We start from the raw sequence: 115,343 nt of genomic DNA on the forward strand, positions 1-115,343 counted from the left end.
GTTTCGGATATAGCAACCGGCCACGATCCACCGTCTGGACTCCAGCGGCGCAAGCCGACCTTATAGCGCGCGCTCTGGCGCAGCTGGGCGTGCAGCAGGCCGTCGTCCTGGGCCACAGCTGGGGTGCGATGGTAGCGTTGGCGATGGCGCTCAACGATCCTGCGCTCGTCAGCGGGCTGGTGCTCCTTTCAGGCTATTATTACCCCACGGCGCGCCCCGATCCGCTGCTCGCCTCGCTCTCGGCCCTTCCGGTTGTCGGCGACCTGATCGCGATGACGGTATCGCCGCTTCTCGGACTCGCGACCGGCCCGGCGGCGCTGAAGTTCAGCTTCGCCCCCGCGCCGGTGTCCGAAAAGATGGCCGATTTTCCCATGGGCCTGGCTCTGCGCCCGTCGCAAATGCGCGCTGCGGCCGCCGAAGGTGCGATGATGGTGCCCGCAGCGATCGCGCTGGCCCGCCGATTCGGCGAGCTAACCTTGCCGGTGATCGTCATGGCGGGAGAGGGCGACCTCGTCACGCATGCGGCGAAGCACGCTGAACGGCTTGCCGGTGAGTTGAGCGGTGCCGAGCTGCGCATAGTGCCGCATCAGGGGCATTTTCTGCATTATGCTGTTCCCGAAGAGGTTGTGGCTTCCATTTCCGCACTGACCACAGGACCGGCAGAAAACGCTAATAAAGGGAAGGGCTCGTGAGGCCGTTCATCTAGCATTTCCCCTCGTGCCGACTAGGCAGTGAGCGACCGCGACCGAGCGAATGCGGAAAGCTCCAGTGCAGGGGTCCATGACCCGAGCAGTCTAGCACGATCGAACGACTGCTTTCAGGAATGAACTGGCCTGGTCGGAACGACCACAATTGGGGCGCTTTGCCGACCGGCAGCTCATCCCTAAACCAGCTCGGCGGCTCTTGGGCCGGTTGCTGACTGACGGCTTTCAGCCCGTTCGGCATCGATAGCGGACGTTAGGCTCCAAGAGCTGCACCTGCACGCCGGGCCGCTTTTGCCTCACCCGACCGGTGTGGGCTATCGAACCGGTCTCAGCGGTCCGATCACTCTGTTGCGGCAAGGATGACGGAAACCGTCTCGTCCGGCTGATCCCACATCGGAAAATGCCCGCTGGCCTCGAACCAGTGCAGATCGGCGGAAGGAAAGGCGGCTTTTGCCCGCGCTGCCTGCTGCGGCAGACACAGGCGGTCGTGCCTGCCCCAACCGATCAAGATACGACGGGCAGGATCAGCAGCCGGGCCGGCTTGCTCTGGTCCGTTCGCAAGGTCACGCACCAGGGCGTCGAACGTCGGCGTTGTACTCAGGCTTTCCAGCTCCGTCGCAACGACCTTCGGATCGAGCGCCCAAGGACGGGCCGACAGCTGCGCCAGCAACGCCGTGCGCGATGCGGCGTTCTTGCTCAATATCGGCAGGAGGGGCCGGATTGCCCGAAGCAGCCGCCCCGAAACGCCAATGGTGGTCTTGAAGAACGTGCGCTCCCAACCGCGCCAAAAACCGCCTGGATCAAGTGCCACCACATTGCCGACGCGGCCACGCCGGGCGAGCTCAAGCACGATCCGCGCGCCCATTGAGCTTCCGACGACGTCGACGCCCTCCAGTCCCTTGTCCGCGATATATCGCTCGACGCTGTCGACGAGGCCCTCAAAGGTCCCGCTATCGGGCTCTGCCGGTGTGGCTCCATGCCCCGGAAGGTCAACCGCAATCACTGTTCGTTCGGCGCTGAGGAGCCCCATGATATTGCTCCATGACTGCCAGCTCCCGCCGAGACCGTGAACAAGAAGCAGCTTGCGGCCGGCGCCGCGTTGGACCTGATTCATTTGGGAACTCCGATTGGTCGCCACTGAACAATCGGGAGCAGCTTTCGGCCCAAATCCAACCGCGAGCCCATACGGGGCGTGTGCACTTGCCGCAGGTTAGTGAGATATAGCCGCCAACGCGGTTTGAAGAGGGGAACATGCCTCGGTCGCACTGGTTCTACTCCTTGAGAAAACAGCCGTTTTTTCCTCAACAGGAGGAATTTGCATGTCCGTGCTCGACCAGATGATCGCTGCTGTCACGCCCCCGGAAAGTGACGAGGCGCGGCAGGAAGCGCGCGCGAAAGCACGGGCCGTCGCTGGACCAGGCGGATGGTTCGCTACGATCCTCGATCATCATTTGCTGCTCGAAGATGCGTTCGCGGCGACCAAGGCGGCGAGTAATGCAGCTTTGCGCACCACTGCGCTCAAGCATCTTGGCGTGATCCTGACGGGCCATGCGATCGCCGAGGAAGCGGTGGTCTATCCCGGCCTGGGGGAGGCGGGCGAAAAGGGCCATGCCACGATGGGCTATAACGAGCAGGTGATGGTGAAAATGCAGATGGCCATGCTCGAAAAGCTCGATCCGATGAGCCAGGATTTCGACGACAAGCTCGAGCATATCCGCGGCGCTGTCGCGCACCACATGTACCAGGAAGAGGGAACGTGGTTCATCGAGCTGTCGGAAAAGGCGCCGGCGGCGGATCAGGCAATGATCACGAAGCGATATCAGGAGGAATGGTCACGCTATGTCGGCGCGGATGCCTGATACGGGCGATGAGTTTTCATACTGCTGATACATGGGCCGTCCCGCGAGGGGCGGCGTTTCTTTACCCATAGTTTGCGTTGCACCACCGAAAAGCGGCGCAATGCCGCCTAAAGTTGCAGCGGCGCGTTGCGTGGTGATGACCGATACCATCGAGGATCTCCAATGCAGGATGGACGCGGCGGCGAGTGCTCTCGATTTCGAGGAGGCGCGGCGTATTCGTGACCGCATCAACCTGATGCGAGGCGGAGCAAGTACTGGAGAGGCCGCACAGGCCGACACGTCGGGTTTGGTCCGCCAGCAGCCGGGCGCCATGGGACTTGGCACAAGCCGACAGCGGCCAATTCCCCCGCCAGGATGGAAGCCGCCGTCGAAGCCCGATCTCAAGACGTCCGGCCGGAAACGGAAATGACGATCGACGTCGCAAGTGTCGCCGTGGTGCGCCTGCTCGCCGAACGTGCGTCCGGGGCGACGATGTGTCCAAGCGAGGTCGCACGAAAGATCGCAGGAGAAGCGTCTGGTATGATGAGGCGGATTGGCGTAGAATACGGAGAGCATTGGCGGACGTCCTGCGCCCCGAGAAGCGAAATTGCGCACGTACAAATTGCGCGCTACCGTATTGACTTCGTGACTAGCGCAGCGCTGCTGCGACACGCTCCGCGCCCGCCTCGTCGAAGCTGGCGATGTCGATCGGCCGGCCTCCCAAGGCGTCATCAACCCCATTGAGAAAACGCAGCGCAGCCTCGCGGTCGGGGAAATACTGGAACGCCAGCAATGCGATCCGCGACTGCCGCGCATGAACCTCGGGCGCCAGCTTCGTGCGCGGCGATGCCCGGAAGCGCCTGCGGGCCACCTCGTCGGACGCGGTTCCAACCGCGATCTGCGTGATTGCCCCCATTAGCGCGCAATCGCCGGGATGCGGGCGCCAAGAAGCTGTTGCAGATCGCGAATCCGCTGCGCGTATTCGGTCGCAAATGCGCGGTGCGAAGCCCTTGAAGCGACGCACGGCGTCGCCTCGGCGCGCATCAACGATATCTGATGTCGGGAGAGGAGATAGTTGAGATCCATAGTCACGCCTCGTTCAATGCAAGCGAGAACATGACGGACCCAGTCACCGGCGCTTACAGATCGAAAGCCGCTGATCATACCGATATGGGGACGCCGCACGCGCTTCGCAACCACTGTCGGTCCCAAGGCTGCGGATACGGCGGGAAGCCTCGGCCCGGCCGGATCGTTCGACGCACCCCCGCCGCCCGCGTCCAGAAGCCAGAACATGGCACGCCCCGACACCGCATGCAGCCTGCCGATCAGAATCTCGGATGCTCGTTTGCCCCGATCAGATCGCACGAACCGCGGAATGCGTAGTCACCGGTGCGGCGGTACGCTCGGCAGATCGAGGCAGTAGCCCAGAACGCGCGCTATCCGCACAGTTGCAAGATAGTCCACCTGGAGTCTTCCCTTAACGCGAACCCAGATGCGCTCGCCGACCATGTCCTGCGATGCGACCCGCGCGAAATGCTCGGTCGGCGTGATATCGATATGTGCCGATTCGATCACCTGCTCGGGTATTGCCGCCGCTTCGAGCTGGAGCAGGACATCGGTCGGCTGCTCGAACCAGTAATCGAGGCTGGCCTGGATCGCGAGGCTCACCGCAGCGTCGCTCGCTCGAGGCGCCGGGCATTGCTGGTCGCGGCGCAGTGATCGAGCGCATGCAACCCCCACCACGCCCCGGCCGACAACAGTCCGGTGATGCCCTTCCTCAAGCCGAGGTCACGCGAGCAGTCGCAGCAACGGTTCGCGGGCGTAGAAGCGTTGCGACGCGGCTTTCACAAATGCGCTATCGAGTCCGGTGACCCCGTCGTCGGGAACCACACCCGCCTTGTCGAGCAGCGGCTGCGCCGCGTCGCTCGCACCGATCGCCTTCAGGTGACCGAAGGCGTTCATCACGAACTCGACCGCAGCACCTTCCTTGCGATTCTCACCATGGTCTTGTTCTGGACGCTCAGCTTGATGCGAAGCCTCGCCTGCCCGATCAGAGCATGATGGTGCCGGCTCGGCTGACCCCGAATGACGTGTCGCCCTTAGCTACCTCGGCAGAGTCAGGGCCGCGGCGACTGGCTGCCGTCGTAAACGCTCCTCTCCTTCCGCAATCGACGGCGGTAGGTGCGCGCGTGCGAATGGTAGATGGCGTAGCTGACACCACCTGCTGCCAGAAGCGTCATGATCAGCATCAAGGCGTAGGCGATGATCAATCGAGTTTCCAAGTGCCATCCTTTGCGTTGGGATCGGCACGGTTCGCGATCGAGACCGTGACCTCCACCGTCATGCCGAGAAAGCTGTCCGCCGCGCCCACATAGCGGCCGTCGACCGGACTCAGTTGCGCGATGCTGCGGCCGACCGCGACGGGAACCAGATGAGCTTCGCCCATGCGGCCATTGGTGGGATCGAACGCGATCCAGCCTGCACAAGGCAAATAGACCTCTGCCCATGCATGCGTAGCACCGTGCTGGTCGCTCGCGTCACATGCGCCATCCGAGACCGGCGGATCGATTAGATAGCCGGAGACAGCGCGGGCGCCGAAGCCGAGATGCCGCACACCGTCGATGAACAGCGCGGCAAGGTCGCGGCATGAGCCCGATCCGAGATCGAGTGTCTCCTGCGGCGACTGCGTGCCTGCTTCCTCGCGGGCGATATAGGTCATGCCGATGCGGGCGGCTGCATTCACGTCCTGCAGCAGCGACAGGGTGTCCGTCTCGGCGCCGAGCACCAGCGCGCGCGCCCAAGCCGCGAGCCGTCCGTCGGGATCCGGATGCCCCGGCATCAGCAGCGCGCCGAGGCCCAGCCGCTCCTCGTCCGAATAGTCGAATGGATAGCGGTGCGCATGCGGCGCGATCTTGAGGATCGGCCAGGCGCTGGCAGTCTGTTCGACCGTCACCCGGTTTGTGATCACCAGGCGTTCCGCCGGAAGTGCAAAGGAGGCCGTTGCGACAAGGTTGCCGAAGACGTCCTGCGTCCACTCGATCTCGCCCGCGGGTTCCCTATGGCACGGCCGCATCGATCCCCGAGGCGTTCGATCGCATGCGCGCGCATGGTGGCCCCCCTGCGGAAGCGCTTGGCACCCTCGTATCCGCTGCATCATCACATAACGGCCCGTGGCCCACGATATCGGTGTGGCACGGCGACCGCGACGCAACCGTGAGCCACCGGAATTCTGCGCGCATCGTCGAGCAATGGCGTTCGATCCATCAGCTCACGCGCGAGCCGAACGCGGTGCAGCGCATCGATGGCCATCTCCGTCGGGCGTGGCACGACACCCACGGTCGCGAGGTTGTGGAGGAGTACTGCATTACAGGTCTCGGTCACGGCACCCCGCTGAGCACCTCGGGCGCGAACGCGTGCGGCACCGCGGGGCCGTACATGCTGGAGGCCGGGATTTCCTCGACGCGCCGGATCGCAGATTTCTGGGGCCTGATCACCGCACCGGCCGAAGAGCTGCCTGAGCCTGCGCCTCAGTCTCGCGGTGCGCCGCCCCGATCAAGGCCCGCTCCCGGCGGCGTAGGAGGCGTGATAGAAGATGCCTTGCGCGCCGCCGGCCTGATGCGGTGAGCGCAGCGCCGGACGAAAGTCAATGGCGGGCCTAAATATCGACAGGGTGAGCGGACTGCACAACTGCGCGCTACTAGCTACAAGCCGTCGTCATTCTGATCGCCGCAGTATTAGCGCCCTCGACACGTAGCGATCGTGTGCGGCATCGAACGGAAGCCATCGGCGCCACGCCACCAAAAGCCTCCGGTCTGCTATTTACTCAATTCTAGGCAGTTGCGGGGAGGTATCTCCATTCGACCGCCTGCGCGCCGATGCCGCGGTGGTTAATGTTGAGGGGGGCGCCTCCCTCTCAGACGGTTCTGTAATGAACTTGGCGCTACGACTTACAATCGCCGTCGGGCTTCCCATATCGGTGAGGCTGACGTCGCATGCGACGGATATCGGGCCGCTTCAGCTCCTCCCCATGTCCCTTTCTAGCCTTACCGAAGCCGGGATGCGCCGCTGTTGGCGCACGCCCGTCATGCATGGGACAAAGGATACCCATATGATCACCGGCACCGTGAAATTCTTCAACAACGACAAAGGTTTTGGCTTCATCGCGCCGGACAGCGGCGGGGGTGACGCCTTTGTCCACATCTCGGCCGTCGAGCGTGCAGGCATGCAAACGCTCGATAAGGATCAGCGCGTTTCCTACGATCTCGAGACCGATAATCGGGGCAAGACTTCGGCGATCAATCTTCAGGCCGCCTGAAGCTTAACGGATCGGGCGGGCACGCAGGTGCTCGCCCGAGCATTTCAGATTGAGTGGGGAAGCCCGCTCCAGTGAACGGAGGGCGTCTTGTCAAGAGCGATCAATCTCAGTGCCGCCAGAGACCATGTTCTCGCCACCTGCGCCAAGCGAAAGATCGGCATCAGAGACCATGTTCTCGCCACCTGCGCCAAGCGAAAGATCGGCATCAGTGCAATCGAAACCCTGCAGTCCGGCGGAACGCGCGTGGTCATGAACAATGCCGATGATACCGCAATCCTCGCCAAGATATATGGCCGCAAGGTGATTGCCGGTGGTGTCTTGCGCGTGCCCACGCGCATGGGAAGGCTATAGGACGGGAATGATGAAGTTCGCCTGCGGTAGCACTCGCAACCGTTCGCCGCGGCGCGCATTGGTATCGAGAACGGCGGCTATCGCACGAACGGCGGCTTTCGGAATCACCGGCGACCAGGCTGAACGTCCGCAATTGGGGCGCGTAGCAGTCGACGGCCGCCGAGGGCCGAAATCGGGCCGCCAGCTGCCAGTCCGCTTATGACTTGAGAGCTTTGATAGCTGCCATTCGTCGGCGCACGAACGGAGTGACCACTAACGCAACGGTTGCGGACGTTTTGGCCCAATGCTGTCATTCGATAACAAAGTCTACGTTGGAGATGCCCGAACCTAGTTGCGTCGGTCGACGACATAACCACTTCAATTTGACCAACTGGGATCAACCGCTCACCACCCGATCTCGGACATCCCGGCGGCGAAAGCGGACGCCAAAAGCCGCCTGACCACTGATGCCCTGCTTGCGGACAACCATCGTAATGATTGTCGCGATCGTGCCGAACAAGGTACCTTCCAGCCATTCAACCACGGCGACGACGAACGCTCGAACCGGCAAAATCCCTCAGCGTGGGCAGTGGGACCACGCCACAGTTGAGGCCAGAAACGCGGCTGCAAAAAATCGGTGAATCCGGCATCTGCCTACCATGCGCACAGCTCTGGGGCGGAGCAAGGGAGACTTCGCGCCTAACTGCTCAATAACTATCCAAAAAGTGTTGCGCAGGGACAGGGCTTCCGCTCACATCGTTCGCGAAACGAAGACCGATTCGCCACGGGGTTCGCGCGAAATCACGACAACCTATCGAATTCGAAATCTTACGGCGGTCGGCATATTGCTAGACATGGGGGAATTCTCGAATGGATTTGCGGTGTTCCGTGCGCGGCTTGTTGCGCGCTTCCGGGCTAACAGCGAGCGCGATGGGTGCTCTGGCGCTCCTGTCGGTGGACGCGCGGGCGCAAGAGGCGACGACCTATTCCTACGATGTCTTGGGGCGGCTGGTGAACTCGAGTACCAGCGGCGGGCCAAACAACGGAGTCGCCACGGGCACGTGCTTCGACGCGGCGGGGAACCGCACGCAATATGTCGTCGGGGCGGCAGGCGCTCTCTGCACGACCGCCCAGGCCAGCACGGTCGCGCCAATGGCCTCGCAAGCCCCCCCTCCCCAGCAATCCAACGCGGCTCCGCCAACGCCGCCTTCAGCAGCTCTTTCACCTGAGCGCTGAGGGAAGTTGGGAAGGCAGGGAGGGAATGATGCTTAAATCAGCGTTCGTGGCCGTTTGCGCATTGATGGTGGTGTTGGTGACCTCGTCTGGCGCTCATGCCCAAGTGGGGATAGAGCCACCCCCACCGGCTGACACGCAAAGCGCAACGGGTGTAAGCTTCGAGTCTGGCGCGTTTTCTTATGACATCACGGATCTGGCGATCGGTGGTCCTGAGCCAGATGAAGGACTTGCGCTAACCCGCAGATATTCAAGCAACCTGAGCGTCGCGTTCAGCAGCGGTTATAAGGTCCAGGGATGGACGCATAGCCTGCATGCCTCTGTCTCGACTAAGAAGCTGCCCACGAGCGGGCGCCCCCCGCTTCCGGGACGGGAACCATATCTCTACAGCGTGTCGATAGGGAACCGGTCGGTGGGCTTCCTAGGCGGTTCAAGCAACCCCACCGGAGGGCTGGTGGGAACATACACCCCAGTCTTCGGCGGAAGCGAAAAGCTGGTGTATTCAGGTACTGAGCAGGCTGGAACTTTCACCTTCACCGACAAGGATGGGACCATCGCTGTCATAACGGATTTAAGAGTTACGTCCTTGACGTATCCAAGTGGCGTGACTCTGACCTATAATTATGACGGACAAGGACTTCTGAAGAGCATTTTCAGTACCCGAGGTTATGCCTTATTGTTTGAAGGTGCTGGGCGATGGACTAAGGCATGTGCGGTTAACCTGTCAGAGTTTCTTGTCACGGCCTTTTCCGCGTGCCCAGCAGGCGTTCAAAGTGTTAGTTACGGATATTCACCGGATAACCTTACGCTGACAAGCGCAACTAATCGCGTAAATCAGATAGCATACTATGAATATGTGTCCGCCGGTAGTCGGAATCACTTATCTTGCGTCAAGCCAGCAGGGACGACTAGTTGCTCCATCACGAACCAGTATAATATTTGTCAACGCGACCCCACCCTTACCCAAGATCCGCCGGGACTGCGAGAAATGGATCAGGTGATTTGGCAGGGAACTGCAACCGGCGAGACTTTCACGTACTCATTTCCCGCCAATCCAGTGTGCCCGAAGCAAACTTACGGAAACGCGGTCACCATCACGGCGAATGACGGCACGGGCAGGAGCGTGATAACGAACAAGTCCGGCTCACCAACCTCATTGGTAGACGAGCTGGGCAGGCAAACCCTCACCACCTACCCAAACGCGTTGTACAATTTGAATTCTCCCTTTCCGAACTCGGTCGCGTTCCCCGAGGGAAATTCTATTCAATATCAATATGATGGACGTAAGAATCTCGTGCAGGGCACGATGATCGGCAAGCCAGGTTCGGCGGTTAGCGATATTATTTCAAGTGCGTCATATCCAACAACATGCACAACCGCCGCAACATGCAACAAGCCCACCTCGTTCACAGACGCGAGAGGCTACACCACGACATATGGGTACTATGATTTTGGCGAGATCAAATATCAGCTGTCACCGCCGGACCAGAATGGTATCAGTCCAGGAAAATTCTACTCCTACGCGCAGCGATATGCATGGGTGAAATCTGCGTCGGGTTACTCGCCTGCAGGAGCGCCCATTTGGGTTCTGACTTCGGAGAGTAATTGCCGAACCTCTGCCATGGATCCGAACAGCGGCGCATGCGCAAGCGGTTCTGCTGATCAAGTCGTTACAACGTATGATTATGGGCCGGACGGCGGCCCCAACGTTCTTCTGATCCGCGGTAGGGTCGTCTCGTCGGCCGGCACATCGCTGCGGACCTGCTACGGTTACGACAGCAACGGCAACAAGATCTTCGAGACCAGCCCGCGTGCGGGTCTGTCGGTGTGCCAATGATCGCGGGGGGAATGGGGCCGATGAAGAAGCATGTTGCCGGGCTGCTCTGCGCCGCTGCGATTTTCGTGCCTGGCGCGGCGCTCGCCCAGTCGGCGGCGTCGGACTTCACCAGCGCGACGCGCTACGATGCGGCGCGGCGGATCGTGGGGACGATCGCGCCTGATCCCGACGGCACCGGCCCGCTGCATCATGCCGCGACGCGCACCATGTACGATGCGGCCGGTCGGGTCATGCGCGTCGAGAAGGGCGAGCTTGCCGCCTGGCAGTCCGAGGCGGTGCTGCCTGAGAACTGGACCGGCTTCACGATCTTCAGCCAGGTCGACACCGCGTATGACGCGATGGACCGCAAGATCGTTGAGCGTGTCTGGGCTTCAGGCGTCAATTACGCCGTGACGCAGTACAGCTACGACAATGTGGGCCGCCTCGAATGCACGGCGGTCAGGATGAACCCGGCGGCGTTCACCTCGCTTCCGGCGAGCGCCTGCACGCTGGGGACTGAGGGTACTCAGGGCCCGGACCGGATCATCAAAAACGTCCATGACGCGGCCGGGCAATTGGCGCAGATCCGCAAGGCAGTCGGCACGAGCCTCGAGCAAGCCTATGCAACCTATGCCTACACGCCAAACGGCAAGCAAGAATATGTCGTCGACGCCAACGGCAACAAGGCGCGGCTGGCTTATGACGGCTTCGACCGGCAGAGTGGCTGGTACTTCCCCTCGACAGTGAAGCCGACGGCTTACAATCCCTCGACCCCGGCCAATGCGCTGGCGACCTCAGGCGCGGTCAGCACGACGGACTATGAGGCCTATGGCTATGACGCCAGCGGCAACCGCACGTCCTTAAGGAAGCGCGACGGGCGGACCTTCACGTACGCTTTCGACGCGCTCAACCGCGTCACGAGCAAGGCCGTGCCGGATGCGTGCGTGTCGGGCTATGCCTGCACCAACGTGACGGCATCGGCGACGCGCGATGTCTATTATAGCTATGACCTGCGCGGGCTGCAGACCGCGGCGCGGTTCGACAGTGCCTTGGGCGCCGATACGGTGACAAGCGGCTATGACGGGTTGGGGCAGCTGACGAGTACCACCACCAGCATGGGTGGCACCAGCCGGACATTCAGCTATCTTTACGATCGGAACGGCAACCGCACGCGAATCACACATCCAGACGGCAACTATTTCACCTATGCCTATGATGGACTCGATCGCGCGACTTCCATCTCGCAGAATGACAGCGCGATCGTTGTCACTATGGGCTGGGACGCGCAGGGCCGGCGGTCGAGCGAGACTCGCGGCGGTGTCGCCACCACCTATGGCTATGACGCGATCTCACGGCCGAACAGTGTCGCCGACAATCTGGCGGGCTCGACGCACGACCTGACGACCAGCTTCGGCTACAGTCCGGCGAACCAGATCACGAGCCGGACTCGCTCGAACACGCTCTATGCGTTCGACGGCTTTGTCAGCGTCAACCGCACCTATGCGATCAACGGGCTCAACCAATATAGCTCGGCTGGCGGCGTGTCCTTCGGCTATGATTCCAACGGCAACCTGACCGCGAGCGGGGCCACCGCCTATACCTACGACGCCGAGAACCGGCTGGTGGGGGCGTCCACGGGCGCCACCCTCACCTACGACCCACTGGGCCGGCTCTACGAGACCTACGGCACGACCACGGGCGCCACGCGCTTTGTCTATGCCGGCGGCCAGCTGATGGCCGAGTACAACAGTTCGGGCACGCTGCTGAAGCGCTATGTGCACGGCGTCGGCGAGGACGATCCTTTGCTCTGGTACGAGGGCGCGGACCTTTCCGTTCGCCGGAGCCTGCAGATCGATCACCAGGGCTCGATCGTCTCGGTCGCCAACGCCGACGGATCGGCATACCAGCTCAACAAATACGACGAATACGGCATCCCGGGCACCAACCTCGGGCGCTTCCAGTACACGGGACAAGCTTGGATCCCAGAGCTGGGCATGTATTACTACAAAGCCCGCATCTACTCACCGACCCTCGGACGCTTCCTGCAGACCGACCCCATCGGGTATGACGATCAGGTCAACTTGTACGCCTATGTCGCAAATGATCCGATCAATGGGCGAGACCCGACAGGAAAACAGTGCGAGACGCCAACAGGAAGCCATATTTGCCAAAAAACTGAGCAGGTGAAAATTGGTGAGAGCAGTGATGGGACGCATGTATTTTTAGCCACGAGATTCGCGAACAGCGGTCAAATCATTCGAGTGCAATCGGTGGCCACAGGTAAAGTCAATGATGAATCATGGCTTATGGATGCTGCTGCTGGCGCGGTAGGAGCCGCTAGGGCACTTTTTGGTCGCCGCGCTGGATCCGCTCTGGTGGGGTTAGCCATTGGCGCCGAGCGAGGGGCGACCACAGCGGAACTGCAGGTTGCCCGCGATGCAGCGGTTCAGCTACTAAAGCAAAATCCCGGGTCTAATGCTCTGTTTAACTCAGTGTGGGGCTCTGGCATAAAGGGTGCAGAAGCAGCTCTGGCAAGGTCTGGCATATCCGCCCCGACGGGACTAACTCCAGAAGTAGCAGCCGCATACCGGACTACATTACAGTATCAGGTTGCGCGCGGTCTTGAGACGAGCAATCAAGCCATTGTCGATATTGCAAAGTTGCGCTTGCAAGTATTGGAAAGAATGGGATTCTGATTATTATGTCACCGTCGGATCTTCCTTCCGCCTTTCGTGCAAAAGGCATCAGAATAATGCCTCCCGCAGCTTCTGAGGCCATAAAAAAAATAGCGATAATGTACAGAATACCAGAAGATTCATACATCCTCGATATTTACAGGGAGTTTGATGGTTTTGATGGTGATTTTGACGCCAAATCCTTATTGAACCTCTGGGGAACCGGATCTATTATTGATGCGTTCGAAGAATTCGGAACAAGATCGCTTTTACCGTTTTCCGATTTTTCGTTTATGACTGACGTATATTGTCTTAGAACCAATGATCCGGGGGGGTCAATCTGGGGCGAACTCAATTCCGCCCATGTTGACCTCAACTTGAATACGTTCTTTGCTAAGTGGTTGGGCGGTGGTTTTGACCACGAGCTTGGCATTTTTTCGAGTTGAACACCTCGCGACATGGACGAATATGTCGCGCTCATCGTTGAAGAGCGGGCGTTTGGCCGCGCCGAGTGAGATGACCGAACGACGGCTTTCGGGATCGCCGTCCGGTAGGTCAAATGGCTGCTAGGCGGCGCAAAGCTGCCATCGCGTTCACGCAAGCTGAGAGCTCACGCGGTGGACTATGCTTCCTCGAGCAGGGCCAGGCGAGTACGCACCGATCTGATCCGCCGGCAAGATGCCGGTAAGGCGGAATCGGTCTCCCAGCGACGACAAGCGACGGGCCCCGATCGGCGAGTTCGGCAGCGAACCGGACTGACCTTGGCAAGCGCCTTCCCCGAGCCCGTATAATTGTTCTCGTGCTTGCGAGCAGATAAGCCGCTCGGGCAGACCGTAGGACTTCGAGGGATCAAGCTTCAACGGCTTGAGTTCATGTGGTCCTGCGAACGCCGAGGCGGTCTGGGCGGCGGCGCGCAGTCATCTTAGGAGCTCCCAGTCCCCGGTGACAACCGCTTCGCGGCGAGTGAGATCGGACATGCTGGCTCCCGGCTCACTGGACGAAGAGGACGTAGAGTGCGCCCGCTACCGCGCAGGCGGCCAGCACCTGCAGCACGCCGACCTTGAAGCGGAACACGGCAACCGCCGCCAGAACCGCCAGCACCAAGGCCGCCAGGTTGATCGTGCCGGGCACGGGCACGTCGAAGCTCCCGATGCCGAACGAGACTGAACGCACCCGTCCGAACAGGGTGTGGATGGCGAACCAGATCGCGAGGTTGAGGATGACACCGACCACCGCCGCGGTGATCGCGGAGAGCGCCGCCGAAAGCGCCCGATTGCCCCGCAACCGCTCGATGAAAGGCGCACCCGCGAAAATCCAGAGGAAGCAAGGGACGAAAGTCACCCAGGTGGTGAGGATCGCGCCGAGCGTCGCGGCGACGAGCGGGTTGAGGCCGCCCGCATCGCGGTACGCGGCGAGGAAGCCGACGAACTGCGTCACCATGATCAGCGGGCCCGGCGTGGTCTCCGCCATGCCGAGGCCGTCGAGCATCTCGCCCGGCTTGAGCCAGCCATAAGTCTCGACCGCTTCCTGTGCGACATAGGCGAGCACCGCATAGCCGCGCGCCCAGACGCGCGTGATACGTGCCTTCATATTTCCTCTCCCCTGTGAACCGGCACTCATCTCACTGGCGAGCGCCTGATCCTGACCGGCCGGCGACGCGCCGGCGCCCGGTGTCAGCGATGCTGTTTGACCCACTCGGCGTACCGCGCGAGTACCGCGCTTCCGCCATTGCCGTACCAGGCGTAGCCGGCACGCCGTTCTTGCTCGACTTCGGCCATGGCGTAGCGAATGACGCCGTCGCGCCCGACGAAGATCGGACGATTGGTGCCGATCTGATAATAGCGCGCCCAGATCGTCGGCGCCGACGGGTCCGGGCGCGCGATGCGGTCATCGGCGGTCACCTCGACACGCAAACCATCGATCTGGACCTTGCGATACCAGGCGACGCCGGCCTCGATAGCGCGGCGCACCTCCTGGCCGGGGCGCTCGATGCTCATCAGCAGCAGGAGCACGCCGGCGCTTTCGCCGCCGCTGATTGCCACGGGTTCGAAAGCGCGGGCGCCGCGCGGCGCGAGCGTCTTCTCGTCATATTGCTGCGCCCAGGCAGTGCGTTCGCCATTGGCCTGAATCTGGGTCTTGAGAATGAAGTCGAGACCGCGATCGAATCCTGCCTGCGCCGCCTTGCGGCGTGCCGTGGGCAGGATGCCGAATTCGGGCCGGGTGGCGACATCGCGCAGCAATTCCATCAGATCGACGATCTCGTCGTCGTTGAACGTCGCCTGATGGTCATAGGGGTTGGTGAAGACCGGCCAGCTGTGCGGGAAACCCCCGCCTGGATATTGCGCGTCGAGGATATAGCCGAGCCCGCGGTCGATCGCGGCGGGATAGCGCGGATCGGGCTTCGCGGCGTGCGCGCGGGCGAGAAAGCGCATCTCGTTGACTGTCGCCTTGATCAGCGCGGCGCGCGTGCCCCACGGACCGGCCTGCGCCGGATCGCCGCGATTGGGCTCGAGCGTCGTGTTCATCAGCGGCCAGCCGCCCGCCTTCGGGTCCTGCCACGACAGGATATTGTCGGCGATCGTGCGCGCTTCGTCGCCCGCGAACCAGCTCTCGGGCTTTACCGCCATCGCCGGCCACCACGCGATCGGCCGGTTGGGATTGGCCTTGCGCGCGGCATTGGCGGCGGCGACGCCCGGATCGCCGAACTGGCGCGCCATGAAGTCGGCCATCGCCGCGAGGTCTTCGGGAAGGACCTTGTGGCCGCCCTTATGGGTGAAAATCTGGAGCCGATCGCCGGCGCCGAACAGATCATAGACCGGCCGCGCCGCATCGGCGGCAACCTTCTCGCCGTGCCAGTCGGACCAGGTATCTTCGTCGCCATTGACCAGCAACATCGGCCGCGGCGCGATCAGCGACAGCAGCATATGGCCGTCGACGGGCAGTTTGCCGACATCGCCGCCATAGCTCTGGTAGCGCGGCGCGAACCAGTAATGATAGCGCTCGGGGCTGGCGATGTCGGCGACGGTCTCGCCGAAATCGCGGCGGCTGATCGATGCGCCCGATTCTCCCGAGATCAGCGGGAACGCGAGCGTGAAGCGCGGGTCCTGCGCCGCCGCCCAGAGCGTTGCCTTGCCCAGCCGCGACGCTCCCGACAGTGCGATCTTGCCGCCATCGATGGCCTTCTCGGTCTGCAGCCAGTCGACGATCCGGCTGAGGCCCCAGGCCCAGGCGCCGATCGCACCCCATTCGTCGGGCTTGCGCGGATCATGGGTGCCGCCGAGCGCGGCGCGGACGCCGAACTTCTCGCCGCCCGCGAAATCGGGCTCGATGTCGCCATAATAGACATGCGCGACTGCAAAGCCCTTCCCGACGAAAGGCCTGGCGTCGAAACCGGCAAGGTTGAGCGCCTGACGATCGGGGACGCGCGTCCTGGTCTTGCCGTCCCATGCCATGCCTTCGTCGATGCCGGGCTCGTTGAACACGAGGACGTTGGGCGAGAAGCCGATATGGAGCAGCACCGGCACCGGGCCCTTGGCGTTGGCCGGCGTGTAGAGCACCACGCGGATCTTCGTGTCGCCGACAACGAGCCGGACCTGCGTGCGCCTGGCCAGACCGCCGAGCCCGATGCCGTCCCGCTCGACGGGTTCGACGCGGGGCCTGACGTCGGTGGCCGGGGTCACGCCGAACTGGTTCGCGGCGAACAACCGCAGGATCTCGGGGCGTCGATCGCGCGTCCAGGTCGACGCGTCGCGCACCGGCCGCCCGTCCGCCAGCTTGAGGATCTCGGGCAGGACGTAGCTGCCGACTTTGGCCTCGTCGACATTGGTGACATGCTTTGCCGGGGTCTGGGCATGCGCCACGACGGTCAGGCCGAAACCGCCAAGAAGGATGAGAGTCGTACGGAGCATCATTGCAAGGTCCCGAATACGCTTCGAAAAACCGGGCCGGCCGAGGGGTCAGCCGGCCCGGACAGAGGCGGGATTTCAGCGCGTGCGGCACGCACTGAACGCGTGGCGCCGGGATGCGCGGCATGGGCCTCGCACGGCGCGGTTCGACAGGCTCTCGGCAAGCGGGACCATTGCATTCCTCCCCGAGCGGCGCCGCTTTCGTATCGGTGCTCTGCTCTGCTAGAATCACCGATGCGACCGGTGTCAGCGCCATAAGATCACTTCAACGGTTTACCGTCAATAGTGACTGTGTATTGGACATTCATGACGCATAAATGGCATAAGACCGCGATTTTCTGGATAGGATACAGGACAAAATGACGGTAGCGGAGAAGGCGAGGACGAAGTCGACACGCGGGCCGCACGCCGAACGATCGGCGTCGATGCGCCAGCGGCTGGTCGACGCCGCGATCGCCTGCCTGTGCCGCGTCGGCTACGCCGCCACCACCACCCAGCTGGTGATGGACGAGGCCGGCGTCAGCCGCGGCGCGATGCTCCACCATTTCCCGACCAAGGTCGATCTGGTGATCGCCGTCGGGGAATATGCTGCTGCGGCGCAGAACCGGCATGTCCGCCGCCGGCTCGCCGTCGTTCCCGAAGGGATGGAACGCTATCTCGCGCTGACCGAGACGACCTGGGAAGCGATGTGCCAGCCCCCGGCGATCGCGCTGGTCGAGATCATGGTCGCGTCGCGCAGCGATCCGTCGCTTGGCGAGCGCTTCCCGCAGGTCATCGACGCGCTCGAGGCGCAGCAGCGCGAGGATGTGTGGGTGATGGCGCAGGAGCTCGGCATCGCCGATCGCGATTCGGTCGAGCGGATGATCCGGCTGCACCGCGCGGCGATGCGCGGTCTGGCGCTCGAACAGGTGTTCAAGGGCGATCGCGGCTCGGCCGAGGCAGCGATGGAACTGCTCGAATGGTACAAGCGCGAGCTGACCGGAAAATTGCTCATCCAGAGAAGCGCGCCGCTGTTCCCCGAGGCGCAGACGGTCACGACGCCAGAGGAACCTCGCGCCTGATGGTCTGGGCGCCGCGGCGATATTCGAGCACAAGCCTGTCGCCCGACTGCCATGCGGCGACGAGCGGGTCCGCGGCCTCGGCGACGATCTCGCGCGGCAGATTGGCATTGCCGGCGAGGTCGAACGCGACGATCCGGCGGTGCGGCGCGCCGGCGTCGGTGACAAAATAGAAGGTCGCGCCGCGCGCTCCCGCGAAGCGCCAGCGATCCACATTGGTCGCTACCGGCTGCCATGGGCCGGGCTTGTCCACGGTCGCGTCGATGATCGTCACCGAATCGCCCGCCTCGGCGGGAAGGCTCGACGTCACCACCAGCCAGTGGCCGTCCTCGGTGAGCGCGGCGCGGTGCGTCGTCCGCGCGCGATCGCTGAAATAGACGGGGTCATCGGCATCCTGCTCAGCGCCGATGCGATGGCGGTAGAGCGCGTGGTGGACGCCGAATTCCTTGAGAAACGGATCGGTCGGCGGCTCGCCATAGCCCGAATAGAACAGCGCCCGCCCGTCGGGTGTCCATTGCAGCCGCGAATCCTTCACCCAGCGCAGCCGATCGGCCAGCAGTCCCGCATCGGCATCGAGCACGCTGACGGTCTGAAAGCCGTCGGCGCCGGCGATCCCCAGCGCCACCCGGCGCCCGTCGCGCGATACCGCCCAATCGGCGAGCGTTCCGCCGGTGCCGGCGAGCGGCGCCAGATCGGTCTCGCCCGCAGCACCTCGCCAGTTGCGCGCGAGCAGTTGCGGCGCGCCGTCCGGGCCGGTGGCGGTGCGGAATTGCGCGACGGGCGGCGGCGCGAACGGCCAGGGTGCGCGCGGAGCCGCTGCGCTGGCGGGAGCCGATGGCGCGGGCGCCGCGGATGCCTCTGCGGCAGCGGCTGGTGTTGCCGCGAACGCCCGCGCCTCGTCTAGCTCGAGCCGCAGATAGTCATAGGCCACGCCGGCATTGAGCGGTCCGGCGGGTACCGTCACGACCAGTTCGTTGTCGCCGCGCCAGAGCAGCGCGCCGTCGAAGGCCAGCTCGACTTCGTACCATTTGCCGTAGATCTGGTGCCGGGTGATCGCGCCTTCGGGGCGGCCGAGCTTGAGCGCCCCCACCGCCTGGCCGTTGACGGATATGTCGAGCGACGGCGCCCCGGTCGCGGTGATCGCCACACGCAGCGTCGCCGTTCCCTTCCCCGCCGCCTTCATCGGAAACAGGATGCGATAGGGCGTCGCCGCGCCGTTGCCGAGGATGCCGCGGAACGGTGAGACCTCGGCCTTTTGCCCTTTCGGGTCCGGCGCCTGGATGAAGAACCAGTCCTTGCCGGGCGTCGAGTTGCCGATGCGATAGGCGGTGCCGTTCGCAAAGCTCCCGGCATAGCGCAGCTGCACGCCGGGATCGAAATAGCGATCGGCACCGGCGAATTCGGCGGCGCTGCGATCGGCGACCCCGACTTCCCAGAGCGGACGCCCCTTGCGGATCGGCGCCCAGGCGAGCGCGCCCAGATCGACCGGGCGCCCTCCCTCGGGCACCACGACATCCGCCTTGGCGAACGCGCCGAGCACGCCCTCGGCATAGGCATAGAGCGTGTAGCTGCCCGGCACGACGTCGGCGATCCTGAAGCTGCCGTCCGGCGCGACCTGCTTCGACCAGAACTGATAATGCTTGCCGTCGGTGTCCCAGCCGATGTCGCGCGGGCCCAGATAAGTCTGCGCCGGATAGGTCGGCTTCGCCAAACCCACGGTCAGTGTGCCGGGGAAGCGATTGCGGAGCACCGGATCCTTGAGCGACAGGCGACCGCGGACTTCGCTGCGTTCGTTCGCGTGGCGATAGCCGCCGCCGACCACCCAGCCATAGGGCCATTTGGCGTCCTCGCGCGCGAGCTGCGCCCGGGCATCGGCGAGCATCGCCTCCGACGTCGCGCCCTCATTCACGTAGAAGAAGATCGGACCGATCACCTTGGTCCAGTCCTCACCCTTGGCGAAGTCGACATTGGCGCCGCCATAATGGCTCGACTTCCAGTAATTGAGCACGGTGGGCTCGGTGCCGTGCGCGAGGAATTCGGCCTTGGTCGGCCCGCCGCTCAGATACTCGGCCGAAGGGTTCATCATGAACCAGCCGAGCTTCTTCTCGGGACTGGTCCAGCCGAACACCCGCTCCTCCCACTGGAGCGCCGTGTAGACATATTTGTCGATGCCTTCGCCAAGCAGTGGGTATTTGCCGCTGCGCGCCCCGTCGACATGGATATTGGTGAAGAACTTCTCGAGCTTCACCGCGTAGCGCGCCTCCGCCATGAAGCCGGCGTCGTATTCGGGCCGGTGGTGGAGGATCGAATAGGTGTAGATGCCGCGCTCGCCGCGGCCGAGCGCGTAGCGGATGTCGATGTCGAGCTGCACGTCGCCGTCGGGCGCGGTGCCCGGGCCGTGCCCCATCTTGATCCCGCCCGATATTCCCTTGACCGAGACTTCACCGCGCGCGCCGCCATTGGCGGAGGGGTCGATCGAAACCCGCGCGATCGTCTCCTTGCCGCCGGTGGTGTCGTGCGACCAATAGCCGCCCGAATGGCCGCCCGAATCCTTCTCGACCGTTTCGGTGCCCTTGTAGGTCATCGACAGCAGGTCACCGGTTCGCTTCGAGACCATCGCCGTGACGATGCCGTTGGACAGCGTATAGGCCTCGCGCGTCTCGGTGACGGTGACCGGTCGGTCCGCCTGCGCCGCGGCGGGAAGCGCGACGAGCAACGCGGCCATTGCCGCGAACCATCGCAACCAGCTTTTCGGGTTTCGCATCTTACCCCCTCGCATTTGCGCCGGGCGCGGCAAAACCACTGCGCGCCAGCCATTGGATGAACAGTTCCGGCCAGGCGGAGACGGGCGTGCCGGGTTTGAACCCCTGCCCCATGTCGTGGCCGCCGCCGTCGAAGATATGGAGTTCGGCCGCGACGCCCACCGCCCGCAGCGCGGAGAACATCAGGATGCTGTTCTGCGGCGAGACCACGCGATCACTCGCCGAATGGGCGAGGAAGCAGGGCGGAGTCCGCGGCGTCACGCGCAGCTCGGCCGAATGCGACGCGGCCTGATCGGCGGAAGGCATCGCGCCGAACAACGCCTTGGTCGAAGCGCCGTGGCGATGGGGCTCGGTCATGGTGATCACCGGGCAGGCGAGCAGCGCGAAATCGGGCCGCGCCGATACCGAAGCGAGTGCATTTGAGGGCGGCTGCAGGTCATCCGCGAATCGCGTCGCGGCAGAGGCCGCGATATGTCCGCCGGCGGAGAACCCCGCGACGCCGATGCGCGCGGGATCCACCCCGAACGCCGCGGCACGCGCGCGCACCAGACGGATCGCCTGCTGCACGTCCTGGAGCGAAGCATCGGGGCCCGCGCGCCAACCGCCACCTGGCAGGCGATAGAGCAGGTCGAACACCCAATAGCCGCGATCCGCCAACCAGTTCGGCGGCCCCGGGCTGCGCCCGACGAGGACATAGCCGCCGCCGGCGCAAGTGATGATCCCCGCGCCATTCGGCCTGGCGGGGCGATAGGGCGTTATCACCGGCCGGGTCACGTTGACGACAGGATGATAGCGCGCCGGCAATTTGGGATCGATCGGCATCGGCGGCCGGACGCGCTCGGCCAGTATGTCATCCGGCCAGAGCGGTATATCGAGCTCCGCGGCCGGCGCCGCCCTGGCGGCCGCCGGAAGCGTCGCCGCGGCCGCGCCGCCAGCCAACACTCCCCGCCGGCTCAACCGTGCGGCATCTACAGTCACCATATCCGGTATTCCTGCCAACTCGTTCCACATGATGAAACCCCTCAATGGCAGCCGCGGCGGCCGAGCGGCGTCGCGCGGACCAGATCCGGATGGCCAGCCTCGACGTTGCGCCAGTGCGGGAGCCGGAGCCGTCTATAGGCAGTGGCGACGAGGTTGGCGGCGCCGCGCGCACCCAGTTCGCGCAGATGGGTGTCGTCCTTGAGCCCCTTGGGATAGGCCGCAAAACCTTCTTCCGGGGCGATGTTCATGTACCATGCCTTGGCTGCCTCGGCGCCCGCGGCATCGATCCAGCGGCGGCTGAGCGCCTCGAGGTCGATCACCTTGACGCGCTCGCGCCTGCCGATGTCGCGGACCACAGCCGAATAGGCCGAAAAGCCCGCCTTGGCCTTGCCGTCGGGCTGGAACATGCGCTGCGCGATCGGGGTGATCAGCACCGGCGTTGCCCCCACGCGGCGCGCGTCCGCTACGAACCCGAGCAGATTGGCGCGGTATTCGGTCTCGGCGGGCGCGTAACGCGTTGGAATTCCCTGATTAGCATCATTGTGCGCGAACTGGATCAGAACGACGTCATCCTTGCGCAGATCGCGCAACAGCCGCTGCCAGCGCCCCTCGTTGCGATAGCTCTTGGTGCTGCGCCCGCCGATCGCGCGGTTCTCGACGGCGAGCCCCGGCCGGAGCGCGCAGCCCAGCATCTGCCCCCAGCCGGTCATTGGATAGGCACGCTCGCCATAGCTTTGCGCAGTCGAATCGCTGGCGATGAAGATCAGCGGCTCTGCCCCGCGCACCATTGGCGGCGGCGCCGGCATGGCCAGCGGCGCAGGCGCGATCGCCGGTGGGGGCGCTGGAATCTCCTGCGCGCCCAGCAACAGCGAAGACAGGATGATCGCGGCTTTCATCGACAGCTCTCCCCTCGCACCGAAGCCACCGACGCCGGCGCCCAATCTCTCATATTGTGGGAATATATATCATATTCACAAAAGTGATTGTCAAATCTCTTTTGCTGTGCGAGCAAGCATCGACAGTCTGAATAGACCGTAAAACGGCTATATCGGCGGTGATGGGGAGAGGAAGAATGATCGCAACTGCGGGCGCACCAACGCGCCTTCTCGTGTCGTGCAGCGCGTTCGGGCTGATGATCGCGGCCCAGACGAACGCCCAGGCGCAGACCACCGCTACGGCGCAGACCCAGACGCTCGAACCCGGCACCCCCGCGACGACAGCCGACGATCACGCCAACGACCTGATCGTCGTCACCGGCACCCGCGCCAGCCTGCAGGGTGCGATCGAACGCAAGAAGAATTCAGGCACGACGGTGGACTCGATCGTCGCGGAGGACATCGCCAGCTTTCCCGACAAGAATGTCGGCGAGGCGCTCAGCCGCGTCACCGGAGTGCAGCTGAGCCGCGATTTCGGCGAGGGCGTCGCGGTCTCGATCCGCGGGGTCGAGCCCGATCTCAACCGTGTCGAGATCAACGGCGTCACGACGCTGGGACAGGGCGGCACCGGCCAGCGCGGCGCCGATTTCCGCGAGCTCGCCTCCGAGCTGGTCAAGTCGATCGACGTCTACAAGGGCGTGACCGCCGACCTGACCGAAGGCGGTATCGGCGGCACGGTCAGCATCCAGACGCGACGACCGCTCGACCTGCGCAAACCCTTCGCGGCATTCACGGCCTCCGCGCAATATCACGACACCAGCGACACGCTCCGCCCGCGCGGCAATCTGACGATCGGCACCAACAAGCTGCTGGGCGGCAAGCTCGGCGTCATCGTCAATCTCACCTACGACAACAGCGTCACGCGCAACGACTATCTGCGCAACACCGCCTGGGCGCGGATCGGCGATCTCAACGGCGACAACAAGAAGATCACCTCACGCCCCGCGTTCGATGCGATCACCACGCTGGCGGGCTGCGCAGCGGTTCCGGTGAGCGCGCCGATCGGCGAGAGCCGCGCCGACTGCCAGCAGCAATTCTACGAGTTCGTCCCCGCGATCCCGCGCTACGGCCTGTGGATCCGCGACGACGAACGCATCTCGGGCGTGGCGACGGTCCAGTATCAGCTCACCGACCGGCTCGACATCTATGCCGAGTATCAGCGCAACCGCCGCAACAACCATTTGACCGACTATAACTACCAGTTCACGACGAGTTCGCTCGACCGGATCGACCGCAGCAACAATTGCGCGAGCTGCACCTTCGACGACGACGGCAATCTGATCGGCTTCTTCACCGCGCCCACCGCCACCACCAACCAGGCGGGTGCGGCCGGGATCTTCCGCACCGAGAAGCGCGACTTCAGCTACGTTCTCGACTCGGATTATCGCACGCTCGGCTTCAACTGGGTCGGGGAGCGCTTCCAGCTGCGCGGGTTCGGGGTGAAGTCGAAGGGCACCACGACGAGCTACAACAAGAGCCTGCTGGCGCTGGCGACGATCCCGCGCATCCGCATCGACCTCGATCCCGGGACCGGGGCGCCGAGCTTCACCTTCCCGACGGGCGTGAATCCAGCCGATCCGGCAACCTATCAGGGCCCGCTGACTCCGCAGAACGGCACGGGCGCCTGCCCGACCAGCCGGATCGTCAATTGCAGCACGCCGCTGCTCGGCGCCTTCCAGTGGCGCCCCGAGCAAGTCGACGTGACCGAGGACCAGTACAAACTCGACGCCGACTGGGAGACCGGGCTGCCCTTCCTCAAGAGCATCGAGTTCGGCGGGCAATACCGGACATCGACCTCGATCCGTTTTGCCCAGGGCGCGAACTTCTTCAACTCGGACGGGACGTTCGTCCCCACGCCATACGTCACTTCGACGGTGGCGCTGGGCGCGGCGAACAGCCAGCTTCCCTTCCCGTCTTCGGCGACCAACCCGGCGCAGGGCACCGTGCAGACCTTTACCGCCGCAAAATGGGCGCAGCTCCTCTCGACCTCGACCGAGCTGACGCCGAACATCTTCTTCAACACCGGCGATCGCGCCGGGCTTCCAGACAACTGGCTCTCGCCCAATTTCACGCGGTTGGGCGACTATTTCGACACCCAGTATCTCAACCAGGATCGCGTCCGCATGGCCAATGGCGTCGCCCAGACGCCCGCGCACGACATCCGCGAGGACATCTATGCCGGCTATCTCAAGGGCAATTTCCGGACGTCGCTGCTCGGCATGCCGTTCAGCGGCAATCTCGGCGTGCGCTGGGTCCAGACCCGCGACACCTCGACCGGCTCGAACGTACGGCGCGAGCGGCGGCCGAGCGCGGCCGATCCGACGATTACCGAGACGGTCACCGTATCGATCGACACGATCTCGCTCAGGAACCGCTACACCGACGTGCTGCCGAGCTTCAACGCCGCGCTCGAGCTGGTGCCGGACAAGCTGATGCTGCGCGTCGGTGCGGCCAAAGTGATGGCGCGGCCCAAGCCGACGCTGCTGGCGCCCAACATCAACTGCCTGTTCGATCTTACCAGCGGCGGGCTCTCGGACAGTCTCAACGATACCTGCACCGCGGGCAATCCGGCGCTCAAGCCCTATCGCGCCAACCAGTATGACCTCAATGTCGGCTGGTATCCGAACCGCGACACGCTGGTCAGCGCGGCGTTCTTCTACAAGGACATCAAGAGCTTCATCGTCGAGAATTCGCGCACCTTCAACGTCGACCTGTTCGGCGACGGCGAGCTGTTCGACCTGGTGCAACCGATCAACGCCGCGGGCGCGAAGATCCGCGGTGTCGAGCTGTCCGCCCAGACCGCCTTCACCTTCCTGCCCGCGCCTTTCGACGGGCTCGGCAGCCAGGTGAACTACACCTATTCCTCGGCCTCCAACACGGGGCTCACAAATGCGCTCACGCTCGAGGCGCTGCCCTATCCGGGGCTTTCCAATCACAATTACTCGTTGATCGGCTATTACGACAAAGGCGCGCTCAACGCCCGTGTCGCCTATACGTGGCGCTCGGAATATCTTGTCGCGGTCGCCGACGCTTCGGGGAATCCCCTGTTCCGCAAGGCCTCGGGATATCTCGACGCCAAGATCACGCTGCGCTTCCTCAACGATCGACTGCAATTCTTCGTCGAGGGCAAGAACCTCACCGGCACTACCGAGACCGCCTATGCCGGGGGCATCCGCTCGACCGATATCAGCTATCCGGGCAAGCGCTTCTTCTGGGGGATTTCCGCACGATATTGAGCTTTCATGGCGTCCGGCGGGCCGCGAGAAAGCCATGACGGGCCGCGAAACGCTCGAAGATTTGCGGCCAGGCGGCGGCCTGCATCGTCTCCGGCAAGTGCAGGCCGAAGCCATGGCCACCATCCTCGAACAGATGCAGCGCGGCAGGCCCGCCGGCCGCGCGGATCGCCTCGAACATCGCGATGCTGTTGGCTGGCGGCACCTGTGTGTCGTCAGCGCCATGGGCAAGGAAGCTCGGCGGCATGTCCGGGCCGACGCGGGTCTCGACCGAGGCCGTACGCGCGGCCTCGACAGTCGCATCCGGTCCCAGCAGCGCGTCTCGCGACCCAACATGGGCGAAGGACTCGACCATGCTGATGACGGGATAGAGGAGCGCGGCAAGGTCGGGCCGCGCGGCAATCCGGTCAGTTGCGTCCATCGGCCTATAGAGTCGTTCACCGTGCCGCGTCGCGAGGCTGGCCGCCAAATGCCCCCCGGCCGAAAAGCCGAGCGCCGCGATCCTGGCAGGATCGATCGCATAGCGCCGGGCGTGCGCCCGGACGAGGCGCAGCGCGCGTTGCGCATCCGCGAGCGGCGCGGTCGCGCGCTCGGCCCACCCCTCTCCCGGCAAGCGATAGGCAAGGATGAAGACGGTCACGCCTAGCCCCGTCAACCAGCGCGCCGGCGCCTCGCCCTCCCGATCCCAGGAGAGAAAGCGATATCCGCCGCCGGGGATCACGATCGCGGCGGCGCCGTTGGGATGTTCCGGGTGGCGGACCGCCAGCCAGGGGAGATCGATCCCGCTCAGCCAGCGAACCCGGACACCCACGGCGCTCGATTTCAGCTCGACCTTCGGCTTCGGCAATGCCTTCGGCGCCCCCGGCGGCAGGCCGGGCCACAAAAGGATCCGCTCTTCCGTCGCGCCCGCCGCGACCGCGCCCGCCGCGAGCGGCGAAGCAGCCAGTCCAGCCAACAGGGCGCGACGTGTCGGGTGGGTCACACGAGCTGGCAGATGTCGAGCAGGTTCATGTCCTCATAATCCTGGTTCTCGCCGGCCATCGCCCAGATAAAGGCATAGGCGCTCGTGCCCGCCCCCATATGGATCGACCAGGGCGGGCTGATCACCGCTTCCTCGTTGCGCATCACCAAGTGCCGCGTAGCTTCGCCCTGTCCCATATAATGGAACACCCGATCCCGCTCCGCGTCGTTCAGATCGAAGTAGAAATAGATCTCGCTGCGCCGCTCGTGGATGTGCGGCGGCGTAGTATTCCACACGCTGCCCGGTTCCAGAATGGTCAGGCCCATGGCAAGCTGGGCACTGTCGCATATTCCGGGGAGGATGAACTGGTGAATGCGGCGTGCGCTCGACGCCTCGGCACTGCCTCTGACCATCGCCCTGGCATCGGCGATGCCGAGCTTGCGGGTCTCGCAACGTCGATGCGCCGGCGTCGATGCGAGATAGAAACGCGCACCCTCGCCGGAAAAGAGAACCTCGCGCGCGCCCATGCCGACATAGAGACAGTCCTTCGGCGCCAGCACGAAGCGTTCGCCGTCGACGCTGACGATGCCCCCGACTGCCGAGACGTTGAATATGCCGAGCTCGCGCCGTTCGAGGAACGGTCGCCCCGCGACCGAGATCGGTTCGGTCTGGTCGGGCAGCGGCACGGGTGCTGTGTCTATTGCCAGCCCACCGATCACGAAGCGCTCGGCATGGGTATAGGCCAGCCGGCATTCGCCCGGGCCGAACAGCTCGGAAATCAGATAGCGGTCGCGCAACCCCTGGTTCGATACGCACTCCATCATGTCCGGATGGGTGGCGTAATAAGTGCGTCTATACATGGCGGGCCTCGAATCCAGATTGGTCCCACAGCTGCGCGGCGCCACGTACGCCGGAGGAATCGCCGAAGCGCGGCGCGCGGATCGTTCCCGACCATTCTGCGCAGAAGACATGGAGCCTGACCGCGGCGGGAAGCGGCGCGTAGATTTCATCGACATTGGACATGCCGCCCCCGAGCACGATCGCATCCGGGTCGATCACATTGACCACGCCCGCCAGCGCGCGCGCCAGCCGCTCGACATAGCGATCGAGCGCGGCCAACGCGGCCGCCTCGCCCGAGCGGGCCGCCGCGACGATTGCCTCGGCGCTGGCCGCGCCGCCATGGTTCGCGCGATAGTCCCGGGCGAATCCGGTGCCCGAGACCCAGGTTTCGATACACCCGCGCCGTCCGCACCAGCATTCGGGGCCTTCGGTCTCATCGCGGTCGGGCGACGGCAGGGGATTGTGGCCCCATTCGCCCGCGGCGGCGCCCGGCAGCAACCGACCCTCGACGACCACGCCGCCTCCGCAGCCGGTGCCGAGGATCGCACCGAAAACGGTGCCTTCCCCTCGCTCCGCCTCGGACAACGCGAAGCAATCTGCATCGTTCGCGACCTTCACCGGCCGGCCAAGCGCCGCGATGAGATCGCGTTCGAACGGCCGGCCGTTGAGGAAACGGGCATTGGCGTTGCGAACCTCGCCCGTGCGGCGCGAGACCGCGCCGGGGATGCCGATTCCGATCCGGTCGATACGCCCCAGCCGGGCGTCCAGACCGGCGGCGAGGCCGGTGATTGCCCGGATCGTGCCATCATAGTCGCGGGGGGTGGCAATGCGTTCGCGCGCGACGAACACGCCGTCGCTGTCGATGGCCGCGATCTCGATCTTCGTGCCGCCGAGGTCGATGCCGATCCGCATGGCCATGGTCATCGCTCCGGAACCAGCCTGGTCACTTCGGTCGCCGCGAGCAGGAATGCGCCGACCGCATAGTCGTGCGTGTCGTCATAGGTCGCCGATGTCGGCTGATCGCCGATCGCCTGAACCCAGCCGAGACGCCCGTCGGGATGGACGACGCGCGTCAGCGCGGTCCAGCCCCGTTGCACCGCCGGCAGATAGACAGCGCGATCGAGAAGGCCGTTGTTGATCCCCCAGGCCAGACCATAAGTGAAAAAGGCGGTCCCGCTGGATTCCGGCGGATATTCATCCGCATCGGCGAGCAGCGAGGGGGACCAGAACCCGTTGGGCTTCTGGAGGCGCACAAGCCGGGCCGCCATGGTGCGGTACAGCGACACCAGCTTCGGACGGGCGGGATCGTCGGCGGGAAGCAGCGGGATCATCCGCGCGACCCCGGCCAGAACCCAGCCATTCCCGCGTGACCAGAATCTCTTGCGCCCCCTGGCGTCGCGCTCCCGGAAGAACGAGCTGTCGCGAAAATACAGATGCTCGGCCGGATCGAAAAGATAGTCGGTCGTTGCCCAGAACTCGCGCATCGCGAAATCGCGGTAGCGCGCATCGCCCGTCACCTTCGCCATCTCCAGCCAGCTGGCGGGCGCCATGAAGATGGCATCGCACCAGCACCAGCGATCGACGCATTTCGGCGCAGCCCGGTCGAATTCGAGGCTTGCCGTGGATGGAGAGGCGAGGATCCGGTCGAAAGTCGCCTTCACGGGCGCGATCGCCGCATCCCCGGCACCATGGCGCCTTGCCCAGAAATAGGTCTGGGCGATCATGTGATCATCGGCGTGATAGAGCCGGTCACCCGGTTTCCATTCGTTGGCGATGCCGCGCTGAAGGATCATATTGGTGTAGCGCTGCTCTCCGGAGAGGTCCGCGAACGTCGTGAGGCCGATCAGGAAGGCGCCTTGTTCCCAACCTCGGGTGTCGAGCAGCCAATGGTTGCCGGCACGCATCCTGGGATCGGCGCTGCCGCCAGCGAGCTGGGCAATGTGATAATCCGCAACCTTCTCGCCGATCGCCAGGATCGCGGCACGGTTCCACGGTGCTGCCGGGTTGAGATGCGGCGCTGGCATCTGCTGACCAAGCGCTGCAGGGCCGAGGCTGCCTGTCAGGAGCATGGCGGCGGCAATCAGGCTGTGTTTCATCATTTCCCTCGGGTGGCTCGCTGCTCGGGATCCGGGTGATAGGGATTGGGCGGCGCACGGAAACGAGTCGCCCAGGCGCCGGGCCGCTCGGCCATGTCGAGCTCGAGCACGCCTCCGGCGGCGAGCTCGCGATGGGTGATCCAGGCGCGGTCCAGCGGCGCCCCGTTCAATCGGGCGGCCACGACGTAACGACGATCGGCGGAGGTGCGGGACGCCCGCACCTCGAAGCGCCTGCCCCCCTGCAACGCGATGATCGACCGAGTGAAGAGCGGCGAGCCGATATAGTAGAAGGGCTGCCCGGCGTTGGGAAACAGCCCCATCGCGCTCCACACGTACCAGGACGACATGGCACCCGCATCGTCGTTGCCCGGCAGGCCGTCATGCGTCGGGCGATAGAGCGTCGCCATGATCGCACGCACGCGATCGGCGGTGCGATCCGGGCGACCTGCATGGACGTACAGATAGGCGGCGAGGAAATCGGGCTCGTTTCCATGCTCATATCCGCCGCGATTGCCTTCGGTATCGAACAGCGTGTCGAGCCAGGCGACGAAGCCTGCCGCACCGCCCAGCCTGGCGATCAACCCGGCCGGATCGTGCGGCACATAGGTGGAATATTGCCGGCTCGACCCTTCGTAAAAGGGGGCGTCCCACCACGCCGTGCTATTGTCCGGATAGACATGGTTGCAGTCGAAATCCGGCATCCAGCCGCCATCCGCGTATCGCGGACGTATGCATTTGAGCCCGTCGTCCCAAAGCCTCTGCCAGTTAGCCGAGCGCCTGAAGAAGCGCGCCGCCTCGTCGTGCTTGCCCATCGCCGCCGCGACCTCGGCAATAGCAAAGTCGTCATAGGCATATTCGAGCGTGCGCGACGCCGCCCGCGTTTCCGACTGCGACACATAGCCCAGCGCGAGATAATCCCTGAGCACGCGGCCCTGCCTTGTCGGGTCATCGGACTCGACATCGCCGTCCTTCCGGATCGCCTGCCACGCCAGCGCGCGATCGAACCCGCCCAGTTCCTTCACCACGGCATCCGCGATCAGCACATCGCCATTCGATCCGCCCTGGGTCATGCCGTTGGCGCCGGCGATGCGCGCGTCCGGCAGCCAGCCGGTCTCGCTGTAGGTATCGAGCAACGAGTTGATCATCGCCCGTTGGCGTTCCGGCTGGATCAGTGTCAGCAGCGGATGCAGCGTACGGAACGTGTCCCATAGCGTGTAATAGTCTTCATAGTGCGGCCGACCGGGCGCGCTTTCGCCAACGCGCTCCCCGCTGACGTCGTGGGGCATGGTGTGGCTGCGGTAGAGGGCACTGTAGAAGTTGCGACGCTCGGTGGCGCTGCCGCCCTCGACCGCGATCCTGCCCAGCGCATCGCGCCAAAGTTCGGCAGCGGCGAGACGGCGGGCATCGAAGTCCCAGCCGGGCAATTCGGCGAGATTGGCGCGCGCCTGTTCCACGCTGGCGAACGACACTGCGATCTTCATGCGCACCACGCGATCGCTCCGCGTGTCGAAGGTGGCGAAGCCCCCGACGCGGTCGGAAGGGTCGATGCGCTGGTCGCCGCCATTCGCGCCCGCGCCGGGCTTCACCGACAGGCTGCCTCGCGTCGCGTTCCACCCGCCGATCCTGATCGGATCGCGATCGAAGGTCGCGGCGAAATGCAGCTTGAGCGGGGCGGCATTCCATCCGCCGACGAACTCGGCGGTGCCGCCCAGCGTGCGCGCGTCGAGCATCTGCACCTGTGCGCCGACGGCCCTGGGGCCTTTCCCCATGAGCTGGATTGCCGAAGTTGCATCAATGATGAGATTGGCTTCCCCGCTCACCGGGAAGGTGAAACGCGCCATTCCCGCCATGCGGGCGGCGGTAAGCTCGGCACGGATCGCGCCGATGCGCGTGGCATAATAGCCGGGCGCCCCTTCTTCGCCCGATCGGGTCAACACGAGGTTGCGGGGATCCACGGGGCCGATCGTCGGAGTCACGCGGAAGTTGCCGTATTTGCTCTCGCCGCCGGTGCCGCTCACATGCGTCACGCTGAAGCCGGTCAGCGGCGACGCGCCGTCATAGCCGTTCGTCGAACCGCGCACCGTATCGGGACTGAAGGCCACGAAGCCGAACGGCACACCGGCCCCGGGCACCGTGTTGCCATTATTGTCCGCGCCGACGAAGACATTCACCGCCGACAGCGGATCGTCTGCCGCCCCGTCCTGCGCGCTCCCCTGCCCGGCCAGCAACAACGCCAGCACGAACGCCCCGCCAAGCCTCACCTTGTTCACCGTTCTCGCTCCCGATGTCGAAAGAGTGGCGGCCGCCCGCGAGCGGCCGCCGAGGGGATCAGTATCGGAAGGAGATTCCGAAGGTGAAGGTCCGGCCGAAATGGCTGTCGTACAGCGTGTCCTGGCGCACCGAGTCGACGAGGATTGTCTGATGCTCGTCGGTGAGGTTCGACGCTTCGAAGGTCAGCTTGAACTGGTCGGCGATCGCGTAGGAGGCCGACATGTCGATATAGACCGTGCCTTCGACCGTATCGATATCGCTCAGCGTGTTGCCCGACGGGACCGCGCGGATGAAGTCCGAGCGATAGGCCGCGGAACCTCGGATGCTGAACTTGCTGTCCTCGTAGAACAGCGTCGCGTTCGCCTGATTCTTCGACATGCCGGCGAGCGGCCGCTTGGTCGTGGCGCCGGTAGTCGCGTTGAGGATATATTCGATGTCGGAAGTGACATGCGTATAGTTCAGCAGGATGCCGGTGTTGGTCAGAAAGCCCGGCAGGAAGCGGAATTGCTGCTGATAGTTCACCTCGATGCCATGGATCGGCCCGCCCTTGGTGTTGGCGAGATTGGTGACGGTGAACAAGTCGGCGGGCGTCGCCTGCGACCCTTGCAGCAACTCTCCCGGCAAGCCCGTCTCGGTGAAGGGGATCAGCCGCTGCAATGTCTGGATATAGGTGTCGATGTCCTTGTAGAAATACCCGACCGACAGGATGCTGCCCGGCGCGAAATACCACTCCGCGGACAGGTCAGCGGTCGTCGCGCGGATCGGCTCGAGCATGGCGTTGCCCACCGAAACGCTCCGGATCGTCGGATTGAAGCCGCCGCTCGGCGAGAGCTGGCCGAGATCGGGCCGCGCGATCACTTTCGACGCCGCGACGCGCAGCAAGAGATTGCGCGTCAGGTCGCCGGTCAGATTCACCGACCACAGCCAATCGTCGTAGGTCCGATCGATCGTCACCGGGGCATAGGTGCGGCCGTTCACCGCCACCGGCAGCGTCACATAACCGAATGAGGTCTGATCGGTACTGACGTAGCGAATGCCGGCGTTGCCGCGGATCGGCAGCGCGGAACCCAGGTTGAACTCGGCCTGCGCATAGAGACCCTTCACAGACTCATCGACCGAGAAATTGCCGCCGAGCGCCGTGCCGGTCTCGGGGCCGCTAAAGGCAAAGTTGCCGGTATTGCTGTCCAGATCGAACAGCTTCGCGAACTTGGCGTGATCGGCCTTGATCCACGCCGTCGGCAACCCGTCACGCAGCCCCTTGCCGAAGCCGCTGACCAGCTTGGTCACATCGGCCAGGGTGGTGCCTGCCGGGATCGTCGGCGTGAAGCTCGAGATCGAGGCCGCCCGCTGAAGCTCGCGGCTCGTGAAGTTGTTGACGCGATACTCGCCGCCCACGCGGATGCTCAGGGCGGGATCGAGCTTGATCAGCGCGTTCAGCGCATATTGCTCGTTCTCGAACTGCGTGAAAACCTTGCGCGCGCTGTAGGTGCCCCGCACGGTGCCGTCCGCCAGCGCCGGGCCGAAGCTGAAGTTTGCCGGGTTGGTGATATCGAAGCCGAAGTCGATGACGGGAATCCTGCCGCCATCGCGGAAATCGTACGAAAAGCCGTTGCTGTTCACCCGGTCGAGCCGCAGGTCCACCCGGTAGGGCTCGTCCATGTTGGTACGGCCGATGCCGGCATAGCCGTCTACCTTCAGCCAGTCGCTAAACGCATGCTCGACGGTGAGCGCCAGCTGCTTGAACGTGGAGGCGTAGAGATCCCGTGTCGTCCACGAGGATACGTCCACGCCGTTGTACAGCGCGTACTGGACGGTCTTGTCCGGCGAGACCACCGCATCGACGATCGAGACGTGCGGCTTGCCATTGTTGCCCACGCCCCGACCGGTGGCGAGCGCGCCCATGAACTCGTCGAACCGCTCCATGCCATAGCGGGCGTAAAGGGCATCGAACGAAATGTTGGTCCGCTCGCTCGGCTTCCATTGCAGCGATCCGGTCAGGCCCAATCTCTCATAGTCCTGGTCGCTGCGCATGTAGCGCGGAAAGCGCGGGTGAAAGCCGCCGCCTGCGACCACCGCATCGTACGCCGCTACCGACCCGGTGCGCGGCACGCCGGTGGCGCAGTTGGCGGCATCGGTACCCTTCACCGGATCGTTCGCCGGATTCTGCGGCGCGTAGCCGAGCGGGCTGCAGAAGCCGCCATCGACCAGCGCGGGCAGGATTGCGGCGGGCGAATATCCTTCTTCGCGCGTCTTGCGCTGGGTATAGGCGCCGGAGAGGAGCACACCGAGCGTGCCATCGGCGAACTGCTTCGAGACCAACCCGGCCAAACGCGGCCCGGCGTCCTTGTTGAGGTCGCTGTAGATGACCTTCGCCGAACCGGCGAGGACGAAGTCCCGGCCATAGTCGAGCGGACGCGGCGACCGCAGATCCACGGTAGCGCCCAGCGAGCCATCGGACGTATCGGCCGAGTAGGTTTTCCGGACGGTCAGGTTCTGAAAGATCTCGGACGCGAAGACGTTGAAGTCGAAGCCACGGCTGCGTCCGCTGGTCCCCTGGACGTCGGAACCCGATATGCCGCTATTGGCTTCCATCCCGTTGATGCGCGTGCGCGTGAAGATCGGGCCGAGGCCGCGGACCGTGATCGCGCGCCCTTCGCCGCCGTCTCCGCGGATCAACGCCACGCCAGGCACGCGCTGCATGGATTCGGCGAGGTTGGCGTCGGGAAACTTGCCGATGTCCTCGGCAAGAATGGTGTCGACAACCCCCGCTTCCCGGCGCTTGAGGTCGAGCGCGCGGCTCACGCTCGAGCGGAAGCCAGTGACGACGACGTCCTCGGCGGCCTGCATCTCCCCCTCAGGGTCGTTCATGCCCGTCTGGGGAGCGCCGCCCGCCTCGCCGAGAGGACCGTTTCCCACCGGGACGATCGCGATCGCGCCAGCCTCGCCCGTGCGGCTGCCAAAGCCGGTGCCATGCAGAAGCGCCTTCAGCGCCACCTCTGGCGTGGCGGCGCCGCGATAGCCGGCGGTGGTCACGCCGCGAACATCTTCCGCGCGGTAGATGAGCGGGCGTCCGGACTGGCGGCCGAAGGTGTCGAGGGCGGTCTTGAGGCTTCCGGCCGGGATGCTGAATTCGCGTTCCCCTGCCTGTGCAGGTGCAGCTACCGCAACAACAGACGTGCTTGCGGCCAACGCCGCAGCAAAAGCGGTGAACTTCATCCTCATCCCCCAATCGTGCGGCCGCTCCATTAGCGATCCGTCTGGGGAATAAAGACAAGCATCGAGCGAAATGCTGTAATCTTCACCGCGTTATTTTCACCGCGTCCGGCGTCTCTTCGATCTCCAGCCCATAGGCATCGCGCAGCAGTCGCGCGAAAGCGCCGGGTTTGAAGGCGGGAAAGGTCCCACCTATGCGGATATTGGCAGCTTCCGGGTCCTCGATTACGATCTTCTTGTTGTTGTAGCGATTGAATTCCGCGGCAATCCGCGAGAGCTGCTCCTGGTCGAAGCTCAGCATGCCTTGTCGCCACGACAGGACATCGCCGACGCGCTCCTTCGAGCCCGTCGTCACCAACGTCGCGGTCCCTTCGCTCAATGCGATGTCGCCGGCGGTGATGATGGTCGAACGCGCCGAGCCGCCGGGTTCGACGTCGTCGACGCGCACCCGCCCTTCGAGCACGGAGACGGTGACCTTTCCACCTTCGCGCCGTACCGAGAATTTGGTGCCAAGCACAGTGACCTCGCGCGGGCCGGCATGCACCACGAATGGCTGGCCGTCGCGATGCGCGACCTCGAAAAAAGCCTCGCCCTGATCGAGCCACACGGAGCGGAGCCCCCGGTCCACCAGCGTGCGCAGACGCGTGTCCGTATTCAACTCCACCTTGCTTCCATCCGCCAGACCGATCAGGCGGTGCCCCCCCACCTTTGTGACAGCGACCGCCGGCGCGGGCGCTGATCGCGGAGAACCGACCGGCAAGACCCCCGGGACACCGAGGCCCAGCGCCAGGGCGATCGACGCTGCCAGCGGAAGGGCGATGGGCCACCATTTTCGGGTGGAGCCCCCGCTCTCCTGCCGAACCGGCGGCGTCGCCGGGCGAAGCGCGCCGATGCGATCAGCCTCTTTCCAGCTATGCTCGAGCCGCCAGAACGCGGCCTTGTTCATATCCGATTGGTCCAGCCACGCATCGAGCGCGGCCTGATCGTCGGCAGACCAGCCGTCCTGATCGCGCGCGATGAGCCACTCGGCGGCGGCATCTCGGGCGGCGCGCGCCCGGCTCACGCTTCGTCCCCATTGCTGCGCCGACCCGCATATCTGCGTCGCACGATCTTCCCTGCGCCGCCCAGCATGTGGTCAGCCAGCGCCTTCATGCCCATTGCCAGCTGGTGATTGACGGCGTCCCTGCCGATGCCCAGCCGTTCCGACGTTTCCCTGACGTCCAGACCTTCGATCTTGCGCAGGAGCACGATCTCGCGAATGCGCGGCGACAGCTTGTCGATCCCGGCTTGCACGCGCCGTAGCGCGTCCCGCGCGTGAAGCCGCCGCTCGGTCTCGAACAGGTCCACGTCGATCGACACCGTCTCGAGGTCGGCAACCAGATCGAACGAAACGATGCGCGCGCGCTTGGCCCGGTTGATCAGTTGATTGCGGGCGACGGTCAAAAGATACTGGCGCGGGTTGTGCGGAATGCCGCTGCGCGCGGCGCCAATGACCCGTTCGTAGACATCGTGGGCGATATCCACCGCGTCGTCGGCGACGGGCCAGTTGCGCCGGATGAAGCGCAGCAGCAGCCCTTCGAGAGGCAGCACCTCTCGACAGAACCACTCACGTACCCCCTCCTCGTCCATTCGGACCCGCCTTGCTGCCGGGACGCACACTCGCCCGTATTGCTTAGACAATCGGGATCGCGCCTGCTGTAACACGAAACGCGAACTATCTCTTTCACGTTCGCGCCGGCGCGCCGCGTATCTATCAAACGCCCCCGAGCTGAATCTTCGCCACGCCGTTCAACATTCGACGATGCCGTGATAAACGCCGGCGAAGAGATCGGTCGGCATGAAGATCAGCGCGCGAAACCACATTGCAGGCATCGTCCTTTCGGTCACGCGCGGCGCCGTGAAGGGTGCCGTCGGGCGCGACATCGGCGGGGCAATGTCGTGACCTCGTGCGTCACCGGGAAGGCGATCGCCGGGCCTGGTCTCGCGCGGGCGACGAGGGCGTCGCGTGCGTGCGGGCCAGCGACATCGTGATCGGCAAACAGGCATGCTGATCGGGCCCCTGAAGCTCAAGGCGCAGATCTATTGCGGTGACGAGATCGCGATGGGACCGGGCAAAGCCGATCTGCTCGAGGCGATCCGGCGTGAGGGCTCGATCTCACGTGCGGGCAAGGCGATGGGAATGAGCTACCGGCGCACATGGCTCTTGGTCGACGCGATGAACCGTTGCTGGGCTGAGAAGCTCGTCGAGACCGTCCCCGGAGGCGCGAGCAACCGCGGCGCGCGGCTCACGGGGTGCGGCGAGGAAGTGTTGCGCCTCTATCGCGGGATCGAGCGCAATCTGGACGAGGCGGTGACGGGCGCCCCGCTCGCGCAGCTCACGGCATTGCTCCGCCCCGAGCCTGCTCACAGCGCCACGCCGCAGGCAGATTGCGGCAGCGCGTAACGCGGATCGCCGATGAAGGCGCGATCCGTGAGAGCGCCGAGAAATGCCACTATCGCGATGCGGTGCTCGGCGCCGAGGCCCGACGCGATAGCCCCGTGGCTGTCGGTTGCTTCGCCGAGCGTCTGCGCGCTGCCGTCGTGCAAATAGGGTGCGGTGAGCGCGACATTGCGCAGCGGCGGCGTTCGGAAACGCCCGTCGTCCGCCCGCCGGCCCGTAACCTCGCCGAGCCCGTGATCTCGCGAGGCGGGCGCGATCGCGTGAAAGCCGCCGTCGCTCAGGTCCGGACCCGAATGGCACGACGCGCATGCTCTGCGGAAGGCACGAGCACCGATGCGCTGCTGCTCGCTGAGCGCGCGCCCCTCTCCTGCGCGCCAGCGATCATAAGGCGCGCGGTTCGAGATCATCGTGCGCTGGAACGCCGCCAGCGCCCTGGCAACCGCCGCGATGTCGATCCGACCTTCGCTTTCGGGAAAGGCATCGCGGAACATGCGGACATAGCGCTGTCGTGACCGAGCCGGTTCGCGATGTCCGCTTCCTTGCCGCGCATGCCCATCTCGACCGGCGTGGTGCCGGTCAGCGGGATCAGGACCTGCGCTTCCAGCGTCGTCACGCGCGGGTCGGCCCAGGTCAGGCTTTTCGCCCATGCCAGATTTGCCAGCCCCGGCGCATTCCGCCGTCCCGGATCGCCATGGACACCGGGATGGGTTGCGGTGCTGTCGGCGAAGCCGTGCCGCTGCACATGGCAAGTTGCGCACGACATGCTGCCGTCGATCGACAGATCGGCATCGTAGAACAGCCGTCGACCAAGCTCGACCTTGGCGGCCGACATTGCATTACCGGCGGGAATGCGGGGTGTCGGTCGGTCCTCCGGCCACGCCCAGCCCGCCCGCCCGGCTGCCGCTGCGACGAGCAACAGGCCGGCGGCGACCAGCCAGATCGATCGCGCGATCGTCATCGCCCGGTCAGGGCAGCCGCGTGACCAGCACCGGCAAGGTCGGCGCTCCGTTGCCGGCGATCTGGAGCACATAGCTGCCGGGCTCCAGCGCGAAGTCAACCATCTTGCGGATGCCCGAACAGGCGGGCCCCGGGCCATGGCCGACCGAGGCTAGCGCCTTGCCGCCCTGCACCAGATCGATCCATGCCGCCGAGCCGATCGCCACGCGATAGGTTCCCGCGCGCTCGACCGTGAAGCCGACCATCCCGCCATGGCTCACCGAGCCCCCCGGGCGCTCGGGGCGCAGAGCGTAGCGGACGCTCGGGGTGGGCACGAGCGCAAGGTCCACCGCCCGACCGGGCTGGACGGTGGCAGCGCGGAGAGTGAGGGTGTCGATCGCAGCCGAGAGCGCGCCTCTCGCCAGCCAGCCGGCAAGCTCGGGGGGCAAGGGAACCGCATCCGCGGCGCAATCGGGCTGGGCGTGCTGCGCCAGCGCCGGGCCCGCCATCAACAGCGCCGCCGCTGTACCGGCCATCACCCACTTCATCCGAATCTCCCGATCGATGTACGATATTCAGCTATATACAGCTCACTATATCTTTCCATATACGGCGCCTCGAAATGCCGGCGACAACGCCGCAGCGATGGGGGTTATCAATATGCGCAAGATCCTGTTCGCCACGGCGAGCGCCGCGGCGCTGCTGTCGACGCCGGCCTTTGCGCAGGACACCGCCGCCCCGGCCGGCGGCGCCGAACAGGACGGCAGCTTCGGCCTCGGCCAGATCGTCGTCACCGGCCAGCGTCCCGACGGCATCGCGATCGGCGCGGACACGCTGGGTCAGGCGGCGATCGAGAGGTTCAACCGCAACACGCTCGACGATGCCGCGAACCTCATCCCCGGCGTGACCGCCGGCAACAGCGGCGGCTCGCGCAACGAGCGGCTGCTGTTCGTGCGCGGGTTCGATCGGTTTCAGGTGCCGCTCTCGATCGACGGCATCCGCGTCTATCTGCCAGCCGACAACCGGCTAGATTATGGTCGTTTCCTCACCCCCGACATCGCCGAAATCCAGATCGCCAAGGGCTATGCCTCGGTGCTCGACGGGCCGGGCGCGATGGGCGGCGCGGTCAATCTCGTCACGCGCAAGCCGACCCAGCCATTCGAAGCGGAAGCGCGCGGCGTGCTGAACCTGGGCCGCGACGCCGGCTACAACGGCTATTCGGTGTTCGGGCTGATCGGGACGCGGCACGACAATTGGTACGCGCAGGCGAGCTATGCCCGCAATTTTCAGGACCATTGGGACTTGTCGGGCGATTTCGCGCCGACGGTGAACGAGAATGGCGGCGCGCGCGATTTCAGCCGCACCGAGGACTGGCGGGTTAACGCCAAGTTCGGCTTCACCCCCAACGCCACCGACGAATATGCGATCAGCTATACCCGGCAGGAGGGCTCGAAGAACGCGCCGTTGCACCTGACCGACACCAGCAATGTTTCGCTGCGCAACTGGGCATGGCCCTTCTGGAACATCGAGAGCGTCTATTTCCTGTCGACCACTGCGCTGGACGACAAGGCGACGCTGAAGACGCGCGCCTATTACAACAAGCTCGACAATCTGCTGCGCTCGTTCGACGACCGCACCCAGACCACGCAGGTGCTGAACCGCGCGTTCGACAGCCCCTATGACGACAACGCCTATGGCGGCTCGGCCGAGCTGGCGGTGGCGCTGACGCCCGCCAACCGTTTCAGCCTCGCCTTCCACTATCGTCGCGACGAGCACAGGGAAGCGCAGACCAGCCGGCCCGGGCTCACCACCAGCGTGCCCGAACCGGTGCAGACCAGCATCGAGCGGACATGGAGCATCGCCGCCGAGAACCGGTTCGCCTTTTCGAGCGCGCTCAGCCTGACGCTCGGCGCGAGCTATGACTGGCGCGATCTCGACGCCGCGGAGGAATATGGCGTGCCGCTGGGCCAGACCGGTGCCAACCGGCTCTACAGCTATCCGCTGCGCAATGCCGATGCCTGGAACGCGCAGGGCCGGCTGGACTGGACGGGTGCCGACGGCACCGCGGCGCATTTCACCATTTCGTCGCGTGCGCGCTTCCCGACGCTGTTCGAGCGGTTCAGCAGCCAGTTCGGCACGGCGCAGGCCAATCCCGATCTCAAGCCCGAGCGCGCTACCAATTTCGAGCTCGGCGGCGCGCATCGCTTCGGCCCGGTCCGCGCGACCGCGGCGATCTTCTACAGCAAGCTCGAAGACGCATTGGTGTCGGTGCGCACGCCGGCCAATCTCAACCGTCGCGAGAATTATGGCTCGGCCGACTATTATGGCGGCGAGCTGTCGCTTGACGCCGAACTGACATCGACCTTCGCGATCGGCCTCAACTACAGCTACATCCATCGCAGCTTCGATGTCGGTGCAGCCCCCACCGGCAGCCTGATCCGACCGTTCCGGCTGACCGACGTGCCCGATCACAAAGGCTTCGCCTATGCCTCGTGGAAGCCGGTCGTTGCGCTGGAAGTCGCGCCCAGCGTCGAGTTCGCGTCCGACCGCACCACGGTCACGCCCGCTTCGGCGAACGGGCTGACGCCGGTCTATTATGATACCGGCAGTTATGTGAGCGCGGGGCTTCGCATCGATTATGCGGTCCTGCCGCAGGTCACATTGGGGATCGGCGCGCGCAATCTGTTCGATGCAAACTATGTGCTGACCGACGGCTTTCCAGAGCCGGGGCGGAGCCTTTTCGCGGTGCTCCGCGCCCGGTACTGAGTCATCCGGGGCGCCTGCCGTCCGTGCGAAAGGCTGCCGGCGGGCCGGGGACGCCTCTCGTCGCTGACAATTCGCGCGTCTCCGCGCTCGGATAGCTTGCGGACAGCTGGATGCCGGGCCAAGCTGGTGTATCCTCACTCCGTAATTCCGTTCGCTCCGAAGAGTTTACCGGCATGTCGTCAGGCCCCCACCGTTCAACGGGCGAAATCGAAAATTCGGCACCGGTGGATGATTCCGTTCCGGCCGGGTTCCACAGCACGATGCAGCGGTGGCTCGACAATTCGGAAGCCATGACCGAGATCGCCCGCACCGCGGCGGATTCGATCGAACTCGACTTTCAGCGAGATCTGGAGTCGCAGAAAATGCGGACCTATCCGCTCCTCAGCCCCGACAGCCTCGCGGCGGCACTTGTCGACGGCTCGGGCCGGATCGTCGCGGCAAGTCCGGTTTTCGTCGCCGAGAAGGCCGAGCGCTATGTCGATGCGGCGCTCGTCAGCCAAGTTCTCCGAACCGGGCAGACCCGTGTCGCTCCGGTCGCGATCGAATCGATCGACGGCGGGCTCGATCCGGTGATCTTCGCCTATGGCGCGGGGCTGCAGGCGGCTTCGTGGATCCTCCCGGCGGAGATTCGGGATCGCGCCGAGCGTGCCAGCGGTCACGTCGTGGTGCTCGCGACGATCACCAGCCTCCGCGCCACCCCGCTAAAGGCCGCATGCGAGAGTTTCGGCCTGACCGGGCTGCAGACCCGCGTCGCCATGGCAACCATCCGGTGCGGCACGATCAAGCAGGCGGCGGCGCAGCTCGACATCTCCTACGACACCGCGCGCGAGGCCCTGTCCGAAGCGATGCGTCGCGTCGGCGTCGATCGGCTCCCGGCGCTGGTCGCCAGCCTCGCCTCGCTCGCCTTCGGCGTGCTGCCCGAAGGGTCGGCCGCCGGCCTGCTCGAGGATATCTGGGGGCTTTCGCCCCGCCAGGCGGCGCTCGCCACGTTGATCGCGGAAGGCCTGTCGCGCGACGTTGCGGCGCAGCGGCTCGGAATCTCGCGCGCGACGGCAAAGAAGGAGCTCGATCGCACCTATGGGTGCCTCGGCGTTTCCAGCGCCGCGGCCTTGGCGCGCGCGGTGATCGAGGCGCAGGCGCTGTCCTGCACGACGGCCGCGACGCAGGGCCAGGTCGCGCTCGCGCACGATCACGCCGAGCCGCTCCGCCTGATGCCGCGCCCCGACGGCACGCGCATCGCGTGGAGCGACTATGGGCCGGCATCGGGCAAGCCGGTTCTCGTGGTGCACAGCAGCATGACCTCGCGGCCGGTGAGCCGCGCGCTGGTGGCGGCGCTGCAGGCAGCGGGCGGACGACCGATCGCGATCGACCGTCCCGGGTTCGGCATGTCGGATCCGCTTCCCGGCATGGAGCCGGGCAGGCACGATCCGTTCGCAGCCGCCGCGCGGGATGTCCTGTCGGTCTGCCACAAGCTCAAGATCACGTCGCTGGACGTGGTCGCGCGCGGCGGGGCGCAGCATGTGCTCGCGCTCGCGGACACGGACCCGGCGCTGCTCGACCGGGTGGTCTTGGTCAACCCCGACCCCCATACCGAAGAGACCGGCCGCCGCTGGGGGCCGATGGGCGCGGTCAAGGAAGCCTATTTCCGCAACCCGCGCCTCGTCGCGCTGATGGTCCGCATGATCTCGGCGCACCTGACGCAGGAGCGCGTGGCGCGGATGATGGAACGATCCTTCGCGGGAAGCCCGCCCGATCTCGACGCGCTTCGCGACCCCCGGATCCGCATCGACTATTACCGCGCGGTTCGCATGTTCGCGACCGGACGCGTCGCGGGCTATGTCAACGAGCAGATCGCCCTTGCAACCGCGACGCGCCCGGCGCCGCGCCCCCGGCACAAGCGCTGGACGATATTGATCGGCGAACATGACGCGCTGCACGATCCCGCCGACGTGCGCGCCTATTGGCAGGCGGTTCTGCCCGGCGCCGGATTCGTCGAGGTGGCGGGCGCGGGGCGGCTGCTCGCGATGACCGACGCGAGCCTCGTCGCGCGGACTTTGACCGACATTCCATCGCGCTGAGCCGCACTCTTCGGACGAAGCTCACCCCACAAATGGGGATACCCACCGGACGCGCGCGGGGCCAGTTTCCCCGGCAACCGGGGGGAGCCCGGCGCCGCTGCGGAAGCGCGGCTCCGGCACCGTGTCGTGCCGGCGCACTCGCGTGCGCCGGCCGGCCATCCCCGATCGGGAGGAATGGCGCGCTTATCCTCGCAGGGTAGCGCGAAGCGGAGAGAGCGGGCTGCGGGGCGCACGCCCTTCCCGGCCGGAATGACGAAAAATTCGAGCGGGCGCGGTCATCCGATCACGGCTCTGGCGAGCACGCGTCCGCCCGCCAACGGGGGTAATTTATGACCAGGATTTCCGGGAACCACGCGTTCAAGGTGGCGCGTCGGCTGCGCAGCGCGCTGCTCGTCACCACCGCCATGACCATCGGCGGCGCCGGCCAGGCCTATGCGCAGAGCGTCGACACGCCCGCCGGCACGCCCCAGATCGTCAATATCGGCGGCTCGGCCAATATCGCGGTCGACGCGACCAGCGCGACCGGCGCGCCCACGGCAGTGCAGCTCCAGACCAACGGCGGCACGATCGACGTCTCGGTCGACACGGTGACCACCACGGCGGCGCAGGGTGCCGGCGGCGCGGCGGTCCACCTCCTGACCAGCGGCGACAAGGCGATCACCGGCGCGTTCGATTCGATCACCGTTTCGGGCGACGGCGACAGCGGGGCGCTGATCGCGCGGACGGATTCCGGCGCGATCACGCTCGATATCGGCAGCGTCGAATCCACCGGCAACGTCACGCTCGGCGTCTATGCGCAGAGCACGAACGGCAACGTCGCGGTTACCGGTGACTCGGTCGTGCTTCGCGGAAGCGGATATGACGACACCAATGGCTGGACGGGCGACGCTTTGGTCGCGATCTCGGTCAACGGAACCGCGCGTGCGACGCTGAGCAGCGGCGAGAGCAACGGCTATATCGGCTCGGTCGCCGTGGCGAGCGGGGGCGCGGGCGCGACAGTCACCAGCGGCTATGCCAAAACCACGGGAGATCGCGGCACCGCGGTCTTCTCGGTCGCGGGAGTCAGCGGCGACGCGCGTACCACCACCGGCACCGTCGAGGCGAGCGGCGCCTCCGCCTCGGCGGTGGCCGCGCGCGCCAATAACGGCGCGGCTTTCATCGACGCCGGCACGACCACGGTGACGGGCGGCCAGATCAATCCCACTCTCGGCTATTCCTATGCCATCCTCGGCACCGGCAAGACGGGCGTGACGATCAACGCCGATACCACCACCGCCACCGGCCGCGGGATCGCCGGGGTCTCGGCCACCGGCGACGTGGTGATCACCACCACCGGCGACACGCATTCGGAACATCATACCGCCGTCACCATCTCGACGACGAACAACACCACCGCGGCGCGCAACGCGACGATCAATCTCGGCGCGGGCACCACCACCTCGTCCACCGCGACGGACTATTCGACCGTCTATGTCGCCAACACCACCAACGACGCCATCGTGAACAGCGCCGGCACCGTCACCGGCGCGGGCCCCGCGGCGGTGATCAACGTCTCGGCGGGCAACCATGTGACGGTCAACGCCAATGTGACGACCAACGCCTACACCAGCGGCGGCGCGATCTTCGCGAACGGCACCAACGGCACGACGGTCAATGCGGTCGACACGACCGCCGCCGGGGCGGCGATCACCGCCGTCTCCGCCACCGGAGACGTCGTGGTGGCGACGACCGGCGACACGCATTCGACCGCCAGCAATGCGATCGCCGTCAGCACCGCGATCGTCACCGGGCTCACCGCTCCCGGCGGGAACGTGACGATCTCGACGGCCGCGGACAGCGTCACCTCGAGCGGGGCGACCAATACCGGCACGATCGGCGCCACGGCGCGCGGCAACCTGACGCTCGCGATCGCCGGCGCGGTCACCGGCAGCCAGACCGCGGCCGCCACCATCGGCGGCGCCGCCAATACCGGCTCTGTCGTCGCCAATATCTACGCGGTGACGAACAGCGGCACCCGCGAGGCGGTGTCGTTATCGGGCGCTGCCGGAGTCGATGCCACCATCGGCACGGCGCACGCCAACGCGTCGACCACCAACGTGGTGCAAGCCGCATCGCAGAACGGGAACGTCGTGTTCGATCTCGGCTCGGTGACGGGTTCGGCGGCGAACTTCATGGTCAACGCCGTCGCGTCGAGCCCCGCCGGCAGCGTCACGATCTCGGCTGACGAGGTCGTCAACACCAACACCACCGCGCCCACCCCGGCGCTCGCATCGGGCGGCATCCTCGGCGTGGCGCGCGGCGGCGTCACCATCGTCGCGGGCCATGTCGAGGCGCAGGGCGTGGCGATCCGCGCGCTGACCAACACCGGCGGGACCACGCTGGGCGACGGCCATATCTCGATCACCACGACCGGCGACATCACGTCGCGGGGCAGCAACGCGATCAGCGTCGGCGGTCTCGCGAAGAGCTTCGACGTCACGCTGGCGGCGGATCATGTCGTCTCGGGCACGGTCGGCACGATCGTCGCGGGCGGCACCCGTAGCGGCACCGGCGGCGACGCGACGATCACCAACAACGGGACCGTCGCGGCGCGCGGCGCGGCCGAAACCGCGATCGGCGCGACCACTTTCGGCAATCTGACGGTCCACTCGAACATCGTGACGGTCGAGGGGCTCGCGGCCCCGACCAGCATCTTCACCCCCGGCGGCTTCTCGCTGGTCAGCACCGGCGGCGGCAATGTCAGCCTCGACAGCATCAGCGCCACGGTATCGGGCGAAGGACGCTATGGCGCGTTCCTCGACACCAACGGCGCCGGCGCGATCACGGTCGATTCGGGGACGGTATCGAACGACGCGGACTATATCGCCGCGATCAGCGCGAACACCGAATCCGGCGCGATCCTGATCACCAGCGGCACCGCGACCGCACGCGGCGAAGGCGCGCATGGCATCGACGCCACTTCGGTGTCGGGCGCCATCACGATCACGGCCGGGACGACGACCGCGAACGGTCGCGGCATCGACGCCTATAGCGACAGTGGCGACGTCTCGATCACCACGACAGGCAATACCAGCTCGCTCGAGGACGGTCCCGCGATCGGCGCCGACGGGCACGACGTCTCGATCCTGCTCGGCCAGGGCACCATAACCGACGGATTCGAGGGCGGCATCGAGGCCGAGGCCCGCGGCAATCTGGTGATCGACGCGCGCGGCACGATCCGCGGTCAGGACGACGACGCGATCGGCATCGCGGCCGAGGCCGCGGGCACGGTCAGCATCCGGTCGAACGTCATCGAGATCACCGGCACCGGCGAGGATCCCGGCACCACCGCCGGCTTCCGCAGCGGCCAGGGCGGCATTGCCGTCGAGGCCGGCGACGGCGCGGTCTCGATCGCGAGCAACAGCGTCACCGTGGCGGGCGACAATCGCTACGGCATCTATGTGCTCGGCAACGGCGCCATCGACGTCGCTTCGGCCGCCTTGCGCTACGACGCGCGCGACTCCGCCGGCATCATGATCCTCGGCGGCGAAGGCGATGTCCGCGTGACCAGCGGCGCGTTGACCGCCACCGGCGCCAGCGGCGCGGGCATCGTGGCGCGCACCACGTCGGGCGATATCACGATCACCGCCGATCAAACCCATGCCGAGGGCGACGGCATATTCGGCAACTTCACCGCCGACGCGGTGGTCGGCATGTCGCAGACCGGCGACGTCTCGATCACCAGCAACAACGCGTCGAGCGCCGGCAAATGGGGCAGCGCCATCGCGGCCACCGGCGCGAGCGTGTCCGTCACCAGCGGCACCGCGGCCGCGACCGGCGAGGGCGGCACAATCGTTTTCGCCAGAGCCACCGGCGGCGACGCTACGGTCGCAAGCGCGAACCTCCAGTCCAGCGGCGCGGGAACCACTGCGATCTTCGGCATCGCCGAGACCGGCGCGCTTTCGATCACCAGCGACTCGATCGTATCCACCGGCGCCGGCAGCATCGGAATCAACGCGATCGGCAACGCCAGCACATTCGTCCGAACGGGCAACATCGCCACCCGCCACATTGCCGTGGTTGCGCGCGCAGACCACGGCCTCACCACATTGGACGTGAACGGCGCAGTATCGTCCGCCAGCTCGAATGGCATAGTCCTGAATGGCGCCGGCACGGTAACGGTCGCAGCCAATGCCTCAGTCACGGCAGCGATGTACGGCGTCACCAGCGGCGCCATGCTCCGGCTCGACAACGCCGGCACCATCAGCGGCGAAGTGGGCGTCAATCTTTCCTACCCGGCTTCGGTCACGAATAGCGGCACGATCGAAGGGCGAACCGCCGCGATCGTCCTCGGCGATCCTTACGCAACACCCGTGCCGACGACGCTGACCAACAGCGGGACGATCCGCAGCAGCGACGGCAATGGTCTGCAGATCAATCTGGCCGCGACGAACCTCGTCAATTCGGGACGGATCGACGCGGGCGGCCTCGGGATCGACGTCCTCGGCACCCTCGAGCTCGACAATAGCGGGACGATCGTTTCGGCGGGGACCGCGGTGCGCTCGGCCAACGCGGCCAAGATCGTGAACAGCGGGTCGATCACCAGCAACGGCGGCACCGCCGTGCTCGCGCTGCAGGGCGGCGTCCTCGAAAATCGCGGCACCATCCGGGCTTCGGGCGTCGCCATCGTCGCCGGCGGGGCGACGGTGATCGACAATGCCGGACGCATCGAAAGCGCGACCGGCGTTGCCGCAACGCTGGGCGGCGGCGATGACCGGCTGATCCTGCGCACCGGTTCGAGCATCGCAGGCGCAGTAAACGGTGGGGCCGGCGTCGACAGCGTCAGCCTGATCGGCAGCGTCGCGCAGCCGGCGGCCAGCCAGTCGATCGGCCGTCTCGTCAATTTCGAGACGCTCGCGGTCGACAGCGGCTATTGGACCGCGAGCGGCGCCGGCAGCGAATTTTCGCAGGTCACGATCGCCAACGGCGCGACGCTGGCGGTCGACGCGGTCGACGGTCTGAGCGCGATCCAGGCGGATATGGTGGTCAACAATGGCCGACTGCTGGTCAACGCCAGCGGCGCGACGGCGGTGGTGCTCGACGACGTCGCCATATCGGGCAATGGCAGCCTGACGCTGGCGGGATCGGGGCGGATGGTGCTCGCCTCGCCCGATCTGGTCTATACCGGCGCGACCAATGTCGAGGGTGGCGTTCTCGAACTGACCAGCGGCGACCTCGCCGGCGACCTGGTGATCAGCGCCGGCGGCACCTTCCGCCTCGGCAATGGCGGGGCCAGCGGCACGCTGGGCGGCGCGATCGTCAACAACGGCGCGTTCATCTATGACCGCTCTGACAGCTACACGATCGCCGGTGATTTCAGCGGCAGCGGCGCGCTCACCAAGAACGGCGCCGGCGTGCTGACCTTCGGCGGCGACTACGCCTTCACCGGCACTACCACGATCAACGGCGGCGGCCTCAAATTCACCGGTCAGCTGGCCTCCGATAGCGAGATCAACCTCGCCTCGGGCACGCTGGACCTGTCGCAAATCGAGGGTGGCGCGCAGACGATCGGCGAGCTTGCCGGATCGGCTTCGGGCACCGTCGAGCTCGGCAGCAGCGCGCTGACCGTCAATCAGACGAGCAACACCGCCTTCGCGGGCACGATCTCGGGCGATGGCGGCATCACCAAGACAGGAAGCGGCACGCTCAACCTGACCGGCAACAGCGACTATACCGGCGACACCGCGGTTCAGGGCGGCACGCTCAAGGTCAACGGCTCGATCGGCCAATCGACGGTCGTGATGTCGGGTGGCGCCACGCTGGGCGGCAACGGCACGATCGGCGGCCTCGAAGGCAGCGGCGGCAACATCGCGCCGGGCAACTCGATCGGCCATCTCACGGTGGCGGGCAACATCATGTGGAACCCGGGCTTCGTCTATCAGGTCGAAGTCAACAATGCCGGCGAGGCGGACCGCATCGACGCGACGGGCACCGCGCAGTTGGGCGGCGCGACGCTTCAGGTCCTGCCCGAAGCCGGACGCTATCGCGGACGCACCGCCTATACGATCCTGACCGCGGCGGGCGGCGTGAGCGGGACGTTCGGGACGATCACCAGCAATTTCGCCTTCCTCACCCCGTCGGTGACCTATGGCGCGACCACCGTCACGCTCGCCCTCACCCGCAACGACGCGGCGTTCGACACCTTTGGAGTCAATGCCGGCCAGATCGGCGTCGCCAACGCGATCGAGGCGCTCGGCCCGGGCAACGCGCTGTTCGAGGAGACGCTGCTACTGCAGGACAGCGCGGTCCGGCCGGCCTTCGCCTCGGTTACCGGCGAAATCTATGGCGGCATTGCCGGCGGGACGATCGAGAACATGGCAGCGCTGCGCCGCAGCCTGACCGGACGCACCGCGCCGGAGGGCACGGGCTTCTACGCCTGGGGCAATTCGCTGGGCAATTGGGGCGACGCCGGCGCCACGTCGCGCAGCGATCATCTCTACACCAGCCAGGCCGGGCTGCTCGGAGGGTTCGGCTATTCAACCGGCAAGCTCGACGTCGCGCTCGGCTTTGCCGGCACCAAATCGACCTTCCGCTCGCAGGGCGAAGCGCACGGTAAGTCACGCGCGATCGCGGGGACGCTCGGCTATGGCGCCGAGAGCGGTTTCTGGGCGAAGCTCGGCGGCAGCTATGCGTGGAACGAGTTCGACGTCGCGCGCCGGTCGGCGCTGGGCGCGCTCTCGCAGAGTCTCACCGGCGCGTTCGACGGCAACAGCAGCCAGGTCTTCGGTGAGGCCGGCCTCATGGTCCGGTCCGGGCAGGTCGCCTTCGGTCCCTTTGTCGGCCTCAGCCAAGTCAGCACCAGGAGCGACGCGGTGCGCGAAGCCGGCGGCGCGACCGGCCTCGCCATCGATGCGGACAGCCGCGACGTCACCTTCGGGCTGGCGGGGCTGAAGGTGAAGGGGCTGCCGAGCTCGAACGTCGCCGGCATGTCGGTCAATCCGAACGCGTCGGTCGCGTGGCGACATGCCTGGGGAGATACCGATCAGGTGCTCGGTGCCCGCTTCACCGGCGCAACGTCCGGCTTCGATATCCTCGGACCGATCGTCGCGCGCGACGCGGCAGAAGTCGGTCTGGGCGTCGAAGCCCGCGCGGGCCGCTTCGGCTTCAGCATCGGCTATACCGGTACCTTCGCCCGTCAGTGGAGCAACCATTCGGGCCAGGCGTCGGTCTCGATCCGCTTCTAGCGATTGCCTGCCGGGGCGCCGTCCGCGATGGCGGCGCCCCGGCAACCCGGCAAGTCGAGCCGCGGCACAGGCGCGCGCCCGGACGCACACGGGCGTCACACTTCGGCGTATTTCACGGAGGATGTGACGAGCTGGTTTACCCGCCCGGCCAGCTCGTCGAGGGAGAAAGGCTTGGTGACCATCGCCATGTTGGTTCCGAGGAAGCCCGAGCGGATCGCAGCGTTCTCGGCATAGCCGGTGATGAAGAGGATGGGCAGCCCGGGCCGGTGCATCCGCGCGGTCTCCGCCAGTTCGCGGCCGTTCATGCCGGGCAAACCGACATCGGATATCATCAGATCGACACGCTCTTCCGAGGCGAGGAAAGGCACCGCGTCGAGCGGATCCGCGAACTCGATCGGTTCGTAGCGCAGCTCCTCGAGAACCTCGCGCACCAGGAGCCGAACCGCGGGATCATCCTCCACCACGAGCACGCGCTGCCCGCAACCATCGGGAGCGTGTGACACGGTTTTGAGCGGCGCGACCGGCTGAGCCTCGGTTATCGGCAAATAGAGTTTGACCGACGTTCCCAGACCGGGCTGGCTATGGATACGCACCGCGCCGCCGCTCTGGCGGACAAAGCCGTAGACCATCGACAATCCCAGCCCCGTTCCCTGCCCCAGCGGCTTGGTGGTGAAGAACGGCTCGAAAACCTTCTGGATCAGGTCCGGGGCCATGCCGACGCCGGTATCGGAGACGGCGACGACGACGTAGCGGCCAAGGGCCAGCCCGGGCCGGGTCGCGACATGCGTCTCGTCGAGATCGGCCAGCGTCGTTTCGATGGTGAGCGCGCCGCCGTCGGGCATCGCGTCGCGCGCATTGATCGCCAGATTGAGGATGGCATTCTCGAGCTGGTTGGGATCGATCATCCCCGGCGGCAGGTCGGCGGCGAGCGCGAGGCTGAAATCGACCTTCTCGTCGATGGCACGCTCGACGAGGTTCGCCATCGACTGGATCAGCTCGTTAACGGCGACGGGCTTGGGATCGAGCGTCTGTCGCCGCGAAAAGGCCAGCAAACGATGCGTGAGCGCCGCCGCCCGCTCCGCGGACAATGTCGCGGCGTCCATATAGCGATCGAGGCCGTCGGTCCGGCCCGAGGCGATCCTGCGGCGCATCAGATCGAGCGATCCGATCACGCCGGTCAACATGTTGTTGAAGTCGTGCGCGATGCCGCCGGTGAGTTGGCCCACCGCTTCCATCTTCTGACTTTGCCGAAGCGTCGCCTCGGCGCGCTCGCGCTCCGCGGTCTCGGCCGTGAGCCGGCGCAGCGCGTCCTCGAGCTCCACGGTGCGGGCGTTCACCTGGGCTTCGAGCTGACCGGCCGCTTCGGCGAGTGCCCTTGCGTTCTCCTCGAGCGCGTCGCGCTGCTGCTGAATCTGGCGCCGCTGCTGATGCAGGTCGAAAAAGACGCCCGCCTTGCCGCGCAGCACATCGGGCTCGATCGGCTTCTGGATGAAGTCGACCGCCCCCGCCTCATAGCCGCGGAACCGCCTCTGGGTATCGGTGGTGCCCGCCGTCAGGAAGATGATCGGCACATGGCGCGAGCGCTCGCTGCCGCGCATGAACTCGGCCAGCTCGAACCCGTCCATCCCCGGCATCTGCACGTCGAGCAAGGCGAGTGCGACATCGTGCTTGAGCAGCAGCTCGAGCGCCTCCTCGCCCGAGCGCGCCTTGAGGCAGGCCAACCCGTCACGCCGCAGCAGCCCCTCCAGCGACAGGAGGTTCTCCGGCAGGTCATCGACAATCAGGAAATTGACCGGATCCGGGATGCTGCTCATGGGGTTCCAAGCTTCACTAGATAGGCTGTTATCGCATCGAGCGACATTGATCGAGCCTCGCGGCAGGACGCTATCGCGGCGGCAGGCATGGCGGATGCGAATGCGTCACCGGGATCCTCGACGAGCGCCTCGCCGCCCGCTTCGGCAACCGCGCGCAGGCCGCGCGCGCCATCCTCGTTCGCGCCGGTCAGGATCACGCCGACGAGCGCGGGACCGAAAACCTCCGCCGCGCTTTCGAAGAGCACGTCGATCGACGGCCGCGAATAGAGCACCGGCTCGTCCACCGACAACGACACGGTGCGATCTTCAGCAACGAGCAGATGATAGTCGGATGGGGCGAAATAGACCCAGCCGGGCTGGATCGGCTCCTTGTCGTCGGGCTCCCTGACCGTGACCGCGCATCGCCCTTCGAAGAGCAACGCGATGTCCGAACCATCAGGCGGTACGTGGACCACGACGAGCATCGGTATCGGATAGCCCGCCGGCAGCGCCGGCAGGATCCGCGAGAGCGCCTGGATCGCCCCTGCCGAGGCGCCGATCACGATCGCCTGGACCGCCGGGATGCTCATCCGTCGCGCCGCTGGTAGATTTTCTCCTCGCGCACGAAGTCGGTGAAGGAGGAAGCGTGCTCGGAGAAGCGCAGCGTCTCCTTCGAACCGAGCCCGAGAAATCCGCGCCGCGTGAGCGAGTCACGAAACAGCCCGACCGCGCGATTTTGCAGCGCGCGGTCGAAATAGATCATCACGTTGCGGCACGAAATGAACTGGCATTCGGCGAAGACCGCGTCGGTGACGAGGCTGTGATCGGAAAACACGACGCGGCTCCGCAGCGTCTTGTCGAACGCCGCCCGGCCATAAGCGGCGGTATAATAGTCCGACAGCGAGGTCTTGCCGCCCGATTTCTGGTGGTTCTGGGTGAAGGTCTTGATGCGATCGAGCGCGTAGACGCCGTTCGCGGCATTCTCCAGCGCGCCCGGATTGATGTCGGTCGCGTAGAACAGAGTGCGGTCGAACAGGCCTTCTTCCTGAAAAAGGATGGCCATCGAATGCAGCTCCTCGCCGCTGCTGCACCCGGCGATCCACACCTTGAGCGAGGGATAGGTCCGCAGATGGGGCACTATCTTTTCGCGGATGGCCCGGAAATAGGAGGGATCGCGAAACATCTCGCTGACCTGCACGGTCAGATAGTCGAGCAGCCGCGGAACGACGGTGGCGTCGCGGAGCAGCGCGTCCTGCAGCGCCGAGAAGCTGGCAAAACCAAGCTGCAGGCGCGCCTGACGCAGCCGGCGCTTGATCGACACGCCGGCATAGTTCCGGAAATCATAATGATAGCGCCGGTACAGCGCCTCGAGCAGCAGGTGGATCTCGATATCCTCGACGGCGTCGCCCGCCACCGGGGTCAGCGTGGCATCCATACGCGCACCAGCGACAGCAGCTTGTCGACCTCAAGCGGCTTGGCCATGTAGTCATTGGCGCCGGCGGCGAGGCAGCGCTCCTGATCATCCGGCATCGCCTTGGCCGTCAGCATGATGATCGGCAACTTCTGCCAGCGGCCATCGCGACGGATGCGCTGCGTCGTCTCGAGACCGTCCATCACCGGCATCATCACGTCCATCAGCACCAGATCGACCCCGCCCGCGCCTTCCGCGGCGGAGCGTTCGAGCGCGTCGAGCGCTTCCTGGCCGTTACGGGCGATCTCGACCGTCGCGCCGCGCGGCTCGAGGATGCTGGTCAGCGAGTAGACGTTGCGCACGTCGTCCTCGACGACGAGGATGCGGCGGCCCTCGAGCATCGCATCGCGGTTCCGGGCGGCATGAATCATCTTCTGCTGCTCGGCCGGGAGCTCGGCGACGACCTGGTGCAGGAACAGCGACACCTCGTCGAGAAGCCGCTCGGGCGACTTCGCGCCCTTGATGATGATCGAGCTGGAATAGCGCCGCAGCCGCTGCTCGTCGTCGCTCGACAGGTCATGGCCGGTATAGACGATCACCGGCGGAAACGCATAGTCGCCTTCGCTGCTCAGTGTCTCGAGAAGCGCGAAACCCGAGGCGTCCGGCAGCGAGAGATCGAGCACCATGCAGTCGAAGGTCTGCTTCCTGAGCAGCTCCAGACACTCCGCGGCGGTGCCGGCGCCCACAGTCTCGACGTCGCCCGACGAGAGCAGCATGCTTACGGCATCGCGCTGGAGCGGATCGTCCTCGACGATCAGGACACGGCGAACCGTCCGCGTGAGCCGCGTCTCCAGCGTCTGCAGCGCGTCCGCCAGATCCTCGCGCTTGACCGGCTTGAGGAGATAGCCGACCGCGCCCAGCGACAGCGCGGTCTGGGTGTGATCGCTGGCCGACACGATATGGATTGGAATGTGCCGCGTCGCGTCGTCGCGCTTCAATCGATCGAGCACGGCGAGCCCGGACTGATCGGGTAGCCCAATATCCATCACGATGGCGCTGGGCCGGAAGCGCCGGGCCAGCGCGAGCGCTTCCTCTGCGGTACCCGCGACGAGGCACTGGAACCCGGCCTCGCGCGCCAGATCACGGACAATGCCGGCGAAGACCTGATCATCCTCCACGGCGAGCAAGATGCGCCGATCTTTCTCAAGGCTCTCGCGATCATCATCGACCGCAAAGGCGGCCGGAATCGCCCGCGGCTGCTTGTCCGCCGACGACGCGCCGCCTTCCACCGGAGCGGCAGGCTCGGGCCGGGCGCCGACATTGACCGGATCATAGGTCTGCGGGATCGTCACCGTGAAACTGCTGCCCTTGCCGGGTTCGCTGCGCAGCGTGATCGCGCCGCCCAGCAAACGCGCGAGCTCGCGCGAGATCGATAGCCCGAGGCCGGTCCCGCCAAATCGCCGGTTGATCGCGCCGTCCGCCTGCCGAAAGGCTTCGAAGATTGCCCGGTGCTGCTCCTGGGAGATGCCGATGCCGGTATCGACGACCTCGAAGGCCAGCGCGCCGGCTTCGGCTTGCGCGACGCGCAATTCGACCTTGCCCGCCTCGGTGAACTTGAAGGCGTTGGAGAGCAGGTTCTTGAGGATCTGCTCGAGCCGCTGGCGATCGGTCACGATCGTGGCGGGCGCGTCCCCGGCGACGGCGATCGTGAAGTCAAGCTTCCGATCGCTGGCAACGGGATCGAAGGTTTGCCGCAGGTCCGCGACGAGTCGCTGCAGCGCGACTCCCTCGGGGCGGATCTCGATATGCCCCGCCTCGATCTTGGAGAGATCGAGGATGTCGTTGATCAGATTGAGCAGGTCGTTGCCGGACGACTGGATCGTGTGCGCATAGCGCACCTGCTCGTCCGAAAGATTGCCCTCGGGATTATCGCCGAGAAGCTTGGACAGGATCAGCAGCGAGTTGAGCGGCGTGCGCAACTCGTGCGACATGTTCGCGAGGAAGTCCGATTTGTAACGGCTCGCCTGCTCGAGCTCGCGCGCCTTGAGCTCGACCGCGGCATTCGACCGGGCGAGATCGTCACGCTGGCTCTCGAGCAGCTGCGTATGCTCCTCGAGTTGCGAATTGTTCTGCTCGAGCTCGACCTGCTGCTGTTCCAGCCGGACCTGCGATTCCTTGAGCGCCCTGCCCTGCTCTTCCAGCTCCTCGTTCGAGACGCGCAGTTCCTCGCTCTGGACCTGCAGTTCTTCGGACTGGCGCTGGGTTTCCTCGAGCAGGCTCTGCAGATCGGTGCGAAGCTTTGCTGAACGCAGCGCGACGCCGGCGGGCTCGCCGACCTGCGCGAGCAAGGCGAGGAAGCGCTCGTCGACCGGATTCAGGAAACCCAGCTCGATGACGGCATTGACCACGCCGTCCGCCTTGAACGGCGCGATCAACAGATGCCGCGGCTTGTCCCGACCCAGTGCGGAACCGATCGTCACATAGCCTTCCGGAACGTCGTCGAGGACCAGCGTCTCGCCTTCTGCCGCGACCCGGCCGAGCAACCCCTCGCGCAGCCTGAAACGTTCGGCGATCACCGCATCGGCGGGCACGCCCGCCTGCGCGACGCGTTCGAAACTGCCGCCGTCTCCGGTAAAAAGGACGCCGGCCTGCGCGCCGAGCCGCGGCGCGAGATAATCGAGGATATCGTCGCCCAGCTGAACGACCGTCTTGTCGCCGAGCATCGCTTCGGAGAGGCCGACCTGGCTTTCCTGCAGCCACGCCTGGCGCCGGCGGGCCAGCGTGCTCCGGTGGATCAGCAACCCGACGGCAATGGTCAACACCATGCCCAGCAACGCGGCGAGGATGCCACTCAGGCTCGCCGTCCAATAGGCCGTCTGGATCTGCGTGATGCGTTCGCCACGCAGACGCGCTTCCTCCTGGCGCATCGCCGCGAGCCGGGCGCGGACCGCGTCCATGCTCAATTTGCCGCGGTTCGTGTTGACGATGGCGAGCGCCGGGCCGACCCCTTGCGAGCGACGCAGGTCGATCGTCTGCTTCAGCTCGTCGAGCTTCGCGCCGACGTGCGGCTTGATCTCGCGAAGATTGACCTGTTGTGCCGGATTGTCCTGAGTCAGCGTCCCGATCGCGGCAAGGGTCGAATGGACCCGCGCGACCGCTTCCTGATACGGCTGAAGATAATTGGCATTCCCCGTCAGCAAAAAGCCGCGCTGCCCGGTTTCCGCATCCTGAAGGCTGGAAAGCAGCCGGTCGAGGCTGACGATGACCTCGTGCGAGTGGATGACCTTCGCGTTGTCCGCCCTAAGCGCCTGAATATTCGACCAGGAAAGTCCCCCGGTGAGGAGGAAAAACAGGAGCGCGGCCGCCACACCCACCGCCGTGCCGGTGCTCAGCCCTCGCTGGAGGCGCGATGCATTGCGTGACTTGGTATCCGGCATCCGTGTCTCGACTTGACGATGGCGATGTCGGCCTAGAGGGTAAAAACGAGAAAAATCAAGCCGCTCATCGCGTTGGCTGAGGCGCGCGTCCGCCGCATCGTCCTCTTGGTGTCCCAAACTTGGCTAAATCGACCAGCCGGGCGCCGGCTGGCCACCATGGCGTCCGCGACCGCACCGCTTCTTTAACGACAAAGGCGCCCCGGCGTGAGCCGAGGCGCCTTCTCGCATGGGTCGGTTCGGCTGGTGACTTAGCCGAACAGGATGTCGCTGCTCTGCAGCTGAACGTTACCCAACCCGATGATCAGATCGGCGATCCCGTCACCGTTCGTGTCACCGGCGAGGTAATACTCCCCAAGGATGCGGGACAGCTGCAATTCACCGGCGTTGCCGCTGAACCCCGCGTTCCCGATCCAATGGAACGCGTCGACGGCTGCGGTCCGCGTGTCGGCGTCCAGACCGCTCAGGTCGATCTTGTCCTGGCCGCGACGGAAGTCGGTGACGCTGTCCCAGCCGAGATCGGTGAAGACGAAGACGTCGTTGCCCGCGCCGCCGGTGAGGATATCGAGGCCTGCGCCGCCGTTGAGCCGGTCGTTGCCGTCCCCGCCGGTGAGCGAGTCGATATCGCCGCCGCCGAAGAGCAGGTCGGCACCGCTCCCGCCGATCAGGGTGTCGCGCCCGCCATCGCCATAGAGCGAGTCGTTGCCGTCATCGCCGTACAGCGTGTCGTTGCCGGCGCCACCGTGCAGCACATTGGCGATGTTGTTGCCGAACAACGTGTCGTCATGCGCCGAACCGGTGACGTTCTCGAAGTTCAGCAAGCGGTCGCCGGCGGCATACCCGCCGACCCCGTCCGGCAGCAGATCTTCGAGCGCACCAAGGATATTCCCGAGGAAGCCGAGGTTTCCGGTCCGGACATTGTCGAGGCGGATCAGCACTCCGGCGTCCGACGCCTCGTAGCTGACCGTGTCGATCCCGGCGCCGCCGTCGAGCACGTTCTTCTGATTATTGGCGATGATCAGATTGTCGAGCGCGTTGCCGGTGCCGTTCTTCGCGTTGCCGACCAGCTCGAGCTCCTCGAGATTGGCGCCCAAGGTGTAGTTGATCGAGGCGACGACGCGGTCGGCGCCGCCTTCGCCGGCAAGCTCGGTGATCAGCTCGCCGGCCTCGCCCACGACATAGGTGTCGTTGCCGATCCCGCCCTTGAGCGTATCGGCCACCCCATCGACCCCGCCATCGAGGCGATCGTTGCCGGCGCCGCCGTCCAGGCTGTCGCTGCCGGTGCCGCCGAGCAACGTGTCGTTGCCGCCGTTCCCGACCAGGCTGTCGTTCCCGGCATAGCCGCGCAGGATGTTGTCGAGTTCGTTGCCGGTGATGCTGTTGGCAAGGTCGTTGCCCGTCCCGTTCGCGGCACTGCCCGTGAGAACCAGGTTCTCGAGCTCGGCACCCAGCGTGTAGCTGATCGAGGATTCGACGGTGTCGGTGCCTTCACCGGCGAGCTCGGTCACCACGTCGCCGGCATCGTCGACGACATAGGTGTCGTTGCCGATGCCGCCGGTCAGCCCATCCGCGCCGGCGCCGCCGTCGAGACGGTCGTCGCCCGCGCCGCCGACGAGCAGGTTGGCGCCCGTATCGCCGGTCAGCACGTCGTTGAACGCCGACCCGGTCAGGTTCTCGATTTCGCTGAGCGTGTCGGAGCCCGCACCGGTCGCCTGAGGCCCGGTGAGGCTGAGGTTCACCGTCACGCCGACAGCTGCATCGCTGTAGCTGGCCGTATCGATGCCCGCGCCGCCTTTCAGGATGTCATCCCCTTGGCCGCCGAACAGCGTGTCGTCGCCCGTGCCGCCGTCCAGCGTGTCGTTGCCGGCCAGCCCGATCAGCACGTCGTTGCCGCCTGCACCGCTGAGGGTGTCGTTGCCGGTGGCGCCGGTGATGGTCTCGTCGATATCGAAGCCGGTGAGGACCAGATCGCCGATGAAGCCGTCGAAATTGTACGCAGTGAAGCCACCGGTGTAGCTATTGGCGATCGTGAAGAGGGTCACGAAGCCGTTCACGGCACCGCCGGCGTCGCGATCGACCTGCAGCAGCACGTCGGTCCCCGACTGCACCAGACGGAGATGCCCGCTGGCGAAGGCATTGGCGTTGGCCGTGTAGCCGAGCAGCGAGCCGTTCAGGAAGGTCGTCAGCTCGAACCGGTCGCCCGCGTCGCCGACCTCGAAGTCGGTGACGACGTTGCCATGGTCGGTCGTGCTGGCGACCGCGCCGGTGCCGGCAAGCTGGATCGTGTCCTGCCCGGTACCCAGCGTGACGGTGTGCTTCGATTCCGTCGCCGCGCCGAGCAGGCTGAGGCTCAGGGTATCGTTGCCCGACCCGGCATCGATGACCGCGGACTTGACCGCCGTCAGGATGATACGGTCGCTGCCGGCGCCGCCATCGACGACGACGGTGTCGAGGTAGCGATTACCGGTGGTGCCCAGCGCCGCATAGGTGTTGCCGATCAGGCCGGCCGCGTTGGCTGCGAGCAACGTCGACAGCGCGCCCGAGCGCAACTCGATGAGGTCGTCGCCATCGCCGCCGTCCATGTTGACGTTGGTGGCTACCGTTCCCGTAGCGCGGGTGACGAGGATGCTGTCATTGCCGCCATAGCCGAACAGCGAGTCGGTTTGACCGGCCGCACCGGAAACCGCGTTGTCGACGAGGAGGTTGAACGCGTCGTTGCCGCGCAGCGTGTCGCCGAAGTTCGAACCGGTCAGATATTCGATGTCGACCAGCGTATCGGTGCCTTCGCCGCCGGTGTCCTGCGCGCCCGCGATCCGGAGATCGACGTTCACGCCCGCAGTCGCGTTGACATAGGTCGCCGTGTCGAGCCCCTCGCCGCCGATCAGCGTGTCGTTGCCGAGGCCGCCGGACAGCGTGTCGTTGCCGAACCAGCCGTCGAGGACGTCGTCGCCGGCGTTGCCGACCAGCGTATCGAGCGCACCGCTGCCCCGGACGACATCGTTGCCGAGACCGCCACGGAAGATCACCCGCTCGATGCTGATAAAGGCACCGGCCGCGACGCCGCCCATCGTGATGGCGCTGTTGCCCGCGACATTGGCGAGGTCGAACGCGATCCCGCCGGTCTGGTCGGTGTAATAGGCATAGGCGATGTCGGAGCCCTCGCCGCCGTCGAACGTGTCCTGGCCGCCGTCATTGGTGTAGACTTGGGTCAGGCCCGATCCCGAGCCGTTGGCGATACCGCCGACCAGCGTGTCGTCGCCGTCGCCGCCGCGCAGGATGTCGTTGCCGAGGCCGCCGACGAGCTGGTCGCTGCCGGCGCCGCCTTCGAGCACATCGACGCCATCCGCCGTGGCCCCGCCCGTGCTGAGCGAGTTGACATAGTCGCCGAAGATCACGTCGTTGCCGGCACCGCCGATCAGCGTGTCGCCCTGACCATTGCCGACGAGGAAATCGGCGGCCGCGCCGCCGACAAGGCGATTGGCCGTGGTGTTTCCGCCGTTGAGCGCGTTGGCGAAGCTGGCCGAGCCGATCACATTCTCCATGTTCGTGATCGTGTCGGAACCGGTGGAAGCCCCGGTGTTCTGGGCCGTGGCGGTATTCAGATTGATCGTCACCGTCGAGGTCGCGGCGGAATAGTCGAGCGTATCCGAGCCGCCCGCGCCGTTATAGGTGTCGGCGCCGCCGGCTTCGTAGAAGACGTTGTCACCGCCATCGCCGGTGACGTTGTCCGCGCCCGCTGTGGTGCGGACATTCTCGAACCCCATGATCGTCTTGTTGCCCGCGCCGGTGTTCTGCGCACTCAGGGTGCCGAGGTTGACCGTGATGCCGGTGGCGCCGTTGCTCGCGAACGAGATCGTGTCGACGCCGTCGCCGCCGTTCAGGATGTCGTCGCCGAGTCCGCCGTCAATCACGTTGCCGTTCGCGTCGCCGACGAGGAAGTCGGCGGCCGAACCGCCGCGCAGATTCTCGATGCTGCGCAACGTGGCGACCATCATGCCGTTGAACAGCGCGATGCCGTCGGTCCCGCCGGTCAGCACCGCCGTCACCGCAGACGTGGCGTCGGCGAACGAGGCGGTGTCGCTGCCGAGGCCGCCGTCGAGCAGGTCGATCGCGCCGACGGTGTTCGCCCCAGGGTTGAGCGTGTCGTCGCCCGCGCCGCCCGTCAGCGTGTTGGCATTGGAATCGCCGGTCAGGCTGTCGGCGAACGCCGAGCCTTCGAGATTCTCGAAGCCGCTGAGCGTGTCCGAGCCAGCGCCGGTATTCTGCGCCGCCCCCTGTCCGGCGAGGTTCACCGTCACGCCGGACGAGGTTCCGGCGAAGGAAGCGGTGTCGATTCCCCCGCCGCCGGTCAGGACGTCATTGCCGAGACCGCCTTCGATGACGTTGTTGTTGCCGTCGCCGATGAGGGTGTCGTTCAGCGCCGAGCCGACCAAATTCTCGATGCCGGTCAGCGTGTCCGAACCCGCTGCGACGGTATTCTGCGCCGCGCCCTGGAGGTTGAGATCGACGGTGACGCCGGTCGTCGAGCCGCCGCTGAACGCGTTGACGAACGACGCAGTGTCGATGCCGTTGCCGCCGATCAGGACGTCGTTCGCGATCGTGCCCTGGAGGAAGTCATTGCCCTCGCCGCCGTCGAGCACCGCGCTGCTGGTGTTGTTGGCGGTGACCGTGGTCGTCACGGCAGCCGCGCCCTGCAGCGAGATGTTCAGCTGATAGGTCATCCCCGCATCGAGCGGCTGGGCAATCGTGCTGCCCGTCCATTGACCGACGCGGATATAGTAGGTGCCGGGCGCAGCGAAGGTGTAGACCAGATAGGCGTCGTCGTGTCCGGCCGGAGACGCGTCACCCGACCCCGTGTCGTTCGACGCCAGCACCACGCCGCTGCTGTTGACGAGCTCGAGGATGCTGTCGGTCAGCGTGCCGTTGCCGTCGATGTCGAAGATCGCCTGCGCGCCGGCCTGCGTCACGACGATCTTGTAATATTCCACCGCGCCGCCCGCGGCGGTGGCGTTGATCGTCGCGTGCGGAAGGGTGCCCGCGTTCGTGATGTCCGGGTTGGCATCGACATCGAAGGCGCCCGTGGTGTCCACCGCGGTGGCGATCGAGCCGTTGCTGGTGGACTGGGCCTTGGTGATGTCCGCCTGCGACGGCGCCGAATAGGTCGTGGTGGTGGTGAAGCCGCCGCCGATCAGACGGTCGTCGCCGCCGAGACCGGTGAGGACGTCGGCGCCGCCGGAGCCGCCGACGAGGATGTTCGCCTGGCTGTTGCCGGTGAGCGTGTCGTTGCCGCTGGTGCCGCCGATATTCTCGATGCTGCGCAGCGTATCGGTCTCGCCATCATGCGTGACGATGACGTCGGCGTTGGTGTCGTTCAGCGTGACGCTGATGCCCGTCGTGTTGGTGAAGATCACCGTGTCGCTGCCGGCGCCGCCGTCGAGGATGTTGTTCGCGGTGTTGCCGACGAAGATGTCGTTGCCGACGCCGCCCTTCGCGTTCTCGATCAGCGAGCGCGAATCATTGTTGTACAGCAGCGACATGGCGATGTTGCCGGGCGCCAGGTTGACGAGGTTCTGATAGGCCAGATTGTTGGCGAGCTGCGCCTGATCGAAGGTCGAGAACTCGCCCGGCCGCAGATCGACGGTAACACCACCCGAGTAGTTGCTGACGTCGATCGTGTCGTTTCCGCCGCCGTCCCAGATGGTGAGGTAGATCTTGTTGCCCGACGGCGCGCCCTGGCCGACGCCGTTGATGAACATCTCGCCGGTCGTCGCGCTCCAGCTATAGACGGTGTCGGTGGCGTTGGTCGTGTAGTTGGCGCCGTACATATATTGCAGCGCGGCCAGGTCGTACTGCATGTAGGTCTGCGGCTGGTTGACCTTCTCGCCGGCGAAGTTGCTGTTGGTGAACGGCGCCGGCGTATAGGTCATCAGCGACCAGGACTGGCCGTCACGGTCGGGAGTCAGCGACTGGGTGCCGAAGCGCGGGAACGACCCGAAGTAGAAGGACAGGTCGCTGTTGGTATAATCCTGGTGCCCGTGCTTCAGCCCCATGGTGTGGCCGATCTCGTGCATGATGGTGGCGAAGCCCCATGTGCCCTGGGTGGCCATGTCGTAATAGGGCTGGTTGTTGCGGCCGAACCAGATGTCGCCCGCGACGCCGCGCGTGTCAGACGGGAAGCCGCCATAGGCCGACGCGACATCGGAGTCGCCGGTCTGCGAGATGCGGATATTGGCGTGGACCGTGTCGGTCTCGGTGATTTCGGTGAAGGTCAGCCCGGTCGCCGCAGAGATCTGCGCGAAAGCGGCGCGCGCCGCGGCCTGCTGCATCGAGCCCAGCTCGAGCTGGTAGCTGCTGACGCCATTGGTGTCGTAGCCGATGCCATTGTAGTTCGAGCCCGCCGTCGGGAAGCTGTAGGTCAGGTTCTGCGTGCCCCATTTGGAGCCGATCAGAACCGCGTCGACGTTGCGGTTGCCGGTGATGGACTTGCTGCCGTCCGGATTGGTGACCAGCGGCAGCAGCACGCCGAGGCTGCCGCCCTCGGGATTGGCGCCGGTGGCGCTGCCGCCGCCGGAAGCCCCGGTATCGTCTTCGTGCGTGCCCGTCTTGTGCGACCCCTGGCACCCTGCGCAGCCGCAGCCCTCTACATACCTGTTATGAACGACTTCGCTCAGCGAATCCCACGAGAGAGGCTGGCCATCGGTAGGCGTGCTGTTGCCGAATTCGGAAGTGCTCATGTTGGTCCCCCTGTTTGGCGTCCCTGCTAGTCCCCTGCCGAAAACTCCTTGCGAGACCGGCCGGCGGAACGGAGCCAAGTAACTCCATGCTTTACGAAATTTTAACGCTGTCAAGCGCTGCCGGTCGGCGCGGTGACGGTTCGTGCCAATTCAGGTCAATATGAGTGAATGGAACGACGAATCGAGGCGCCGCCGCGGTCGAATCGGCCTTGTTCTCGGAAGTAATGTCCAAATGTGACTTGGGGCCGCGGATGGCGTATCGGAAGTGCGTTCAAATTCATGGAGGAGCGCGATGATCCGCATCTTGCCGTCGTTCGCGGCGGCGCTCGCCGCATGCACGCCTTCTCCTCAGGAAACCGCCATGCACCGCCCCGGCCAGGACCCAGCGACCAACGCAAGAAGCACGGGCGAGGCCGGGCCGGGCCGGAACCCGACCGCCCGTGCGGGCGATCCGCAACGCGCCGCGCCGGCTCCCCCCGCCGAGCCGGTGTCCGCAGCGGAGAACCCTGCCCCGTCGCCCCCGGTCGATTCGCCAGCAGAGGCAATCGGACGCCGCATCCTGTCGACGGCTTTCGTCAGGGTGGGTCCCGACGGGCATCTGACGGTGGAGCTGCACAACGGGCGCGCGCTGATCCTTCGCGACGTCGTGATGCGCCGCAAGGATTATTGCGGTGTGCAAATGCTCGGCGGCAAAGCCGGCAGCCCGTATTGCGGCGGATATTCCGAGGTCGCCGCGGCGCGGCCAGGCGGTTCGCCGGCGACCGCCGAACCGGATCTGGCGGCGCCCAACCCGCTCGAAGCTCGGGGCAGCTCCGCCAAAAGAAACTAGCTCCCAGCTCGCCGGTCCAACCGGCAGGTCGTTCATACCTCAGAGTCGATTCCGCCACCCGGTCGAGTCCGCGCCAGACTTTTCCGGCCGCAGCCTGCGCAAGGCGGTTGACCGCCACCCGGATAAAACTTTAGCAAAACAAATTGATTTAATCGCGTCTGGGAGGTTTCATGACCCGCTACGGAGCCGTCGCTCTGGTCTGTCTGGCGCTGGTCGTCGGCAGCGCCGGTCGTGCCGCCATCGGCGCGGCGACCGGCACCGATCCCGCCGCGGAGGTCAACCCATTTATCGGCACCACGAATGGCGGCAACGTCTTCCCCGGTGTGAGCCGGCCGTTCGGGATGGTCGCGTTCAGCCCCGAGCTGACCCCGCTCCCGGGCAAGCGCTTCCCGATCGCCGCGCCGGGCGGCTATGAGTGGCGATCCAACGGCGTGCGCGGTTTCAGCCTGACGCATGTGTCGGGCACCGGCTGCACTGGCGCGAGCGGCGATATCCCGATTATGCCCGTCACCGTCCCGGTCGAGCAGTCCCCCGCTTCAGCCGAGGCTGGACTGGCCTATGCCAGCATCCTCGATCACGGCAAGGAAAGCGCGGTACCCGGCGCCTATGCGCTCACGCTGGACAATGGCGTCCGTGCCGAGCTCGGATCGACCGAGCGCACCGCGGTCGGCCGCTTCACCTTTCCGGCGGAAAAGCCCGCCAACCTCCTGTTCCGCACCTCGGACAGCGAGGTTGGCAGCAGCGCCTCGACGATCCGGATCGATCCCGCGACGCGCACCGTCAGCGGATCGGTGACGAGTGGCAATTTCTGCGGCTACCTCGCCGAGGATCGCCGCGAGAGCTATTACACGCTCCACTTCGTGGCGGTTTTCGACCAGCCGTTCGAAGCCGGCGGAACATGGCGCGACGACAAGGTCACGCCGGGCGCCACGCTGGGCTCGGGTGCGACCGGCTATGGTGAGCGCGGCCATCCGCCCCTCGGCAAGGGCGCCGGCGGCTGGATCCAATTCGATCCGAAGCGCGCGCCGGTGGTCAACGTCCGCATCGGCATCTCCTATGTCGACGCGGCCGGTGCCCGTGCCAATCTCGAGAGCGAGAGCCCGGCGGGGACCACGCTCGAGGCGACGCAAGCCGCCGGCCGCGCCGCGTGGAACGCGGCACTCGGCCAGATCGACATCGAAGGCGGCGCGCCCGACGATCGCACCGTCTTCTACACCGCGCTCTACCACGCGCTGATGACGCCCAACCTCTACAGCGATCGGGATGGGCGCTATCGCGGCTTCGACGGCAGGGAACATCGCCTCGCGCCGCGCCAGACCGCCCAATATGCCAACTACTCGGGCTGGGACGTCTATCGCTCGCAGCTCCAGCTGGTGACTTTGCTCGATCCCCAGCGCGGATCGGACATCGCGCAGTCACTGCTCAACCAGGCCGATCAGAATGGCGGAATCTGGGATCGCTGGACGCATCTGACCGGTCCGACCAGCGTGATGAACGGCGATCCCTCGGCGCCTTCGGTCGCCGCGATCCATGCCTTTGGCGGGCGCAACTTCGACCTGAAGCGCGCTTACGCCTCGCTCAAGCGCGCGGCGACCGTCCCCACGCCCAAGGATCTCGATCGCAAGGGCTGCCCGGTATTGTGCACCGGCCAACGGCCCGGGCTCGATCAATGGTTGCAGCTCCACTACATGCCCGTCGGCGCACCCGGTTGGGGCAGCGCTGCCGACACGCTGGAAATGACGGCCGCAGATTTCGGCCTCGCCGAGCTCGCCCGCTATGCCGGCGACAAGCCCGGCGAGCGCTTGTTCCGCCAGCGATCGGGCTGGTGGCGGAACCTCTTCAACCCCAATGCCACCGCCGAAGGCGGCTATATCCAGCCGCGCAAGGCCGATGGCAGCTGGGCGCCTTTCGACCCGGCCTCCGACGAGGAGTTCGTCGAGGGAAGCGGCGCGCAATATCTCTGGATGGTCCCCTTCGATCCCGCCGGGCTGATCAATGCCCTTGGCGGCAAGGCCGCGGCCGCGCGCCGGCTCGATGCCTTTTTCCGCACGCCCGACGGCGCATGGGCGGTCACCAAATCGGGTCCGCTGCACGCCGAGATGGACAATGAACCTTCGATCGCATCGCCCTGGCTCTATCTCTTCGTCGGCCAGCCGTGGAAGACGCAGGAGACGGTGCGCGCGGCGATGCGTCAGATCTGGACCAACACGCCGCAGGGCATCTCGGGCAACGACGATCTCGGTCAGATGTCGTCGTGGTATGTCTGGTCGGCGCTGGGGCTCTATCCGCTCTATCCCGGCCGCGCCGAGCTGGTGGTGGGCAGCCCGCTGTTTGCGCGTGCGACGATCGAGCGGTCCGGCGGTCGCATCGTCATCGCGGCGGACGGCGCTGCGGCGGACCGACCCTATGTCCGGTCGTTGGAAGTCAATGGACGGTCGAGCGACCGCGCCTGGCTTTCGGCCGATTTTGTCCGTCGTGGCGGCGCGCTGCGATTCACCCTGTCGAACCAGCCCGATCGTCGCTGGGCTACCGCCGCTCCGCCACCGTCTTTCCATTGAGCGAGCCCGCAAGCGCGAAGCGAGGCGCGCGCGACGCGCCGGGAACCGACGCCCTACCGGCGATGCAAGTCGCGCGCGCTCCAATCGTCCGCCAGCGCCGCCGCGCGCATCTCGAGCTCGGCGGCGTGACGCCGCCGCGCCGCGGCTACGGCAGGATCCGTCGCCATCGCGGCATAGGCGCGCAATTCGCGGGCGCGCCGACCGAAAACCGCCTGTTCGGCGGTGATCGCACGACCGCGAAGCTCCTCCAGCAGGCTGCGTAGCATCGGTTCACTCTCCCACTGGATCCATAAGATTAAAGCGCGGGCGTCGAAATGGATCCCGTATGAATGATCCAAACGCAGTCCGAAGCGTGCGGCTCCGCGAAAGCTCAGCGGAATCCCACACGCAGTCTGAGCGAAGGCAAAAAGGCCACCCGGGTGCTGCTCGCGCCCTCCCGGTTGGACGATATCCGCATCCAGCGCACGCCCGCGCCGACGCGATCGAACGCGCTGCTGCCGGTCCAGCGGTTCATCGCCCCGGCCGCGTCGAGCCCTGCCCAGGCTTCGAATCGCCAATCGCGGCGCCCCGAATCGTCGCCCGCGTGCCACCGTCGTTCGACCGATCCGTCGAGCTGCAGCGCAAGCGCATCGACGATCAGCGGGTGGACGACCTCGCCCCAGAGATTGACGGCCTGATGCTCCAGCCCGCCCGGTCCGAACGACCAGCGCGGGCTGAGCTCGAGGCTGAACGCCGTGGGGCCGCGGCTGCGATAGAGCCCCAGACCGGCAAACAGCGTGTGCCCCGTCTCGCCGCGGGCCTCGAACACCCCCGAATAGCTGCGCTCGACGGCATAGCCGATCCACGGGCGAAGCCCGGCGAGATCGTTCCGCGCGCGCAGCTCGATCGACGCTCCTACCGCCGATGCGGAATCGATATCGCGATCATGCGCGATGGTGATGCTCGGCCCGACGTCGAACGCGACCTCCCAATCCGCTGCGATCGGTTCGATTAGCTGCAGGGTCATCGCCGCATTGGTCGCGCTGCTCGTCCAGGAGCGCATCCGGAAGGGACTGTGCGTCACCAGCTCCGGCGCGAGATCGAACTCGATACGCACGATACCGCCATCCTGCGACGGCGGTTCCGCGGCTATTTCGGGCGAGGCCTCCGGCGCCTCTTCCTGCGCCCATGCGCCTCCGGGCGCGGCCGCAATCACACAAAGCGCGAGGCGCCGTGCCCGCCGGGCTGAAGCTCTGGAAGTCATGCGCGAAGCCTAGGGCGCCGGCGGTTGCGGGCCATCGGGATTGACCCCGGGGCGCGACGCGATCGCCCCGGAGCGCTGTCGAAACCGGGCTACCGCACGACGAGCACGGGGATCGGGCTGGTCGCGAGGACCTCCGCCGTAACGCTGCCGAGCACGAGGCGGCGAAGCCCGCGCCGGCCGTGCGAGGACATGACGATGAGATCGCAGTCGCGCGCACCCGCGGTCTCGACGATCGCCACCGCCGGCGCGATGTTTTCGAGACAGACCGTTTCGGCCGCGATTCCGGCGCGATCGGCAGCCCCCTTCACGTCCGCCAATATTCTTTCCGCCGCGCGGTTCCGGCTGTCGGCATATTCGATGTGCAACGACGCGCTCAGCCCGACATCACCCGCGGCGTAGGGCAACACCGTCTCGGCGACCGCGACCAGCGTGGTTGCGGCCCCCAGAGCCTTTGCGAGCGCGAGACCGTGATCGACGCCTTTCTGCGCGACTTCGGAGCCGTCGGTGGAAATCAGAATGTGCCGGTACATCGCATCCTCGCCGATCTGCCCTCGCGCAGGATAACGCGCCTCGACGCCTGCGATATCGGGGATTTCACCCGTCGCGCCGCCCGCGCGTGATGCGCCCGCCTCGCCTGCCCGCGCTTACTCAACGCGTTGCCGCAAAGCCGTTGCAAGCCGCGCGGCGACCTGCCGCCTATGCGCGGCAGTACAGCGTAAAAGGGGTGACGCCGATGCGACGGAACGGTCGACGCGGAGTGTTTGCGCAACCTGGGGCGATCGCCGCCGTCGACCTGGCCCTGTTATTTTTCGGTTGTTCGATACCGATAGCCAACGCCCAGACGGCGCCGCCCCCTCCCGTCGATGCCACGCCCGAAGAGACCCCCGCGGTTGCCAACCCCGCCGCCGCCGCGCCGACGCTGCGCTTCTGGGACGGGAGCGATCCGGCGCTGCACGCGAACGGCGCGATCGACGGCGGTTCGGGCGTCTGGAGCGCCACCGCACCCAGCTGGACCGATTCGAACGGCGCGACCAACGGCCCGATGCAGCCCGTGCCCGCCTTCGCGGTTTTCCAGGGTGCTCCGGGCACCGTGACGATCGACGACCGCCAGGGCGTCCCCGCAATCACCGGCATGCAGTTCCTCACCGACGGCTATCGGCTCAATGGCGGGCGCCTCGAGCTCGACGGCGGCGCCTTCACCTCGATCCGCCCGGGTGCGGGCGTGACCGTCCGGATCGATGCCGAGCTGACCGGCGCCGGCGGCTTCTTCCTCAACGACTTCGGCACGCTGATCCTGTCCGGGGCCAACAGCTATGCCGGCGGCACCCGCGTCGATGCCGGCACGCTGATCGGCGACACCCGTTCGATCCGCGGCGATCTCGAAAATGGCGGAATCGTCGTCTTCGATCAGGCGCAGGACGGCGTCTTCGCCGGCAGCGTGAGCGGGCTGTCGAGCATCTGGGGATTCATGGTCAAGCGCGGCGCGGGCACGCTCACGCTCGGCGGCAGCAGCAACCTCGGCTGGCGGATCGACGAGGGCCGGCTGGTCGCCGAAGCTGCGCGCTTCGGCGACAATGTCGAGATCGCCGCTGCGGGAAAGCTGACCTTCAGCTCGGGCAGCGTCGCCGGCACAGAGACGCCGTATCTCTACGCGCTGTCGGGGAGCGGCGGGTTCGACGTGGCCGGCGCGGGAACGCTCGTCCTCAAGGGGCAGTCGACCGGCTTCACCGGCCAGACCCGGGTCATCGGCACCGCGCTGCGCGTCGACGGGGCGCTCGGCGGCACGTTGCACGTCGGCGAGGGCGGCGCCCTCAGCGGCGGCGGCACGGTGGGTGCCACCGATATCGGCACCGGCGGCCGGCTGCGCGGCGGGCTTGGGAGCACGCTCCATCTCGCCAGTCTCACGCTGGGCCAGGGATCGATCATCGACGCGAATTTCGGCCAGGCGGGCGATCCCGCGCTGTTCGCCGTGGCGGGCAATCTGACGCTGGACGGCACGCTCAACGTAACCGGGAGCGATGCGCTCGGCGAGGGCATCTATCGCCTGTTCAGCTATGGCGGGCGACTGACCGACAACGGCCTCGCCCTCGGCGCGCTTCCGCCCGGCCAGAACGCTGCCGATCTTTCGATCCAGACCGCGACGGCGGGTCAGGTCAACCTCGTCTCGGGCGGAAGCGCGCGCCCGCTCCAGTTCTGGGACGGCGGCGACGCGACCCGCTACGCCAACGGCATGGTCGATGGCGGCCCCGGGACCTGGCGAAACGGCACATCGAGCTGGACCGGCCAGGACGGCAGGCGCAACGAGGCCGCCCGGCCCGGGGCGTTCGCGGTGTTCGCCGGACGTGGCGGCCAGGTGCTCCTCGACGGCAGCGCCGGCGCGGTCGCGACCGGGGGGCTCCAGTTCGCGGCCAATGGCTACACGCTATCGGGAAGCGGCCTCACCCTCGCCGGCGGCGCGCGCACCACGATCCGCGTCGGCGACGGCAGCCAGTGGGGCGGAACGATGATCGCGGAGATCGCCGCGCCGCTCTCGGGCAACACGACCCTCGTCAAGCGCGATGCCGGCACGCTGATCCTGTCGGCGGCGAACAACTATACCGGCAATACCGAAGTCGAGGCCGGCACGCTGATCGGCGATTCACGCGCGATCCGTGGCAATATCCGCAACGCCGGAACGCTGGTGTTCGATCAGCGGACCAACGACAGTTTCGCCGGCAGCATCGCCGCGCTCGACGGCCGTTCGGGCACGATGGTGAAGCGCGGAAGCGGCGCGCTCACGCTCACCGGCGCGAGCACGCTCGACTGGAATCTCGACGCGGGGCGCCTCGCCGTTGCGGCAAGCCGCTTCGACGGCGACGTCGCGATGCGGCCGGGAGGCGAGCTGCTGTTCGAGGAGCCGGGCGACAGCCGCTACGCCGGAACGCTCAGCGGCGCCGGTCTGCTGATCAAGGCGGGCACCGGCAATCTGACGCTGACCGGCAATTCGGAGGGCTTTGCCGGCGACATCCGGCTCCAGTTCGGCCGCCTGACCGTCGACGGGGCGATCGGCGGCGCGCTCACGGTCGAGGGCAATACGACGCTGGCCGGGCGGGGCAAGGTGCTGACCGTGCGAGTCGCACCGGGAGGAACGATCGCGCCGGGCACGGGGATCGCGACCCTGACCGTGGCCGGGAACCTGACCCTGGCGCCGGGCAGCCGCTACCAGGTCGAGGTCGATCCCTCCGGTACCGCGAGCGATCGCATCGACGTGCTCGGCAGCGCGACACTCGGCGGCACGGTCGCGCATATCGGGGCGAACGGCAGCTATCGGCCGAGCGCAACCTACACGATCCTGACCGCCCAGCGCGGGATTCAGGGCCGGTTCGACAAGGTCACCTCGAGCTACGCCTTTCTGAACCCGACGCTCGGCTACACGTCGAACGCCGTCACGCTGACGCTCACGCGAAACGACGTCCGCTTCGATGCGGTCGCGGCGACCGCCAACCAGCGCGCCGCCGGCGCGGCCCTCGAAGGGCTATCGTCCGGCAATCCGCTGTACGACGCGGTGCTGACGACCGACGCGGCCGCGGCCCGCGCGGCGTTCGACAACGTCTCCGGCGCGTTTCACGCCTCGTTGCGCACGGCATTGATCGACGGCAGCAGCCTCTCGCGCGACGCGACGCTCGAGCGCCTGCGCAGCCCGGCGGACGCGAGGCCCGGGCTGCTCGTCTGGGGTCAGGCGCTCGACTCCCGGAGCCATTGGCGCGGCGACGGCAACGCCGCGCGGCTCGACCACGCGACGGCGGGCGCGTTGGCCGGCATCGAGATGCAGGCCCTCGACGGCGGGCTCCGCCTCGGCATGGTTGGCGGGCACCATCGCGATACGCTGCGCGGCCAGGGCAATGCCGAGATCGACAGCTATCATAGCGGCCTCTACGCGGGCGGGACGATCGACAACTTCGCGTTGCGCGCGGGCTTCGTCTATAGCTGGCAGGACGTCGCCGCCCGCCGCGCCGTCGCCTTTGCCGGGTTCGCCGATGGCCTCAGCGCCCGCTACCGGGCGTCGACCGCGCAAGCCTTTGGCGAGGCGGCCTATCGCTTCGCGCTCCCGGCGGGCGGGCTGGAGCCGTTCGCAAGCGTCGCGCAAGTCCGGCTCGACGTCGGCCGCGGCCGCGAGATCGGCAACGCGGCCGCGCTCGAGCTCGAACGCGATTCGATGGACACGCGCTATGCCACGGTCGGCCTTCGCGGCGACACCGCCCTCGCCTGGACCGGCGGCGGGCTGAAGCTTCGCGCATCGGCGGGGTGGCAGCACGCCTTTGGCGATCAACTGCCGGTCGTCGCCGCGACGCTCGACGGGCGGCGTTTCAACGTCGCCGGCCTGCCGATCGCAGCGGACAGCCTTGTCGGCGAACTCGGCGTGACCGCGGCGCTAGCAAAGGGCTTCCAGCTCGATCTCGGCTATGGCGGCGCGCTCTCGCGCAGCAACCAGGACCATCGCGCGCGCGCCGCGCTGAGCCTGCGCTTCTGAAGCATGGGCCCGGGCGAGGACGCCGCTCTATCTCATGGCAACGCGATCAACGCGGGGGCATCGGCCACGAACCGGTCGAGCACCCCATCGGCGAGCTTCACCGGGCCGCCGAAACGCGTGGCGCCGGGGATGGTCTGCACCGCCGCCGCTTCCGCCGCGAGCTTCCGCGCATCGGCGAAATAGCGCGACGCGGCAGGATTGCCCCGATCGGCGGCGTCGAGCCCCGCCGCGGTCAACTGCAGCGTCCGGCCCCAACCCTCCATCGCGTCGAGCCACGGCCGCGCCTGCTCGGCAAAGCCTGGATCGACCGCGCCCGCCCGGATGATGTCGGGCGCGCTCGCCATCGCGTCCGCCCGCGCGGCCAGCCCCGCGATCGCCTCGCGGCGCGCCGCCACGTCGCCCTGCGCGATCGCTTCGCGCACCCCGTCGAGCAGCGCCTTCAGCCTCGGCGCCTGTTCCTGCCATGGCTGGCTGCCGAAGGTCGGCGCGAGGTGCTGCGTATCGAACAGGATCAGCAGGGCAGCGGTGGCGCGATCGTCGCCGCCGGCCAGTTCGCGCGCCGCGGCGTGCCAGGTGCGCTCGGCATCATAGGCCTTGTCGTTCCAGCCGAACGCGGCCAGCCCGGTCACCGCGACGCGGCTCGGCACCTCCTGGTTCATCGGATTGGACAGGACGCCGGTCAGCTCGGTCGACAGCCCCGCCTCGCGCCGGGCATAGGGAGCGAGCAGCAGCCGGCCCGTCGACTGGCCATAGTCATTGACCGGATAATTGTCCCACAACAGCGTCTTGCGCCCGAACGCCTTCGTCGCCGCGCGCGCATCGGGAACCGAGATGGCTGGGGGAACCACATCGGTACCGGTCCACTGCACCACGATCCGGGGATCCAGGTGCTTGCGCAGCGCTGCTTTGTAGGGGGTCTCCTTGGCGTCGTAATATTCGGTCGGCACCATGATCAGCGGACGCGACGCCGGATCGCGCGCGACGAGGCTGGCCTGCACCGCGTTGAGCAATTGCGCCTGCGCTACGCCCGCCGCCTCGGCACCGGACGGACCGAAGCTCGCCCGATCCCGCTCGCAGTTCCACTTGGCATATTCGATGTCGTCGAGCGCCACGTAGAAGCTGTGAACGCCGATCGATCGCAGCGCGTCGAACTTGCGCTCCAGCGCCTGACGATCGGCCGGATCGGAGAAGCACACGCTGGGTCCCGGCGAGATCGCATAGACGAAGTCGACATGATTTCGCCGCGCAGTCGTGGCCAGCGTGCCGAGCGCGGCCAGCGTGTCGGCGGGATAGGGCTCACGCCAGCGATCGCGCGCATACGGATCGTCCTTGGGGCTGTAGACATAGGTGTTCGCCTTGACCGTGGCGAGGAACTCCAGATGCCGCGTCCGGTCGGTCATCGACCAAGGGGCGCCATAGAAACCCTCGATCGTCCCGCGGATCGGCATCGCGGGGTGATCCTCGATGCGCAGCGCCGGAATGGTGGGCCGCTGCGCGAGCTGGCGGAAGGTCTGCACGGCGTGGAACAGGCCGTCGGCGTCGTGCCCGGCGAGGGTGACGATGCCGCCCTTCCCTGTCGCCACACTCGCGATCGTATAGCCCTCGGCATTACCGTCTTGCACTGCCTTGCTCCGCGCCAGCGCGTCGCGGACGATCGCCGTCTCCGCCGTGCCGATGACGATGTAGGGCCGGTCGGGCGTCGAAGGCAGCCGCTGCGCAGCTGCGATCGTTTCCACGCCTGCCGATGTGAGGACGTGGCGGACCAGCGCAAGCGTTTCCGGATCGGTGCCCGGCGCGGCGACCAGCACGACCGATTTGCCCAGCGCGATCGCGCCGCCCGTCAGCACGATCGAGGCGGGCGCGGGGAAGATCGCCGGCAGGACGGCGGACTGGGCCCGGGCAGGAATCGGTGCGATGCCCGCCAATGCCGTCACGAGCGCGACGCAGGTACCAATTTCCCGAATATATCGTGCCATTACCGTCCTTCGGTATCAGATTGGTATTATTTATCCGCGTTAGAGCGCTCGCGCGATCACGGCAAGCGGCACCGCGCACGCGATGGCGTCGTCCTGCATGGCATCTCCTAAGGGGCGACCGCAAGGGCGGGTCCGTCCGCGACAACCCGCCTATAAATATCTGATAGCGGGCCATTTTCCGGACCCGTGAGGATCCAATGCTGCGTCCAGCACTTCCGGCGGCTCTTGCCCTGCTTTTCTCCGCGCCTGCCCTCGCGCAGGAACGATCGCCCGCGCTCGCGGTCAGCGGCGAGGCCGCGCTGGTGAGCGACTATCGGTTTCGCGGCCTCTCCGTCACGGATCTGCACCCGGCACTGCAGGCAGGCGTGACGGTCACGCATAAGAGCGGCGCCTATGCCAATGTCTGGGCATCGAACCTCGCCGACACGCCGCTTTATGGCGAAGTCGAGCTCGACTTCTCGGCAGGCTGGTCAGGCGGGTTGCTTCCCGGCGGAACGCTCGACGTGGGGGCGAGCTACTATAGCTATCCCGCCGGCAGCGCCGCGGCGGGCAAGGCGAACTACGCCGAGCTCACCGCGCGCTACGCCCAAGGGCTGGGGCCGGTCACCGCGACGCTGGAGCTCGGCTACTCGCCGGCACAGCGAGCACTCGGCGATCGCGACAGCGTCTATGTTTCCGGGGATGTGGAGGTCGACGTGCCGCATACCCCGCTGACCCTCACTGCGCATCTCGGCCGGACCAGCGGCGCGCAGGCACCCGATGCCGCCTATGCCGACTGGTCGCTCGGCGCGCGCGTCGCGCTTGGCGCGGCGGAATTCGGTCTCGCCTATGTCGACACCGACCTCGCCGATTACCGCCCCGGTCGCGCCGGGCTGGTCGGCAGCGCCAGCATCGGCTTCTGAACCGAAGCTGGCGCCGCGGCGTCAATAGTCGACGTAATAGTCCTTGGGGAAATGCTCGCCGGCAAAGGCCTTGCGGGTCGTCCATGACTGGGCCGGAGCGGTCCAGTAGCTGTCGGTCGCCGGAAGGCCGAGCGCGATCAGGCTCTCCGCCGCGATATACATGCTGCCGGCGTTCGAATAAATGTCGCCCAGGCTCGGCTGATGCCCCGCGAAGCCGATCGTGAGATAGCCTTTCGCGTTGAAGTTCGAGGGGTTGCGGAAGATCGCGCGCTGCGCCGCGAGCGTCGCGGCGCGGACCTGCCCCTCGGGCAGCGACGCCGGCAGCTTCTTGCGCCACGCGAGCAGCCCCAAAGGCTGGAACACCGCGGTACGATAGGTGAGCGACCGGCCGATCGGCGCATAGCTGCCGTCGGGCCCGATCAGCCGCTCGAGATGCTCGCCGAAGCGCTGCATCCGCTTTGTCGCCTGTTCGAGCAATTCGGGGGCGTTGAGCTTGTTGAACTTCGCTCCCGTAGCGACGAGCACCTCGAGGATCTCGATGAGCATCGGCTGGATCACATACGAGTTGTAGTGATCGAAGTGGAAGCGCGGCCCATCGGCATACCAGCCGTCGCCGACATACCATTCGTTGATCTTGCGGACCGCGAGGTCGATCCGGATCGGATCCCATTGCGCGCCGATCGAGAGCAGGAACGCTTCGTTCATCGCGGCGAAGAGCAGCCAGTTGGTGTAGGGCGGCGGCACCCGGCGCAGCCCCTGAATCTCCGCCACCACGCGCTTCTTCGTGGTCGCGTCGAGCGGCTCCCAGAGCTGCTTCGGCGCGCGCAGCAGCGCGTTGGTGAAATAGGCCGAGTCGACCAGCGGCTGACCTTCGGCCCGCCACAGCAGATAGTCCGGGCTCGCCGGATCGACCGAATGGACATAGCTGGCCAGCGCCTGCCGCCGCAGCTTCGCGCGCAGCCGTCCCTCGGGCGTTTCGTCGTCGGGCAGCGCCAGCCACGGCGCGATCCCGGAGATCAGCCGCCCGAAACATTCGAGATAGGCGACCTTGGGATTGCGCCCGTCCCAGCTCGGGCTGAGCTCGGGCGCGAACGCCGTCTGGAGCTTGCCCTCGGACATCGGGCCCAACACCGGCTCGGCCATTCTGGCGAGGATGTCGAGCATATAGGCCCGGTCGCCGGCACCGCCCGCCGCAGGGGCGCGCTGCGCGACGGCGGGCGCGGTCGCGGCGAGCGTACCGGTGGCGAGAGCGGAGGCGAGGAAGCGGCGGCGTTCCATGAATGATCCTTGCTGGAGGAGATGGGGTCAGCGCGGCGGGCGGAAGTCGAGCGTCTCGCCGGCGGCATAGCGGTCCCACGCCGCGCGGCTGCGGAAGCCACCTTCGCCGAGATTCCATGCCGAGCCCGAATAATAGACGAAGGGCTTGCCGGGCATGACCCGCAGCAGCACGAGATGGTTGTCGGCGTCCTGCCGGATCTCGGCGATCATCGCCGGATCGACCCGGAGCGCGATCGCCATCCGCCCGTGATGCGCGTCCCCGGGGCCCCACCATGAAAGCAGTCCGCGCGCGCGGTCGACGGTCAGCGCGCCGCCGTCGCCGGTGGTCCGCTTGCCGATGCCGATGCCGACGAGCAATCCCCCGGGCTTGTCCGAGCGAAGCGTCGACACCATCCGGGTGAAATGGGTGCCGAGCGGCAGGGTGAAGCGGCGCGTCTCCCAGACCTTGCGCCCGACATCGACCGGCCAGGGCGCATAATCGACTTCGAAATCGGCAGCATCGGGGCCGTTCTTCAGGATCCGGTAGCGACGATAGTTGCGCGAGGTCCACAGCTTGTTGTCGAACCAGATGCCCAGCCCGCCGGCACCGCGGCCGCTGCCGACATTGTAGAAGTCGAGACCTTCGCCATGATAGGCGTGCTGGTCGCCGCTGCGCAGTTGCCGGTCCATATAGGGCCAGCCGACATTCTTGCCCCAGCTGTCGATCCCCGATCCCGAGGGCGGCTCGGCGGCTTCGAGCGCATGGCCGTAGATGCGGTGCGCGGTGCGGTCATTCTCCCACAGCAGATCGTCATAGCGATAGTCGGCGCGCATCACCGTGGCGCGCGGGGTCTTGTCGGGCGCGGGCGGCAGCGGACTGGCGACGGGCGGCAATTGCTCCGCGCCGGGGACGTCCTGCGCCAGCGCGGTGCCGGCGAGCAGCGCGAAAACCGCAGCAGCAGCGAGCCGGGCGCTCATCGCAGCGCCTCCGCGGCGGCCGGCATTGCCCGATCGGGGGCGGTCCCATTCCCAGCGAACGGCGTCAGCGTGAAGCCGTAACGAAGCGGTTTCAGCGGAACGCGATATTGCGGCAGCGGCCGCCCGCCGGCGTCCCAGGCATTGTCGCCCCCTACCCCCGACTGGACCGCGTCGATCATCAGCGAAACCGCGCCATGCGGCACGATGTCGCTGCTCCGCCGCGTGCCCGGCGGGCGGCGCGAAAGATCGTCATAGGGGAAGGCCAGCGCGTTCATCGACAGCGGCGCTTCTCCGACGACGCGCAGTCCGCCCCGGCCCGGCTGGAGCAGTTCCATCCAACGGACATCGACTTTGTTGCCGGTCTCCTGCGGGCGCATATAATCGTGATTCTGATCGGCGATCCGGCCGCGCCACAACCCCAGCGGCGCCCCGGTCTTGCGATCCTGATAGCTTTCGTGCGGTCCCCGGCCATACCAGCCGAGCGTGTCGATCCGTGCCGGCATCGTGAAGAACAGCCCCACGCGCAGCGGATCGGGCAAATCGGGCTTGAGCGGCGTGAAATCGCCCTCGACCCGGACCGCGCCGTCTCCCGCCATGCGATAGCGCGATACGAAGGTGGCAGCGCCGTCGCCCACGGCGTAGCGCACCGTCACTTCGGCCCCGCTCGCGCCGAGCCGGCGCGTCTCGATCCTCTGCACCACGCGCTCGGCCGAGGCCTGCTTCCAGACGCCGTGCGTCTTCTGCAGCCCGGTGCCGATGTCGTTGTCGGTCAGCGCCCGGTAGAAATTAGGTGCGCCGCCCGCGAGCAGCGGCTCGCCGTTCACGGCATAGCGCTCCACCAGCCCCGTCTTGCGATCGAGGACCAGCTCGGCGCCGCCCGCGGCGAGGCGGACCTTCCCTGCGCCCTCGGCGAGCGCGACCTCACCCGAAGGCGTCGGCTGCGTCGCCGGTTCGCGGCCGAGCTCGAATTGCTCCCACCCGACCACCGCGCCCGCATCGACCGCAGGGATCGCGCCGGCATGCGCGCGGGCGCTTACCGTCAGCACATATTCGGCGCCGGGCTTGCGGGCATAGGCGGGCAGCGCCAACGCCACCCTCTCGCGCCCATGCGCCGGGGTGCGCAGCGCGGGAAGCTGCCCGGCTGCCACCGACACGCCGTCCTCGAGCAGCTCGAAGCCGAGATCATAGCCGGACAGGTCGACGAAATCGTGGCGATTGATCACCGTCAGCCGGCCCGTCGCGCGATCGAAATCGGCGAACTGGATCGGCGCATAGACCTTGCGCACTTCGAACAGATGCGGGTTGGGCGTGCGATCGGGCTGGTTGAGCCCATCGCCGAACTCGATGTCGCCGCCCGGATTGGGGCCATATTCGCCGCCGGTGCCCCAATAGCGACGCCCGTCGGCGGTGGTGCGATACATCGACTGGTCGACCCAGTCCCAGACGAAGCCGCCCTGCAGCTTGTCGGGATGCGCGTAGATCGCGTCCCAATACTCCTTCAGATTGCCCCCCGAATTGCCCTGCATATGGGCATATTCGCACTGGATCATCGGCTGGCGGAACGCCCAGTTCTCGGCATAGTCGACCATCCGCTCGACGCTGTCGTACATCGGCGCATAGATATCGGCATAGTCGTTGGGCCGGTGATCGGGCACGCCGGGCCAGGTTCCCCAGCCGAGATAGGACACCAGCCGGCCGGGATCGCGCGTCTTCACTGCCGCCGCGGCCTTGTTGAAGGTCGGGCCGATCCCCGCCTCGTTGCCCAGCGACCAGAAGATGATCGACGGATGGTTCTTGTCGCGCTCGACCATGTTGAGGATGCGGCTCTGGTGCGCGCCCTGCCAGGCGGGATCGAAGCCGAGCTGATACTGGCCACGGAGCTGCGGGCGCTTGTTCGCCCAATCCATATAGCCATGGCTCTCGATATTGGCCTCGTCCATCACGTAGAGACCATATTTGTCCGCAAGCTCGTAGAGCCGCGGATCATTGGGATAGTGCGAGGTGCGCAGCGCGTTGATGTTGGCGCGCTTCATCAGCTGGATATCGCGCTCCATCGATTCGAGCGAGATGACGTGGAAGGTCTCGGGGTCGTGCTCGTGGCGATTGACCCCGCGGATGGTGATCGGCTTGCCATTGACCGTGACCAGCCCGTTGCGGATCTCGACGGTGCGAAAGCCGATGCGGCTCCAGGTCGACTGGATGATCTTGCCCTGCGCATCGTAGAGCTCGACCAGCAGCATGTAGAGATTGGGGGTCTCGGCGGTCCATTGCTTCACGCCCGGCACCGCGCCGGCCAAAGTAACCGTGCGTTCGCCCGCCCCCGCGGCAACGCGCTGCGAAAGCGCGAGCACGCGCCGCTCGCCGTCGAGCAGCACCGCGCGCGCGGTCACCGGACGATCGGACGGCGTCACCGCGACGTCGACCGAGAGCCGCCCGTCGCGATACGCATCGTCGAGCCCGGCATGGACGAAGAAGTCGCGCACCCGCGTCTTGGGTGCCGCCATCAGGAACACCTCGCGCTCGATCCCCGAGACGCGCCAGAAGTCCTGATCCTCGAGATAGCTGCCGTCCGACCAGCGATAGACCTGGATCGCGATCGTGTTGCGCCCCGCCCGCAGGAACCGGGTCACGTCGAACTCGGAGGGAAGCTTGGAATCCTCCGAATAGCCGACCTTCTCGCCATTGACCCAGACATAATAGGCCGAGCCAGCGGCACCGATGTGCAGAATCACGTCCGATCCGTTCCAGTTCGCGGGCACGTCCACGTCGCGGCGATACGATCCCACCGGGTTGGTCGCGTGCGGGATCAGCGGCCGGTTGGCGGGAAAGGGATAGGTGATGTTGTTGTAGCGCGGCTGGTCATAGCCTTCGGTCTGCCAGTCCGCCGGGACCTTGATCTGCTTCCAGCCGGAGACGTCGTAATCGGGCTTCTCGAATCCCGCCGGAAGCTTGTCGGCATCGGGCGAGAAGGCGAACCGCCACTGTCCGCTCAGCAGCAGGAAGCGCGCGGATTTGGTGCGATGCCCGGCAATCGCCTTTTCGCGCGATTCGAACGGGAAGCCGGTCGCACGCGCCGGCTGCTTGCCGATCGCATAGACCGCCGGATTCTCCCAGTCGGGGCGATCGGGCGAGACCTGCGGCTGGATCGGCGGCGCCATGTCCTGCGCCGCCAGCGCCGATGCCGCGCAGGCGAGGAGCAAGGCCGGGATGCCGGTGAGTGATCGCATAAATCCCCTCTTCTCACCCGGTCTTTCGCCGGATCGACTGCCGCCGTACTTGGTGTTACACGAGGGTAGCCATCGGAGATTAGTATGACAAGTCGGCGCAAGGCCTCGGCCGAGGCCTCGTCCAGCGGCACCGAGGAAACGGTCCGAAGCGGATCGCTGACCGACGAACTGTTCGCCAAGCTCGAAGCCGAGATTCGCTCCGGCGCGCTTGCCGCCGGCTCACGGCTGCCGTCGCAAAAGGAAATCGCGCTTTCGGAGAATGTCAGCCGGACCGTCGTGCGCGAGGCGGTCGCCCGCCTCGCCGCGCAGGGCATGACCGTGTCGCGCCAGGGCGCCGGCGTGTTCGTCGCCGAGACCGCGGAATATCGCGCCTTCCAGATCAGTCCGGGGGAGGTGCAGGAACTCGCCGACGTCATCAAGCTGCTCGAGATCCGCATGGCGGTGGAGACCGAGATGGCGGGGCTGGCCGCCGCGCGGCGCACCACGGCCGATATCGGCGCGATCCAGGATGCGCTGGCGGAAATGGTCGCGGTCGGCGGCGATCCGATCGCCTCGGCCAATGCCGACGCCGCGTTCCACCTCGCGATCGCGCGCGCCACCCAGAATGAATATTATGCCCGCTTCGTCGAGTTCCTCGGGCTTCGCCTCGTGCCGTCGCGCACGCTATATCTCGGCGACAAGCCCGATGAGGCGCATCAGGCCTATGCCGCCAAGGTGCTCGCAGAGCACGAAGCGATCGTCGACGCGATCATCCGGATGGATTCGCCGCGCGCCCGCGAGGCCGCCCGTCAGCACATGCACGAAAGCCTGACCCGACACTCCACCCGCAGCGCCAGCCTGCGCACCAAGCCGCCGGGGAAACTCGCCGCGCACTGATCGAGGCGGCGAAGCGCGCCTTTTCGCCCGGCCGCAGCCTTCGCACAATTTATCGTATCAATTTTGGCCGAATTGCCCAGCATTTGGCATCGACATGCCCGATACCGCCCAAAACACGTTGGATTTGCTCGCAAAAGTCGGACAATTGACGAACCCTCGATAAGTTATCATACAAGATGGGCACGCGGGGTCTACGCCGCGGCAATGAGGAGGGGATAATGGCTAAGGGGCTATTGGCGTCGGCTGTCTCGGCAGGCGCACTTGCATTGATTCTGGTTGCGGGCCCTGCATGGGCGCAGCAATCGACCGACACGCAAAGCGATGCGTCCACCGACAGCGCCGCCGCGAGCGACGGCCAGGCAGATGCCGCCGCCGGCGAGATCGTCGTCACCGGCTTCCGCGGCAGCCTCAACAAGGCAGTCGAGCTCAAGCGCGAATCGATCAGCTTCCGTGATTCGATTGTCGCCGAGGACATCGGCAAATTTCCCGAAGCGAACGTCGCGGACTCGCTCCAGCGCATTCCGGGCGTGATCCTGTCGCGCGACGGCGCCTCCAACGAAGGCCAGCGGATCAGCATCCGCGGCCTCGGCTCCGAATTCACCGTCACCACGATCAACGGCGCGCCGGTCCGCACGACCTCGGCGACCAACGTCGGCGGCTCGAGCCGCGACTTCAACTACGACGTCTTCCCCTCCGAGCTGTTCGGCCGGGTCGACGTCTACAAGTCGCCGCTCGCCAATCTCGAGGAAGGCGGCATCGGCGGCAATGTCGATCTGCAGACCCCGCGTCCGTTCGACAGCGAAGGCCGGGTGATCCGCTATACCGCGCAGGCCAATTACAACACCCAATCCAAGGCATGGCGCCCGCGCGGCTCGCTGCTGCTCAGCGATACCTGGGGCAATTTCGGCGCGCTGTTCGGCGTGGCCTATGCCAAGAACGTCAACGAGCGTTCAGGCTTCCAGTCGACCGGCGGCGGCACCAGCGGCTATAATTCGTCGGCGCTCGGCCGCCGGCCCTATTACGGCACGGTGCCGGCCAACACGAGCGGCCCGTTCAACTTCGAGCTCAATCTCGACAGCCCGCTCGCCAATTTCAGCGGGCTGACCCGCTCGCAGGTCGAGAACGCGTATCTGCCGCGCTTCTACCGCGTCTTCGCGTCGAACAACGAGCGCGAGCGCCTCGGCTTCGTCGGCTCGCTCCAGTACAAGAGCGATCGGTTCGAAGCGAGCGTCGACGGCATCTATTCCGACCTGACCGACCAGACCGACGAGTTCACCTTCGGCGTGCCGGTGCGCAACTCACGCACCGTCGCGGGGAGCACCTCGATCCCCGGTTCAGGCACCAATTCGGGCCTGATCCCGCTGGACGTGCATCTCGACGAGTACAATAATCTCTACGGCACGTTCGGGAATTCGAGCATCCTCACCGAGAGCTTCTATCGGGACTCACACACCAAATTCAAATACGGCATCGTCCGCGCCGCCTATGACATCACCGACACGATGAAACTGTCGGCGCAGGCGAATCTGAGCGAGAGCAAGGCGGTCTATTCCGAAAACCGCATCGTCTCGAACATCTACGGGATCACGACGACCTTCGATCCTTCGGACAACATCACCTATCCGACGATCAGCTCGCCGGTCGATTTCACCAATACCGCGCTCTATCGCGCGCCCTCGCTCGGCTTTGCGATCAACGACGAGCTCGACAAGCAGAAGACCGCTCGCGCCGTACTCGACTGGAAACCCGTCGACACCGGCGACCAGATGCTCGCGCTCAAACTCGGCGGCAGCTATGTGTCGTCCACCAAGCGCGTCCAGCGCCAGGACGGCAGCAGCATCGCGACGAACACGCACACGCTTCCGGGCGGCGGCACGGTTGCGTCCAACCCGACGGGCGTGTTCGCCAACATGGATCCGTTCGTCCAGTTCGGCGCGTTGGCGAACGGCGGGAACTCGGGATACCCGTCGCAGTTCGCCACTTTCTCGCGCGATTTCGTGATGAACGTGCTCGACGCGAACGGCGCCAATCGCGCGGCGACCCCGGCGCTCAACCAGGCCTTCACCGCCGAGGAGATCGTCAAGTCGGCCTTTTTCGAGACCAGCTTCAAGTTTCCGATCGCCGGCCACGCGTTCCGCGGCAATTTCGGCATCCGCTTCTCGGACACCAAAACGCGCATCAACAATTATCAGACCGCGCCGGGCGGCGGGTTCACGCCGGCCGAGCGCGAGGGCGGCTATACCAATCTCCTCCCCTCGGCCAGCTTCACCTTCGACATTACGCCGAAGCTGATGTTGCGCGGATCCGCGGGTCAGACGATCACGCGCGGCTCGCTCGCGACGATCGCCGCGGGCACGCGGGTGCCGAACATCTTCAACCCCGCGGTCACGGTCGGCAATCCGGATCTGCGCCCGCAGCTCGCCACCACCTTCGATGCCGCGCTCGAATGGTATTTCGCGCCGGGCGGGCTGATCAGCGGCGGCGTGTTCCAGAAGAACATCGTCGATCGCCCCTTCTCGATCACCGAGCGCGTTCCCTTCGGTACGCTGGGCCTGCCCTCGAACCTGTTCAATTGCGCCTCGCTCGGTGCCGGCGCCTGCCCGCCCGCGCTCGGCGGCGGCACGATCGACCCGAACTTCCTGTTCGATCGCACGATCACGGTGAACCAGAACGAGCTCAAGCTGAAGGGCCTCGAGCTGGCCTATCAGCAGAACTTCACCTTCCTGCCCAAGCCGTTCGACGGCCTGGGCATCACCAGCAGCTTCACGCTGATCGATCAGGAAGGCGATGATTTCGTGCTGCGCAACGGCGATCGCATCGCGATGCAGGGCGTGCCCGACTATACCTACAGCGTCACCGCCTTCTACGAGAAGGGACCGTTCTCGATCCGCGGATCGTACAACTACCGCGCGAAAACCGGGCAGAACTCGACCAATACGGGCAATGATCAGGTGCCCTATCTCGCCCCGCAAGGGTTCCTCGACGGCACAATCAGCTACAAGCTCAACGACCTGTTCGAGCTTCGCATCGACGCGCTCAACATCACCAACGAGAACGTCTTCTTCTACTATGAAGACCCGACCCAGCCCGACGGCAACGGGCTGAGCCGGCGCGACAATTCCTTTTTCAATGGCACCACCATCTCGTTCGGCATCCGCGGACGGTTCTAGGTACCTCCCTGGGGGCGCCCCGCGCGGGGTGCCCCCTTTTTTCGCTTCCGGAGACTGCAATGAAGCTTTCCGCCTTCGCCGCGGCGCTGTTGCTCGCCACGCCGTCCGCCGCGCTTGCCCAGCGCGCGCCCGCGACGGCATCCGCCTCGACGATCGACGCTGCAGTCCGCCTCGCCGATTGGCAGCTGGGACAGATGCACGGCGGCACCGTGTCGCGCGCCACCGGCGAGACGAAGAAGCCGCGGGCGTGGGAACAGGCGGTATTCTGGGTGGGGATGACCGCGCTCGCCGATGCCGGCGGCCCGCCGCGCATTCGCAAGGCGATCCTCGACATGGGCGCGGCGAATGAGTGGCTGCCCGGCGAGAAACCCTATTTCGCCGACGATCACGTCATCACCCAATCCTATCTCTGGGCGGCGCGGAACGGCGCGGGCGAAGTGGCGCGTGGACCCGCGCAGCGCACCTTCGATCGCGTTATCAACGCGCCGGCGGTGACCTCGCTCGCCTTCTTCATTCCGCCCGCAGGCTATGGTTCGGCCGAATGCCTCCGGCGCTGGTGCTGGTGCGACGCGCTGTTCATGGCGCCGCCCGCCTTTGTCGAGATGGCGCTCCAGACCGGCGATGCGCGCTACCGTGAATTTGCGCTGCGCGAATTCTGGGCGACCACCGACTTCCTCTTCGATCCGGTCGAGCATCTCTATTATCGCGACAGCCGCTTCTTCGAGCGCCGCGACGGCAAGGGCCGCAAGGAATTCTGGAGCCGTGGCAACGGCTGGGTGTTCGGCGGGATGGCGCGGACGATCCCGCTGCTCGCCAAGGGCAGCGCCGACCGGGTGCGGATGGAAGGCCTGTTCCTCGAGATGGCCGGCCGCATCAAGGCGCTGCAAAAACCCGACGGCTATTGGGCGCCCTCGCTGCTCGCGCCCGAGGATTCGCCGCCCGAAACCAGCGGCACCGCCTTCTACACCTATGGCCTCGCCTGGGGGATCAATAGCGGTCTGCTCCTGCGCGCCGAATATGAGCCTGTCGTCCGCCGCGGCTGGGCGGCGCTCCAGCGCGCGATCCAGCCCGATGGTCGGCTCGGCTATGTGCAGCAAGTCAGCGACCGGCCCGAAAAGGTCGAGCCCGGCGACACGCAATATTACGGCGTCGGCGCCTTTCTGCTCGCGGCGACGCAGATCGCCGCGCTCGATCGCCCCACGCGCTGACCGCCGGGACGATCTTGTTCACCAGGACCTATCACGCGGCGCATCCGGAGATGATGGCGGGGGTTTCGAACGAAGCCCTGCGCGACCGGCACCTCGTCTCCGGCCTGTTTCGTGACGGCGAGATCGTGCTGACCTATTCGCACGGCGAGCGCTTCGTGATCGGCGGCGCGGTGCCCGCCGGCAAAGCGCTCGCACTCCCCGCGCAGGACGCGCCGGCGAGCGTCGCGGGCCATCCGCTGCTCGAACGGCGCGAGCTGGGCGTCGTCAATATCGGCGCCGGCGCGGGGCTGGTGACGGTCGACGGCGAAGCGATCCCGCTCGCCAAATACGAGGCGCTCTACGTCCCGATGGGCAGCCGCGAGGTGACCTTCGCCGGGGACGGCGCGCGCTTCTATCTGCTCTCGGTGCCGGCGCACGCGCCCTTCCCGCTGCGCAAGGTCACCGCTGCCGACACCAGCCCGTTCCGGCGCGGCGCCCTCGAAACCTCGAACCAGCGCACGATCTGCCAGCTGATCCTGCCGCATGTCTGCCAGAGCGCGGCGCTGTGCCTCGGCCTCACTCGTCTCGATCCCGGCAGCGTGTGGAACACGATGCCACCGCACGTCCATGAGCGCCGGTCCGAGATCTACCTCTATTTCGACCTCGAAGCCGAGGACCGCGTCTTCCATTACATGGGCCAGCCCGACGATCTGCGGCACCTCGTGATGCAAAACGAGGACGTCGTGATCTCGCCGCCCTGGTCGGTGCATATGGGCGCCGGCACGCGCAACTACAGCTTCATCTGGGCGATGGCCGGCGAGAATCTCGACTACGAGGACATGGACGTGATCGACCTCTGCCAGCTGCGCTGAGGGCGGCCTCAGAGCAAGGAAGGCTGCACCTCCGACGGCTTGCTGACTGCCACCTCGCCGGCCAGCGCGGTCATGCCGACATAATCGAGCTTGCCCGTCCCGAGCACCGGCAGCGCCGCCAGCGGGCGGATGTCGCGCGGTATCGCGAGCTCGGCGACGCCATTGGCCTTGCCCCATGCCTGGAGCTCGGCCGCCTTGGCGCCCTGCCGCGTGGTGAACAGCACCAATTGCTCGCCCTTGCGCGGATCGGCGCGGGTGACGACCGCGTGGTCGGCATCGGGCCAGACGCTGGCGGCATAGCCCTCGACCGCGGGCAGCGACACCATCTCGCCGCCGATCTTGGCGAAGCGCTTGGCGCGCCCGCGGATCGTCACGAAGCCCTGCTCGTCGAGCGTGACGATGTCGCCGGTGTCGTGCCACCCGCCTTCGGGCGGCTGCAGCACGCCGGGCGCATCGGCCTTCATATAGCCCGCCATGATGTTGGGTCCGCGGATCGACAGCTTGCCGCCCTCCTCGATCCCCGGCACCGGCTCGACCTTCGCCTCGATGCCCGGCAGCAGCCGGCCGACGCTGCCTGCCCTGAAGTGCATCGGCGTGTTGACCGCGATCACCGGCGCGGCCTCGGTCGCGCCATAGCCTTCGAAAAGCCGCACGCCGAACTTCTCGCTCCAGACTTTCCGGGTTTCGTCGCGAACGCGCTCGGCGCCGGCGAAGACATAGCGCAGCGCGTAGAAATCATAGCTGTGCGCCATGCGCGCATAGCCGGCGAGGAAGGTGTCGGTACCGAACAGGATCGTCGCATTCGCGTCATAAGCCAGCGCCGGCACGATCCGGTAATGGAGCGGGTTCGGATAGAGCAAGGTGCGGATGCCGCTCAGGATCGGCAGCAACGTTCCTCCGGTCAGCCCGAAGCTGTGGAACACCGGCAGCGCGTTGAGCACGAGGTCGGACGAGTTGAAGTCGATCCGCGCCGAGAGCTGCTGGCAATTGGCCAGCAGGTTGCGATGGGTGAGCACCACGCCCTTGGGCAGCCCCTCGCTGCCGCTGGTGAACAGGATCACCGCAGGGCTGTCGGAGGCGATTCCGCGGCGGCGATGCAGGCGTCCTGCCCAGCGCGCGGCGAACAGCGCGCGGAGCTTGGCGATCGTCCCGATGCGCGCGGCGACGTCCTCGAGATAAAGGATGCGGCGTCCCTCGGCCTCGAGCCCCTCGACGATCGGCTCGAGCTTGCCCTGCGTCACGAACGCGCGCGCTGTGATGATCGTGTGGACTTCCGCGGCGGTGCACGCCGCCTTCAGATTGGCGAGGCCCGCGGTGTAGTTGAGCATCGCCGGGACCCGGCCGATCCGCTGGAGCGCGAAGAAGGTCGCGACCACGCCGGCGACGTTAGGAAGCAGGACGCCCACTGCCTCGCCCTGCCGGGTGAACGGCTCGAACGCGCGGCCCAGCGCCATGCTGCCGACGACGAGCTTCTTGTAGCTCATCGGCTCACGCCTGACGTCCTCGACCACCTTCGCGCTGCCGCCATTGACGTCCTTGGCGTCGAGCAGCGCCTGGAACAGCGTGCGATCCACGTCCGAGGTCGCGAAGATCATCGTGCTCATTTCGTCGTAGAGCCGACGCCCGGCGATCGCGCGACGCTGGCGCGCGGGCATCGTGCCGGCGATCTCGACGCGTCGCGGCGGCAGCACGGTCAGCGTGATCTTCGGGAAGGTCCGCAGCCGCACCTTGCCACGCAGCTTGGAGAAGGACGAATATTGCGCGCCATCGATGCGCACCGGGACGATCGGCGCATCGGCCTTGTCGGCGACCATGCCAGGGCCGTCGAACACCTTCATCAGCGCGCCGGTGACGGTGATCCGCCCCTCGGGGAAGATCACCAGCGTGTTGCCCGCCTTGACGGCCTTGACCATCGCCTTGGTCGACATCGGGTTGGTCGGATCGACCGGGAATGCGCGAAACAGCTTGAGCGCCGGCTTGATCCAGAAGCTGTTGGCGACCGCGGTGTGCACCGCGAAGACCGGCTTGCCGGGCAGGAACACCGCGAGCAGCAGCCCGTCGAGCCACGAAACATGGTTGACCACCACCACCGCGCGATCGCCCGGCCGCGGCATGTTCTCCGCGCCGTGGACCTCGACGCGGTAGAGGAATTGCAGCGTCGTGCGGATCAGTCGCTTGATCACCGTCTCGGGCAGCAGCCAGCACGAGATCAGCGCGACGACCAGCGTGGCGAAGCCCATCACCGCGATCACCGCGGGGATCGATACCCCCGCCCCCGCCATGCCCGCGACGATCGCCATCACCGCCACCGCGACGATCGCATTGACGATGTTGTTCGCGGCGATGATCCGCGAGCGCTCGGCGACCGGGCTGTTGGTCTGGAGCAGCGCGTAGAGCGGGACGATGAACATGCCGCCCGAAAAGGCGAGCACGGTCAGCGCGAGCAGGATGTGCCAGCTGCCGGGCGCCTGGACGAAGGCGGCGATATCGGCGCCCGGCGCGGTGATCACGAAGCCGCGCGTCGCCAGCCACAGATCGATCAGGCTCCCCGCCATCAGCAGCGCCGACGCCGGCACGTAGCGCGCCGAGACCCGACCCTTGAGCAGCCGGTTCACCGCGAGCGAGCCGAGCGCGATCGAGATCGAGAAGACGAGCAGGAACAGCGTGACCACCGGCTTGCCCGCACCGAGCGTGTTCGAGACGAGCGGCGCGAAATCGTTGAGCAGCACCGCGCCCACCGCGAAGAACCAGCTGATCCCGAGGATGCACAGCCACACGTCGCGCCCGTCATGCGCGGTGCGGAGCACCTGCCAGGTCGAGCGCAGCGGATTGGGATCGACCCGCAGCCCGGGCGCGGCGGGCGGCGCCGCGGGGACGAAGAAGCTCGCGACCAGCCCGGCGCCCGCGAGCGCGGTGGCGATCAGCCCGGCTTCCCAGGGCGGCATGAAATTGGGCAGCAGCTGGCCGCCGAGGATCGCGAGGAAGGTCCCCGCCTCGATCATGCCGGTGCCGCCCATGATCTCGTCCGCGCCGAGATGCTGCGGCAGGATCGAATATTTGACCGGGCCGAAGATCGTCGAATGGCAGCCCATGAAGAACAGCGCGAGCAGCAGCAGCGGTACCGATTGCAGCCACAGCCCGGCGAGTCCGACGGCCATGAAGCCGACTTCGGCAAGCTTCACCGCACGCACGAGCTTCGCCTTGTCCCACGCATCGGCGATTTGCCCGGCGAGCGCCGAGAACAGGAAATAGGGGATGAAGAACACGCCCGTCGCGATCGCCGCCAGCATCGCCGACCGATTGGGATCGGTGGCGTAGAGCGTGAAGTTGACGAGGAACAGCATCGCATATTTGAGCGCGTTGTCGTTGAACGCGCCGAGGAACTGGACGACGAACAACGGGCCGAAACGGCGCTTGGCAAGCAACGAGAAGTCAGGCGCGGACATGATTACCCCCGGATGTCTGCTGCGACGGTATCGGCGGAGTGTGACTCATCGGTCAACGGCGTTTCGGGGGCCGCATCGGGCAGATAGCGGCTGTACAGCCACCCCATGCCGATCAGGCTGAACCCCAGCGCCGCGAACGATGCGATACGCAGCAGGCCGTCGAGCCCCGCCGCGTCGAACAGGAACACCTTGCCCACCGCGCCCAGCATGAGCAGCAGCGACGCGATCCGCCAGTCGCGCAGGCCGCGACGGATCCCCCATTGCAGGAAGCCGATCGCGAGCAGGATCGCGAGCAGCGAGCGGCAGATATCCTCGATCTGGATCGTCGGACCCGCGACGAGCAGGCTGCCATGAAAGGCCTGACGGAGCAGCGATCCCGCGAGCAGCACGATCAGCACCATGCGCGCCCAGTCGCGGGCACGGTCCAACGCCGCGCCCGGCACGGCGCGCGTGGACCAGCCGAGCAGCAGCAACGCCGTCGCATAGGCGGGGACCAGCCACAGGCCCGCCAGCTGCGCCGCCCAGAGCGGATTGTGCAGCAGCACGGTGAACCAGCCAAAGTGCAGCAGTGCCGCGCCGCCCAGCCCCGTGGCGACACGCCGCATGCCGGCGCACCATGTCAGCCACGCCGCTGCCGCGAGCAGCATTTCCCACAGCGTGCGCTCGGCGAGGCCATAGCTGACGAAGCGGGCATCGCTGTCGATCGCGAAGCCATGTTTCCACGCGACATGCAGCGTGATCGTGCCGAGCAAGGTCGCGACGATCGCGCCGATCTCGCGCTCGCGCGCCGGCAGCCCGCCGCGCCACAGCAGCACCACCAGCGCCGCCATCGGCGCGACGATACGCACAGCCACGTCGATCGGCGAAGGCAGCGTGGTGACGAAGAACGGCTCGCCGAGCAGTGCGCCGCCGGCACCCGCCAGCCAGGTCCCGATCGGTTGCAATGCCCAGCCCGCCGACAGCAGCGCCGCCGTCCCCAGCGCGGCAAGCTGCGCACGCGCACCGGCCAACGCCAGCGCCGCGATTGTCGCCGCCGGCACCAGCGCCAGCCAGGTCTGCGGCACCAGCTGCGCCGCCGCGACATAGCCGAGCAGCACCGCTGCGCCCTGCCCGAGCTGGCGGGCGCCGACGTCGCTCGACCAGCGGGCAAAGCCGAGCGCGACCAGCGCAGGGATCGCCCAGCGCAGGCATCCCTGCGCCGTGCCGGCAGCGTCGAGCAACGCGAGCGCGCGTTGGAGTTCCTCGACACCATTGGCGCCGGGCAGGAAAGCCAGCGCGGCGAAGCCGAAGGCATAGCTGCCATATTCGATGCGTTTGTCGGACGCGGCCCGCGCCAGCAGAACCGCAGCGAGTGCAGTCACCGCCGTGGCGGGCGCCAGGGCCCAGACAGGCAGTGCAAGCCCGGCGGCAAGCAGCGCCAGCCCGAGCGCGGTCACTGCAAGCGTCGCGAACCGCGCATCGGTCGTCCGGGCGGCATTGCGCCAGCCGACCGCGGCAGCGACACCGGCAATCGCCGCGCCGAGCAGCGCGAGCGGCGCGAAGGTCGCGCGTCCGGTCTGATCCCAATAATGCGCGATCGGCAGCAGCGCGACGCCCAGCGCGATCGCAGCGATCTGGACGGCATCGCCCAGCGCCCCGGCGCGCCGCCACAGCCGCCACAAAGCGGGCACGCCGTAGATCATCGCGCCGCCGGCGAGGACGAGCGCCAGCATGGTCTCGACCGGATTCGGCCATCCGAGCGCCAACAACAGGCCGGTTGCCAGGCCGGCGAGCGGGACTTCGGCGAACAGCGCGTCGCGACGCGACAGCCAAATGATCGCGATCGAAATCAGCGCGAACAATCCCCAGTCGAGCCCGGCAAAACCGCCGGTCGCGACGATCGCGGCGATCTGCGCGCAGCCCGCCAGCGCGCCCGCCAGCTGGAGCCCGCGCGCCTGCGTTCCGGTGAACAACAGCGGGAAGCCGATCGCGAGGATCAGCGTCAGCGTGCCGACCGAAAGCGTTGCGGCCACGTCGTGCAGCCCGCCGGCGATCAGCAGCATTCCCCAGCCGAAGCCACCGGTGACGGCAAGCGCCCCCAGCCACCACCAGCGCTGCGCCCGGCCGAGCACGCACAGTCCGCCCACCGTCAATGCAAGATAGGTGGCAAGCAGCGGCATGTTGGGCGATCCGGTGCCGACCAGCGCCGGCGCGGCGAGGCCGCCGATCAACCCGAGCACCGCGCTGGGCGCGCCGAAACGGATCGACAGGATCGCGGCCAGCGCGGTCACTGCGGCAAGCCCGGCGAACGCGGTCATCGGCGCGACGAGGTGATAGAGATTGGCCGCGACGAGGATCGCGGCATAGAGCGTGGCGATCCCCGCCCCCGCCAGCGCCTGCGGGATCCGCACGTCGCGGACGACGCGTTCGCCGCGCAGCGCCGCTTCGGCGCCGGCAACCAGGCCGGCGCCGAAGAGCAGTCCGCAGATCACCCGCACCAGTGGCGACAACAGCCCCGCATCGATCGAATATTTGACGATCAGAAAGCCGGCGACCGCCAGCGTGACGCCCCCCGCCCAGATCGGAAGATGGCGACCGAACACGTCCTCGAAGGTGAAGTTGCGCGAGCGCGGCGCTTGGCCGACCGTCCAGAAGGGATCGTCGGGCGCAAGCTCGGCTTCAGGCCAGGCGGCCTGGGCAAAGGCTTCAACCGGCACCGCTGGGACCCTTTCCGCTGCCTCGGGCACCGGCGCGAACTCAGGCTCAGGCTCGGGCTCGGGCACGGGCTCGGGCTCGGGCTCGGGCTCGGGCTCGGGCAGCGGCTCGGGCGCCCACACGCGTTCCGGCACCGGTCGCAGGACGGTGCGCGCCACCTGCCGCGTTTCCGCTTCCGGCCGCATCTCGGGAAACGTCACCGCCTGCAGCTCGATGGCGCTCAGCCGGGCGTCGAGCGCCTCGGCGCGGTGCCACAGCTTCGCGCAAACGATGATCAGGCCGATCAGGGTAATTGCCACCAGCATCGTCGTGAGTCCCCCAGTTCGAGCCTCGCTGATAACAGAAATTGAGCGCTGTTCAATTAAAAATTACACAGTGTTCAATTTTACTGATATCGGAGCGATATGGGACGGCGATCCGATCATAGCCGCGCCGAGCTGGAGGAACTCATCCTCGCCGCCGGCCATACGCTGCTGGCCGAGACCGGCTATGCCGGCTTCTCCGCGCGCGAGGTCGCCAAGCGCGTCGGCTATTCGGTCGGCACGCTCTACAATGTCTTCGAATCGCACGACGATCTGATGCTGGCGATCAACACCCGCACCTTCGTCGAATGGGCGGCATGGATCTCGGCGCGGCTCGAACGCGCCGGCGAGGATCGCATCGCGGTGCTGGTCGACAGCTATTTCGATTTCGCCACCGCCAACCGCAATCTATGGATGGCGATCTACGATCACCGCCTGCCCGAGGGTGCCGCCTTCCCTGATCGCTATGCGCAGGATCGCCGCACATTGACCCTGATCGTCGAGCAGGAGATCGCCCGCGTTTTGCCGCCCGAGCGCGCGCATGAGGCAGGACCGCTGACCCGCTCGCTGCTCGCTACGGTCCACGGGCATTGCGTCTTTGCGCTCAACGGCACCTTCGCGTTGCTCGAAGAACGCCATCCTCGCGACGCCGCGCTCGCTCGCGTGCGCGAGGCCCTCGCTGCGGCCTGACCGCCTCTGCAACTCCCGCAGAGCTGCCATATCGTCTGCGCCGGGCTCCGACGCGCAGAAGTCGCACTTCATCGCGGCACCATGATCGTATAATATATTTGACATACGATATTCGCTGTGGTGCTGTTCTGGCATTGCCAGCAACAGATCGGAAACGCGCATGTCGAAATATGCCTGTGCCAGCAGTTCATTCGCGCTCGGTGTGATGCTGAGCGCGCTCATCGCCTCGAGCGCCTCTGCGCAGGTGGCGGAACCGGGCGCCCAGGAAGCGTCGGCGCAGACCCCGGGCGAGGATGAAGCCATCGTCGTCACCGGCACGCGCATCCGCCGCCCCGATCTGCAGAGCAACAGCCCGATCACCGTCGTCGGCAGCGAAGAGATCCGTTTCCAGGGCGCGACCGCGGTCGAAGGCGTGCTCAATCGCCTGCCGCAATTCACTGCAGACGCGAACGACAATGTGTCGAATGGTTCGGACGGCACCGCGAACATCAACCTGCGCAATCTCGGCTCGAACCGCGTGCTGACGCTGATCAACGGCCAGCGCATGCTGCCGTCGCAGGCGATCGACATCAATTTCGTGCCCTCTGCGTTGATCGAGCGCATCGACGTCGTCACCGGCGGTGCCTCTGCGGTCTACGGCTCCGACGCGCTGTCAGGCGTCGTCAACTTCATCCTGCGCGACCATCTCGACGGCATACGGATCGACGCGCAGGCGGGGTTCGCGCAGCACGGCAACAACAATCGCGATGTCCGCAGCATCATCGCCGCGCAGGGTTATGCCGTTCCCGCCCGCGGCGTCGTCGACGGCGGCAAGCAGGACATCAACATCGCGCTGGGGAAGAATTTCGCGGGCGGCCGCGGCAACATCACCCTTTATGGCGGCTATCGTCACGCTGATCCCGTGCTGCAGGCCAACCGCGACGTCTCGGCCTGCGCGCTACAGGCCGCGGATGCCACCGGCACCCGGCTCAATTGCGGCGGCTCGAGCAACACGCCCTATGGCAGCTTCACGCCGCTGGGCGGCCCCAACCAGGGTATCGGGCTGACCAATGCGAAGGACGGCTCCAGGACCTGGGTGCCGTATGACAGCAGCTTCGCCTATAATTACGCGCCGACAAACTATTTTCAGCGCTCCGATGAGCGCTACACCGGGGGCGCCTTCGCCAAGTTCGAAATCGTCCCAGCCGCCGAAGCCTATGGCAGCTTCATGTACATGAAGGACCACACCTTCTCGCAGGCAGCGCCATCGGCATTGTTCCTCGGCACACCGTTCACGCTGCCGTGCAACCAACCGCTGATGAGCGCGAGCCAGTTGGCGGCCTTGTGCGGCGCCGCCGCGGGCACCAGCGCGACGCAGGATACGCTGATCGGCTATCGCCTCGGCGGCAACGGCACCCTGCCCCGCCGCGACGACCTGCGACACGAGGATTTCCGCTACACCGCGGGCCTGCGCGGCGATCTCGGCCACGGCTTCAGCTATGATGCCGCCTTCGTCCATTCGCTCGTGCGGTTCGACGAGACCTATATGAACAATGTCGACAACGAGAAGGCGCAGCGCGCGCTCGACGTCGTCAGCGTCGGCGGCGTTCCCACTTGCCGTTCGGTGATCGACGGCACCGATCCGGCCTGTACTCCGATCAACGTCTTCCAGGCGAACGGCCTCACCGGCGAGCAGGCAGCCTATCTTTACACGCCGAGCAACACCGCCTCGCGCAACACCCAGACGATCTTCAACCTCAGCGTCAGCGGCGACCTCGGCACGTTCGGCATCCGCAGCCCGTGGGCAGAAAGCGGCGTGGCGATCGTGGTCGGCGCCGAGCACCGCAAGGAAACGCTGCGCTATACCGCGGACGACATCGCCGAGCAGGGCGGCGCCGCCGACTCTGACGGCAAGATCTCGGTCACCGAAGGCTTTGGCGAAATCGAGATCCCCATTCTCCAGAACCTGCCCTTCGCGCATGCGCTGACGCTGAACGGCGGCATGCGCTACTCGTCATACCGCAACGAGCAGGAATCGACCGGCCTCGGCTCGAAATACACTGCTTTCACCTACAAGGGCGAAGTCACCTGGGCGCCGATCCGCGACGTCCGGTTGCGCGCGAGCTACAACCGCGCGATCCGCGCACCGAACATCGGCGAACTGTTCGGCGCGCAGACGATCGGCAATGTCGCGGCGCAGGACCCCTGCTCCGGCACAACGCCGGCGGCCTCGGCCGCGATCTGCGGGCTGACCGGCGTCAGCGCCGCGCAATATGGCCATATCATCGAATGCCCGTCGGACGTCTGCTCGGCGCAGGGCGGCGGCAATCCGGCACTCCGGCCGGAAAAGGGCGACACCTGGACGGTCGGGCTGGTGGTGACTCCCAAGATGGTCCCCGGCCTGTCGTTCTCGGTCGACTATTACAACATCAAGGTGAAGAACTACATCTCCACCGTCGATCCCTCGCTGACGATCAGTCAGTGCGTCGCGACCAGCGATCCCTATTATTGCGGCCTGTTCCGGCGCGATCCACGTTCGGGGGCGCTGTTCGGCACCGACGGCTACATCATCTCGACGACGCTCAACACCGGCTTCCTCAAGACCTCCGGCATCGATGTCACCGCCGACTATTCGCTGCCGATGGGCGCGCTCGGCAAGCTCGACTTCAATCTCGTCGGCACGTGGCTCAACGAACAGGTCTCGGAGCCGCTGCCGGGTCTCGGCACCTATGATTGCAAGGGCCTGTACGGCTACACCTGCGGCCAGCCTTCGCCGACTTGGCGCCACGTCCTGCGCACCACTTGGCAGGTTCCGGGCGACGCCTCGCTGTCGATGGCGTGGCGCTATCTCGGCGGCACCGAGCTCTCGAGCCTGTCGACCAATCCGTTCCTTGCCGGCACCCCCAGCGTCGTCAACGCGAAGATCCCCGCCTATAGCTATTTCGACCTCACGGCGGCGATCTCGGTAACCGACCAGTTCCAGTTCCGCGCCGGCGTCAACAACCTGCTCGACAAGGACCCGCCGGCGATCGCGGCAGGGATCCTCTCGGCGTTCGGCAACGGCAATACCTATCCCGGCGTCTACGATCCGCTCGGCCGGACCGTCTTCTTCGGAGTGTCGGTCAACTTCTGATCGAATGCGCCAGCCGCTGCGGCTGGCGCTGCCCTTTCTGCCCCTCACGTCGCCCCGGCATTGCCGGGGCGATTTGCGTTTGGCGACGCAGAATCCCGCGGCTCGCGGCGTGTTTCAGGCTCTTGACAGTCGTGTCGGTCTTTATATGGTATACATTATATAGTATAGGTAAAAACCAGGGTCAGGGGAGACACGAACATGCGGAGACGTCCAGACACTCGAATTGCATTCATCATCAAAGTTGCCGCGCTCGCCACGGTTTCGGCAGGCGCATTGACCGCAAGCCACGCGCTGGCGCAGGAAGTGCCGCAAGCCGATAGCCAAGCCGCGAGCGAGACCAGCGAGGCCAGCCAGGATCGCGCGGCGGACGTTGTCGTCGTCGGCATCCGCGGCAGCATCGACACCGCCAACGCCAAGAAGCGGAACGCCAAGCAAATCGTCGACTCGGTGGTCTCCGAGGACGTCGGCAAGCTCCCCGACAACAACGTTCCCGAGGCGCTTTCGCGCGTCACCGGCGTGCAGATCGATCGCGCGCGCGGCCAGGGCCAGGGCGTCACGATCCGCGGCATGTCCGAGATCCAGACCACGATTAACGGCAACCAGACCAATCTCGGCGACGGCCGAGCGCTCGATCTCGCCGACATCCCGGCCGAGCTGCTCAAGTCGGTCGACGTCTACAAGACGCGCTCGGCCGATCAGGTCGAGGGCGGCATCGCCGGCACCGTCAATGTCGAGCTTCGCCGTCCGCTCGATCTCAAAAAGGGCCTGACCGTCGCGGGCAGCGTGCGCGGCTCATACGACGACGTGGCCGAGAAGATCAGCCCCTATGCCAGCCTGCTCGTCGGCGAGCGCTTCGACACGGGCATCGGCGAGATCGGCTTCCTGCTCAACGGCTCGTGGACCAAGACCTTCTATCGCGAGACCTATATCGAGAGCGAGTCACCCGACATCGTTTGCTGTCCGGGCGATCCCAACTCGCCCAACGCCGGCCTGCCCGCGCAGTACAAGGACATCGTGCTGCCGTATCGCGCGCAATATGGCCAGGAATTCGGCCATGTGACGCGCCCCTCGCTGAACGCCGTGCTGCAATGGCGTCCCAGCGATCGCCTCGATTTCGTGTTCGAGGGTGGCTATATCGGCTCGCGCGAGAAGCGCTCGGTCAACAAGCTGTACGCGCTCAACCGCGAATGGAATTCGACCTACAGCAACATTCAGCTGATGCCCGACGGGCAGACGGTCAAATCGATCACCGTCTCGAACCCCAACGGCGTGCCGGCGGGAATCGATTCCCTCTACAACTCGTTCCACTCCGATCTCTACACCAGCAATTTCGAAGTGCACTGGCACGGCGACGGCGTGCAGATCAATTCGACCGCGCAATACAACAAGAGCAACAGCGGCAACTATTTCGTCGAGCAGATCATCCGGCCGGTCGGCCTGACATCGATGACCGTCGACTTCGATTCGGATCGCTATTCCGGCGGCGTCCCGTCGATCACCTTCAACGGTGTCGATATGAGCAACGTCAACAACTACGGAGTCGAGCGCTTCCAGGACAATCGCGGCGGTGCCGACAATGAGGAGTTCGCCGCGCAGACCGACATCACCGTCGACCTGACCCGCGAAGGCTTGCTGCGCACGTTCCAGTTCGGCGCGCGCTACAACCAGCGCATCACCAACCGCTGGTACGGCTATCGCGACGGCTTCCCGCGCGTGAATGGCACCTTCGCCCCGCTCACCCAGTTCCCCGGTGGCTCGCAGGCGGCGCTGAGCGGCGTGACGCTCGGCGGCGACACCACCGAATGGTACAGCATCCCGGGGCCGGTGGTGCTCGACAATATCGACGCGATCCGCGCCTATATCCAAGCGACCGATCCGGGCAACGCCACGCGCTTCGCCAGCCAATATCCGCCCAGCGACCGCGGCCAGACCTTCGGCTCGCACGAATATAGCTTCGCCGCCTATGGCCAGTTCAACTACGGCTTCGACATCGGCTTCCCGGTCGATGGCCTGTTCGGCGTACGCTACGTCAACACCTGGGGCGACTCGAGCAGCTTCTCCTATCGCCTCGTCAACGGTGCCGAGGTGGTCGAGCAATCGAACGGCCGCGGCAATTATGTCGATCTGCTGCCCACCGCGACGGCGATCCTGCACTTCACGCCCAAGGCCCAACTCCGCCTGTCGTACAGCAGCAACGTCCAGCGCCCGAGCTTCTACGACATGCGCCCCTTCTACTGGGTCGATCCCAACGCGGCCAATCCGGTGGTCTATGCGGGCAATCCCAATCTCAAGGCGCAGCGCGAGCATGCCTTCGATGCCAGCGCCGAATATTATTTCGGCCGCGGCGGCGCGGTGACGCTGGCCGGCTATTACAAAAAAGCGTCGAACTATTTCTACTATGACCGCCAGGATGTCCCGATCGGCGGGCTGACCGAATATGGCGTCGATCCTGCCAAGAGCGGCTTCATCGAGCAGCTGCGCAACGCCGGCGGCGGGACCTTTGTCGGCATCGAAGGCTCGGCGCAGACCTTCTTCGATTTCCTGCCAGGCATGTGGAAGAATTTCGGTGTCAGCCTCAACGCCAGCCATATCTTCAAGGCGCGCGTAGAATGGCCGTACCCGGAAGATTTCCCCGGCGCATTCGACGCGCTCAATGCGTCCAAATGGACGGTCAATGCGGCGCTGTTCTACGACACCCCGCAGTTCAGCGCGCGCGTGGCGTACAACTATCGCTCGCCCTACCGGCTGTTCATCTGGACCGCGCGTCCCGAATATTCGTTCTACAACGACGAGACCCAGCGCCTCGACGCCGCGATCAACTTCACGCCGTTCAAGTTCGTGACGCTTTCGCTCGAGGGTACGAACCTGCTCGGCAACAACACCTATCGCTATTTCGGACAAGACAATCTGCTGCCGCTCGGCGTGCGCCTACAGGCGCGCACCATCCAGGCCAGCGCCCGGTTCCGCTTCTAGGACCCAGCCTTTTCCCCGACTGGGGCGGACCGCGAGAGCGGCCCGCCCCTTTTCTTTGGGCTATTTGCCTTCGACCCGCAGCATCACCGCGCCGTGCGCCGGCACGTCGAAGGTCAGCGCATCCGCGCCAACCGCCTGCCCGCGCCACAGATCCCGTGCCGAGCGGATCGCGCCGAACCCCGCATCGGCCGCGCGCGCCTCGATCTTCGCGTTCGTCTCGCCGCGGTTGAACAGCGCCAGCGCCACCGCACCGTCGGCGAGCGGCTTGGCCCAGATCTCGAGCGCGCCGTCCTTGCGCACTGCCTTGCCCTGCACGCCCTTCGCGTCCTGATCGACCGCGATCACCTCGCGGTTCTCGAGCAGCCGCAAGATCGCGGGCGGGGTCAGGCGCAGATCATGCCCCATCAGCAGCGGCGCGGCGGACAGCGCCCATAGCGTCATGTGCGTCGTGTATTCCGCGTCGGACATGCCGCCATTGCCGAGTTCGAGCATGTCGGGATCGTTGAAGCCGTTCGGGCCGGTATGCCCGGGCTTGCCGTTCTTCTCGAAGCCGATCCGCGCCATCGTCGCATAATCGTCGGTGATGTCGCCTGTCGTCCGCCAGAGATGTCCGCCCACCTCGCGACCCCAGCTCCCGACGTCGAACCGGCCATATTCGCACAGCGAATAGACGAACGGGCGCCCCGTCGCCTGCAGCGCCGCGCCCATCTCGGCATAGCTGCGCTTCACCGTATCTGCGTCGGCATAGAAATATTCGCCCGAACACAGATCATATTTGAGATAGTCGACGCCCCAGTCAGCAAAGGTCTGCGCGTCCTGCCGAACATGGCCATAGCTGCCCTCGAACCCGGCGCAGGTGCGCGGCCCGGGCGAGCTGTAGATGCCGAGTTTGAGCCCCTTCGAATGGACGTAATCGGCGAGTGCCTTCATGTCGGGGAAGCTGGCGTTGGGCCGGATCTGCCCGTCGGGCCCACGCGTCCCCTGCCAGCCATCGTCGATGTTGACATAGACATAGCCGGCATCACGCAGGCCGGTGGCGACCATCGCGTCGGCCATCGCGCGGATCGTCTTGTCGTCGATCTTGTCGGCGAACTTGTTCCAGCTGCTCCACCCCATCGGTGGTGTCGGCGCCAGCGGCACCTGCGCGACCGGCGCCCAGGCCGGGAGCGTCTGGAAGCGGAAGGCCCGCGCCTCGGCATCGCGGGCCGATCCGCGATGCCCGCCGGCATCGATCTTCGACTCCCATAGCTGCCCCTCCAGCCGCACGCCCGCGGCCGTGCGCCGCACGGTCCAGGTCCGGGTGGGGTTGGCGCGGTCGTTGAGATTGCGCACCTCGAAGGTGAGCACGCCATCCTCGACCCGGGCATTCTGCATCGTCACCGGCCCGTACCACTTCGTGGTCACCGCCCCGGTGATGCGCGCGCCGTCGCTCGCCACCTGCAACATGGTCACGCCTGGATTGGGGCCGGCATGATCGAACAGCCAGACCCCGTCGAAGCGGGTCTGGGCGAGCGCCGCTCCCGGGGTGAGCGATGTGGTCAGGACGAGCGCGGTCAGCAGGTGTCGCACAGGGCTACTCCTTGGTTCGGGTTTAGCAGTGAAAAATCAACGCGGCGTCAGACGGGCAGCGCCTGCCCCTTCACTTCGCTGTGCCGCCAGCCATAGGCGAAATAGACCGCCAGCCCGATCGCGTTCCAGACGAGGAAGCGCAGGATCGTCGAGCTGGGCAGGCTGAACAGCAGATAGAGGCAACCGAAGATCGCGAGCGTCCCGACGACATAGGGCGCGGGGCAGCGGAACAGCCGCGGGGCGTCGGGCGCACGCTTGCGCAGCACCATCAGGCAGGCGCCGACCGCGATGAAGGCGAGCAGCGTCCCGGCATTGGCGAGCTCGGCAATCTCGTCGAGGCGGAAAAAGCCCGCGACCGCGGCGATGACCACACCCGTGATCAGGGTGATCAGCGTCGGCGCGCCGGTGCGCGGGCTCACCTTGGCGAGGCTCCGGGGCAGCAGCCCGTCGCGCGCCATCACGAAGAAGATCCGGCTCTGCCCGTACATCATCACGAGGATCACCGAGGGCAGCGCGACCACCGCGGCGAGCGCGATCAGATGCCCCGCCACCGGCTGTCCGAGCGTGCGCAGCACCAGCGCCAGCGGCTCGGGCGAGTTGGCGAGCTGCTGATACGGCAAGGCGCCGACCGCGGCGATCGCCACCGCCATGTAGATCAGCGTGCAGACCAGCATCGAGCCGACGATGCCGATGGTCAGATCACGGCCCGGACGCTTGGCTTCCTCGGCCGAGGTCGCGACCGCGTCGAACCCGTAAAAGGCGAAGAATACGATCGCAGCGGCCGCCATCACCCCGCGCTTCTCGCCACCCGTCTCCACCGAGCCGAAGCCATAGGGCATGAAGGGGTGGAGGTTGTCCGCGTTGAACGCGGGAAGCGCGAAGGAGACGAACACCGCCAGCGCCACCAGCTTGATGATCACCAGCACGATGTTGAGCGTCGCGCTCTCGCGCGTGCCGGCGACGAGCATCCCCATCACCCCGAGCGCGACGACCACCGCGGGCAGGTTGATGATCCCGCCGGCATGCGGGCCGACCAGCAGCATCGCCGGCAGATGCACGCCGGCGGCCTGCAGCCATCCCACCAGATAGCCCGACCAGCCGACCGCCACGGTCGAGCAGGCGAGCGAATATTCGAGGACGAGGCTCCAGCCGACCACCCAGGCGATCTTCTCGCCGAGCGCGGCATAGCTGAAGGTATAGGCGCTGCCGGCCGCGGGGATCATCGTCGCGAGCTCGGCATAGGCGAGCGCAGCGCAGGCGCACACCGCGCCGGCGATCGCGAAGGCGAGGATCACCGCCGGCCCCGCGCGTTCGGCGCCGACGCCGGTCAGCGTGTAGATGCCGGTACCGACGATCGCGCCCACGCCCAGCGCGATCAGATGCGGCCAACTCAAGGTCTTGGCGAGTGCATGGCCCTCCGCGTGCTTCGTGACTGAATCGAGCGATTTGCGCGGACCGAACATGCAGTTTCCCCCCTGAACGTACGGGCGACTAGGTCGCCGAACCGAATTGCTGTTTCAGATCGTCCAGCGTGCCCTGGATGTGCTGGGTGAGCAGCGCCGTCAGCTTGCCGCCGTCGCGCGCGAGCCACGCGTCGAGCAAATCCTGATGCTCGGTATGCGCGCGCGATTCGCGCCCCGCCGGCTGGAGATGCGCGACGACGTAGCGCTCCGAGAGGATCGACAGGCGCTCGACCAGCTGGGTGGTCAGCAGCCGCCCGCCGGGGCGGACCAGCGCGGTGTGGAAGTCGCGATTGCGCACCGCCACTTCGGCGAGATTGCTGGTCGCGGCGCCGTCGAGACGGTGGAACGCCTCGATCGCGGCGGTGCGGTCCGCCTCGCTCGCCCGCTCGGCGGCATAGACCGCGGCGGGCGGCTCGATCGCGAGCCGGAGCACGTAGATCTCGTCCACCTGCCCCATCGACATCGGTTGGACGAAATAGCCGCGATTGGCGTGGCTGGTCAGCAATCCTTCCTGCTCGAGCCGCGCCAGCGCCTCGCGCAGCGGGATCTTGCTGACGCCGAGCTCGGTGGCCAGCGCATCCTGGCGGATCGGCAAATTGTCCGGCAGTCGTCCGGTCACGATCTGCTCGCGCACGATCTCGAAGACTCGATCGGCAAGCGTGCGTACGACGATGCTCATGATCGCCTCTCCTTGCTGTGGGAGCGCCTCTGTTCGAACGAACGGCGCGGAAGCCAAACCATTACTTGACCAAAAACCCTTCCCAGAAAGGATCAGCCCGATCAATCCAGATCGTGTTGAAGCCGGTTGCGATTGCGGAACCCTCGATCGAGGGAATGATGGCCGATTGGTCGCCGAGGCGGGTCTCCGCCTCGACGCGGCCGATGAAACGGCTGCCGATATAGCTTTCGTGGACGAAGCGATCGCCTACCGCCAGCCTGCCCGAAGCGGCCAGATGCGCCAGCCGCGCGGACGTCCCCGTGCCGCACGGGCTGCGGTCGATCGCCTTGTCGCCATAGAAGACCGCGTTGCGCCCGTCCGCCCCGTCGCCGCGCGGCGCATCCGCCCACAGCACATGGCTGACGCCACGGATGGTCGGGTCGAGCGGATGGACCGGCTCGAACTTCGCGCGCACCGCCGCGCGGATCCGCGCGCTGAGATCGATCAGCCGCGACGCGCCGAGATCGTCGAGCCCGGTATAGCCACCCTGCGGCTCGATGATCGCGTAATAATTGCCGCCATAGGCGACGTCGATCGACAGCGGTCCGAGCCCGTCGACCTCGACTTCGATCCCGCGCGCCGCGACATAGGAGGGCACATTGGTGATGCGCACCGAAGTGACCTTCTCGCCCTCACGGGCATAGGCGATCTCGATCACTCCCGCCGGCACTTCGACCCGTAGCTTGCCTGGCTCCGCGGGCTGGATCAGCCCATGTTCGAGCCCGAAGGTGACGATCCCGATCGTGCCGTGGCCGCACATCGGCAGGCACCCCGAGGTCTCGATGAACAGGATGCCGACATCGGCATCGGCGCGCGTCGGGGGATAGAGAAAGCCGCCCGACATCATGTCGTGCCCGCGCGGCTCGAAGCACAGGCCCGTCCGGATCCAGTCGAAGCGCGTCAGGAAATCCTGCCGCCTTTCCGACATCGACGCGCCCTTGAGCAGCGGCGCCCCGCCGGCGACCAGCCGGACCGGATTGCCGGCCGTGTGGCCGTCGATGCAGAAAAAGGTGTGGCGCATCCGGGGTCAGGCGGCCTGCGCGGCGGTCAGCGTCGGCCGGGTCGCCGCCGCCTTCTCGACCATGGCGATCACTTCGGCGCGACGCGCGCCTTCGAGCGGATAGCGCGGCGGCAGCACGCGCTCGGAGCCGCGGCCCATCACCTGCTCGGCGAGCTTGATCGACTGGACGAGGTCATGCTCGGCATCGAGATGGAGCAGCGGCATGAACCAGCGATAGATCTCCAGCGCCTTGGCATAGTCGCCGCGCTCGAACGCCGCGACGAGCTCGACCGACTCCTTCGGAAACGCATTGGTGAGGCCCGAAACCCAGCCCTGCGCACCGAGGAACAGCCCCTCCAGCGCGACGTCGTCGAGCCCGGCGAACAGCACGTACCGATCGCCAAACGCATTGCGGAAATCGGTGAAGCGCCGCGTATCGGGCGCCGATTCCTTGACCGCGACGATGTTCTTCACCGGCTGGAGCGCCTCGAGCACTTCATTGTCGATCACCGAGCGATAGGCGGGCGGATTGTTGTAGAGCATGATCGGCAACCCGGTCTGGTCCGCCACGCCCTTGAAATGCGCGACCATCTCGTGCGGCTTGGGCACATAGACCATCGGCGGCAGTACCATCAGCCCGTCGGCGCCCGCCTTTTCGGCTGCCTGGGCATAGCGAACGGCGCGGCGCGTGTCATATTCGGAGACGCCGGTGATCACGGGGACACGGCCATCGACCACTTCGACGATCGCGGAGAGCACGCTGACCTTCTCACCGAAATCGAGCGAGTTGTTCTCGCCCACGGTCCCGAGCGCGATCACCCCGGTGACGCCGTCGCGGATGAGATCGTCCACCACTCGCTGGGTGTCGCTCAGATCGATCGAGAGATCGTCTCTCAGCTGAGTGGTCACCGCCGGAAATACGCCCTTCCAACCGATCGTCATCTGGTACCCCGTTCTTGAAGTCGAATAACGTATACGATATAGAATTTTGCGTTGCAATAGAGGATAGTCGGTGAGCCGGATTACGATTGTGGGCGGTGGGGTGATAGGCCTGAGTTGCGCGTCCGCGCTGCTGCGCGCCGGGCATCGGGTGACTGTTCTGGAGGCGTCCCCGATCCGGGACGCGGCGTCGTGGGGCAATGCCGGGCATATCGCGACGGAACAGGTCGCGCCGCTCGCCTCGCCCGCCAGCCTGCGATCGGCATGGGGTCGGCGTTTCGCCGTGGGCGGCGCGCTCGATTTGCCGCTGCACGCGATCGGCACGTGGCTCCCGTTCGCCCTGCGCTTCGTCGCAGCCGCCCGGCCCCACCGCTTCCGCGCCGGAAGCAGCGCGTTGCGGGCACTCCTCGCCGAGGCGCTGCCGGCCTGGCAACGCACCCCCTGGGCCGGGCAATATCTCCGAACCGCAGGGCATTTCGTCCTGTGGGAGGATGCCGGCAAGGCGGCTGCCGGCGCGGCGGCATGGCGCACGGCGGATATCGGCACCGCCCGGATCGACGACGTCGACGCCGGAGAGATCGCCAGACTGCAAGCGCTGACGAGCGCCCCGATCGCGGGCGCCCTGCACTTCACCGGCACTGGTCAGATCGCCGATCTCGACCAGCTTGCCGCCGCGATGGAGCGCGACATCGTCGCGCAGGGCGGCGCGATCGTGCGCGAGACCGGCACGATGACCTTCGCGCATGGCGAGGCGCAGGTGCCCGGGCACGAGGCCGATCTGGTGCTGGTCGCGGCCGGCGTCCGCAGCAAGCAACTGGTGGAAGCTGCGGGCCATCGCGCGCCGATCCTCGCCGAGCGCGGTTATCATATCCGCGCCGCCGCCGATCGCTGGCCACAGGACCTCCCGCCGATCGTGTTCGAGGATCGGTCGATGATCGTCACACGCTATGCCGACAGCGTGCAGGCCGCGAGCTTCGTCGAGCTGGCGAGCCCCGATGCCCCGCCCGATCCGCGCAAATGGCGGCGGCTCGAGCGCCATGTCGCCGAGCTCGGCCTGCCGATGGGCGCGCCGTTCACCCGCTGGATGGGCGCACGCCCCACCCTTCCCGACTATCTCCCCGCGATCGGCCGCTCGCGCCGCGCGGCCAATCTGCTCTACGCCTTCGGGCATCAGCATCTCGGGCTGACGCTCGCTCCGATCACCGCCGAGCTCGTCGCGGCCTTGGCGAAGGACACCCACACCCCCATCGATCTCGCCCCGTTCGACCTCGAGCGTTTCGGCGGCAAAGGAGGAATTGCATGACCATCGGCGGCTCGACCATCGCGGCGGAACTCGCCGGGCTGGAGCAATGGCATTCGCCCGCTCCCCGGATCGGCCGGGAGGAGCGCGATGCGCGTCTGTCGCGGGCACGCGAACGGCTCGCCGCGATCGGCGCCGATGCCTTGCTCGTCAACGCCGGCGCCAGCCTGCGCTATTTCACCGGCGTGGCATGGTCGCCGACCGAGCGGCTGGTGGCGATGCTGCTTCCCCGCAACGGCCGGCCGCAGATCGTCTGCCCCGCCTTCGAACGCGGATCGCTCGAGGCCGAGCTCGCGATCGACGCCGATCTGCTGCTCTGGGAAGAGGATGAGAGCCCCGTCGCCCTGGTCGCCGACGCGCTCGCCCCGGGTGCGGTGCTCGCGCTCGATCCGCTCCTGCCCTTCCATTGGTCCGAGCCGCTGCGGGCGTCGTTCCGCCCGGTCTCGGCCGCGCCGGTGATCGATGCCCTGCGCATGATCAAATCCGCCGCCGAGCTTGCCTTGATGCGGCAGGCCAAGCAGATGACGCTCGAGGTTCATCGGCGGGCGGCGCGCATCCTCGCGCCGGGAATCCGCGCCAGCACGGTCAAGCGCTTCATCGACGACGCGCACCGGGCGCTCGGCGCCGCGGGCTCGACCTTCTGCGCAGTCCAGTTCGGCACCGCCACGGCCTTTCCGCACGGTCTGCCCGGCGATCAGCAGCTCGGGGAAGGCGAACTCGTGCTGATCGACACCGGCTGCACGATCGACGGCTATCATTCTGACATCACCCGCACCTATGCGTTCGGCGCGGTCGGCGACGAGATCCGCGCGACATGGGATCTGGAGAAGGAGGCGCAGGCCGCCGCTTTCGCCGCCTGTCGTCCCGGCGAGCCCTGTGAGAGCGTCGACCACGCCGCGCGCAGAGTGCTCGAAAAGGCCGGGCTAGGGCCCGACTATCATCTGCCCGGCCTGCCCCACCGCACCGGCCACGGCATCGGCCTCGCGATCCACGAACCCGCCTATCTCGTCCGCGGCGACCGCACGCTGCTGGCTCCGGGCATGTGCTTCTCGAACGAGCCGATGATCGTCGTCCCCGATCGCTACGGCATCCGGCTGGAAGACCATATGCACGTGACCGAGGACGGCGCGGCATGGTTCACCGAGCCGCAGCATTCGCTCGATCGGCCCTTCGCATGAAGCGCGCCACCGCGTTGCTGCTCGGCGCGCTGACGCTGGCCTCTTGCGCCGCGCGGGTCGGCCCGCCGCCGCCGGTGCTCAAGCTCGATCCGTTCTACGCCAAGTCGCTCGATGCCGGCGGCATTCCGATCTCGGCCTCCGGCGCGGTGCCCGACAAGGCGCTGCGCGCCGCCCGGATGCTGATCGTCGAGATGCTCGCGCGCCGGCCCGATTTGCGGCGCACGCTGGTCGCGGCCGGGCAGCGGGTGATGGTGATGGGCGTCGACGAGCAGACGCTCGACGTCCCCGAGCAGCGCGACTGGAAGAAGCCGGCGATCGACGATCCGCGGCTCACCATCTGCGAGCGCAAACTCTATGACGAGCGGATCGGCAGGTTCACCGACCGCGAATATTGGGGCCGCCGCGCCCGCGGCATGGGCGGGCTGCTGACCAGCGCCGCGACCGAGAACCTGCTCGGCGTGCCGGACACGCGTTATTATGGCGAGACGATCCTGATCCACGAATTCTCGCACGCGATCCTCGACGCGGTGCAGACCGCCGATCCCGCGCTCTACGCGCAGGTCGAGGCGGCCTATGCCGCAGCCGCCGCGAAGGGGCTCTGGGCCGGCGAATATGGCGCGACCACGATCCAGGAATATTGGGCCGAGGGCACCCAATTCTGGTTCAACTCGAACAAGCTCGCGGTGATCGACGGCGTCCGCGTGCTTTCCGATGCCGACCTCGCCCGCCACGATCCCGCGCTCGCCGCGGTGCTCCGCGCGGTCTATGGCGAGCGTCACCGGCTGCGAGGCGATCCGTTCTACATGCACCCTGCGCGCGTGCCGGCCGGTCCGCTCCCGAAGAGCACGGCCGAGAGGTGCTGACTGGCTAGTGCGTCTCGCAGGCCGCAGGCGGTCGCGTGGGTGCGGGCGCGGGCCGCCGCGGTGCAGGCGCCAGCACCTCCCACTCCTGCACGCCCACCCCGGCATGGGTTCCGCCCGCCTGCGACGCATCGAACACCGCGCGCAGGCAGCGCGTCGTCACCGGCGCGAACCGGACCTGCTGAAACGCCGCCGGCGCGGTGCCATAGCCGCTCGCCCCGGTAACCGGCTTCCAGCCGCCGTCCCAATATTCGAGGTGCCATGCGGCCGGCGGCGCGACGCCGATCCCCGAACCCGCCGGCTGATCGGCGAAGAACCAGATTCGCGATCCGTCGATCGTCATCGGCTTGGCCCAGCGATATTCGACCCACGGCCGCGCCGGATTGGCGCCGGTCCACGTCCCCCACATCTCGGGCGGCAACGGATTGGCGCGCACCTTGCCGTCGTTGAGCGCGGCGATCCAATATTGCACCGGCACCCTGTTCGACGACGCCGGCCAGCCCGAACCCGCGACGTTGCGGGTGGCCGCCGGCGCCGGCTGCGGCGCGCGCGTCGGCACCACCGGCCGGATCGCGGCGGGCGAGACGCTGTCGTCCCACTGCATCTCGTCGATCGCGACGCTGCGGCGGAAATGCCCGCCGCCCGCGGCATCGGCGGTGTGGTACGCCATGTACCATTTGCCTTTGAATTCGACGGCCCCGGCGTGCGAAGTCGTCGACGACACGGGCCTGAGTGCGACCCCGCGATAGGTCCATGGCCCCAGTGGCGAAGTCGCGGTGCCCCACGCCTGGCACGCATGGTACACCGCCGGCGTGCACGGGCTGTCCGGTCCGGCATTGTTGCCGGCATAGAGCATGTAGTAGACGCCCTTGCGCTTGAGGATCCACGGCGCCTCGAAGAAGCCGGTCAGCCCCTCGATCCGCTTCTGCTCGCCCTTGGGCGTGATCATGTCGCGTTCGAGCTCCATGCCGCGCAGCTGGCCGAACGTGCCCCAATAGATGAAGACCCGGCCATCCTCGTCGAGCAGCACGGTGGGGTCGATGTTCTGGATATCGTTCGCCACCGGCAGCTTCTGCGAGAGGATCGGGCCCGACGGATGGGCATCCTTCCACGGCCCGCGCACGCTGTCCGCCACCGCCACCCCGATCGCGAACCGGTCCTTCGCGTCGCTGTTCTTCTCGAGCACCGGGGCGTAGAAATAGAAGCGCCCGTCCGTCCCTTTGACGATCTGCCCGGCATAGGCCCGCGCCGGCTCGGCCCAGGCGAAGACGTTCTCCGGCCGGATGAAGCCGGGGGTATGCCGCCACTTGCGCGACGCCGGATCGCGCGTCGCCAGCAGCTGCCATTCGGGCATGATGAAGTCGTTGACCTCGGGATCGGCCATGTCACGCCCGGTGAGGATGTAGAGCGTGTCGCCGTCGACCAGCGGCGCCGGATCGGTGGTGTAATAGCGCCCGTCGGCAAGGATCGGATTGCCCTTGGCGACTACGGCCTCCCCCGCCCCTTGGGCGCAGGTAGCGCCCGGCAGCGCCAGCAGCGCCGCGAAACCCATCCCTCGCGTCATCTCATTCCTCGTCCGGATAAGGGCCCTTGCCGCCCTCGGCGATCAGCTGGTCGACGCGCCGGTCGATCTCGGGGATCGGCACCGAACCCAACGCGAGCACCGCATCGTGAAAGGCGCGCAGGTTGAACTTCGCGCCCAGCGCCTTCTCGGCCCGCGCGCGCGCCGCGAGGATCGCCAGCTCGCCGGTGTAATAGCTCAGCGCCTGCCCGGGCCACGCGATGTAGCGATCGACTTCGGTCTCGATCTCGTGATCGGCCAGCGCGGTATTGTCGTGCAGGAATTGCTGCGCCCGTTCGCGGCTCCAGCCCTGCGCGTGGATGCCGGTGTCGACCACCAGCCGCGCCGCGCGCCACATCTGGTAGCTGAGCATGCCGAACAGCTCATAGGGCGTGGTGTACATGCCCATCTCTTCGCCCAGCGCCTCGCAGTAAAGCGCCCAGCCCTCGCCATAGACCGAGAGATAGGTGTCGCGGCGGAATGCCGGCAGATCCCTGTTCTCCGCCGCGAGCGGCATCTGGAAGGCGTGGCCCGGCGCGCTCTCGTGCAGCGTCAGCGCCGGCAGCGAATAGAGCGGCCGCGCCGGCAGATTATACGTGTTGATGAGATAGACGCCCGGCCCGCCGCGCCCGCCGGTGTAGAAGGGCGCGATATCGTCGGGCACCGGGATGATCGCGAAGCGGCTGCGCGGCAGCCGGCCGAAATATCTGGAAGCCTTGCCGTCGAAGCTCTTGGCGATCCATGCCCCGCGGTCGAGCAGCGCCTGCGGGGTCTTGGCATAGAATTGCGGATCGGTGCGCAGGAACTTGAGGAAGGCGGGCAGATCGCCCTTGAACCCCACCTGCTGCATCACGCCGTGCATACGCGCGCGGATCTTGGCGACCTCGGCGAGGCCGATCGCATGGACCTGCTCGGGGGTCTGGTCGAGCGTCGTGTATTCGGCGACCTTGGAGCGGTAATAGGCCCGCCCGTCGGGCAGGTCGTACGCCGCCAGCGCCGTCCGCGCGCCCGGGATATATTCCTCGCGCAGGAAGCGCAGCAGCTTGGCATGCGCCGGCATCACCGCCTCGCGGATCGCCGCCTCGCCCTCGGCGCGCAGCCGCGCCTGCGTTTCCGCCGGCATCCCCGCCGGAAATTTGGCGAAGGGTGCGAAGAAGGGGGAATCTGCCGGCGACTTCGCCTCGGCGACCTTGGCCACCCCGGCGTCGCGACCCTGCAGCGTGATCCGCGACGGCGTGAAGCCGCGCTTCAATCCCCCGCGCATATTGACGATCTGCTGGTCGAAATAGCGCGGCACGTCGCGCAGCGTCGCGAGATAGCGGCGATAATCTTCCTCGCGCACGAAATCGCCCCGCGCGCTCTCGGCGAGATCGCCCCAGAAGCTCGAATCCGCATTGAGCGGCTTCTCGTAATCGCGGAATTTCTGCTCGTTCAGCAGCGCCTCGATCTGACCCTTGAACACCGCATAATTGACCCGCTCGGCGGGCGAGAGCTTCGCCGGATCGATCTTGCCCAGCGTCGCGAGCGTCGCGGTCCAGCGCGACAGCCTTTCGGCCTGCGCAGCGGGGCCGATATCGGGCAGCCCGAGCTTCTGGTCCTTGGGGCTGTCCTCGTTGGGCGCCTGCTGGCGCTGCCGCCACGCATATTCCTCGGTGTAGAGTTTCCGCAGCTGCGCGTCGGCGGCGCCCCGCGGGATCCCCGCATCGGCCGCCGTCGTCATCACCGCCACGCCCGCCAGCATCACTGCCGCTCTACGCCATGTCGCCACGCTCAAACTCCGATCGCCATGATGTCCGCATATAGCGCCGCGGGGATGGTCACGCCTTCCGCCAGACAGCGTGCCCGCGCCGCATAGCGTCGCTGCGAGGGCAGCCTCGCGCCCTGCCCTTCGATCGCCGCGAACATCGCCTCGGCGCGCGTCAGATTCGCCAGCACCGCCTCCCCCAGAAACCCCGCCCGATCGATCGCGAGGATCAGCTCGCCGCCGATCGGCGATCCGCCGCGGCTCTCGTCCGCCGCGATCGATTCGGCGCTGGTCATGTCGCCGATCAGCGGTCCGGCGAGCAATTCGACCATTGCGGCCAGCGCCGATCCCTTGTGTCCGCCAAAGGTCCGCATCGCCCCGTTCAGCACCGCCTCGGCGTCGGTGGTGCCGCGCCCCTCGGAATCATAGCCCCAATCCTCGGGGATCGACCGACCCTCGCGGCGGTGCAGCTCGATCTCGCCGCGCGCGACGGCGCTGGTCGCGAAGTCGAACACGAAGGGTTCGCGCCCCGGCCGCGGCCACCCGAACGCGATCGGATTGGTCCCGAACACGGGTTTGGTCCCGCCCGCCGGCGCGACCCAGGCATGGCTCGGCGTGAAGGCCAGCGCGACCAGCCCCTGGTCCGCCAAGGCCTCGACTTCGGGCCACAGCGCCGCGAAATGGACGACATTGTTGAGCGCCAGCGCCGCAATGCCGTTGGCGCGCGCCTTCTCCACCAGCAACGGCATGCCGCGTTCGAAGGCGAGCTGCGCGAAGCCGCCGCCACCATCCACCTGCACCAGCCCCGCCTTGGGCTCCGAGACCTTCGGCACCGCATCAGGCACTACCACGCCTGCGCGGATGCTGCGATCGGCGACGAGCAGCCGATAGATACCGTGGCTCGCGCAACCGTCGCGCTCGCCCGAAACCATCGTCTCGGCCACCGCATCGGCATGTTCGCCCGCCAACCCCGCCGCGCGCAGCTTGGCCCGGGCGAGCGCGCGCAGTTCGTCGAGCGTCATCGCGACGCCGGCCGCGGGCTCACTCAAATCTTCGCGCCCGGTTTCGCGGTGAACAGCCGCACCCCGAAGATCGGGCCGGCGGTGCTGCGATCGTGCGGCACGATCCGCACCCGCACTTCCTTCTTGCCCTTGGTCAGCGCCTCGGGGAGCGGATATTCGGCGTCGAAGAACTTGCCCGGCCTGTCGTTGTCGAGCGTCTGCGTCGCGACCTTCACATTGTCGACGAGGATGTCGAAGCCGCGCTTGCGCTCGCCGCCCCAATAGGTCGCCTGCAGGATCAGCGGGCCGTCCTTAGGCCTGAGCGTGAACTCGATGAACCCGCCCGATCGCGCGTCGCGTCCCTGCCGGCCGCGATAGGTGACCGGATAGGAGATGTCCGAGGTGAGGTTGTGGTCGCGCTCGGGCTGCATCTCGCCAAGGAACATCACGTCGACCGAGCGTGCTGCGATGTCCTTCAGCCGCGCCTGCTCGGCGAGGAACGCCTTCTCCTCCGCCGCCCACGCACTCTCCGAGAAGCGCTTGAAATAAGTCGCGCTGCGCCGGTTGTACTGGCGGTAGAAGGGCACGAACTGCAGGTCGGCGGGCCGCACCACGCCGCGGGTGTTGAAGATGCCCTTCGACGCATCGCTGGGCGTGAATGCTGCAAGCAGATCGGCACCAACCAAAGCCGGATCGGCCTGCTCCCACTTTACGTCCTTGGGCCCGAGATCGGCAGCGAGCACCATCGGCCCGCTCAGCACTGCGATCGTGTTCGCATCGCCCGCCGCACTCTCGATTCGCAGATCGAGCGGCAGCGCGATCGCCACCTTGTCGCCCGCCTTCCAGCGCCGGTTCACCACCGCATAGCCGCGCTCGAACACCGGGGTCGCCGGCTGCCCGTTGACCGTCACCACTGCCTTGCCCGCCGCCCAGCCAGGCACGCGCAACGCGACCGGGAAGCGCCCCGCGCGGACCCTGGTGAAGGTCAGCGTCGAGTCCGGCGCGAACGGATAGTTGGTCTCGAGCGTCAGCGTGGCATTGCGCTTCGCCCAGCTGGCATCGGCGGGGATGTAGAGATTGACGATCAGCCCGCCGGCATCGTCTTCCCAGAAGATCGACTCGCCGTGCTTCGCATGCACTTCCATGCCGCTGCCGACGCAGCACCAGAAGGCGTCGTCGTCGACCGTCGAATAGCCGCGCTCGCTGCCGGTCATCAGCGGCGTCATA

Annotated in this window: 74 protein-coding genes and 3 pseudogenes (2 of these 77 running past the window's edge); 30 read left to right on the top strand and 47 right to left on the bottom strand. The window is 66.5% G+C overall.

Translation table 11 applies throughout. From position 1 onward, the window contains the following. Positions 1-692 carry the 3' portion of an alpha/beta fold hydrolase gene (locus E5A74_RS06285; RefSeq protein WP_135983414.1) on the top strand. The gene continues 349 nt to the left of window position 1, outside the view, so the window shows 692 of its 1,041 coding nt (coding positions 350-1,041); its start codon lies off the left edge, out of view; it ends in the stop codon at positions 690-692. Between the two features lie 352 nt (positions 693-1,044). Here the strand turns inward: E5A74_RS06285 and E5A74_RS06290 are convergent, their stop codons facing one another. Then, the gene (locus E5A74_RS06290; protein WP_135983415.1) at positions 1,045-1,818 is read right to left on the bottom strand and encodes an alpha/beta fold hydrolase; all 774 of its coding nucleotides are present in this window, start codon (positions 1,816-1,818) and stop codon (positions 1,045-1,047) included. A 205-nt stretch (positions 1,819-2,023) separates the two neighbouring features. Here E5A74_RS06290 and E5A74_RS06295 point away from each other — a divergent pair, with 205 nt between their 5' ends. The 3 genes from E5A74_RS06295 to E5A74_RS21425 all read left to right on the top strand — a co-directional run bounded on the left by E5A74_RS06295 (position 2,024) and on the right by E5A74_RS21425 (position 3,286). After that, positions 2,024-2,563, top strand: a complete 540-nt coding sequence (locus E5A74_RS06295) for a hemerythrin domain-containing protein (RefSeq protein WP_135983416.1) — start codon at positions 2,024-2,026, stop codon at positions 2,561-2,563. 136 nt (positions 2,564-2,699) lie between these two features. Beyond that, positions 2,700-2,972, top strand: a complete 273-nt coding sequence (locus E5A74_RS06300) for a UvrB/UvrC motif-containing protein (protein ID WP_135983417.1) — start codon at positions 2,700-2,702, stop codon at positions 2,970-2,972. Continuing rightward, complete coding sequence (locus E5A74_RS21425) at positions 2,969-3,286, top strand: DUF3253 domain-containing protein (protein WP_166745667.1); 318 nt, start codon at positions 2,969-2,971, stop codon at positions 3,284-3,286. Before E5A74_RS06300 ends, E5A74_RS21425 begins: the two co-directional genes overlap by 4 nt. On the opposite strand, the gene E5A74_RS06310 is transcribed toward E5A74_RS21425, so the two are convergent. The 6 genes and pseudogenes from E5A74_RS06310 to E5A74_RS06325 all read right to left on the bottom strand — a co-directional run bounded on the left by E5A74_RS06310 (position 3,192) and on the right by E5A74_RS06325 (position 5,615). Further along, positions 3,192-3,458 (bottom strand): antitoxin Xre/MbcA/ParS toxin-binding domain-containing protein, encoded by a 267-nt coding sequence (locus tag E5A74_RS06310; protein ID WP_135983419.1) that lies wholly within the window; start codon positions 3,456-3,458, stop codon positions 3,192-3,194. The genes E5A74_RS21425 and E5A74_RS06310 overlap by 95 nt on opposite strands. Beyond that, positions 3,458-3,628, bottom strand: a complete 171-nt coding sequence (locus tag E5A74_RS20840; RefSeq protein WP_166745668.1) for a hypothetical protein — start codon at positions 3,626-3,628, stop codon at positions 3,458-3,460. The genes E5A74_RS06310 and E5A74_RS20840 overlap by 1 nt, the downstream gene beginning before the upstream one ends. A 297-nt stretch (positions 3,629-3,925) precedes the next feature. Next, positions 3,926-4,210 (bottom strand): hypothetical protein, encoded by a 285-nt coding sequence (locus tag E5A74_RS06315; protein WP_135983420.1) that lies wholly within the window; start codon positions 4,208-4,210, stop codon positions 3,926-3,928. Positions 4,211-4,330: 120 nt separating this feature from the next. After that, positions 4,331-4,531 (bottom strand): annotated as a pseudogene (locus E5A74_RS06320) (type 1 glutamine amidotransferase family protein); the annotation flags it as partial. A 128-nt stretch (positions 4,532-4,659) separates the two neighbouring features. Then, the gene (locus E5A74_RS20845) at positions 4,660-4,812 is read right to left on the bottom strand and encodes a hypothetical protein (RefSeq protein WP_166745669.1); all 153 of its coding nucleotides are present in this window, start codon (positions 4,810-4,812) and stop codon (positions 4,660-4,662) included. Continuing rightward, a complete protein-coding gene (locus E5A74_RS06325; protein WP_240699688.1) occupies positions 4,809-5,615 on the bottom strand; it encodes a transglutaminase-like domain-containing protein in 807 nt (268 codons plus the stop codon). Before E5A74_RS06325 ends, E5A74_RS20845 begins: the two co-directional genes overlap by 4 nt. A gap of 113 nt (positions 5,616-5,728) precedes the next feature. On the opposite strand from E5A74_RS06325, the gene E5A74_RS06330 reads away from it, so the two are divergent. The 3 genes from E5A74_RS06330 to E5A74_RS06340 all read left to right on the top strand — a co-directional run bounded on the left by E5A74_RS06330 (position 5,729) and on the right by E5A74_RS06340 (position 7,208). Then, entirely contained in the window at positions 5,729-6,166 is a 438-nt protein-coding gene (locus E5A74_RS06330) for an alpha/beta hydrolase family protein (RefSeq protein ID WP_166745653.1), read from the top strand. Between the two features lie 484 nt (positions 6,167-6,650). Next, positions 6,651-6,857 (top strand): cold-shock protein, encoded by a 207-nt coding sequence (locus E5A74_RS06335; RefSeq protein WP_135983423.1) that lies wholly within the window; start codon positions 6,651-6,653, stop codon positions 6,855-6,857. 87 nt (positions 6,858-6,944) lie between these two features. After that, on the top strand, positions 6,945-7,208 hold the full coding sequence (locus E5A74_RS06340; protein ID WP_135983424.1) for a hypothetical protein: 264 nt from the start codon (positions 6,945-6,947) through the stop codon (positions 7,206-7,208). Positions 7,209-7,584: 376 nt separating this feature from the next. Here E5A74_RS06340 and E5A74_RS20850 read toward each other — a convergent pair whose 3' ends face one another. Next, positions 7,585-7,731 (bottom strand): hypothetical protein, encoded by a 147-nt coding sequence (locus tag E5A74_RS20850; RefSeq protein ID WP_166745670.1) that lies wholly within the window; start codon positions 7,729-7,731, stop codon positions 7,585-7,587. A 1,677-nt stretch (positions 7,732-9,408) separates the two neighbouring features. Here E5A74_RS20850 and E5A74_RS21210 point away from each other — a divergent pair. The 3 genes from E5A74_RS21210 to E5A74_RS06355 are packed head-to-tail and all read left to right on the top strand — an operon-like array spanning position 9,409 to position 13,357. Next, on the top strand, positions 9,409-10,257 hold the full coding sequence (locus E5A74_RS21210) for a hypothetical protein (RefSeq protein WP_240699689.1): 849 nt from the start codon (positions 9,409-9,411) through the stop codon (positions 10,255-10,257). 20 nt (positions 10,258-10,277) lie between these two features. After that, positions 10,278-12,932 carry an RHS repeat-associated core domain-containing protein gene (locus E5A74_RS06350; RefSeq protein WP_166745672.1) on the top strand — a complete coding sequence of 885 codons (2,655 nt, stop codon included), beginning with the start codon at positions 10,278-10,280 and terminating at the stop codon, positions 12,930-12,932. Positions 12,933-12,988: 56 nt separating this feature from the next. After that, positions 12,989-13,357 (top strand): hypothetical protein, encoded by a 369-nt coding sequence (locus E5A74_RS06355; protein ID WP_166745673.1) that lies wholly within the window; start codon positions 12,989-12,991, stop codon positions 13,355-13,357. A 544-nt stretch (positions 13,358-13,901) separates the two neighbouring features. Here the strand turns inward: E5A74_RS06355 and E5A74_RS06360 are convergent. Both E5A74_RS06360 and pelA read right to left on the bottom strand, forming a co-directional pair. Then, a pseudogene (locus tag E5A74_RS06360) lies at positions 13,902-14,465 on the bottom strand (chromate transporter); the annotation flags it as partial. Between the two features lie 119 nt (positions 14,466-14,584). Further along, on the bottom strand, positions 14,585-16,822 hold the full coding sequence (pelA, locus tag E5A74_RS06365; RefSeq protein WP_135983429.1) for a pectate lyase: 2,238 nt from the start codon (positions 16,820-16,822) through the stop codon (positions 14,585-14,587). A gap of 353 nt (positions 16,823-17,175) precedes the next feature. Here pelA and E5A74_RS06370 point away from each other — a divergent pair, with 353 nt between their 5' ends. Next, complete coding sequence (locus E5A74_RS06370) at positions 17,176-17,877, top strand: TetR/AcrR family transcriptional regulator (RefSeq protein ID WP_135983430.1); 702 nt, start codon at positions 17,176-17,178, stop codon at positions 17,875-17,877. Here E5A74_RS06370 and E5A74_RS06375 read toward each other — a convergent pair. The 3 genes from E5A74_RS06375 to E5A74_RS06385 are packed head-to-tail and all read right to left on the bottom strand — an operon-like array spanning position 17,849 to position 22,513. Further along, the gene (locus tag E5A74_RS06375; protein ID WP_166745674.1) at positions 17,849-20,599 is read right to left on the bottom strand and encodes a polysaccharide lyase family protein; all 2,751 of its coding nucleotides are present in this window, start codon (positions 20,597-20,599) and stop codon (positions 17,849-17,851) included. The genes E5A74_RS06370 and E5A74_RS06375 overlap by 29 nt on opposite strands. 40 nt (positions 20,600-20,639) lie before the next feature. Next, positions 20,640-21,617, bottom strand: coding sequence for an alpha/beta hydrolase (locus E5A74_RS06380; protein ID WP_166745675.1), 978 nt, complete (start codon positions 21,615-21,617; stop codon positions 20,640-20,642). 41 nt (positions 21,618-21,658) lie between these two features. After that, positions 21,659-22,513 (bottom strand): rhamnogalacturonan acetylesterase, encoded by an 855-nt coding sequence (locus tag E5A74_RS06385; protein WP_240699690.1) that lies wholly within the window; start codon positions 22,511-22,513, stop codon positions 21,659-21,661. Between the two features lie 176 nt (positions 22,514-22,689). On the opposite strand from E5A74_RS06385, the gene E5A74_RS06390 reads away from it, so the two are divergent. Continuing rightward, a complete protein-coding gene (locus E5A74_RS06390; RefSeq protein WP_166745676.1) occupies positions 22,690-25,788 on the top strand; it encodes a TonB-dependent receptor in 3,099 nt (1,032 codons plus the stop codon). 4 nt (positions 25,789-25,792) lie between these two features. Here the strand turns inward: E5A74_RS06390 and E5A74_RS06395 are convergent, their stop codons facing one another. The 8 genes from E5A74_RS06395 to E5A74_RS06430 all read right to left on the bottom strand — a co-directional run bounded on the left by E5A74_RS06395 (position 25,793) and on the right by E5A74_RS06430 (position 36,795). Next, positions 25,793-26,740 carry an alpha/beta hydrolase gene (locus E5A74_RS06395; RefSeq protein ID WP_240699691.1) on the bottom strand — a complete coding sequence of 316 codons (948 nt, stop codon included), beginning with the start codon at positions 26,738-26,740 and terminating at the stop codon, positions 25,793-25,795. A 23-nt stretch (positions 26,741-26,763) separates the two neighbouring features. Then, entirely contained in the window at positions 26,764-27,606 is an 843-nt protein-coding gene (gene kduI / locus E5A74_RS06400) for a 5-dehydro-4-deoxy-D-glucuronate isomerase (protein ID WP_135983435.1), read from the bottom strand. Then, positions 27,599-28,504: an ROK family protein gene (locus E5A74_RS06405; protein ID WP_206365785.1), complete on the bottom strand. Its 906-nt coding sequence runs from the start codon at positions 28,502-28,504 to the stop codon at positions 27,599-27,601. The genes kduI (E5A74_RS06400) and E5A74_RS06405 overlap by 8 nt, the downstream gene beginning before the upstream one ends. Before the next feature lie 2 nt (positions 28,505-28,506). Further along, entirely contained in the window at positions 28,507-29,685 is a 1,179-nt protein-coding gene (locus tag E5A74_RS06410; RefSeq protein WP_240699692.1) for a glycoside hydrolase family 88/105 protein, read from the bottom strand. Then, positions 29,682-31,952: a GH92 family glycosyl hydrolase gene (locus E5A74_RS06415; RefSeq protein ID WP_240699693.1), complete on the bottom strand. Its 2,271-nt coding sequence runs from the start codon at positions 31,950-31,952 to the stop codon at positions 29,682-29,684. Before E5A74_RS06415 ends, E5A74_RS06410 begins: the two co-directional genes overlap by 4 nt. A 58-nt stretch (positions 31,953-32,010) precedes the next feature. Next, positions 32,011-35,169: a TonB-dependent receptor gene (locus tag E5A74_RS06420; protein WP_166745677.1), complete on the bottom strand. Its 3,159-nt coding sequence runs from the start codon at positions 35,167-35,169 to the stop codon at positions 32,011-32,013. An 82-nt stretch (positions 35,170-35,251) separates the two neighbouring features. Then, on the bottom strand, positions 35,252-36,229 hold the full coding sequence (locus E5A74_RS06425; protein WP_135983437.1) for a FecR family protein: 978 nt from the start codon (positions 36,227-36,229) through the stop codon (positions 35,252-35,254). Next, positions 36,226-36,795 carry an RNA polymerase sigma factor gene (locus E5A74_RS06430; protein ID WP_135983438.1) on the bottom strand — a complete coding sequence of 190 codons (570 nt, stop codon included), beginning with the start codon at positions 36,793-36,795 and terminating at the stop codon, positions 36,226-36,228. Before E5A74_RS06430 ends, E5A74_RS06425 begins: the two co-directional genes overlap by 4 nt. Before the next feature lie 415 nt (positions 36,796-37,210). Between E5A74_RS06430 and E5A74_RS06440 the strand changes: the two genes are divergently transcribed. Further along, the gene (locus tag E5A74_RS06440) at positions 37,211-37,609 is read left to right on the top strand and encodes a winged helix-turn-helix domain-containing protein (RefSeq protein ID WP_135983439.1); all 399 of its coding nucleotides are present in this window, start codon (positions 37,211-37,213) and stop codon (positions 37,607-37,609) included. Here E5A74_RS06440 and E5A74_RS21215 read toward each other — a convergent pair. The 3 genes and pseudogenes from E5A74_RS21215 to E5A74_RS06450 all read right to left on the bottom strand — a co-directional run bounded on the left by E5A74_RS21215 (position 37,570) and on the right by E5A74_RS06450 (position 39,090). Continuing rightward, positions 37,570-38,013 (bottom strand): cytochrome-c peroxidase, encoded by a 444-nt coding sequence (locus E5A74_RS21215; protein ID WP_420822492.1) that lies wholly within the window; start codon positions 38,011-38,013, stop codon positions 37,570-37,572. The genes E5A74_RS06440 and E5A74_RS21215 overlap by 40 nt on opposite strands. Positions 38,014-38,028: 15 nt before the next feature. Then, positions 38,029-38,636: pseudogene (locus E5A74_RS21220) on the bottom strand (cytochrome-c peroxidase); the annotation flags it as partial. After that, positions 38,572-39,090 (bottom strand): homogentisate 1,2-dioxygenase, encoded by a 519-nt coding sequence (locus E5A74_RS06450; protein WP_240699696.1) that lies wholly within the window; start codon positions 39,088-39,090, stop codon positions 38,572-38,574. The pseudogene E5A74_RS21220 and the gene E5A74_RS06450, both read right to left, overlap by 65 nt. Before the next feature lie 112 nt (positions 39,091-39,202). On the opposite strand from E5A74_RS06450, the gene E5A74_RS06455 reads away from it, so the two are divergent. The 3 genes from E5A74_RS06455 (at position 39,203) to E5A74_RS06465 (ending at position 50,609) form a co-directional block, all read left to right on the top strand. Beyond that, a complete protein-coding gene (locus tag E5A74_RS06455; RefSeq protein WP_135983440.1) occupies positions 39,203-41,308 on the top strand; it encodes a TonB-dependent receptor plug domain-containing protein in 2,106 nt (701 codons plus the stop codon). Positions 41,309-41,532: 224 nt separating this feature from the next. After that, positions 41,533-43,386, top strand: a complete 1,854-nt coding sequence (locus E5A74_RS06460) for a bifunctional helix-turn-helix transcriptional regulator/alpha/beta hydrolase (protein ID WP_135983441.1) — start codon at positions 41,533-41,535, stop codon at positions 43,384-43,386. A 329-nt stretch (positions 43,387-43,715) separates the two neighbouring features. Continuing rightward, positions 43,716-50,609 (top strand): autotransporter-associated beta strand repeat-containing protein, encoded by a 6,894-nt coding sequence (locus E5A74_RS06465; protein ID WP_135983442.1) that lies wholly within the window; start codon positions 43,716-43,718, stop codon positions 50,607-50,609. 95 nt (positions 50,610-50,704) lie between these two features. Here E5A74_RS06465 and E5A74_RS06470 read toward each other — a convergent pair whose 3' ends face one another. The 5 genes from E5A74_RS06470 to E5A74_RS06490 all read right to left on the bottom strand — a co-directional run bounded on the left by E5A74_RS06470 (position 50,705) and on the right by E5A74_RS06490 (position 63,981). Continuing rightward, a complete protein-coding gene (locus E5A74_RS06470; protein WP_135983443.1) occupies positions 50,705-52,423 on the bottom strand; it encodes a response regulator in 1,719 nt (572 codons plus the stop codon). Then, positions 52,420-52,992 carry a chemotaxis protein CheB gene (locus E5A74_RS06475; protein WP_135983444.1) on the bottom strand — a complete coding sequence of 191 codons (573 nt, stop codon included), beginning with the start codon at positions 52,990-52,992 and terminating at the stop codon, positions 52,420-52,422. The genes E5A74_RS06470 and E5A74_RS06475 overlap by 4 nt, the downstream gene beginning before the upstream one ends. Beyond that, on the bottom strand, positions 52,989-53,837 hold the full coding sequence (locus E5A74_RS06480; RefSeq protein WP_135983445.1) for a CheR family methyltransferase: 849 nt from the start codon (positions 53,835-53,837) through the stop codon (positions 52,989-52,991). The genes E5A74_RS06475 and E5A74_RS06480 overlap by 4 nt, the downstream gene beginning before the upstream one ends. After that, the gene (locus E5A74_RS06485; protein ID WP_135983446.1) at positions 53,822-57,250 is read right to left on the bottom strand and encodes a response regulator; all 3,429 of its coding nucleotides are present in this window, start codon (positions 57,248-57,250) and stop codon (positions 53,822-53,824) included. Before E5A74_RS06485 ends, E5A74_RS06480 begins: the two co-directional genes overlap by 16 nt. A 248-nt stretch (positions 57,251-57,498) precedes the next feature. Beyond that, positions 57,499-63,981, bottom strand: coding sequence for a M10 family metallopeptidase C-terminal domain-containing protein (locus tag E5A74_RS06490; RefSeq protein WP_135983447.1), 6,483 nt, complete (start codon positions 63,979-63,981; stop codon positions 57,499-57,501). A 292-nt stretch (positions 63,982-64,273) separates the two neighbouring features. Between E5A74_RS06490 and E5A74_RS06495 the strand changes: the two genes are divergently transcribed. Both E5A74_RS06495 and E5A74_RS06500 read left to right on the top strand, forming a co-directional pair. Continuing rightward, positions 64,274-64,810, top strand: a complete 537-nt coding sequence (locus E5A74_RS06495; RefSeq protein ID WP_135983448.1) for a hypothetical protein — start codon at positions 64,274-64,276, stop codon at positions 64,808-64,810. A 170-nt stretch (positions 64,811-64,980) separates the two neighbouring features. Beyond that, positions 64,981-67,368 (top strand): GH92 family glycosyl hydrolase, encoded by a 2,388-nt coding sequence (locus tag E5A74_RS06500; RefSeq protein ID WP_135983449.1) that lies wholly within the window; start codon positions 64,981-64,983, stop codon positions 67,366-67,368. 53 nt (positions 67,369-67,421) lie between these two features. Here the strand turns inward: E5A74_RS06500 and E5A74_RS06505 are convergent, their stop codons facing one another. The 3 genes from E5A74_RS06505 to E5A74_RS06515 all read right to left on the bottom strand — a co-directional run bounded on the left by E5A74_RS06505 (position 67,422) and on the right by E5A74_RS06515 (position 69,141). After that, entirely contained in the window at positions 67,422-67,634 is a 213-nt protein-coding gene (locus E5A74_RS06505) for a hypothetical protein (RefSeq protein ID WP_135983450.1), read from the bottom strand. A 104-nt stretch (positions 67,635-67,738) separates the two neighbouring features. After that, on the bottom strand, positions 67,739-68,464 hold the full coding sequence (locus tag E5A74_RS06510; RefSeq protein WP_135983451.1) for a hypothetical protein: 726 nt from the start codon (positions 68,462-68,464) through the stop codon (positions 67,739-67,741). A 236-nt stretch (positions 68,465-68,700) separates the two neighbouring features. After that, positions 68,701-69,141, bottom strand: a complete 441-nt coding sequence (locus E5A74_RS06515; protein ID WP_135983452.1) for a universal stress protein — start codon at positions 69,139-69,141, stop codon at positions 68,701-68,703. 227 nt (positions 69,142-69,368) lie between these two features. Between E5A74_RS06515 and E5A74_RS06520 the strand changes: the two genes are divergently transcribed. Then, the gene (locus tag E5A74_RS06520) at positions 69,369-73,121 is read left to right on the top strand and encodes an autotransporter domain-containing protein (protein WP_240699697.1); all 3,753 of its coding nucleotides are present in this window, start codon (positions 69,369-69,371) and stop codon (positions 73,119-73,121) included. Positions 73,122-73,153: 32 nt separating this feature from the next. On the opposite strand, the gene E5A74_RS06525 is transcribed toward E5A74_RS06520, so the two are convergent. Further along, a complete protein-coding gene (locus E5A74_RS06525; protein ID WP_135983454.1) occupies positions 73,154-75,097 on the bottom strand; it encodes a glycoside hydrolase family 84 protein in 1,944 nt (647 codons plus the stop codon). 197 nt (positions 75,098-75,294) lie between these two features. On the opposite strand from E5A74_RS06525, the gene E5A74_RS06530 reads away from it, so the two are divergent. Then, positions 75,295-75,999 carry a TorF family putative porin gene (locus E5A74_RS06530; protein WP_135983455.1) on the top strand — a complete coding sequence of 235 codons (705 nt, stop codon included), beginning with the start codon at positions 75,295-75,297 and terminating at the stop codon, positions 75,997-75,999. Positions 76,000-76,020: 21 nt separating this feature from the next. Here the strand turns inward: E5A74_RS06530 and E5A74_RS06535 are convergent, their stop codons facing one another. From E5A74_RS06535 to E5A74_RS06545, 3 genes are read right to left on the bottom strand one after another with little or no spacing between them, the layout of a single operon-like run. After that, a complete protein-coding gene (locus tag E5A74_RS06535; protein ID WP_135983456.1) occupies positions 76,021-77,277 on the bottom strand; it encodes a DUF2264 domain-containing protein in 1,257 nt (418 codons plus the stop codon). A 27-nt stretch (positions 77,278-77,304) separates the two neighbouring features. Beyond that, positions 77,305-78,234 carry a DUF4861 family protein gene (locus E5A74_RS06540; RefSeq protein WP_135983457.1) on the bottom strand — a complete coding sequence of 310 codons (930 nt, stop codon included), beginning with the start codon at positions 78,232-78,234 and terminating at the stop codon, positions 77,305-77,307. Beyond that, the gene (locus tag E5A74_RS06545; RefSeq protein ID WP_135983458.1) at positions 78,231-81,461 is read right to left on the bottom strand and encodes a glycoside hydrolase family 2 TIM barrel-domain containing protein; all 3,231 of its coding nucleotides are present in this window, start codon (positions 81,459-81,461) and stop codon (positions 78,231-78,233) included. Before E5A74_RS06545 ends, E5A74_RS06540 begins: the two co-directional genes overlap by 4 nt. 84 nt (positions 81,462-81,545) lie before the next feature. Here E5A74_RS06545 and E5A74_RS06550 point away from each other — a divergent pair, with 84 nt between their 5' ends. The 4 genes from E5A74_RS06550 (at position 81,546) to kduI (E5A74_RS06565) (ending at position 87,566) form a co-directional block, all read left to right on the top strand. Next, positions 81,546-82,337: a FadR/GntR family transcriptional regulator gene (locus E5A74_RS06550; protein ID WP_135983459.1), complete on the top strand. Its 792-nt coding sequence runs from the start codon at positions 81,546-81,548 to the stop codon at positions 82,335-82,337. Positions 82,338-82,555: 218 nt separating this feature from the next. After that, positions 82,556-85,507, top strand: a complete 2,952-nt coding sequence (locus E5A74_RS06555) for a TonB-dependent receptor (RefSeq protein WP_135983460.1) — start codon at positions 82,556-82,558, stop codon at positions 85,505-85,507. A 59-nt stretch (positions 85,508-85,566) separates the two neighbouring features. After that, positions 85,567-86,715 carry a glycoside hydrolase family 88/105 protein gene (locus E5A74_RS06560; protein WP_135983461.1) on the top strand — a complete coding sequence of 383 codons (1,149 nt, stop codon included), beginning with the start codon at positions 85,567-85,569 and terminating at the stop codon, positions 86,713-86,715. Positions 86,716-86,729: 14 nt separating this feature from the next. Then, positions 86,730-87,566, top strand: a complete 837-nt coding sequence (kduI, locus tag E5A74_RS06565; protein WP_135983462.1) for a 5-dehydro-4-deoxy-D-glucuronate isomerase — start codon at positions 86,730-86,732, stop codon at positions 87,564-87,566. A gap of 8 nt (positions 87,567-87,574) precedes the next feature. Here the strand turns inward: kduI (E5A74_RS06565) and E5A74_RS06570 are convergent, their stop codons facing one another. Next, on the bottom strand, positions 87,575-91,012 hold the full coding sequence (locus E5A74_RS06570) for an acyl-[ACP]--phospholipid O-acyltransferase (RefSeq protein ID WP_240699698.1): 3,438 nt from the start codon (positions 91,010-91,012) through the stop codon (positions 87,575-87,577). A 2-nt stretch (positions 91,013-91,014) separates the two neighbouring features. Further along, on the bottom strand, positions 91,015-94,011 hold the full coding sequence (locus E5A74_RS06575) for a DUF2339 domain-containing protein (protein WP_135983463.1): 2,997 nt from the start codon (positions 94,009-94,011) through the stop codon (positions 91,015-91,017). Between the two features lie 99 nt (positions 94,012-94,110). Between E5A74_RS06575 and E5A74_RS06580 the strand changes: the two genes are divergently transcribed. The 3 genes from E5A74_RS06580 (at position 94,111) to E5A74_RS06590 (ending at position 100,783) form a co-directional block, all read left to right on the top strand. After that, positions 94,111-94,698: a TetR/AcrR family transcriptional regulator gene (locus tag E5A74_RS06580; protein ID WP_135983464.1), complete on the top strand. Its 588-nt coding sequence runs from the start codon at positions 94,111-94,113 to the stop codon at positions 94,696-94,698. Positions 94,699-94,858: 160 nt separating this feature from the next. Continuing rightward, on the top strand, positions 94,859-97,810 hold the full coding sequence (locus E5A74_RS06585; RefSeq protein ID WP_240699699.1) for a TonB-dependent receptor: 2,952 nt from the start codon (positions 94,859-94,861) through the stop codon (positions 97,808-97,810). Between the two features lie 273 nt (positions 97,811-98,083). Then, positions 98,084-100,783: a TonB-dependent receptor gene (locus tag E5A74_RS06590; protein ID WP_166745678.1), complete on the top strand. Its 2,700-nt coding sequence runs from the start codon at positions 98,084-98,086 to the stop codon at positions 100,781-100,783. A gap of 60 nt (positions 100,784-100,843) precedes the next feature. Here the strand turns inward: E5A74_RS06590 and E5A74_RS06595 are convergent, their stop codons facing one another. From E5A74_RS06595 to E5A74_RS06615, 5 genes are all read right to left on the bottom strand, one after another. After that, positions 100,844-102,352, bottom strand: coding sequence for a glycoside hydrolase family 27 protein (locus E5A74_RS06595; protein ID WP_240699700.1), 1,509 nt, complete (start codon positions 102,350-102,352; stop codon positions 100,844-100,846). Between the two features lie 47 nt (positions 102,353-102,399). After that, the gene (locus E5A74_RS06600; RefSeq protein WP_135983467.1) at positions 102,400-103,815 is read right to left on the bottom strand and encodes an amino acid permease; all 1,416 of its coding nucleotides are present in this window, start codon (positions 103,813-103,815) and stop codon (positions 102,400-102,402) included. A gap of 28 nt (positions 103,816-103,843) precedes the next feature. After that, positions 103,844-104,494, bottom strand: coding sequence for a GntR family transcriptional regulator (locus E5A74_RS06605; RefSeq protein ID WP_135983468.1), 651 nt, complete (start codon positions 104,492-104,494; stop codon positions 103,844-103,846). Between the two features lie 61 nt (positions 104,495-104,555). Then, entirely contained in the window at positions 104,556-105,554 is a 999-nt protein-coding gene (locus tag E5A74_RS06610; RefSeq protein WP_135983469.1) for a 4-hydroxyproline epimerase, read from the bottom strand. Between the two features lie 6 nt (positions 105,555-105,560). Then, the gene (locus E5A74_RS06615) at positions 105,561-106,475 is read right to left on the bottom strand and encodes a dihydrodipicolinate synthase family protein (protein ID WP_135983470.1); all 915 of its coding nucleotides are present in this window, start codon (positions 106,473-106,475) and stop codon (positions 105,561-105,563) included. Positions 106,476-106,563: 88 nt separating this feature from the next. Here E5A74_RS06615 and E5A74_RS06620 point away from each other — a divergent pair, with 88 nt between their 5' ends. From E5A74_RS06620 to E5A74_RS06630, 3 genes are read left to right on the top strand one after another with little or no spacing between them, the layout of a single operon-like run. Next, entirely contained in the window at positions 106,564-107,775 is a 1,212-nt protein-coding gene (locus E5A74_RS06620) for an NAD(P)/FAD-dependent oxidoreductase (RefSeq protein ID WP_338111814.1), read from the top strand. Next, positions 107,772-108,950, top strand: a complete 1,179-nt coding sequence (locus E5A74_RS06625) for a M24 family metallopeptidase (protein ID WP_135983472.1) — start codon at positions 107,772-107,774, stop codon at positions 108,948-108,950. Before E5A74_RS06620 ends, E5A74_RS06625 begins: the two co-directional genes overlap by 4 nt. Continuing rightward, on the top strand, positions 108,947-109,813 hold the full coding sequence (locus E5A74_RS06630; protein ID WP_240699701.1) for a glycoside hydrolase: 867 nt from the start codon (positions 108,947-108,949) through the stop codon (positions 109,811-109,813). The genes E5A74_RS06625 and E5A74_RS06630 overlap by 4 nt, the downstream gene beginning before the upstream one ends. A gap of 4 nt (positions 109,814-109,817) precedes the next feature. On the opposite strand, the gene E5A74_RS06635 is transcribed toward E5A74_RS06630, so the two are convergent. The 4 genes in view from E5A74_RS06635 to E5A74_RS06650 are tightly spaced (at most 29 nt apart) and all read right to left on the bottom strand, a layout consistent with a single transcriptional unit that may run on beyond the window. Continuing rightward, the gene (locus E5A74_RS06635; protein WP_135983473.1) at positions 109,818-111,374 is read right to left on the bottom strand and encodes a family 43 glycosylhydrolase; all 1,557 of its coding nucleotides are present in this window, start codon (positions 111,372-111,374) and stop codon (positions 109,818-109,820) included. Between the two features lies 1 nt (position 111,375). Further along, a complete protein-coding gene (locus E5A74_RS06640; protein WP_135983741.1) occupies positions 111,376-113,112 on the bottom strand; it encodes a DUF885 domain-containing protein in 1,737 nt (578 codons plus the stop codon). Positions 113,113-113,141: 29 nt separating this feature from the next. Next, positions 113,142-114,137 carry an Ldh family oxidoreductase gene (locus E5A74_RS06645; protein WP_135983742.1) on the bottom strand — a complete coding sequence of 332 codons (996 nt, stop codon included), beginning with the start codon at positions 114,135-114,137 and terminating at the stop codon, positions 113,142-113,144. 23 nt (positions 114,138-114,160) lie between these two features. Further along, positions 114,161-115,343, bottom strand: partial view of a glycoside hydrolase family 127 protein gene (locus tag E5A74_RS06650; RefSeq protein ID WP_240699702.1) — the 3' end only. It continues 1,196 nt past the right edge of the window; 1,183 of the gene's 2,379 nt are visible here — the last part of the coding sequence; its start codon lies beyond the right edge, outside the window; its stop codon occupies positions 114,161-114,163.

The sequence above is a fragment of the Sphingomonas naasensis genome, assembly GCF_004792695.1.
Classification (GTDB): domain Bacteria; phylum Pseudomonadota; class Alphaproteobacteria; order Sphingomonadales; family Sphingomonadaceae; genus Sphingomonas; species Sphingomonas naasensis.

Excerpts from the sequence above, each read along its gene's own strand:
- E5A74_RS06475 (WP_135983444.1), bottom strand. The coding sequence starts at position 52,992 with ATGAGCATCCCGGCGGTCCAGGCGATCGTGATCGGCGCCTCGGCAGGG.
- E5A74_RS06390 (WP_166745676.1), top strand. The coding sequence starts at position 22,690 with ATGATCGCAACTGCGGGCGCACCAACGCGCCTTCTCGTGTCGTGCAGC.
- E5A74_RS06370 (WP_135983430.1), top strand. The coding sequence starts at position 17,176 with ATGACGGTAGCGGAGAAGGCGAGGACGAAGTCGACACGCGGGCCGCAC.
- E5A74_RS06375 (WP_166745674.1), bottom strand. The coding sequence starts at position 20,599 with ATGGCCGCGTTGCTCGTCGCGCTTCCCGCCGCGGCGCAGGCGGACCGA.
- pelA (WP_135983429.1), bottom strand. The coding sequence starts at position 16,822 with ATGATGCTCCGTACGACTCTCATCCTTCTTGGCGGTTTCGGCCTGACC.
- E5A74_RS06485 (WP_135983446.1), bottom strand. The coding sequence starts at position 57,250 with ATGCCGGATACCAAGTCACGCAATGCATCGCGCCTCCAGCGAGGGCTG.
- E5A74_RS06300 (WP_135983417.1), top strand. The coding sequence starts at position 2,700 with ATGACCGATACCATCGAGGATCTCCAATGCAGGATGGACGCGGCGGCG.
- E5A74_RS06560 (WP_135983461.1), top strand. The coding sequence starts at position 85,567 with ATGAAGCTTTCCGCCTTCGCCGCGGCGCTGTTGCTCGCCACGCCGTCC.
- E5A74_RS06635 (WP_135983473.1), bottom strand. The coding sequence starts at position 111,374 with ATGACGCGAGGGATGGGTTTCGCGGCGCTGCTGGCGCTGCCGGGCGCT.
- E5A74_RS06525 (WP_135983454.1), bottom strand. The coding sequence starts at position 75,097 with ATGGCACGATATATTCGGGAAATTGGTACCTGCGTCGCGCTCGTGACG.
- E5A74_RS06465 (WP_135983442.1), top strand. The coding sequence starts at position 43,716 with ATGACCAGGATTTCCGGGAACCACGCGTTCAAGGTGGCGCGTCGGCTG.
- E5A74_RS06630 (WP_240699701.1), top strand. The coding sequence starts at position 108,947 with ATGAAGCGCGCCACCGCGTTGCTGCTCGGCGCGCTGACGCTGGCCTCT.
- E5A74_RS06530 (WP_135983455.1), top strand. The coding sequence starts at position 75,295 with ATGCTGCGTCCAGCACTTCCGGCGGCTCTTGCCCTGCTTTTCTCCGCG.
- E5A74_RS06640 (WP_135983741.1), bottom strand. The coding sequence starts at position 113,112 with ATGCTGGCGGGCGTGGCGGTGATGACGACGGCGGCCGATGCGGGGATC.
- E5A74_RS06405 (WP_206365785.1), bottom strand. The coding sequence starts at position 28,504 with ATGGCCATGCGGATCGGCATCGACCTCGGCGGCACGAAGATCGAGATC.
- E5A74_RS20840 (WP_166745668.1), bottom strand. The coding sequence starts at position 3,628 with ATGGATCTCAACTATCTCCTCTCCCGACATCAGATATCGTTGATGCGC.
- E5A74_RS06295 (WP_135983416.1), top strand. The coding sequence starts at position 2,024 with ATGTCCGTGCTCGACCAGATGATCGCTGCTGTCACGCCCCCGGAAAGT.
- E5A74_RS06500 (WP_135983449.1), top strand. The coding sequence starts at position 64,981 with ATGACCCGCTACGGAGCCGTCGCTCTGGTCTGTCTGGCGCTGGTCGTC.
- E5A74_RS06610 (WP_135983469.1), bottom strand. The coding sequence starts at position 105,554 with ATGCGCCACACCTTTTTCTGCATCGACGGCCACACGGCCGGCAATCCG.
- E5A74_RS06570 (WP_240699698.1), bottom strand. The coding sequence starts at position 91,012 with ATGTCCGCGCCTGACTTCTCGTTGCTTGCCAAGCGCCGTTTCGGCCCG.
- E5A74_RS06310 (WP_135983419.1), bottom strand. The coding sequence starts at position 3,458 with ATGGGGGCAATCACGCAGATCGCGGTTGGAACCGCGTCCGACGAGGTG.
- E5A74_RS06645 (WP_135983742.1), bottom strand. The coding sequence starts at position 114,137 with ATGACGCTCGACGAACTGCGCGCGCTCGCCCGGGCCAAGCTGCGCGCG.
- E5A74_RS06455 (WP_135983440.1), top strand. The coding sequence starts at position 39,203 with ATGCGCAAGATCCTGTTCGCCACGGCGAGCGCCGCGGCGCTGCTGTCG.
- kduI (WP_135983435.1), bottom strand. The coding sequence starts at position 27,606 with ATGTATAGACGCACTTATTACGCCACCCATCCGGACATGATGGAGTGC.
- E5A74_RS06380 (WP_166745675.1), bottom strand. The coding sequence starts at position 21,617 with ATGGTGACTGTAGATGCCGCACGGTTGAGCCGGCGGGGAGTGTTGGCT.
- E5A74_RS06625 (WP_135983472.1), top strand. The coding sequence starts at position 107,772 with ATGACCATCGGCGGCTCGACCATCGCGGCGGAACTCGCCGGGCTGGAG.
- E5A74_RS06585 (WP_240699699.1), top strand. The coding sequence starts at position 94,859 with ATGTCGAAATATGCCTGTGCCAGCAGTTCATTCGCGCTCGGTGTGATG.
- E5A74_RS06335 (WP_135983423.1), top strand. The coding sequence starts at position 6,651 with ATGATCACCGGCACCGTGAAATTCTTCAACAACGACAAAGGTTTTGGC.
- E5A74_RS06450 (WP_240699696.1), bottom strand. The coding sequence starts at position 39,090 with ATGAAGTGGGTGATGGCCGGTACAGCGGCGGCGCTGTTGATGGCGGGC.
- E5A74_RS06440 (WP_135983439.1), top strand. The coding sequence starts at position 37,211 with ATGCTGATCGGGCCCCTGAAGCTCAAGGCGCAGATCTATTGCGGTGAC.
- E5A74_RS06470 (WP_135983443.1), bottom strand. The coding sequence starts at position 52,423 with ATGAGCAGCATCCCGGATCCGGTCAATTTCCTGATTGTCGATGACCTG.
- E5A74_RS06545 (WP_135983458.1), bottom strand. The coding sequence starts at position 81,461 with ATGCGATCACTCACCGGCATCCCGGCCTTGCTCCTCGCCTGCGCGGCA.
- E5A74_RS06575 (WP_135983463.1), bottom strand. The coding sequence starts at position 94,011 with ATGCTGGTGGCAATTACCCTGATCGGCCTGATCATCGTTTGCGCGAAG.
- E5A74_RS06605 (WP_135983468.1), bottom strand. The coding sequence starts at position 104,494 with ATGAGCATCGTCGTACGCACGCTTGCCGATCGAGTCTTCGAGATCGTG.
- E5A74_RS21425 (WP_166745667.1), top strand. The coding sequence starts at position 2,969 with ATGACGATCGACGTCGCAAGTGTCGCCGTGGTGCGCCTGCTCGCCGAA.
- E5A74_RS06580 (WP_135983464.1), top strand. The coding sequence starts at position 94,111 with ATGGGACGGCGATCCGATCATAGCCGCGCCGAGCTGGAGGAACTCATC.
- E5A74_RS06430 (WP_135983438.1), bottom strand. The coding sequence starts at position 36,795 with ATGGACGAGGAGGGGGTACGTGAGTGGTTCTGTCGAGAGGTGCTGCCT.
- E5A74_RS06355 (WP_166745673.1), top strand. The coding sequence starts at position 12,989 with ATGCCTCCCGCAGCTTCTGAGGCCATAAAAAAAATAGCGATAATGTAC.
- E5A74_RS06505 (WP_135983450.1), bottom strand. The coding sequence starts at position 67,634 with ATGCTACGCAGCCTGCTGGAGGAGCTTCGCGGTCGTGCGATCACCGCC.
- E5A74_RS06615 (WP_135983470.1), bottom strand. The coding sequence starts at position 106,475 with ATGACGATCGGTTGGAAGGGCGTATTTCCGGCGGTGACCACTCAGCTG.
- E5A74_RS06490 (WP_135983447.1), bottom strand. The coding sequence starts at position 63,981 with ATGAGCACTTCCGAATTCGGCAACAGCACGCCTACCGATGGCCAGCCT.
- E5A74_RS06540 (WP_135983457.1), bottom strand. The coding sequence starts at position 78,234 with ATGAGCGCCCGGCTCGCTGCTGCTGCGGTTTTCGCGCTGCTCGCCGGC.
- E5A74_RS06555 (WP_135983460.1), top strand. The coding sequence starts at position 82,556 with ATGGCTAAGGGGCTATTGGCGTCGGCTGTCTCGGCAGGCGCACTTGCA.
- E5A74_RS06290 (WP_135983415.1), bottom strand. The coding sequence starts at position 1,818 with ATGAATCAGGTCCAACGCGGCGCCGGCCGCAAGCTGCTTCTTGTTCAC.
- E5A74_RS06535 (WP_135983456.1), bottom strand. The coding sequence starts at position 77,277 with ATGGAACGCCGCCGCTTCCTCGCCTCCGCTCTCGCCACCGGTACGCTC.
- E5A74_RS06600 (WP_135983467.1), bottom strand. The coding sequence starts at position 103,815 with ATGTTCGGTCCGCGCAAATCGCTCGATTCAGTCACGAAGCACGCGGAG.
- E5A74_RS06515 (WP_135983452.1), bottom strand. The coding sequence starts at position 69,141 with ATGTACCGGCACATTCTGATTTCCACCGACGGCTCCGAAGTCGCGCAG.
- E5A74_RS06495 (WP_135983448.1), top strand. The coding sequence starts at position 64,274 with ATGATCCGCATCTTGCCGTCGTTCGCGGCGGCGCTCGCCGCATGCACG.
- E5A74_RS06550 (WP_135983459.1), top strand. The coding sequence starts at position 81,546 with ATGACAAGTCGGCGCAAGGCCTCGGCCGAGGCCTCGTCCAGCGGCACC.
- E5A74_RS21215 (WP_420822492.1), bottom strand. The coding sequence starts at position 38,013 with ATGATCTCGAACCGCGCGCCTTATGATCGCTGGCGCGCAGGAGAGGGG.
- E5A74_RS06325 (WP_240699688.1), bottom strand. The coding sequence starts at position 5,615 with ATGCGGCCGTGCCATAGGGAACCCGCGGGCGAGATCGAGTGGACGCAG.
- E5A74_RS21210 (WP_240699689.1), top strand. The coding sequence starts at position 9,409 with ATGGATCAGGTGATTTGGCAGGGAACTGCAACCGGCGAGACTTTCACG.
- E5A74_RS06410 (WP_240699692.1), bottom strand. The coding sequence starts at position 29,685 with ATGATGAAACACAGCCTGATTGCCGCCGCCATGCTCCTGACAGGCAGC.
- E5A74_RS06420 (WP_166745677.1), bottom strand. The coding sequence starts at position 35,169 with ATGAAGTTCACCGCTTTTGCTGCGGCGTTGGCCGCAAGCACGTCTGTT.
- E5A74_RS06350 (WP_166745672.1), top strand. The coding sequence starts at position 10,278 with ATGAAGAAGCATGTTGCCGGGCTGCTCTGCGCCGCTGCGATTTTCGTG.
- E5A74_RS06385 (WP_240699690.1), bottom strand. The coding sequence starts at position 22,513 with ATGAAAGCCGCGATCATCCTGTCTTCGCTGTTGCTGGGCGCGCAGGAG.
- E5A74_RS06480 (WP_135983445.1), bottom strand. The coding sequence starts at position 53,837 with ATGGATGCCACGCTGACCCCGGTGGCGGGCGACGCCGTCGAGGATATC.